Source organism: Pseudomonas sp. MF08817, assembly GCF_059862705.1.
In genome coordinates this window covers 1-113,716 of the sequence record NZ_JCBCUY010000014.1, presented here as the reverse complement: position 1 = coordinate 113,716, position 113,716 = coordinate 1, and the positions used below count along the sequence as shown (strand labels likewise).

The 113,716-nt window shown below is 62.1% G+C and carries 109 protein-coding genes and 1 pseudogene (1 of these 110 cut by a window edge); 22 read left to right on the top strand and 88 right to left on the bottom strand.

Features of this window, described 5'->3' with window-relative positions; translation table 11 throughout:
- Both AC19YR_RS11035 and AC19YR_RS11030 read right to left on the bottom strand, forming a co-directional pair.
- Nucleotides 1–137, bottom strand: the beginning of a protein-coding gene (locus tag AC19YR_RS11035) for an alpha/beta hydrolase (protein ID WP_095110606.1). Its footprint begins 718 nt before the window's first position; the window shows 137 of its 855 coding nt (coding positions 1–137); its start codon is at nt 135–137; its stop codon lies beyond the left edge, outside the window.
- Nucleotides 134–940: an alpha/beta fold hydrolase gene (locus AC19YR_RS11030; RefSeq protein ID WP_095110607.1), complete on the bottom strand. Its 807-nt coding sequence runs from the start codon at nt 938–940 to the stop codon at nt 134–136. The genes AC19YR_RS11035 and AC19YR_RS11030 overlap by 4 nt, the downstream gene beginning before the upstream one ends.
- Nucleotides 941–1,136: 196 nt before the next feature.
- On the opposite strand from AC19YR_RS11030, the gene AC19YR_RS11025 reads away from it, so the two are divergent.
- Nucleotides 1,137–4,121 (top strand): RHS repeat domain-containing protein, encoded by a 2,985-nt coding sequence (locus AC19YR_RS11025; RefSeq protein WP_500598422.1) that lies wholly within the window; start codon nt 1,137–1,139, stop codon nt 4,119–4,121.
- 6 nt (nt 4,122–4,127) lie between these two features.
- On the opposite strand, the gene AC19YR_RS11020 is transcribed toward AC19YR_RS11025, so the two are convergent.
- The 5 genes from AC19YR_RS11020 to AC19YR_RS11000 form a co-directional block, all read right to left on the bottom strand.
- Nucleotides 4,128–4,571 (bottom strand): hotdog fold thioesterase, encoded by a 444-nt coding sequence (locus tag AC19YR_RS11020; protein ID WP_095110608.1) that lies wholly within the window; start codon nt 4,569–4,571, stop codon nt 4,128–4,130.
- A 31-nt stretch (nt 4,572–4,602) separates the two neighbouring features.
- Nucleotides 4,603–6,258, bottom strand: coding sequence for an AMP-binding protein (locus AC19YR_RS11015; protein ID WP_500598420.1), 1,656 nt, complete (start codon nt 6,256–6,258; stop codon nt 4,603–4,605).
- 303 nt (nt 6,259–6,561) lie between these two features.
- Entirely contained in the window at nt 6,562–7,002 is a 441-nt protein-coding gene (sixA, locus tag AC19YR_RS11010; protein ID WP_500598418.1) for a phosphohistidine phosphatase SixA, read from the bottom strand.
- Entirely contained in the window at nt 6,999–7,346 is a 348-nt protein-coding gene (locus AC19YR_RS11005; protein ID WP_095110611.1) for a DUF4389 domain-containing protein, read from the bottom strand. The genes sixA and AC19YR_RS11005 overlap by 4 nt, the downstream gene beginning before the upstream one ends.
- A 19-nt stretch (nt 7,347–7,365) precedes the next feature.
- Nucleotides 7,366–8,391 carry an NAD(P)H-dependent glycerol-3-phosphate dehydrogenase gene (locus AC19YR_RS11000; RefSeq protein WP_500598416.1) on the bottom strand — a complete coding sequence of 342 codons (1,026 nt, stop codon included), beginning with the start codon at nt 8,389–8,391 and terminating at the stop codon, nt 7,366–7,368.
- A 240-nt stretch (nt 8,392–8,631) separates the two neighbouring features.
- Here AC19YR_RS11000 and AC19YR_RS10995 point away from each other — a divergent pair, with 240 nt between their 5' ends.
- From AC19YR_RS10995 to fabB, 5 genes are all read left to right on the top strand, one after another.
- On the top strand, nt 8,632–10,713 hold the full coding sequence (locus tag AC19YR_RS10995) for a TonB-dependent receptor plug domain-containing protein (RefSeq protein WP_500598453.1): 2,082 nt from the start codon (nt 8,632–8,634) through the stop codon (nt 10,711–10,713).
- Between the two features lies 1 nt (nt 10,714).
- Nucleotides 10,715–11,647 (top strand): ABC transporter substrate-binding protein, encoded by a 933-nt coding sequence (locus AC19YR_RS10990; protein ID WP_095110613.1) that lies wholly within the window; start codon nt 10,715–10,717, stop codon nt 11,645–11,647.
- Nucleotides 11,644–13,545, top strand: a complete 1,902-nt coding sequence (locus AC19YR_RS10985) for an ATP-binding protein (RefSeq protein ID WP_500598414.1) — start codon at nt 11,644–11,646, stop codon at nt 13,543–13,545. Before AC19YR_RS10990 ends, AC19YR_RS10985 begins: the two co-directional genes overlap by 4 nt.
- A gap of 247 nt (nt 13,546–13,792) precedes the next feature.
- Nucleotides 13,793–14,308: a 3-hydroxyacyl-[acyl-carrier-protein] dehydratase FabA gene (fabA, locus tag AC19YR_RS10980; protein ID WP_095110615.1), complete on the top strand. Its 516-nt coding sequence runs from the start codon at nt 13,793–13,795 to the stop codon at nt 14,306–14,308.
- 11 nt (nt 14,309–14,319) lie between these two features.
- The gene (gene fabB, locus AC19YR_RS10975; protein ID WP_095110616.1) at nt 14,320–15,540 is read left to right on the top strand and encodes a beta-ketoacyl-ACP synthase I; all 1,221 of its coding nucleotides are present in this window, start codon (nt 14,320–14,322) and stop codon (nt 15,538–15,540) included.
- A gap of 137 nt (nt 15,541–15,677) precedes the next feature.
- Here the strand turns inward: fabB and AC19YR_RS10970 are convergent, their stop codons facing one another.
- The 4 genes and pseudogenes from AC19YR_RS10970 to AC19YR_RS10955 form a co-directional block, all read right to left on the bottom strand.
- Nucleotides 15,678–16,541: a methyl-accepting chemotaxis protein gene (locus AC19YR_RS10970; RefSeq protein ID WP_500598451.1), complete on the bottom strand. Its 864-nt coding sequence runs from the start codon at nt 16,539–16,541 to the stop codon at nt 15,678–15,680.
- Nucleotides 16,533–17,303, bottom strand: a pseudogene (locus tag AC19YR_RS10965) (MCP four helix bundle domain-containing protein); the annotation flags it as partial. The pseudogene AC19YR_RS10965 and the gene AC19YR_RS10970, both read right to left, overlap by 9 nt.
- 138 nt (nt 17,304–17,441) lie before the next feature.
- On the bottom strand, nt 17,442–17,906 hold the full coding sequence (locus tag AC19YR_RS10960) for a DUF3859 domain-containing protein (RefSeq protein ID WP_500598411.1): 465 nt from the start codon (nt 17,904–17,906) through the stop codon (nt 17,442–17,444).
- 70 nt (nt 17,907–17,976) lie between these two features.
- A complete protein-coding gene (locus AC19YR_RS10955; RefSeq protein WP_500598449.1) occupies nt 17,977–18,981 on the bottom strand; it encodes an amidohydrolase family protein in 1,005 nt (334 codons plus the stop codon).
- Between the two features lie 168 nt (nt 18,982–19,149).
- Between AC19YR_RS10955 and AC19YR_RS10950 the strand changes: the two genes are divergently transcribed.
- A complete protein-coding gene (locus tag AC19YR_RS10950; protein WP_095110620.1) occupies nt 19,150–19,566 on the top strand; it encodes an OsmC family protein in 417 nt (138 codons plus the stop codon).
- Nucleotides 19,567–19,682: 116 nt separating this feature from the next.
- Here AC19YR_RS10950 and htpG read toward each other — a convergent pair whose 3' ends face one another.
- From htpG to AC19YR_RS10935, 3 genes are all read right to left on the bottom strand, one after another.
- A complete protein-coding gene (gene htpG / locus AC19YR_RS10945; RefSeq protein WP_095110621.1) occupies nt 19,683–21,587 on the bottom strand; it encodes a molecular chaperone HtpG in 1,905 nt (634 codons plus the stop codon).
- Between the two features lie 108 nt (nt 21,588–21,695).
- Nucleotides 21,696–22,139 carry a PaaI family thioesterase gene (locus tag AC19YR_RS10940; protein WP_095110622.1) on the bottom strand — a complete coding sequence of 148 codons (444 nt, stop codon included), beginning with the start codon at nt 22,137–22,139 and terminating at the stop codon, nt 21,696–21,698.
- Nucleotides 22,136–22,612 (bottom strand): PaaI family thioesterase, encoded by a 477-nt coding sequence (locus AC19YR_RS10935; protein WP_095110623.1) that lies wholly within the window; start codon nt 22,610–22,612, stop codon nt 22,136–22,138. The genes AC19YR_RS10940 and AC19YR_RS10935 overlap by 4 nt, the downstream gene beginning before the upstream one ends.
- Before the next feature lie 158 nt (nt 22,613–22,770).
- Between AC19YR_RS10935 and AC19YR_RS10930 the strand changes: the two genes are divergently transcribed.
- On the top strand, nt 22,771–23,031 hold the full coding sequence (locus tag AC19YR_RS10930; RefSeq protein WP_095110624.1) for a hypothetical protein: 261 nt from the start codon (nt 22,771–22,773) through the stop codon (nt 23,029–23,031).
- A gap of 63 nt (nt 23,032–23,094) precedes the next feature.
- Here the strand turns inward: AC19YR_RS10930 and AC19YR_RS10925 are convergent, their stop codons facing one another.
- From AC19YR_RS10925 to sdhC, 12 genes are all read right to left on the bottom strand, one after another.
- Nucleotides 23,095–23,496 carry an MAPEG family protein gene (locus AC19YR_RS10925; RefSeq protein WP_095110625.1) on the bottom strand — a complete coding sequence of 134 codons (402 nt, stop codon included), beginning with the start codon at nt 23,494–23,496 and terminating at the stop codon, nt 23,095–23,097.
- The gene (locus AC19YR_RS10920) at nt 23,496–24,233 is read right to left on the bottom strand and encodes a DUF599 domain-containing protein (RefSeq protein WP_095110626.1); all 738 of its coding nucleotides are present in this window, start codon (nt 24,231–24,233) and stop codon (nt 23,496–23,498) included. Before AC19YR_RS10920 ends, AC19YR_RS10925 begins: the two co-directional genes overlap by 1 nt.
- A gap of 188 nt (nt 24,234–24,421) precedes the next feature.
- A complete protein-coding gene (gene brnQ, locus AC19YR_RS10915; protein ID WP_500598409.1) occupies nt 24,422–25,735 on the bottom strand; it encodes a branched-chain amino acid transport system II carrier protein in 1,314 nt (437 codons plus the stop codon).
- A gap of 423 nt (nt 25,736–26,158) precedes the next feature.
- Nucleotides 26,159–27,040 (bottom strand): succinate--CoA ligase subunit alpha, encoded by an 882-nt coding sequence (gene sucD, locus AC19YR_RS10910; protein WP_020299222.1) that lies wholly within the window; start codon nt 27,038–27,040, stop codon nt 26,159–26,161.
- On the bottom strand, nt 27,040–28,206 hold the full coding sequence (sucC, locus tag AC19YR_RS10905) for an ADP-forming succinate--CoA ligase subunit beta (protein ID WP_095110628.1): 1,167 nt from the start codon (nt 28,204–28,206) through the stop codon (nt 27,040–27,042). Before sucC ends, sucD begins: the two co-directional genes overlap by 1 nt.
- A gap of 218 nt (nt 28,207–28,424) precedes the next feature.
- A complete protein-coding gene (gene lpdA / locus AC19YR_RS10900; RefSeq protein ID WP_095110629.1) occupies nt 28,425–29,861 on the bottom strand; it encodes a dihydrolipoyl dehydrogenase in 1,437 nt (478 codons plus the stop codon).
- A gap of 99 nt (nt 29,862–29,960) precedes the next feature.
- Nucleotides 29,961–31,178, bottom strand: coding sequence for a 2-oxoglutarate dehydrogenase complex dihydrolipoyllysine-residue succinyltransferase (gene odhB, locus AC19YR_RS10895; RefSeq protein WP_095110630.1), 1,218 nt, complete (start codon nt 31,176–31,178; stop codon nt 29,961–29,963).
- A gap of 44 nt (nt 31,179–31,222) precedes the next feature.
- On the bottom strand, nt 31,223–34,054 hold the full coding sequence (locus AC19YR_RS10890) for a 2-oxoglutarate dehydrogenase E1 component (RefSeq protein ID WP_095110631.1): 2,832 nt from the start codon (nt 34,052–34,054) through the stop codon (nt 31,223–31,225).
- Nucleotides 34,055–34,316: 262 nt separating this feature from the next.
- Nucleotides 34,317–35,021 (bottom strand): succinate dehydrogenase iron-sulfur subunit, encoded by a 705-nt coding sequence (locus AC19YR_RS10885; protein ID WP_095110708.1) that lies wholly within the window; start codon nt 35,019–35,021, stop codon nt 34,317–34,319.
- 11 nt (nt 35,022–35,032) lie between these two features.
- Nucleotides 35,033–36,805, bottom strand: a complete 1,773-nt coding sequence (gene sdhA / locus AC19YR_RS10880) for a succinate dehydrogenase flavoprotein subunit (RefSeq protein WP_095110632.1) — start codon at nt 36,803–36,805, stop codon at nt 35,033–35,035.
- Nucleotides 36,806–36,808: 3 nt separating this feature from the next.
- Entirely contained in the window at nt 36,809–37,177 is a 369-nt protein-coding gene (gene sdhD, locus AC19YR_RS10875; RefSeq protein WP_095110633.1) for a succinate dehydrogenase, hydrophobic membrane anchor protein, read from the bottom strand.
- Nucleotides 37,171–37,545 (bottom strand): succinate dehydrogenase, cytochrome b556 subunit, encoded by a 375-nt coding sequence (sdhC, locus tag AC19YR_RS10870; protein ID WP_095110634.1) that lies wholly within the window; start codon nt 37,543–37,545, stop codon nt 37,171–37,173. Before sdhC ends, sdhD begins: the two co-directional genes overlap by 7 nt.
- Before the next feature lie 363 nt (nt 37,546–37,908).
- On the opposite strand from sdhC, the gene gltA reads away from it, so the two are divergent.
- A complete protein-coding gene (gene gltA, locus AC19YR_RS10865; protein WP_095110635.1) occupies nt 37,909–39,198 on the top strand; it encodes a citrate synthase in 1,290 nt (429 codons plus the stop codon).
- Between the two features lie 331 nt (nt 39,199–39,529).
- Here the strand turns inward: gltA and AC19YR_RS10860 are convergent, their stop codons facing one another.
- The 3 genes from AC19YR_RS10860 to AC19YR_RS10850 form a co-directional block, all read right to left on the bottom strand.
- Nucleotides 39,530–41,188, bottom strand: coding sequence for a cation acetate symporter (locus AC19YR_RS10860; RefSeq protein WP_095110636.1), 1,659 nt, complete (start codon nt 41,186–41,188; stop codon nt 39,530–39,532).
- Nucleotides 41,185–41,496: a DUF485 domain-containing protein gene (locus AC19YR_RS10855; protein ID WP_095110637.1), complete on the bottom strand. Its 312-nt coding sequence runs from the start codon at nt 41,494–41,496 to the stop codon at nt 41,185–41,187. The genes AC19YR_RS10860 and AC19YR_RS10855 overlap by 4 nt, the downstream gene beginning before the upstream one ends.
- A gap of 361 nt (nt 41,497–41,857) precedes the next feature.
- Complete coding sequence (locus AC19YR_RS10850) at nt 41,858–42,706, bottom strand: glycine betaine ABC transporter substrate-binding protein (RefSeq protein WP_500598405.1); 849 nt, start codon at nt 42,704–42,706, stop codon at nt 41,858–41,860.
- A gap of 334 nt (nt 42,707–43,040) precedes the next feature.
- Between AC19YR_RS10850 and AC19YR_RS10845 the strand changes: the two genes are divergently transcribed.
- Together AC19YR_RS10845 and AC19YR_RS10840 are read left to right on the top strand one after the other, a co-directional pair.
- A complete protein-coding gene (locus AC19YR_RS10845; RefSeq protein ID WP_500598403.1) occupies nt 43,041–44,339 on the top strand; it encodes an alpha/beta fold hydrolase family protein in 1,299 nt (432 codons plus the stop codon).
- On the top strand, nt 44,332–45,120 hold the full coding sequence (locus AC19YR_RS10840; protein WP_095110640.1) for an MlaA family lipoprotein: 789 nt from the start codon (nt 44,332–44,334) through the stop codon (nt 45,118–45,120). Before AC19YR_RS10845 ends, AC19YR_RS10840 begins: the two co-directional genes overlap by 8 nt.
- Nucleotides 45,121–45,155: 35 nt before the next feature.
- On the opposite strand, the gene AC19YR_RS10835 is transcribed toward AC19YR_RS10840, so the two are convergent.
- Nucleotides 45,156–46,073: a DUF808 domain-containing protein gene (locus tag AC19YR_RS10835; RefSeq protein ID WP_500598401.1), complete on the bottom strand. Its 918-nt coding sequence runs from the start codon at nt 46,071–46,073 to the stop codon at nt 45,156–45,158.
- Nucleotides 46,074–46,206: 133 nt separating this feature from the next.
- Here AC19YR_RS10835 and AC19YR_RS10830 point away from each other — a divergent pair, with 133 nt between their 5' ends.
- Nucleotides 46,207–46,812 carry a TetR/AcrR family transcriptional regulator gene (locus AC19YR_RS10830; protein WP_095110642.1) on the top strand — a complete coding sequence of 202 codons (606 nt, stop codon included), beginning with the start codon at nt 46,207–46,209 and terminating at the stop codon, nt 46,810–46,812.
- 117 nt (nt 46,813–46,929) lie between these two features.
- On the opposite strand, the gene AC19YR_RS10825 is transcribed toward AC19YR_RS10830, so the two are convergent.
- Both AC19YR_RS10825 and AC19YR_RS10820 read right to left on the bottom strand, forming a co-directional pair.
- Nucleotides 46,930–47,388, bottom strand: a complete 459-nt coding sequence (locus tag AC19YR_RS10825; RefSeq protein ID WP_500598400.1) for an REP-associated tyrosine transposase — start codon at nt 47,386–47,388, stop codon at nt 46,930–46,932.
- Between the two features lie 180 nt (nt 47,389–47,568).
- Entirely contained in the window at nt 47,569–48,009 is a 441-nt protein-coding gene (locus tag AC19YR_RS10820; RefSeq protein WP_095110644.1) for a GlcG/HbpS family heme-binding protein, read from the bottom strand.
- 260 nt (nt 48,010–48,269) lie between these two features.
- Here AC19YR_RS10820 and gcl point away from each other — a divergent pair, with 260 nt between their 5' ends.
- The 8 genes from gcl to AC19YR_RS10780 all read left to right on the top strand — a co-directional run bounded on the left by gcl (nt 48,270) and on the right by AC19YR_RS10780 (nt 57,738).
- Nucleotides 48,270–50,045, top strand: coding sequence for a glyoxylate carboligase (gene gcl / locus AC19YR_RS10815; protein WP_500598398.1), 1,776 nt, complete (start codon nt 48,270–48,272; stop codon nt 50,043–50,045).
- A gap of 136 nt (nt 50,046–50,181) precedes the next feature.
- A complete protein-coding gene (hyi, locus tag AC19YR_RS10810; protein WP_500598396.1) occupies nt 50,182–50,964 on the top strand; it encodes a hydroxypyruvate isomerase in 783 nt (260 codons plus the stop codon).
- Between the two features lie 58 nt (nt 50,965–51,022).
- The gene (locus AC19YR_RS10805; protein WP_500598395.1) at nt 51,023–51,913 is read left to right on the top strand and encodes a 2-hydroxy-3-oxopropionate reductase; all 891 of its coding nucleotides are present in this window, start codon (nt 51,023–51,025) and stop codon (nt 51,911–51,913) included.
- A 153-nt stretch (nt 51,914–52,066) separates the two neighbouring features.
- On the top strand, nt 52,067–53,347 hold the full coding sequence (locus AC19YR_RS10800; protein WP_500598393.1) for a glycerate kinase type-2 family protein: 1,281 nt from the start codon (nt 52,067–52,069) through the stop codon (nt 53,345–53,347).
- Nucleotides 53,337–54,752, top strand: a complete 1,416-nt coding sequence (pyk, locus tag AC19YR_RS10795; protein ID WP_500598391.1) for a pyruvate kinase — start codon at nt 53,337–53,339, stop codon at nt 54,750–54,752. Before AC19YR_RS10800 ends, pyk begins: the two co-directional genes overlap by 11 nt.
- 120 nt (nt 54,753–54,872) lie before the next feature.
- Nucleotides 54,873–55,787 (top strand): urea transporter, encoded by a 915-nt coding sequence (locus tag AC19YR_RS10790; RefSeq protein ID WP_500598389.1) that lies wholly within the window; start codon nt 54,873–54,875, stop codon nt 55,785–55,787.
- 21 nt (nt 55,788–55,808) lie between these two features.
- On the top strand, nt 55,809–56,633 hold the full coding sequence (locus AC19YR_RS10785; RefSeq protein WP_095110651.1) for an ion transporter: 825 nt from the start codon (nt 55,809–55,811) through the stop codon (nt 56,631–56,633).
- Between the two features lie 106 nt (nt 56,634–56,739).
- Nucleotides 56,740–57,738 carry a sulfate ABC transporter substrate-binding protein gene (locus tag AC19YR_RS10780; RefSeq protein ID WP_500598387.1) on the top strand — a complete coding sequence of 333 codons (999 nt, stop codon included), beginning with the start codon at nt 56,740–56,742 and terminating at the stop codon, nt 57,736–57,738.
- 148 nt (nt 57,739–57,886) lie between these two features.
- On the opposite strand, the gene AC19YR_RS10775 is transcribed toward AC19YR_RS10780, so the two are convergent.
- The 10 genes from AC19YR_RS10775 to ccmA form a co-directional block, all read right to left on the bottom strand.
- Complete coding sequence (locus tag AC19YR_RS10775) at nt 57,887–58,294, bottom strand: hypothetical protein (protein WP_095110653.1); 408 nt, start codon at nt 58,292–58,294, stop codon at nt 57,887–57,889.
- Nucleotides 58,295–58,308: 14 nt separating this feature from the next.
- Nucleotides 58,309–59,514 carry a c-type cytochrome biogenesis protein CcmI gene (ccmI, locus tag AC19YR_RS10770; protein WP_095110654.1) on the bottom strand — a complete coding sequence of 402 codons (1,206 nt, stop codon included), beginning with the start codon at nt 59,512–59,514 and terminating at the stop codon, nt 58,309–58,311.
- On the bottom strand, nt 59,507–59,983 hold the full coding sequence (locus tag AC19YR_RS10765; protein WP_500598384.1) for a cytochrome c-type biogenesis protein: 477 nt from the start codon (nt 59,981–59,983) through the stop codon (nt 59,507–59,509). The genes ccmI and AC19YR_RS10765 overlap by 8 nt, the downstream gene beginning before the upstream one ends.
- Nucleotides 59,980–60,516: a DsbE family thiol:disulfide interchange protein gene (locus AC19YR_RS10760; RefSeq protein WP_095110656.1), complete on the bottom strand. Its 537-nt coding sequence runs from the start codon at nt 60,514–60,516 to the stop codon at nt 59,980–59,982. The genes AC19YR_RS10765 and AC19YR_RS10760 overlap by 4 nt, the downstream gene beginning before the upstream one ends.
- Nucleotides 60,513–62,501, bottom strand: coding sequence for a heme lyase CcmF/NrfE family subunit (locus AC19YR_RS10755; RefSeq protein WP_095110657.1), 1,989 nt, complete (start codon nt 62,499–62,501; stop codon nt 60,513–60,515). The genes AC19YR_RS10760 and AC19YR_RS10755 overlap by 4 nt, the downstream gene beginning before the upstream one ends.
- Nucleotides 62,502–62,504: 3 nt before the next feature.
- A complete protein-coding gene (ccmE, locus tag AC19YR_RS10750) occupies nt 62,505–62,963 on the bottom strand; it encodes a cytochrome c maturation protein CcmE (RefSeq protein ID WP_095110658.1) in 459 nt (152 codons plus the stop codon).
- Entirely contained in the window at nt 62,960–63,136 is a 177-nt protein-coding gene (gene ccmD / locus AC19YR_RS10745) for a heme exporter protein CcmD (protein WP_095110659.1), read from the bottom strand. Before ccmD ends, ccmE begins: the two co-directional genes overlap by 4 nt.
- On the bottom strand, nt 63,133–63,888 hold the full coding sequence (locus AC19YR_RS10740; RefSeq protein ID WP_095110660.1) for a heme ABC transporter permease: 756 nt from the start codon (nt 63,886–63,888) through the stop codon (nt 63,133–63,135). The genes ccmD and AC19YR_RS10740 overlap by 4 nt, the downstream gene beginning before the upstream one ends.
- A gap of 77 nt (nt 63,889–63,965) precedes the next feature.
- Nucleotides 63,966–64,634 carry a heme exporter protein CcmB gene (gene ccmB, locus AC19YR_RS10735; RefSeq protein WP_095110661.1) on the bottom strand — a complete coding sequence of 223 codons (669 nt, stop codon included), beginning with the start codon at nt 64,632–64,634 and terminating at the stop codon, nt 63,966–63,968.
- Nucleotides 64,631–65,275 carry a cytochrome c biogenesis heme-transporting ATPase CcmA gene (gene ccmA / locus AC19YR_RS10730; protein WP_500598380.1) on the bottom strand — a complete coding sequence of 215 codons (645 nt, stop codon included), beginning with the start codon at nt 65,273–65,275 and terminating at the stop codon, nt 64,631–64,633. The genes ccmB and ccmA overlap by 4 nt, the downstream gene beginning before the upstream one ends.
- A gap of 194 nt (nt 65,276–65,469) precedes the next feature.
- On the opposite strand from ccmA, the gene fliK reads away from it, so the two are divergent.
- Nucleotides 65,470–67,041 carry a flagellar hook-length control protein FliK gene (fliK, locus tag AC19YR_RS10725; RefSeq protein ID WP_500598378.1) on the top strand — a complete coding sequence of 524 codons (1,572 nt, stop codon included), beginning with the start codon at nt 65,470–65,472 and terminating at the stop codon, nt 67,039–67,041.
- Complete coding sequence (locus tag AC19YR_RS10720) at nt 67,038–67,367, top strand: EscU/YscU/HrcU family type III secretion system export apparatus switch protein (protein WP_500598376.1); 330 nt, start codon at nt 67,038–67,040, stop codon at nt 67,365–67,367. The genes fliK and AC19YR_RS10720 overlap by 4 nt, the downstream gene beginning before the upstream one ends.
- Before the next feature lie 18 nt (nt 67,368–67,385).
- Here AC19YR_RS10720 and AC19YR_RS10715 read toward each other — a convergent pair whose 3' ends face one another.
- The 46 genes from AC19YR_RS10715 to AC19YR_RS10490 form a co-directional block, all read right to left on the bottom strand.
- A complete protein-coding gene (locus tag AC19YR_RS10715; protein ID WP_095110665.1) occupies nt 67,386–67,778 on the bottom strand; it encodes a DUF2802 domain-containing protein in 393 nt (130 codons plus the stop codon).
- The gene (locus tag AC19YR_RS10710) at nt 67,779–68,261 is read right to left on the bottom strand and encodes a chemotaxis protein CheW (protein WP_095110666.1); all 483 of its coding nucleotides are present in this window, start codon (nt 68,259–68,261) and stop codon (nt 67,779–67,781) included.
- A gap of 80 nt (nt 68,262–68,341) precedes the next feature.
- The gene (locus AC19YR_RS10705) at nt 68,342–69,184 is read right to left on the bottom strand and encodes a CheW domain-containing protein (RefSeq protein WP_500598373.1); all 843 of its coding nucleotides are present in this window, start codon (nt 69,182–69,184) and stop codon (nt 68,342–68,344) included.
- A 93-nt stretch (nt 69,185–69,277) separates the two neighbouring features.
- On the bottom strand, nt 69,278–70,066 hold the full coding sequence (locus tag AC19YR_RS10700; protein WP_500598371.1) for a ParA family protein: 789 nt from the start codon (nt 70,064–70,066) through the stop codon (nt 69,278–69,280).
- A gap of 48 nt (nt 70,067–70,114) precedes the next feature.
- Nucleotides 70,115–71,002, bottom strand: a complete 888-nt coding sequence (gene motD, locus AC19YR_RS10695) for a flagellar motor protein MotD (protein WP_500598369.1) — start codon at nt 71,000–71,002, stop codon at nt 70,115–70,117.
- 15 nt (nt 71,003–71,017) lie between these two features.
- Entirely contained in the window at nt 71,018–71,758 is a 741-nt protein-coding gene (locus AC19YR_RS10690; protein ID WP_095110670.1) for a flagellar motor protein, read from the bottom strand.
- On the bottom strand, nt 71,758–72,882 hold the full coding sequence (locus AC19YR_RS10685; protein WP_500598367.1) for a protein-glutamate methylesterase/protein-glutamine glutaminase: 1,125 nt from the start codon (nt 72,880–72,882) through the stop codon (nt 71,758–71,760). Before AC19YR_RS10685 ends, AC19YR_RS10690 begins: the two co-directional genes overlap by 1 nt.
- A gap of 47 nt (nt 72,883–72,929) precedes the next feature.
- A complete protein-coding gene (locus tag AC19YR_RS10680) occupies nt 72,930–75,161 on the bottom strand; it encodes a chemotaxis protein CheA (RefSeq protein ID WP_500598365.1) in 2,232 nt (743 codons plus the stop codon).
- Nucleotides 75,162–75,175: 14 nt separating this feature from the next.
- Nucleotides 75,176–75,964, bottom strand: coding sequence for a protein phosphatase CheZ (locus AC19YR_RS10675; RefSeq protein ID WP_095110673.1), 789 nt, complete (start codon nt 75,962–75,964; stop codon nt 75,176–75,178).
- Nucleotides 75,965–75,994: 30 nt separating this feature from the next.
- Nucleotides 75,995–76,366: a chemotaxis response regulator CheY gene (locus AC19YR_RS10670; protein WP_003183998.1), complete on the bottom strand. Its 372-nt coding sequence runs from the start codon at nt 76,364–76,366 to the stop codon at nt 75,995–75,997.
- Nucleotides 76,367–76,533: 167 nt separating this feature from the next.
- Nucleotides 76,534–77,274 (bottom strand): RNA polymerase sigma factor FliA, encoded by a 741-nt coding sequence (gene fliA / locus AC19YR_RS10665; RefSeq protein ID WP_085716996.1) that lies wholly within the window; start codon nt 77,272–77,274, stop codon nt 76,534–76,536.
- Nucleotides 77,271–78,101, bottom strand: a complete 831-nt coding sequence (gene fleN, locus AC19YR_RS10660; RefSeq protein ID WP_095110674.1) for a flagellar synthesis regulator FleN — start codon at nt 78,099–78,101, stop codon at nt 77,271–77,273. Before fleN ends, fliA begins: the two co-directional genes overlap by 4 nt.
- A gap of 118 nt (nt 78,102–78,219) precedes the next feature.
- The gene (gene flhF, locus AC19YR_RS10655) at nt 78,220–79,539 is read right to left on the bottom strand and encodes a flagellar biosynthesis GTPase FlhF (RefSeq protein ID WP_095110675.1); all 1,320 of its coding nucleotides are present in this window, start codon (nt 79,537–79,539) and stop codon (nt 78,220–78,222) included.
- Nucleotides 79,540–79,550: 11 nt separating this feature from the next.
- Complete coding sequence (gene flhA / locus AC19YR_RS10650; protein ID WP_500598362.1) at nt 79,551–81,680, bottom strand: flagellar biosynthesis protein FlhA; 2,130 nt, start codon at nt 81,678–81,680, stop codon at nt 79,551–79,553.
- Between the two features lie 189 nt (nt 81,681–81,869).
- Nucleotides 81,870–83,006 carry a flagellar biosynthesis protein FlhB gene (gene flhB, locus AC19YR_RS10645; RefSeq protein WP_095110677.1) on the bottom strand — a complete coding sequence of 379 codons (1,137 nt, stop codon included), beginning with the start codon at nt 83,004–83,006 and terminating at the stop codon, nt 81,870–81,872.
- A 3-nt stretch (nt 83,007–83,009) separates the two neighbouring features.
- Nucleotides 83,010–83,792, bottom strand: coding sequence for a flagellar biosynthetic protein FliR (fliR, locus tag AC19YR_RS10640; protein ID WP_095110678.1), 783 nt, complete (start codon nt 83,790–83,792; stop codon nt 83,010–83,012).
- 3 nt (nt 83,793–83,795) lie between these two features.
- Nucleotides 83,796–84,065 (bottom strand): flagellar biosynthesis protein FliQ, encoded by a 270-nt coding sequence (gene fliQ / locus AC19YR_RS10635; protein ID WP_095110679.1) that lies wholly within the window; start codon nt 84,063–84,065, stop codon nt 83,796–83,798.
- A gap of 24 nt (nt 84,066–84,089) precedes the next feature.
- Nucleotides 84,090–84,842 (bottom strand): flagellar type III secretion system pore protein FliP, encoded by a 753-nt coding sequence (fliP, locus tag AC19YR_RS10630; protein ID WP_095110680.1) that lies wholly within the window; start codon nt 84,840–84,842, stop codon nt 84,090–84,092.
- Nucleotides 84,842–85,267, bottom strand: a complete 426-nt coding sequence (gene fliO / locus AC19YR_RS10625; protein ID WP_095110681.1) for a flagellar biosynthetic protein FliO — start codon at nt 85,265–85,267, stop codon at nt 84,842–84,844. The genes fliP and fliO overlap by 1 nt, the downstream gene beginning before the upstream one ends.
- Nucleotides 85,268–85,735, bottom strand: a complete 468-nt coding sequence (gene fliN / locus AC19YR_RS10620; protein ID WP_095110682.1) for a flagellar motor switch protein FliN — start codon at nt 85,733–85,735, stop codon at nt 85,268–85,270.
- 57 nt (nt 85,736–85,792) lie between these two features.
- Nucleotides 85,793–86,761 carry a flagellar motor switch protein FliM gene (fliM, locus tag AC19YR_RS10615; RefSeq protein ID WP_095110683.1) on the bottom strand — a complete coding sequence of 323 codons (969 nt, stop codon included), beginning with the start codon at nt 86,759–86,761 and terminating at the stop codon, nt 85,793–85,795.
- A gap of 9 nt (nt 86,762–86,770) precedes the next feature.
- On the bottom strand, nt 86,771–87,268 hold the full coding sequence (fliL, locus tag AC19YR_RS10610) for a flagellar basal body-associated protein FliL (protein WP_500598359.1): 498 nt from the start codon (nt 87,266–87,268) through the stop codon (nt 86,771–86,773).
- 223 nt (nt 87,269–87,491) lie between these two features.
- Nucleotides 87,492–88,835: a flagellar hook-length control protein FliK gene (locus AC19YR_RS10605; RefSeq protein WP_500598358.1), complete on the bottom strand. Its 1,344-nt coding sequence runs from the start codon at nt 88,833–88,835 to the stop codon at nt 87,492–87,494.
- Nucleotides 88,836–88,942: 107 nt separating this feature from the next.
- Nucleotides 88,943–89,287 (bottom strand): Hpt domain-containing protein, encoded by a 345-nt coding sequence (locus AC19YR_RS10600; protein ID WP_500598357.1) that lies wholly within the window; start codon nt 89,285–89,287, stop codon nt 88,943–88,945.
- A 30-nt stretch (nt 89,288–89,317) separates the two neighbouring features.
- Entirely contained in the window at nt 89,318–91,033 is a 1,716-nt protein-coding gene (locus AC19YR_RS10595) for a fused response regulator/phosphatase (protein ID WP_095110687.1), read from the bottom strand.
- Entirely contained in the window at nt 91,030–91,335 is a 306-nt protein-coding gene (locus tag AC19YR_RS10590; protein ID WP_095110688.1) for an STAS domain-containing protein, read from the bottom strand. Before AC19YR_RS10590 ends, AC19YR_RS10595 begins: the two co-directional genes overlap by 4 nt.
- Before the next feature lie 96 nt (nt 91,336–91,431).
- Nucleotides 91,432–91,881, bottom strand: coding sequence for a flagellar export protein FliJ (gene fliJ, locus AC19YR_RS10585; protein ID WP_095110689.1), 450 nt, complete (start codon nt 91,879–91,881; stop codon nt 91,432–91,434).
- 6 nt (nt 91,882–91,887) lie between these two features.
- Nucleotides 91,888–93,246 carry a flagellar protein export ATPase FliI gene (gene fliI / locus AC19YR_RS10580; RefSeq protein WP_500598354.1) on the bottom strand — a complete coding sequence of 453 codons (1,359 nt, stop codon included), beginning with the start codon at nt 93,244–93,246 and terminating at the stop codon, nt 91,888–91,890.
- Nucleotides 93,236–94,090, bottom strand: a complete 855-nt coding sequence (gene fliH / locus AC19YR_RS10575; RefSeq protein WP_500598353.1) for a flagellar assembly protein FliH — start codon at nt 94,088–94,090, stop codon at nt 93,236–93,238. Before fliH ends, fliI begins: the two co-directional genes overlap by 11 nt.
- A gap of 10 nt (nt 94,091–94,100) precedes the next feature.
- Nucleotides 94,101–95,120 carry a flagellar motor switch protein FliG gene (gene fliG, locus AC19YR_RS10570; RefSeq protein WP_095110692.1) on the bottom strand — a complete coding sequence of 340 codons (1,020 nt, stop codon included), beginning with the start codon at nt 95,118–95,120 and terminating at the stop codon, nt 94,101–94,103.
- Nucleotides 95,113–96,900: a flagellar basal-body MS-ring/collar protein FliF gene (fliF, locus tag AC19YR_RS10565; protein ID WP_095110693.1), complete on the bottom strand. Its 1,788-nt coding sequence runs from the start codon at nt 96,898–96,900 to the stop codon at nt 95,113–95,115. Before fliF ends, fliG begins: the two co-directional genes overlap by 8 nt.
- A gap of 15 nt (nt 96,901–96,915) precedes the next feature.
- Nucleotides 96,916–97,245: a flagellar hook-basal body complex protein FliE gene (gene fliE, locus AC19YR_RS10560; RefSeq protein WP_095110694.1), complete on the bottom strand. Its 330-nt coding sequence runs from the start codon at nt 97,243–97,245 to the stop codon at nt 96,916–96,918.
- Between the two features lie 128 nt (nt 97,246–97,373).
- Nucleotides 97,374–98,753, bottom strand: a complete 1,380-nt coding sequence (locus AC19YR_RS10555; RefSeq protein ID WP_095110695.1) for a sigma-54-dependent transcriptional regulator — start codon at nt 98,751–98,753, stop codon at nt 97,374–97,376.
- Nucleotides 98,754–98,758: 5 nt separating this feature from the next.
- Nucleotides 98,759–99,964 carry a sensor histidine kinase gene (locus AC19YR_RS10550; protein ID WP_500598447.1) on the bottom strand — a complete coding sequence of 402 codons (1,206 nt, stop codon included), beginning with the start codon at nt 99,962–99,964 and terminating at the stop codon, nt 98,759–98,761.
- Between the two features lie 128 nt (nt 99,965–100,092).
- Nucleotides 100,093–101,568 carry a sigma-54 dependent transcriptional regulator gene (locus tag AC19YR_RS10545; protein ID WP_500598351.1) on the bottom strand — a complete coding sequence of 492 codons (1,476 nt, stop codon included), beginning with the start codon at nt 101,566–101,568 and terminating at the stop codon, nt 100,093–100,095.
- A 166-nt stretch (nt 101,569–101,734) separates the two neighbouring features.
- A complete protein-coding gene (gene fliT, locus AC19YR_RS10540) occupies nt 101,735–102,031 on the bottom strand; it encodes a flagellar protein FliT (RefSeq protein WP_490624763.1) in 297 nt (98 codons plus the stop codon).
- A gap of 27 nt (nt 102,032–102,058) precedes the next feature.
- Nucleotides 102,059–102,448, bottom strand: a complete 390-nt coding sequence (gene fliS, locus AC19YR_RS10535; RefSeq protein WP_490624762.1) for a flagellar export chaperone FliS — start codon at nt 102,446–102,448, stop codon at nt 102,059–102,061.
- Nucleotides 102,449–102,587: 139 nt separating this feature from the next.
- Nucleotides 102,588–103,952: a flagellar filament capping protein FliD gene (gene fliD / locus AC19YR_RS10530; RefSeq protein WP_490624761.1), complete on the bottom strand. Its 1,365-nt coding sequence runs from the start codon at nt 103,950–103,952 to the stop codon at nt 102,588–102,590.
- Nucleotides 103,953–104,035: 83 nt separating this feature from the next.
- Nucleotides 104,036–104,389 carry a flagellar protein FlaG gene (locus tag AC19YR_RS10525; protein WP_490624760.1) on the bottom strand — a complete coding sequence of 118 codons (354 nt, stop codon included), beginning with the start codon at nt 104,387–104,389 and terminating at the stop codon, nt 104,036–104,038.
- A 73-nt stretch (nt 104,390–104,462) separates the two neighbouring features.
- Nucleotides 104,463–106,421 carry a flagellin N-terminal helical domain-containing protein gene (locus AC19YR_RS10520; protein ID WP_500598349.1) on the bottom strand — a complete coding sequence of 653 codons (1,959 nt, stop codon included), beginning with the start codon at nt 106,419–106,421 and terminating at the stop codon, nt 104,463–104,465.
- A 407-nt stretch (nt 106,422–106,828) separates the two neighbouring features.
- Nucleotides 106,829–107,755, bottom strand: a complete 927-nt coding sequence (locus tag AC19YR_RS10515) for a ketoacyl-ACP synthase III (RefSeq protein ID WP_095110703.1) — start codon at nt 107,753–107,755, stop codon at nt 106,829–106,831.
- A gap of 336 nt (nt 107,756–108,091) precedes the next feature.
- Nucleotides 108,092–108,925 carry a hypothetical protein gene (locus AC19YR_RS10510; protein ID WP_500598348.1) on the bottom strand — a complete coding sequence of 278 codons (834 nt, stop codon included), beginning with the start codon at nt 108,923–108,925 and terminating at the stop codon, nt 108,092–108,094.
- Between the two features lie 21 nt (nt 108,926–108,946).
- Nucleotides 108,947–109,204, bottom strand: coding sequence for a hypothetical protein (locus tag AC19YR_RS10505; protein ID WP_500598347.1), 258 nt, complete (start codon nt 109,202–109,204; stop codon nt 108,947–108,949).
- 55 nt (nt 109,205–109,259) lie between these two features.
- Nucleotides 109,260–110,366 (bottom strand): hypothetical protein, encoded by a 1,107-nt coding sequence (locus AC19YR_RS10500; protein ID WP_500598346.1) that lies wholly within the window; start codon nt 110,364–110,366, stop codon nt 109,260–109,262.
- Entirely contained in the window at nt 110,363–111,994 is a 1,632-nt protein-coding gene (locus tag AC19YR_RS10495) for a hypothetical protein (RefSeq protein ID WP_500598345.1), read from the bottom strand. Before AC19YR_RS10495 ends, AC19YR_RS10500 begins: the two co-directional genes overlap by 4 nt.
- Nucleotides 111,991–113,716 (bottom strand): DUF2345 domain-containing protein (locus tag AC19YR_RS10490; RefSeq protein WP_500598343.1); only part of this gene is annotated, 1,726 nt, incomplete at its 5' end. The genes AC19YR_RS10495 and AC19YR_RS10490, both read right to left, overlap by 4 nt.

Here is a 113,716-nt window from a genome sequence, read left to right as displayed (position 1 = left end):
AGGCGCGCGAAGCTGTTGGCGTTGTCCAGCCAACCGTGCAGGGCGATCACCGGCAAGCCGTCCTCGGGGCCGAACAAATGCGCCGCTAACTCGATGTGGGGCAGGCTCAGGCGCACTTCTTCCACGGCGCTGGTCATTGCCCGCTCCCGCAGGGGCGGCGCTGCCAGCGCTCGAACAGGTTTTTGAGCAGGGTCGCAGTGTCCTGCGGGCGCTCCAGGGGGAACATATGCCCGCCCGGCATGCTCAAGGACTCGCCGTGGGGCATGCGCCCGACGGAACTGGCGTGATGGCGCATCACCACGCGGCTTTTCTGCCCGCGCACCACCGCCAGTGGCACCTGCAACTGGCGGGTGCGGCCGGGGCTGGTGTGGGGCACGCCACGGTAGATGCTGATTTCCGTGGCCGGGTCGAAACGCAAACGTAAGCGATCGCCGACCTGATGCAAGCCGTGCTGCAGGTATGCATCGAAGCAGTCCGGATCGAAGCCGCGAAACAGCGTCTTGCCGGAGAAGTAATGGCGCGCCGCCGCCAGGTCGCTGAATTCCTCGCGCCGCCCCAGGGTGCGCCCGGCCGGTGTCAGGCGGTCGATGAAGCCCAAGCGTTTGGCCGCGCGGATCACCCATTGGTCGGGGCGGGTCAGCACGGGCGAGTCGAGCATCACCACGCCCCGGTAGAGCTGCGGGCAACGCAGCGCCGCGTGCAAATGCAACACGCCGCCAAAGGAATGGCCCACGCCCCACACCGGCTCAGGTTGCTGCTCCAGGTGATGGATCAGCTCGTCCACCAGGTTGTACCAGTTGTCGTCTGCCGGAAAACGCGGGTCATGGGCATGCTGGGGCAAATGTGCCACTTCAAACTCCGGCGCCAACGCCGCGAACAACTTGCCGTAGGTGCCCGAAGGGAAGCCGTTTGCATGGGCGAAAAATATCTGCTGCGACATAGCGACGCGTCCGAAAAATTCAAAACAAGGGCTCGATTGTCTGTAAGAAAGCGCCTCACAGCAATGACCGTAAACGCCAGGAATGATGACAGTCCGGTCACGGTGATGGCCGCTACCTGTAAGTTCTGACAGTTGACAGCCACACGCCAGGCGCCCACAACAGCAGAACCTGATGGCCCGCGCCGAGGTTTGTGTGATGCTCCACACCCATACGCCGAACATTATCGCCGCAGACCCCCGTGGCCTGGTTGTACGCACCGTGGCTTACCAGCGCCGCAGCGCCGAGGAGGCGGCCCGACGCTGCGTCACCCAACAGCGCTACGACGCAGCTGGGCGCTTGGTGCAAAGCCGCGACCCGCGCCAATTCCAGCGCCTGGAAGAGGGCCAGCCCGGTATTGCCAACCAAACCACGGTGTTTTCCCTGTCGGGCGCGGCGCTGCTGTCAGACAACAGCGACGCCGGTTGGCGCCTGAACCTCTCCGGCGACGCCGGGCAGGCCCTGCACGGTTGGGACCAGAAGCACAGCCACACCCGGCAGACCTACGACAATCAACTGCGGGCACAGGCTGTTTTCGTACAGGCCGATGCTGAAGCACCACACTGCATCGCCCGCCTTTCCTACGCCGACGCTAGCGCCGAACACGCAGCCCACAACCGCTGCGGCCGCTTGATCCGCCATGACGACACCGGCGGCGCGCAGTTTTTTGCCGAATTCAGCCTCAGCGGCGCGCCCCTGAAACATGGCCGCCGCTTCCTCGCCCAACCCCAGTGGGCCGTGGACTGGCCCGCAACCGAGGCCGAGCGTGACGCCCATTTGGAACCTGAACTGGCGGCTAGCCACTTTGCCTACAACGGCGCCGCCGAACTGATCGCCCAGACCGATGCCCTGGGCAACCGTCAGCGCCTGCGCCACACCCGCGCCGGCGAATTGCACGAAGCGCACCTGAACTTGCAAGGCAGCACACAAGAGCAACTCGTGCTCAGTGAGGTCCGCTACAACGCCTTCGGCCAGATCGAGCAGCAACGGGCAGGCAACGGCGTGCTGTCCAGTGCGACGTTTCGCCCCGAGGATGGGCGCCTGGTGCACCTCAAAACCCAGGCCAACAACAAAGCCCCCAGCCAGGACCTGACCTACACCTACGACCCCGTGGGCAATGTGGTGTCCATCACGGACGCCGCCCAAGCCGTGCGTTACTCGCGCAACCAACGCATTGCGGCCATCAGCACGTTTCGCTACGACAGCCTCTATCGCCTGATCGAGGCCACTGGCCGGCAAATCCGCAACGCGCCGGGCGGGCCCCAGGCCCCGGCCTTCCAGTCGCCCCCTGACCCCAGCCAATTGGAGAACTACACCCAGGCCTACCACTACGACGCCGCCGGCAACCTGGAGCTGTTGCAACACAGCGCCGCCAGCGGCAACCGCAGCGAACGCACGGCCATCGCCGCCGACAACAACCGCAGCCTGCCTTACACCGACCCGGGCCAAGCCCCCGGCGACGGCGAAATCCGCGATGGCTACGACGACAACGGTAACCTGAAGATCCTGCAACCGGGACAGCACCTGGCTTGGGACGCCCAGAACCGTTTGCAGCAGGTCGATCAAGTAGTACGCGAAGACGGCCCCAACGACAGGGAGTTGTACCTCTACGACAGCAACGGCCAGCGCCTGCAAAAAATCCGCGAGGCCTACACCGCAAAACTGACCCGCACCCACGAAACCCGCTACTTACCAGGGTTGGAAATTCGTACAGGGCCAACGCAAACCCTGCACCTCATCACCCTGCACGCCGGGCGCTGCACGCTGCAGGTGCTGCACTGGCAACAGGGCCGCCCTGCCGACATCCCTCAGGACCAGATGCGCTACGGCTTCACCGACCACCTGGGCTCCAGCACCCTGGAACTGGACGCCAACGCCGCCCTTATCAGCCAGGAAAGCTATTACCCCTACGGTGCAACCTGCTGGTGGGCAGGGCGCAACCAGGCAGAGGCCAGCTACAAGACCCGGCGCTACTCAGGCCAGGAACGCGATGCAACCGGGTTGTACTACTACGGCCAACGCTACTACGCGCCGTGGCGCCAGCGCTGGCTCAATGCCGACCCCAGTGGCACCGCCGATGGCTTGAATCTATTTGCCATGGTGCATGGCAACCCGGTGCGGTTTGTCGACATGCAAGGGTTGGGCGCGCTTGAGGCCTTGCGAGCATTTGCCTGGACCTTCGGGCGCGAAAGCGTTTCAGCCATCGCCAGCGCGGTAGTGCGCTACGGCAGCACATTAGTCATCACGGCCCTGCACAGCGCCGTTGGGAACCCACTAGGGTTCACGGTGGCAGGCGTCGTCGTAGGCGGCGCAATAGGCATGGCGACCGGCATGGCGGCCGCCAACAACTGGGCCCATGGCTCCCGGCACCGAATGGCGCTGTTGGCCGCTGGGGCAGCGACGGGGTTGGCGCTCAATGCTGGGCCCTCAGTCCTTGGGCATTTCATCCCTGTGCTTGATGTCGCAGGCGCCGCTATTAATGTGCCAGCAATCTTCACCCTCGCCACGCCACTGGCGAACCTGGCACGGGAGAGTGTCTCGCAAGCGGTCAATCATATTGGCCAGACCAACCCCTGGGTCGGCGTGCCGCCCGCCGCGGCGTTCAGTTACAGCCTCGCCGCCTCCGGCGCCACGGCGGGTTCCGTGGGCGCCTTGACCAGCCTCATGCTGAGCAATGATCCCTACGACCCTTTAACCATCGTCGAAGGCACGTTGGGGGCAGGTATCGCCACCGGCAGCGGAGTGGGTGCATCCGCGGCGGCCCGGACCGGCAACGCGAGCGCCCCCACCAAACCCGCCAAGGGCGGCTCCATGACGGTAGACGCCGAAAAACTGATAGTGAACACCGTGATGCGTTCTGCGTTTTCCCTTCCAGTTCAATTGGTCACCCACCCACTGGCGGTGACCGAAGTCCTGGGGCCGGCCCTGGGCTTGGCCACCCGTGGTGTGAGTCGCGCGTCCACCAGCGTCATCGCGGGGCTGCGGTTGGCGGTCAAGCCTGCAATCGAACAAGGTGTGGAGAACTTCCTGAACCCCGGCGCCAACGAGGCGGCGACGCCGATTCAAGAGATTGAACTGAGCGAAATCCAGACCCTTTCCAGCAGGCTTCAGGTCCCTCTAGGCGGGCATGAACGCTTGGTCTGAGGGCGGTTACCGCACCGGCGGTGTCTGCCCCAGCGGCACCACCGCCATGGTCAGGCGCGACACGCAACTGGCCTTGCCTTCGTCGCTGGTCAAGCGGATGTCCCAGACGTGGGTGGTGCGCCCGATGTGGATGGCCCTGGCCACCGCCGTGACCCGGCCGCTGCGCAAGCCGCGCAGGTGGTTGGCGTTGATTTCCAGGCCCACGCAATAGAATTGGCTGGCGTCGATGCACAGGTAGCTGGCCATGGAGCCGACGGTTTCGGCCAGCACCACCGAGGCGCCGCCATGGAGCAGGCCGTAGGGCTGGTGGGTGCGATGGTCGATGACCATGCTGGCAGTGAGGGACTCTTCGTCAAAGGACTCAAAACGGATATCCAGCACTTGGCCAATGGTGTTTTTCTGGATCGCGTTCAACTGCTCGATATTGGGAGTGGTACGCCACAGGCTCATCGCTACTTCCTTTTATGGTTTTTGGAAACGCTCAATCCTGCCACAGGACGGCCTCGCCCTGCTCGCTCCAGGCCTCCAGACGCGGGCCGTAGGTGGCTTCGATGACGTTGCGCTTGATTTTCAGGGTGGGGGTCAAAAAGCCGTTATCCACTGCCCAGCGCTCCTTGACCACCACCAGGCATTGCAGCCGTTCGTGTTTATCCAGGCTGGCGTTGACCTGGTGCAAGAGGCTCTCCAGGCTGGCGCACAAGTGCTCGCGGGCCTCGGCCAGGCCTTCGGCCGAGAGCACGCATAAGCCCAGCGGTGCTTTCAGGCCATCACCTACCAGGCATACCTGCTCGATGCGCGGGTGTGCGGCCAGGCGATTTTCGATGGGCGCCGGGGCGACGTACTTGCCAGTGCTGGTTTTGAAAATGTCCTTGAGGCGCCCGGTGAGGCGCAAGTGGCCCTGGCTGTCCTGCTCGCCTTTGTCGCCGGTACTGAGGAAACCGTCCGCCGTCAGGGCTTCGGCGGTTTTTTGCGGCTCCTTGAAGTAGCCGAGCATGGTGGCCGGGCTACGCACCAACACTTCGCCGGTGGGTTCGATGCGCACCTCGACCTGCGGGCAAGGCTGGCCGATCCACCCCGGTTTGCTCTGCCCTGGCGCACACACGTGGGAATAGCCGCAGTTCTCGGTCATGCCGTACACCTCCAACACATCCAGGCCCAGGCGCCGATACCAGTGCAGCAGGCTCAGGGGCACCGGCGCCGCGCCCGAGAGGGCGATGCGCACGGCGTCCAGCCCCAACCCGGCGAGTACCTTGCGCCCCACCCGCGGCCCTATCCAGGGCAGGCCCAGGAGAAAGTCCAGGCGCTGGGCCGGGATCTTGGCGTACACGCCCAACTGGAACCGGCTCCAGATGCGCGGCACGGCAAACAGCGCCGTGGGCCGCGCGCGTTGCAGGTCGGCAACGAAGGTGTCGATGCTTTCGGCGAAAAACACGGTTTGGCCGCTATAGATCGACGCCAGTTCGACGAACATCCGTTCGGCCACATGGCACAAGGGCAAGTACGACAGCAAACGATCGCCCTCCCCCAGGCCAAACAACTGGGTGCCTTGGGTGGCGGCAAACCCCAAGCTGGCGAAGCTGTGCATCACCCCTTTGGGCAGGCCCGTGGTGCCGGAGGTGTAGACGATGGTTGCCAGTTGCCCGGCGTCGGGGCTGGGGTTGTCCTGGATCGGCGAGCAAGCTTGCAGGTCGGCCCAGGTGAAATCGAACGTGCCCTCGGGGCACAGCGGCAGGCTGATACGGGGCAGGCCAGGGGCAACGCCGGGGGCCATGGCCGGCCAGTCATCGAGCTTGCCGATGAACGCCAGCGCCGCCTCCGAATGCTCCAACACCTGGGCCACGGCTTCGGCGGTGAGGTTGGGGTACAGCGGCACCGAGACATGGCCGGCCATCCAGATCGCCAGGTCGGCGATGATCCAATGGGCACAGTTCTTCGAGATGATGGCGATGTGGCTGCCCTGGGGCAGCTCCCGCGCCCGCAGCCAGTGAGCCGCACACCGCGCCTGATGGCCGACATCGGCCCAAGTCAGGGTTTCGACCCGCCCACCGCCCAAGGGCTGGACCAGAAAACGCTGGCCGGGGTGGCGCGCTTCGCGCTCGTAGAACGGGTCCAGCGGCAAACGCAAGGCAGCAGGCATGGGTGTGCTCCTTTATTGTGTTTGCCGGCAAGCGTAGTTCAGGCGCTGGCACTTGGCTGCCAATGCCCCCTCCTGCACCCGCTACGCCTAATCCTGGGGGAGCAGGCTTTTGTGGGAACCCGCAATGGCGATTTGTCAGAAGCACCCATGTCGACTGTTCTGCCGCCATCGCGGGCAGGCCCGCTCCCACAGTTGAACTGTGCGGGTGGGGGGTTCATTTCCCCTCTGTGGGGAGCCTGGAGTGGCGGTGACGACGGGTAGGCGCCCTCTTCGACAGAGGTTTGCTGCTACCTAAGCATCCGCTCAGGGGTGTTTGACGCTGTTGAGGGCCATCGCCGCCGCCAGCGGCCAGTCGCCTTCGAGTTCAGCGAGGCTGGCGGTGCTCATGGGTTGCGGGGGGCCGCCGTGCAGCAGGCCGATCAAGTTGCCCACCAGGGGTTGGTGGCTGACCAGCAGCAGGTTGTCGGCCGAGTCCAGTTGCGCCAGGGCCGTCAACGGGTCGGTGTCGGGCGTGAGCCAAGGCACGGTGCGGATCTCGGGTTCGAAACCCAGGGCCTCGCGCACCAGTTGCGCCGTTTGCTGCGCCCGCACGTAGGGGCTGGCGAGGATGGCCTGGATCGGCTGGCCGACCAGGTGGGCGGCGCTGCGCAACACCTCCCGGCGGCCCTGCGCGGTCAGGTTGCGTTGCGCGTCACTGGGGGCATGGGGCTGGGCCTCGCCGTGGCGCAACAGCCACAGCTTCACAGCTTGGGTTCCTCGTCACGCACCGGGTGCGGAGCCGGGGGCACGGTGTGGGGCGCTTCGCCTTCGGGGCTGCGCGGGGTCGGCCAGTCGGCGAACGGCCAGGGTTTCTGGTCGCTGTGGAAACTGCCGAAGCGGCCGATCTGCGCCAGAAACTGGCTCAGGCTATCGCCAAAATTCATCAGGCTGGCGCTGGGTGCGCCGTAGATCAGGCGATAGACCAGTTGCACCAGCACCACCGCGCCGAGGATCAACTGCGCCACCTGCCACACCAGCAGGTACACCAACATCCACACCACGCGCAGCAGGATGGATTCGTACTTGGCCGCCGTTTTTGCATCGTTCATGGCTTGCTCCCGTTGTCGTTCAGTTGAAACCGCTGGTGGAAATAAAGTCGACGTCGGTCTTGGGTTCGCCGCGCATCAGCAACTCGATCACTTGGCTGAGGGTACGCCCTTCGAACAGGATCGCGTGCAACCCGGCCACCAGCGGCATGTACACGCCCACTTCCTGAGCCTTGGCCTTGAGCACCTTGAGGGTATTGACCCCTTCGGCCACCTCGCCCAGGCGTGTAACCGCCTCTTCCAGGCTCAGGCCCTGGCCCAGGGCGAAACCAACTTGGTAGTTGCGGCTCTTGGCCGAGGAGCAGGTGACGATCAGGTCGCCCACCCCGGCCAGGCCAAGGAAGGTCATGGGGTTGGCGCCCTGGTTTACCGCAAAACGGGTCATTTCCGCCAGCGCCCGGGTAATGAGCATGCTCTTGGTGTTTTCCCCCATGCCCAGGGCCACCGCCATGCCGGCGATGATCGCGTAGACGTTCTTCAGCGCCCCGCCCAGCTCCACGCCAAAGCGATCGGCGCTGGCATACACGCGAAAGGTGCGGCCATGAAGCGCAGCCTGGACCTGCTGGCACAAGGCTTCGTCTTCACTGGCCACCACTGTGGCGGTCAAGGCATGCTCGGCCACTTCGCGGGCCAGGTTGGGCCCCGACAACACACCAATGCGCGCCTGGGGGGCGATTTCTTCGAGGATCTGGCTCATCAGCTTGAAGCTCTGGGCCTCGATGCCCTTGGTCAGGCTGACCAGAAGCTTGCCGCTCAGGCGTTCGGCGTGGGGCGCCAGCACCGCGCGCAGGGCGCTGGAGGGCAGCGCGACGAAGCACAGGTCGCAATCATTGAGTGTGGCGGTGAGGTCGGTGACCGGCGCTACGCCCGGGTGAATCTTGATGCCCTTGAGGTAGCGCGGGTTCTCGCGGTTGACCCGAATGGCCTCGGCCTGCTCCGGGTCACGCATCCACTGGCGTACCTGATGGCCGTTTTCGGCCAGCAGATTGGCCACGGCGGTGCCGAAGCTGCCGCCTCCCAGGACCGCAATGGGCTGCTGTTGAGTCATAGGTGATCCGTTAATCCATACCGAGGGCGATGGCGCATTATACGGAGCCGCCGACCTGCGGCCAGCCCCGTGGCCATTTACCTGAACATGCGGCAATCGCCGGGGTTAATCGGGGGAAAATGCAAGTAACTGGACTGGAAAACTCCAGCGCCTCGGTTAACATGCGCGCCCATTACCGGTTTTCAAGGCTGTACCGTGTCTTTTGGCCCCCGCCCCTCGTGTTCGCCCCTGTTGCTGCTGATGCTACTGCTCAGCGACAGCTTGCTGGCCGAGGACCTGTTCCTGGACAACCCGCCCCTGCCCCACGTGCTCACCGCCACGCGCCTCAAGCAGGCCCCGGCGGCGGTGCCGGGCAGCATGACGGTGCTCGACCGGGCGCTTATCAACGCCAGCGGCGCGCGGGACATCAGCGAACTGCTGCGCCTGGTGCCGGGGATGATGGTCGGGCACATCAGCGGCAACCAGGCCCTGGTCAACTACCACGGCACCAACGCCAACGAAGCGCGGCGCATGCAGGTGCTGATCGACGGGCGCTCGGTGTACCGCGCCGGGTTGGCCACCGTGGACTGGAGCGATATCCCGGTGGCCCTGGAAGATATCGAGCGCATCGAAGTGTTCCGCGGCCCCAACACCGTCAGCTACGGCGCCAACGCACTGATGGCGGTGGTCAACATCCTCACCCGTGCCCCGGCCGACAGCCATGGCACGCGGCTCAAGGCCACGGCCGGCCAGCGCGGCATCGGCGACTGGTACGCCAGCCAGGGCCAGGGCTGGGACGGCGGCGACCTGCGCCTGTCCCTCTCCGGCCAGCAGGACGATGGCTTCGACAACGACCGCCGCGGCGCCGACTACCGCGACAGCCGTCGCCTGAACCGCGTCAACCTGGCCTTGAGCCAGGCCCTGGACGAGCGGCAAAGCCTGGACTGGCAATTCAACGCCAAGGAAGGCAGCAACCAGCGGCCTTATACCTACCGCCCCGTGTTCCATGGGGTGACACGCGGTGGCGATAATTCTGACGTGAGCGCCAAAGACTACGCCGGCTCGCTGCGCTGGAACCTGGAGCTGGACCCACGCCACAGCCTGTATATCCAGGGCTCGGCGCAGCAGTGGGACCGCCAGCAGACCTGGCGTGCCTGCGACGCCGCCATCTCCTTCAGCCCCGAGCTGAGTCGCCTCTGGCAGCTCAACCCGCACTACACCGAACGCCTGGCGCGCAACATGGACAAGCACGCCGGCGGCCCGGCCCCCGCTGGCACCGCCGAGGAGCGGGCCCTGGCCGAGCAGGTGCTCGCACAATGGAAGCAAGGGGGCAACCAGACCCTGTGCGGCGACATCGACCAGAGCATCCGCGAATCGCGCTACGACCTGGAAATCCAGGACACCCTGAGCCTGTCCGATAGCCTGCGCCTGGTCAGTGGCATGAACTATCGTTACGACCGGGCAGATTCCGAGACTTACTTCAATGGCACCCTCGATGACACCACATGGCGCCTGTTCGGCCAGTTGGAGTGGCGGGCTAGCGAACACTGGCTGCTGCAAGGCGGCGCGATGTTCGAGGACACCCGTTTGAGTGGTCATTCGCTGACCCCGCGGGTGGCCCTCAACTACCTGATAACCCCGCGCCACGGCCTGCGGGCGGTGTATGCCGAAGCAGTACGCTCGCCGGACATGTTCGAGAACAACATCGACTGGAGCTACCGGGTCACCGGCCTGTCGCCGCGCCCCAACGGCCAGGACAGCGGCCGCTACTTCGTGCGCACCCGGGGCCCGGGCAACCTCGACAAGGAGCACATGCGCTCGCGGGAGCTGGGCTACAACGGCCACTTCGCCGACCTGGGCCTGGCGCTGGACGTCAAGCTGTTCCACGACGACATCAGCGACATGATTAGCGAGCCCCTGCGCAACAACCAGTACATCGCCACTAACGCCAGCAGCGCCCGCTTCAGCGGCGCTGAAACCCAGCTCGACTGGCAACTGGGCAGCGCCGACCGCCTGCGCCTGACCTACGCCTATGTCGACGCCCACGCCAGCAATGCCCTGGACCGCAAACTCTCGGCGCGCAACAGCGGCTCGGCGGGCTGGATGCGCGATTGGGGGCGGGGCTGGTCCAGCGCCCTCTTCTACTATGGCGACAGCGCCCTCAACGGCTACCGCTTCGAGCGCCTCGACACGCGCATCGCCAAGCGCCTGAGCCTGGGCAAAGCCCAACTGGAACTGGCCGGCGTGCTGCAACAGCGCCTCGACCAGCAACCCAGCACCTTCGCCGACAACGCCTATGACTCGCGCCACCAGGCGTACTTCAGCGCGCAGTTGGAGTTCTGACATGGGCGCCCAGCGGTCACGAGTGGCATCTATTGTGCGACGCAGGCTCGGCACCCTCGGCCTGGCGCTGGCCTGCGTGATCGCCAGCCTCGGCGCGCGCGGTGCCGACATCCTGCTGGTGGGCGCACAACACAACGACGGCATCGCCGCGTTCACCCAGGCCCTGCGGGACCTGCGCCCCGCCGACAGCGTGCGCTTCCAGCCCCTGGCCGACGCCCCCGCGCCTGGCAGGCTGGCCGCCGACACGCGGCTGATCCTGCTCGACCCGCCGAGCCTGGACTGGCGCCTACAAGAGCACCGCGGCCCGGCGACCCTGGTGCTGCGCATCAGCCGCCTGCAAGCGCGCCAACGCCTGGGCGAGCAGGTGCCGCCCAGGCTCAGCCTGCTGTGGAGCGACCCGCCCCTGGCGCGGCAACTGCGCCTGACCCGCCAACTCCTGCCACAGGCCAAGCGGGTGGGCGTGCTGTACAGCGACGGCAGCGAATTCCTGCTGCGCGAACTGCATCACCTGGCCGGCCCCATGGGCCTGGAACTGGTGGCCCAGCGCTGGGACAACATCGCCGACAGCCGCCCCTTGCAACATGTGCTGGGCAGCAGCGATGTGCTGCTGGGCCTGGACGATCCGCAGTTGTACAACTCCAAAACCGCGAAAAACCTGCTGCTCAGCACCTACGCCCGCCAGCAGGCGCTGATCGGACCCAACGCCGGTTTCGTCAAGGCCGGCGCCCTGGCCAGCACCTACAGCGACCAGGACGATTGGCTCGCTGTGCTCGACACCCTGCTCGACCGCCCTCCCAGCCAATGGCCGCGCAGCCTCTACCCGACGCAATTCAAAGTGCAGAGCAACCCTCAGGTGGCACGCTCCCTGGGGCTGGAACCGATCGATGAGCCCGCCATGGCCACCCGGCTGGCCGAAGGAGAGCAGCGCCCATGACCTTGCGTCGCCGTTGGGACATCCATACCCGCACCCAGGTCATCAGCGTCGGCCCGGCGCTGTTGCTGACCCTGTTGCTGGTCAGTTTCTTCACCTTCGTGCGCATCCAGGATTTGCGCCAAGAGCTCAACCACACCGGCCAATTGATCGCCAACCAGTTGGCCCCGGCCACCGAGTACGGGGTGATTTCCGGCAACAACGAAGTGCTGGAGAGCTTGCTGCAAGCGACCCTGTCGATCCCCCACGTGCGCTTTCTAGAGGTGCAGGACCGGGCCAACAATATTCTGGTGTACGTCGAGCGCCCTTCCGACACCCACAACCTGTCCCAGCAAGTCGAGGTTTTCCAGGCGCCGGTACGCTTGCAGCGCATCGCCTTGAACAATGACTTTTTCCAGAACCGTGGCGCCGCTCCCGGCGCACCCGCCGAGGATTACCTGGGGCGGGTGATTGTCGGCATGTCCAATGACGCCTTTAGCCAGCGCCAACAGGAAATCCTCTTGAAAGCGGCGGTGCTGGCATTGTTCGCCCTGCTGTTCACCTTCCTCCTGGCTCGACGCTTGGCGGCGAGCCTGGCGCAGCCGATCAGCGCCATGGGCACGGCGGTCAAGGCCATCCAACAGGGCGACTACAGCAAACCGCTGCCGGTGGTGGACGATGCCGAACTGGGTAGCCTGGCCAAACACATCAACAACCTCGCCCGAGGCCTGGACCAGGCCAGCCGCGAGCAGCAGCAGGCCATGGCGCAACTGATCCAGACCCGCGAAGAAGCCGAACGGGCCAACAATGCCAAGTCCGATTTCCTGGCCATGATGAGCCACGAACTGCGCACGCCGATGAATGGCGTGCTGGGCATGCTGCAACTGCTCGAAACCACCGAGTTGACCGAGGAGCAGATCGAGTACGCGGCCCTGGCCTGCGAATCCACCGAGCACTTGCTCAAGGTCATCAACGACATCCTCGACTTCTCACGCATTGAACGCACGACCCTGGAACTGGAGCACATCCCGTTCAACCTCGCCGAGCTGATTAACAGCTGCGCCCAGGCCTTCGCCCACGACGCCACGCAGCGTGGCCTGAGCCTGGAAGTAGACATTCCCGCCGGCATGCAGGCACTGGAGGTATGCGGCGATCCGACGCGCATCCGGCAAATATTGGTCAACCTGGTGGGTAACGCGCTGAAGTTCACCGAGCAGGGCCGCGTCACCATTGCCCCGCAATGGCAAATCCTGGACCACGACCTGCTGTGGTTCACCTGCAGCGTCAGCGACAGCGGCATTGGCATCTCCAAGCAGAGCCTGGAACTGATGTTCAACGCCTTTCAGCAGGCCGACAGCTCAATCTCCCGGCGCTACGGCGGCACCGGCCTGGGCCTGCCCATCGCCCGCACACTGGCCGAACGCATGGGTGGCACCCTGCGCGCCCAGAGCGAGGAGGGCCGGGGTTCGGTGTTTACCCTGCAAATCCCCCTGGAACTGTGCCGCCGGCCCCTGCCGTCGCTCGCTCCACGCACCCTCAGCGCCAAGGCGCACGGCGAAGGGCGCAATGTGCTGCTGGTGGAAGACAACCCGGTCAACCAAACCGTAATAGAAGCCATGTTGCGCAGCCTGGGCTTTACCGTCAGCGTCGCCACCGATGGCGAGCAAGCGGTGCGCAGCGCCGAGAGTCTGATCTTCGAGGCGATCCTGATGGACTGTCGCTTGCCGCTGATCGACGGCTACGAGGCCACCCGGCAAATCCGCCAACTGCCCGGTTGCGCCGAACTGCCAATCATCGCCCTGACCGCCAATGCCCTGCAGGGCGACCGCGAAGCCTGCCTGCGGGCGGGAATGAACGATTACCTGGCCAAGCCGTTCAAACGCACTGACTTGCAGCAGATTTTGCAGCGCTGGGTGCGGTAGCACAGAGCTTTCATCGATCTGCGACTGGCGTGAAAGACGAAAGTGCGGCAGTCTTAGGCACCCTAACGGGCCTCTAAAAGGGCTTGAATAAAAATTTCAGTGCACAAGTGTACATTCATGTCCTTGGTGCTGTGACTTTCACTACAACGCAATAGTCTATGAGTAGGCTACCGGCTCGGGGCATCACCGCTCCGGGCGCCTGGGAAGATTCGCCCCACCTGCCGCATGGGATTATTGAGGAGCTCGCATGACCAAACAAAACGCCTTTACTCGGGAAGAACTGCTGCGCTGCAGTCGCGGTGAGCTGTTCGGCCCGGGTAACGCGCAATTGCCCGCCCCGAACATGCTGATGGTGGATCGCATCACCCATATCAGCGAAGAGGGTGGCAAGTACGGCAAAGGTGAATTGGTCGCCGAGTTGGATATCACCCCGGACCTGTGGTTCTTCGCCTGCCACTTCGAGGGCGACCCGGTCATGCCCGGCTGCCTGGGCCTGGATGCCATGTGGCAACTGGTCGGCTTCTTCCTCGGCTGGCAAGGCCTGCCGGGCCGCGGCCGCGCCCTGGGTTCTGGCGAAGTGAAGTTCTTCGGCCAGGTCCTGCCGACCGCCAAGAAAGTCACCTATAACATTCAGATCAAGCGCGTGCTCAAGGGCAAGCTGAACCTGGCCATCGCCGATGGCTCGGTCAGTGTCGACGGCCGCGAAATCTACACCGCCGAAGGCCTTCGGGTCGGCGTTTTCACCTCCACTGACAACTTCTAAGGGTTATCCGCATGCGCCGCGTCGTAATCACTGGTCTGGGCATCGTTTCCTGCCTGGGCAATGACAAAGAGACCGTCTCCGCTAACCTGCGTGCAAGTCGCCCTGGCATCCGTTTCAACCCGGAATATGCCGAAATGGGTCTGCGTAGCCAGGTTTCCGGCTCCATTGACCTGCCCCTCGAAGAACTGATCGATCGCAAGATCTACCGCTTCGTCGGTCACGCCGCCGCCTACGCCTACCTGGCCATGAAAGACGCCATCAGCGACGCTGGCCTGACCGACGAGCAGGTGTCCAACCCGCGTACCGGCCTGATCGCCGGCTCCGGCGGTGCGTCGACCCTCAACCAGATGGAAGCGCTGGACATCCTGCGCGAAAAAGGCGTCAAGCGCGTCGGCCCGTACCGTGTCACCCGGACCATGGGCAGCACGGTGTCCGCCTGCCTGGCCACGCCGTTCAAGATCAAAGGCCTGAACTACTCGATCTCCTCCGCCTGCGCCACCAGTGCTCACTGCATCGGTACCGCGGTCGAGCAGATCCAGATGGGCAAGCAGGACATCGTCTTTGCCGGTGGCGGTGAAGAAGAACACTGGAGCCAATCGTTCCTGTTCGACGCCATGGGCGCCCTGTCCAGCCAGTACAACGAAACCCCGGAAAAAGCCTCCCGCGCCTACGACAAGAACCGCGATGGCTTCGTCATCGCTGGCGGCGGCGGCATGGTAGTGGTCGAGGAACTGGAACACGCCCTGGCCCGTGGCGCGAAGATCTACGCCGAAATCGTCGGCTATGGCGCCACTTCCGACGGCTACGACATGGTCGCGCCAAGCGGCGAAGGCGCCATCCGCTGCATGCAGATGGCCATGTCCACCGTTGACGGCCCGATCGACTACCTCAACACCCACGGCACCTCCACGCCAGTGGGCGACGCCAAGGAAATGGAAGGCGTGCGCGAAGTGTTCGGCGCCAACGCCCCGGCCATCAGCTCCACCAAGAGCCTGTCGGGTCACTCCCTGGGCGCCGCTGGCGTTCACGAAGCGATCTACTGCCTACTGATGATGGAAGGCAACTTCATTGCCGGCTCCGCCAACATCGAGGAACTGGACCCGGCCGTAGCGGACATGCCGATCCTGACCAAGACCCGCGAAAACGTCACGCTCAACAACGTGATGAGCAACAGCTTCGGCTTCGGCGGCACCAACGCCACGCTGGTGCTGCAACGCTGGCAGGGCAAGTAAGCCAAGCCCCGCGATTGAAAACGCCCCGACTGGTTCGGGGCGTTTTTTTTGGGGGGGAGCCATATCCGGCACCTGAATCGCGCTCCCACAAAACAGCACCAGTGCCCGCGATAAAGGCGCGAGCCCACAGGCACCGACTACACCGAAAACCGCGCCACCATCGTGTTCAGGTCCACCGCCAGGCGTGACAACTCCTGGCTGGCGGCGCTGGTCTGGTTGGCGCCCGCCGAGCTCTGCATCGCCAGGTCGCGGATATTCATCAGGTTGCGGTCCACCTCCCGGGCCACCGCAGCCTGTTGCTCCGAAGCGCTGGCGATCACCAGGTTACGTTCGTTGATCTGGGTGAAGGCCGTGGCGATATCCTCCAGCGCTACGCCTGCTGCCTTCGCCACTTCCAGGGTGGAATGGGCGCGGGAGTTGCTCTGCTGCATGGAACTGACCGCCTCCTCCGTGCCCTGCTGGATACCACCGATCATCAGTTCGATTTCCCGGGTCGACTGCTGGGTGCGGTGGGCCAGCGCCCGCACCTCATCGGCCACCACCGCAAAACCGCGCCCGGCGTCCCCCGCCCGCGCAGCCTCGATGGCGGCGTTCAGGGCAAGCAGGTTGGTCTGCTCGGCAATGGCGCGGATCACATCCAGTACCTTGCTGATGCCATAGACCTTCTGCGCCAGGTCACCAACCCGCTCTACGTTGGTGTTGACGTCATCGGCCAGGGACTCGATGGACAGCACAGTCTGGTGCACCTGCTCGCGGCCATGGCGGGCGATGCGGTCGGATTCGCGTGACGCCTCGCTGGTGGCCACCGCGTTGCTCGCCACCTCCTCCACCGCCGCCGTCATCTGGTTGACCGCCGTCGCTGCTTGCTCGATTTCCTGGCTCTGCTGATGCAAGCCACGGGTGGCGTCCTCGGTCACGCAACTGAGCTCCTCGGAGGCCGAGGCCAATTGGCTGGAAGATTCGGAGATACGCCGGATGGTGTCACGCAGGCTCTGCTGCATGGTCTTGAGGGCCTGCAACAGACGGGCCGGCTCGTCCTTGCCGCTGATGGCAATGTCGCCGGTCAGGTCGCCCTCGGCCACCCCCTCAGCCAATTTCAGTGACTGGGACAGCGGCACCACGATGCTACGGGTCAGCAACAAGGCCAGGGCAATGGTCATCACCCCCGTCACCAGCACCATGCCAATCACCCATCTGCGCGATTCGCTGAATACATCACGGGCCAGCACCGTGGCCTGGTTGGCATTGCTGCGGTTCAAGTCGAGCAGTTCATTGAGGGTTACGGCCAACTCATCGGCCATTTGGCTCATTTCACCGTTGAGTTCAGTCACCGCCTCGGGCACCTGGTTGCGGGCGGACAGGGCCATCACTTCGCCTTGGTGCTGGAGATAGGTTTTTTCCTTGGCCTGAAAGCGATCAAATAGCTCCCGCTCGCGGGGCAGCACAATCAGGGCTTCATAGCGCTTCTGGGCGGCACCCAAGTTGCGCTTGACGTCATTGAGTTTGCTTTCGTTGCTGGCCAGCGCCTGGGGGTCGCGGTTAATCAGCAACCTCATGGTCAGGGCCCGCACCCGCAGCAGGTCTTGGTTGATCTCGCCGACCGCCATCACGCTGGGCAACCAGTTGTTGTCCACCTCGTCCGACTGCTCGCGCATGTTGGACATCTGCATCAGGGCAAACGCCCCCAAGCCAAACACCATCAACGCCAACAACCCGAACCCCAGGCCTGCCCGGGGTGCGATATTGAGATTCCTGATACTCATCCTCTGGTTCCTTCCAAAAGCGCTGCATCATCCATGCAGTTGGCTGCTCTTGAAGGTATCGGCCCAGCGGAAATTTGCGTAAGACGAAAATGTGATATCAAAGTGCCCAAGCACTTCGAATCGGCTGGCGAATTGACATCAGCGTACGCTGAAGCGCTGCTGCGCCAGCAAGCGGTCGCCCTGGAACACCATAAACCGCCACTCGCCGGGCACCACTTCATGGTTTTCGGTGAACTCGAAGGCCATCACATCCTGGGGCGCACCCGGCACCAGTTTCTGCACCACTTCGAGTTTGTCGTGGCGCTGGCCGTCCGGGGTCTGAATACCTGGGGTGAAATACAGCAGGGTCAACGGCTGCTCCGACTCGACCTTGCCCAGCAACTGATACCGCAGGCCAAACTTGGTACCCAATTTGGCCGGGACTATGTCAGTGCGCTCGATGGTCTCGTTACTGCGCCGCAGCACGCGCTCCCCGGCTTGCAGGTCGGCCTTGGCACCGGCAAACACGCCATACTCCACCGGCCCTTCGACGCGCACCTGGGCGCTGGCCAAGCCACTGGCCAGCAACAGCGCCGCCAGACTGGTTAAACGAAAAAAAGACATAGCGCGCTCCTTGATTGAAATTGAGCGCGAGCTTATGACGTAGGCATGACGAACTGATGACAAAGCGACATCAACGTTTGCGCGGCAAAATCGCCAAGAAGTTATCCCGCGCCACCTTACGCGCCACCGCTTCTGGCAGGGCATCGAGGAACGGGTCGAAGCTGTGCATTTCCTCACCCAATTTGTTGAAGCGCCCTACCACATCCGACCCCAGCATGAAGCGCTCCGGGAAGCGCTCTACCAGCGCCAGCCACTGCGGCCGTGGCTTACCCGCCTTATCCAGCAAGTAAGGCCTGAGCACGCTCCAAGACAGGTCCACATACAAATTGGGATAGCTCTCCAGCAACCGTGTCAGGGTGGGCAGCAAAAAGTCCATCTGTACTTGGTGCCGGTGGATTTCCAGGCTGGTACCGGCGTGGGCCCAAATGAAGCGCGTGTGAGGGTGGTTGCGCAGAGGCTGTTCGATTTCAGCCAGGTAAAGCGGGTTTTTCTCACGCTTGGAGGTGATGTTGGAATGCAGCAACACCGGCAAATCGTTTTCCGCCGCCAAATGATAGATCCGCGTCATCGCCTCATTGTTGGCCCGGGGCGTATCGCCGGAGGTCAGGGCGGTGAGGTCGTCGTGGCGGGTAAATACTTCGCCGATGCCCTGCCACAGCCCGGGGTTGAGGTCGAGCATGCGCTGGATATGGGCGTCACTGTTTTTGTCGTTGGGGTTGAAACCGGACAGGAACGGATGGAAGTACGGACGCTTGTCGGCCGGCAACTTGTTCACTGCCGCCGCGACTATCACGTCAGTGGCGCTGTACCAGTACGCATCCGCGTCGTCACCGGCGTAGTAGCGCGGGCGCTTGGGTTCGTCTTCGTGCCATTTCTTGGCCACAGGCACGCCGGAAATCATCACGTGCTCGATGCGATTTTTCGCCATGGCCTCAAGCAACGCGTCCATGCCCGCCGATTCCTGGAAGAAATCCACGTAATGCAGATGGGCGTCGCTGTAGCGGTATTCGCGGGCGCTGGCGAACACGGAACAAAGGGCCAACACACAGGCCAGGCTCAACCGGGTCGCGACCACGGGCAATATCCACAAAGGCAGGAGCAAGGTAGACCGCCGCCCGCGCCCCAGGGTTCAGCAGAAAAAAGAGGAACGCTCGGGCACAGGGATGCTCTATAACAACAGCTGCTTAATACCGCGACAGGCTACAACGCTGCGCGACCTTTCCTACTGCCAATGAGGTGCCCCATGACCATTACCGTCAATACCGAGTCCAGCGAAGGTTTTCGCCACAGCATCCAGATCGATGACCATGAAGTCTTCACTGACCTGCCCAAGACCGCCGGCGGCGAAGGCACCGCCCCCGATCCCCACGATTATTTCGACGCCGCGCTAGGCGCCTGCAAGGCCCTGACCCTCAAGCTGTATGCGCAGAAAAAAGACATCCCGCTGACCGGAGTCACGGTGGAGCTCAAGCACGACAATAGCCAGGAGCAGCAAGGCAAGTACGCCCTGCACGTCAAGCTGACCCTCAAGGGCGTACTCACCGATGCGCAACGCGAAGAACTGCACCGCGTCGCCGACCGCTGCCCGATCCACAAGTTGATGACCACCGCGCAAGTGACCGTGGAAACCCACTTGTCCGAAGGCGCGTTTAGTCAGTAAGGGAACGTTTTGCTGCTGGCGCCGCGGCGGGCCAGCACAGAACCGGGTGGTTGGGCCATCGAACCAGCCCCCATGAAAAAACCCGCCGAAGCGGGTTTTTTCTACTACCTACCGGGTCAAACCGAGAGTTCGACCAACAGCTTGTTCAGTCGGCGCACATAGGCCGCCGGGTCTTTCAGGCTGTCGCCGGCCGCAAGGGCCGCCTGGTCGAAGAGGATGTGCGACAGGTCGCCAAAACGCTCTTCGCTCTGCTCGCTGTCGAGTTTCTCGATCAGCGGATGAGTCGGGTTGAACTCGAAGATGGGCTTGGAATCCGGCACTTTCTGCCCACTGGCTTCGAGGATCTGGCGCATTTGCAGGCCCAGGTCCTGCTCGCCAATGGCCAGGATCGCCGGCGAATCGGTCAGGCGATGGGACACCCGCACTTCGCTAACGGCATCGCCCAGGGCGGTCTTGATCCGCTCCACCAGGCCTTCCTTGGTCTTGGCCACTTCTTCGGCGGCTTTCTTGTCTTCCTCGGAGTCCAGGTTGCCCAGGTCCAGGTCGCCGCGCGCCACGTCGACAAAACTCTTGCCGTCGAACTCGTTGAGGTAGCTCATCAGCCACTCGTCGATGCGGTCGGTGAGCAGCAGCACTTCGATGCCTTTCTTGCGGAAGACCTCCAGGTGCGGGCTGTCCTTGACCGCTTCGTACTTCTCGCCGGTGAGGAAGTAGATCTTGTCCTGGCCTTCTTTGGCGCGAGCCAGGTATTCACCCAGGGAAACCACTTGCTCGCCGTCGTTGCCGTGGGTGGAAGCGAAGCGCAGCAGGCCGGCGATTTTTTCCTTGTTGGCGAAATCTTCGGCCGGGCCTTCTTTCATCACCTGGCCGAAGTTCTTCCAGAAGCCCTTGTATTGCTCAGGCTCGTTCTTCGCCAGTTTTTCCAGCATGTCGAGGACGCGCTTGGTCAGCGCCGACTTCATGGAGTCGATGATCGGGTCTTTCTGCAGGATTTCCCGCGAGACGTTCAGCGACAGGTCGTTGGAGTCGACCACACCTTTGATGAAGCGCAGGTACAGCGGCAGGAACGACTCAGCCTGGTCCATCACGAACACGCGCTGCACGTACAGCTTCAGGCCTTTAGGCGCTTCACGCTGGTACAGGTCAAACGGCGCGCGGGCCGGCACGTAGAGCAGCGAGCTGTATTCGAGCTTGCCTTCGACCTTGTTGTGGCTCCAGCTCAGCGGGTTCTCGAAGTCGTGGGCGATGTGCTTGTAAAACTCCTGGTATTCCTCGTCTTTGACCTCGGTGCGCGGACGGGTCCACAGGGCGCTGGCGCGGTTGACGGTTTCCCATTCCAGGGCCGGCGCCTCTTCGCCTTCGGCGGGGGTGGCTTCCTTGGGCAACTCGATCGGCAGGGCGATGTGGTCGGAATACTTCTTGATGATGTTGCGCAGGCGCCAGCCATCGGCGAATTCGTCTTCGCCGGACTTGAGGTGCAGGACGATACGCGTACCGCGATCAGCCTTTTCGACGGTGGCGACTTCAAACTCGCCCTCGCCCTTGGACGACCAATGCACGCCTTCGCTGGCAGGCAGGCCGGCGCGGCGGCTGAACACTTCAACCTGGTCGGCCACGATGAACGCAGAATAGAAGCCCACGCCGAATTGGCCGATGAGGTGGGAGTCTTTCTTTTGATCGCCGGAAAGGTTCTTCATGAAGTCGGCCGTGCCGGATTTGGCGATGGTACCCAGGTGGGTAATCACATCGTCGCGGCTCATGCCGATACCGTTGTCTTCGAGGGTGACGGTCTTGGCGTCCTTGTCGAAGCTCACACGGATTTTCAGTTCGGCGCCACCTTCCAGCAACTCAGGCTGGGAGAGGGCTTCGAAGCGTAATTTGTCGACAGCGTCAGAGGCGTTCGAGATCAATTCGCGAAGGAAGATTTCCTTGTTGGAATACAGCGAATGGATCATGAGGTGCAGCAGTTGCTTCACCTCGGTCTGGAAGCCCAGGGTTTCCTTTTGAGTTTCCACACTCATGGTTATCAAACTCCAATTGGATGGCAGTGGCCGCGCCCTTGCGGGTTGGCGGCGGGTTGTCATCAAAGTTGGGGGCTTGGGTAGGGATTTCAAGGGGTGAAGCGAAGATCAGCCTTCTTCGATTTTGAAATGGGCCCGAGCGGTGGCGATAGGCTCGTCGCGCGTGCTCTGCCACGCGGTAATCGCCACGTTGGCCACCCGTCGGCCCTGGCGGCATACCTGGCACGTGGCGTAGGTGTCGCGAAACTGCCCGGCGCGCAGATAATCGAGGGAGAAATCGATGATCTTCGGCACGCCCGGCGAGCCGGTGAGCACCAGCAGATGCAGGGCCGCCGCCAGTTCCATGAACCCGGCGATCACCCCGCCGTGGATGGCCGGCAGTAGCGGGTTGCCGATGTTGTCCTTGTTGGCCGGCAGGCGAAACAGCAGCTCATCCCCCACCCGTGAGCATTCGATGCCAATCAATTTGGCGTAGGGGATCTGATGCAGCAGCGAGGCATAGTCGCCCTGGGCGTGGGCCTGTTGCAGTTGTTCCTTGAAGTGATCGCTCATGCTGCACCGCCATTGATCGCGCCGCCAAAGCCGCGGGTGCCTTTGATGCCCTTGCCCATGCGCATGAACGTACCCACCACATGGGCCACCGGGCGCTCGCGGTCGTCCTGGTAGGCAAAGCCGCGGGCGAAGATCACATCGGTGGTGACCCGGTAGCACTCGGCAAAACCGTAGACATCTTTATTGGGCTCGGCCGGGTGCATGTAGTCGATGCGCAGGTCCAGGGTCGGGCAGACCTCGAACTGCGGCAGCACGCACAACGTGGCCATGCCACATGCGGTGTCCATGAGCGAGGTAATGGCGCCGCCATGAATCACCCCACTCTGGGGGTCGCCGACAATTTGTGGGCCGTAAGGCAAAATCACCGTGATGCCGTCCGTCGAGGCATCGTGCACCTGCATCCCCAGTACCTGGCAATGCCGCAACGCCGACAAAAAGCGGGTCGCACGCTCAAAAATAGGGTTTTGCACCATGGGTTTACTCGCTGGCTGAATATCGAATGAGGGCAATCAACGCACAGGCCGTTAGTTCCATGAAATAAGAAGTTAATATATCTGCAGGTTTCTGGAACTTAACCTGCGCAGCCATGCTCGAAAGGCCAGAAGATATCTTCAATAAGGAGAAACACCCCATGCGTAAGACTTTAGCTATTGCCTTGATGTTGACCGCTTCCCTCGGTCTCGCTGCCTGCGATAAAAAATCCGAGGACAAAGCTCAAGATGCCAACCAACATGCTGAGCAAGCCCAGCAAAAAATGAACGAAGCTCAGGATAAAGTGAACGAGGCCGCGAAAGAAAACGTCGAAGCCGCCAAAGATCAGGCTGAATCGAACAAGGCCGCCGCAGAAGAAGCCGCTCCGGCCGCCCCTGCCGAAGCCCCTAAAACCAACTAATCGGGTTTTAGCGCTGCAAAAAGAAACCCGCCAAGTGCGGGTTTTCTTTTGCCTGGGATTTAACTAAAGCAGCACAGTGCGAAAGGTTGGGCTGAGCATCAACAACAATGAACACACTAAACCGACAAACCACACCAGGCTGCGCTGCCATGCCAAGTCAGCCCAGTAGCACAGCAAATAAACAACCCGCGCAATGACAAAGATGATCGCCAGGCTATCGATCAGCCAACCGGCGGTCTGGGTGGTGTGCGCCATCAACACGCCGACAGAAAACAGGATGAACGCCTCGAAACTGTTTTGATGGGCCGCCACGGCGCGGGCGCCGAACCCGGTCAACTGCGCCTGTTGCTGGCGTGGCAGGTGGTTGTTGTAGCCGCCCTGCTCTTTCATCGCCTTGGCCACCGGCATGCGGGCCACGAAGATCAACAACGCACTGATAAACACGCACCAGAACGGGATACTCATTAATTCACCTCTTTATTGGCATCAGGCAAGGGCGCCTCTGTAGGGGTATAGACCATGACTTCAAGAACGTCGGAATGAAACTCGCGGCGATAGAGCACCAGCACCACCCCCGTACTCATCAACATGAACAACCAGGGGCTGACGAACCAGGCCAGCATGGTCATGCCGAAGTAATAGGAACGCAGGCCAAAGTTGAACTGGTTGGCAGCCATGGAGATCACACGGGCAGCCCGCGACGCGAACGCCTTACGCTCCTGCTCGGAGACATGGCGTTCGCCGATCATGGGTGCGGAACCTACCAGAATCGCCGCGAAGTTGTACTGACGCATGCACCAGCTAAAGGTGAAAAAGGCGTAGACGAAGACCATCGCCAGGCACAGCAGCTTGATCTCGGACATGCCCTGGGACGCCTGCTGCACCATCGGAATGTCCGCCAATAACGATACGGCGCGCTCGGAAGCCCCCAGTACAGTCAGAATGCCCGCCAGGATAATTAGCGTGCTGGAGGCGAAGAATGAGGCGTTGCGCTCCAGATTGCCGATCACGCTGGCATCGGCGATGCGGTTGTCACGCAACAGCATGCGGCGCATCCAGTCTTCGCGGTACAGGTGCAGGACACTGGCCAGGCACGCGGTGTCGCGGCCCTTCCAGGTGGCGTAACGGGTATACCCGCCCCAGCAGATGACAAACCAGAGGGCGGCGAGAAGGTGGGTCAGATTGGCCTGGATAAACGACATGCAATTCCCTGTGAGACGTTGGCGAATATAAATCTGGCCGGCCCCAGGCAGCTTCCGGTGCCGACAGACAGACCTTCGACGTTAGCCCACGAAAAAAGACACGACCACGCGCCCATAAAAAATGCCCCGCATCGATTGATGCGGGGCATTTCAGTACGGCTCGGCGCGCTTGTGGCGGGCCGGCAGATCTACGCGATGGCTTCGCTGCGCTTGCCCAGCAGTCGGTCGCAGACTACGGCCAGCATCAGGGTGAAGACACACGGCACCAGCCAGGCCAGGCCTTGCTCGGCCAGCGGCAGGTTGCTCAACTTGGCCGGCAACCAACCCGCCAGGCCCGCCCCCTTGAGGGCATCGATCAGGCCGAACAGGAACGACACCAGCATCACCGGGCCGACAATGCGGCCCTGCTCCTGCCAGAAGTCTTTGCAGAAGCTCAAGGCCACCAGCACGATGCACGGCGGGTAAATGGCGGTCAGCACCGGGATCGAGAACGCGATCAACTTGGTTAGGCCCAGGTTGGAAACCAGCAGCGAGAACGCAGCGAGGATCACCACCAGTGTTTTGTACGACAGCGGCAGCACGCGGCTGAAGTATTCGGCGCAGGCGCAGGTCAGGCCCACGGCGGTCACCAGACAGGCCAGAGAAATCAGCACCGCAAGGAAACCGCTGCCCAGGGAACCGAAAGTGTGCTGCACATAGGCATGCAGTACCGCCGCGCCATTAGTGGCACCGGCCGCCACTTCATGGCTGCCCGAACCCAGGCGGAACAGGCTGATGTACACCAACGCCAGGCCCACGCCAGCAATCAGGCCAGCAATGATGGCGTAGCGGGTAATCAGCGCCGGCGAATCGACGCCACGGGAACGAATGGCGTTGACGATGACGATGCCGAATACCAGTGCGCCCAGGGTATCCATGGTCAGGTAGCCACTGATGAACCCTTGAGAGAACGGTGCGGCGACGTATTCAGCAGTGGCGGTGCCGACATCCCCGGCCGGCAGTGCAAACGCGGCGATCCCCAGGGCTGCCAGGGCAATGATCTTCAAGGGTGCCAGGAAGCGTCCGACGGTATCGAGCAGACGGCCCGGGTACAGCGAGATGAAGAACACCAGCAGGAAGTACACCGAACTGTAGAGGAACAGGGCCAATGGACTTTCGCCGGTCAGCGGCGCCAGGCCTACTTCAAAGGACACCGTAGCCGTGCGCGGGGTGGCGAACAGCGGGCCGACCGCCAGGTAACACGCCGCCGCCAGGATACCGCCGGCCAGTTTACCAATGGGGCTACTCAGCGCGTCCATCGCACCGCCGACCTTGGCCAGTGCCACGACGGTAATCACCGGCAGGCCCACGGCGGTAATCAGAAAGCCCAGCGCCGCCATCCAGACATGAGGCCCGGACTGCAAACCAACGATAGGCGGGAAGATGATGTTGCCGGCGCCCACGAAGAGGGCAAAGGTCATAAAACCAAGTGCCAGGATGTCCTGGCCTTTCAACACTTTCATTTAGGGAAATACCACACTACTGAATCGGAATTTAGAGAGGGACTTCCCTATGGATGAGGGAAATGCTGTCGGTCCGTTTGGGACTGACCCGTTTAGCGCGGCACTTCCTTGTGGGGAGCAGACGCATAAAGAGGCGGCTAGCGTACAGAAATTGCGTGATAAACGCACTGTTAGGGGGCGCACTGTCCGATAAACGACATCTCAATGTCGTGTTCTTGTAAAAGCAGCAGCACGTGACTCGCTACAACCGGCAACCATGCCCGCGTGCTTTTCTCTTGCAGCTCAAAACTTGCCGCTTACGCCTGCGCTTGAAGCACAAAGGCCACCCCGAGGGGTGGCCTTTGTAGTAGAGCGCTACAAGCTGCAACTCAGAGAACGAACGCTCTTCTCTTACAGCTTAAAACTGGCAGCTTGCGGCGGCTCTTACTTGATCGCCCAGCCAGTCAGCTCGGACAGTGCCTTGCCGATGTCTGCCAGCGAACGCACGGTTTTCACGCCGGCGTCTTCCAGGGCAGCAAACTTCTCGTCTGCAGTGCCTTTGCCGCCGGAGATGATTGCGCCCGCATGGCCCATGCGCTTGCCCGCAGGGGCAGTCACACCAGCGATGTAGGAAACAACCGGCTTGGTCACGTTTGCCTTGATGTAGGCAGCCGCTTCTTCTTCAGCCGAACCGCCGATCTCACCGATCATCACGATCGCTTCGGTCTTCGGGTCTTCCTGGAACAGTTTCAGGATGTCGATGAAGTTCGAGCCTGGGATCGGGTCACCGCCGATGCCGACGCAAGTCGACTGACCGAAACCGGCGTCAGTAGTCTGCTTCACAGCTTCGTAGGTCAGGGTACCGGAACGGGAAACGATACCGACCTTGCCTGGCAAGTGAATGTGACCTGGCATGATGCCAATCTTGCATTCGCCCGGGGTGATAACGCCTGGGCAGTTAGGGCCGATCAGGACCACGCCCAGTTCGTCGCACTTGACCTTGGCATCCAGCATGTCCAGGGTAGGAATGCCTTCGGTGATGCACACGATCAGCTTGATGCCGCCGAACGCCGCTTCAAGGATGGAGTCCTTGCAGAAAGGAGCTGGAACGTAGATCACGCTGGCGGTTGCGCCAGTGGCTGCTACAGCGTCTTTCACGGTGTTGAACACTGGCAGGCCCAGGTGTTCGGTGCCGCCTTTGCCTGGAGTCACGCCGCCAACCATCTTGGTGCCGTATTCGAGGGCTTGCTGGGTGTGGAAGCTACCCTGGGAACCGGTGATGCCCTGGCAGATAACCTTGGTGTCTTTGTTAATCAGGACGCTCATTATTTGCCCTCCGCAGCTTTGACGACTTGTTGAGCAGCGTCGGTCAGGCTGGTAGCAGCGATGATGTTCAAACCGCTTTCTGCCAGTACTTTAGCGCCCAGTTCAGCGTTGTTGCCTTCAAGGCGAACAACAACCGGGATTTTCACGCCGACTTCTTTCACTGCACCGATGATGCCTTCGGCAATCATGTCGCAACGAACGATGCCGCCGAAGATGTTGACCAGTACTGCAGCGACGTTAGCGTCGGACAGGATGATCTTGAACGCTTCGGTAACGCGTTCCTTGGTAGCGCCGCCGCCCACGTCGAGGAAGTTGGCTGGCTTGCCGCCATGCAGGTTGACGATGTCCATGGTGCCCATGGCCAGGCCAGCACCGTTGACCATGCAACCGATGTTGCCTTCCAGCGCTACGTAGTTCAGCTCGAACTTGGCAGCGTGCGCTTCGCGCGGATCGTCCTGCGACGGATCGTGGAAAGTCTTCAGCTTAGGCTGGCGGTACATTGCGTTGGCGTCGATGTTGATCTTGGCATCGAGGCAGTGCAGGTCGCCATCAGCCTTGATAACCAGCGGGTTCACTTCCAGCAGGGCCAGATCGTGATCCTGGAACAGCTTGGCCAGACCAACGAAGATCTTGGCGAACTGAGCCACTTGCTTGCCTTCCAGGCCCAGCTGGAAAGCCAGCTCGCGACCCTGGAACGGCTGAGCGCCGACCAGTGGATCGATGGTGGCCTTGAGGATTTTCTCAGGGGTGTCGTGAGCGATTTTCTCGATGTCCACGCCACCTTCGGTGGAAGCCATGAACACGATGCGACGGCTCGAACGGTCAACGACAGCGCCCAGGTACAGCTCTTTGGCGATATCAGTGCACGATTCAACCAGGATCTTGGTGACTGGCTGGCCGTTGGCGTCAGTCTGGTAAGTCACCAGACGCTTGCCCAACCACTGTTGAGCGAATGCTTTGGCGTCTTCTTTGCTGCGAACCAGCTTTACGCCGCCCGCTTTACCGCGACCACCAGCGTGGACCTGGGCTTTGACAACCCACTCGGTGCCGCCGATTTTGTCGCAAGCTTCTGCTGCCGCTTCCGGAGTGTCTACTGCAAAACCCTGGGATACTGGCAGGCCGTATTCAGCGAACAGCTGCTTACCCTGATACTCGTGAAGATTCATGCTTATTACCGTCTTCGTTAGGTACTGCGCATTCGGCGCTGCACTTTCATAAGTGCCGCACCACCTGTGACTGCTGCTTGCGCAGTTTCATCGCCTGCCCCACCCGAAGGCCGGGCAGTCGGTGAAACTACACAAGGCTGCGTCCAGCGGACATTCCGCGGTGAGTCTTGCGCGCAAGGCTCACGACGGGCAACCGCCGTGGTTTCTTATTATCTTGCTTAGCGTTTCTTGCGGTTGGCGATGTGGATGGCTTGGCCATTCACCGCCAACGCGGCTTCGTGCAACGCTTCGGACAGGGTCGGATGGGAGAAGACCATCATGCCGATATCCTCGGCACTGGTGCCGAATTCCATACCGATAGCGCCCTGCTGAACCAGTTCTGCAGCGCCCGGGCCGATCACGTGAACACCCAGTACGCGGTCGGTCTTGGCGTCGGCGATGACTTTGACAAAGCCACCGGTGTCGTTGGCTGCCATGGCACGGCCACTGGCGGCGAACGGAAAGGTGCCGACGTTAACTTCAACGCCTTCAGCTTTCAAGGCTTGCTCGGTTTTACCGACCCATGCGATTTCCGGATGGGTGTAGATAACCGAAGGGATCAGGTCGTAGTTCATCTGGGCTTTGTGGCCCTTGATGCGCTCGGCCACCATGATGCCTTCTTCGGAAGCCTTGTGCGCCAGCATCATGCCGCGCACCACATCGCCGATCGCGTAGACGCCAGGAACGCTGGTCGCGCACTGGTCGTCAACGAAGATGAAGCCACGTTCGTCGATGGTCACACCGCTGTCAGCCGCCAGCAGATCGGTGGTCACCGGACGGCGACCAACGGCTACGATCAGCTTGTCGAAGGTGATGGTCTGTTCGCCGTTGGCGTCGGTGTAGGTCACCACGACTTCTTCGCCGTTGACCTTGGAGCCGGTGACGCGAGCGCCCAGCTTGATGTCCAGACCTTGTTTGGTCAGGGTTTTCAGGGCTTCTTTGGACACAGCGGTGTCGGCAGCCATCAGGAAGGTATCCAGGGCTTCCAGGACAGTCACTTGCGCGCCCAGACGGGACCAGACGGAACCCAGTTCCAGGCCAATCACGCCAGCGCCGATCACGCCCAGGCGTTTTGGCACGGCCTGGAATTCCAGGGCGCCGGTGGAATCAACGATGACGTTGTTGTCCACTGGAGCTGGTGGAATGTCGATCGGACGCGAGCCAGAGGCCAGGATCACGTGCTCGGCTTCGATCACTTCAACCGAACCGTCAGGCTTGGTCAGCTCGACTTTCTTGCCGGCCAGCAACTTGCCATGGCCTTGCAGGGAAGTCACGCCATTGGCTTTGAACAGGGTCGCAACGCCGGAGGTCAGGCCTTTGACGATATTTGCCTTGCGGCCAACCATGGCAGCAACGTCCATGGTCACGCCTGCGTGATTGATACCGTGGATGGCAAAACCATCCTGGGCTTCGTGGAATTTCCAGGAGCTGTCCAGCAGCGCCTTGGAAGGAATGCAACCTACGTTCAGGCAAGTGCCGCCCAACGCCAGCTTGCCTTCCTTGTCGGTGTATTTCTCGATGCAGGCAGTCGTGAGGCCCAGTTGCGCAGCCTTGATGGCCGCGACGTAGCCGCCAGGGCCCGCACCAATCACTACAACGTCAAATTTCTGAGACATGAAAATAGATCCTCTATTTAGCGACAAGCTTTAGCGTCAAGCTGCAAGCCAAGCTGATTTTTCTTACAGCCTGCAGCTCGCAACTTGACGCTGCTTCTATCAGATATCCAGGAGCAAGCGAGCCGGGTCTTCCAGCAGGTTCTTGATGGTTACCAGGAAAGTCACGGCTTCTTTACCATCGATCAAACGGTGATCGTAGGACAGGGCCAGGTACATCATCGGACGGATCACGACCTGACCATTGATCGCCATAGGGCGTTGCAGGATGTTGTGCATACCCAGGATCGCTGCTTGCGGCGGGTTGACGATCGGGGTCGACATCATCGAGCCGAATGTACCACCGTTGGTGATGGTGAAAGTACCACCGGTCATTTCGTCCATCGACAGCTTACCGTCGCGAGCCTTCTTACCGAAAGTGGCGATGCCACCTTCGATTTCAGCCAGGCTCATCAGTTCGGCGTTACGCAGAACCGGTACAACCAGACCGCGATCGCTGGAAACCGCAACACCGACGTCGGCATAGCCGTGGTAGACGATATCGCCGCCATCGATCGAAGCGTTGACTGCCGGGAAGCGTTTCAGCGCTTCGGTGGCCGCTTTCACGAAGAACGACATGAAGCCCAGGCGTACGCCGTTGTGGGACTTCTCGAACAGGTCCTTGTACTTCGAACGCAGGGCCATGACTTCGGTCATGTCGACTTCGTTGAAGGTAGTCAGCATCGCCATGTTCGACTGGGCTTCAACCAGGCGCTTGGCCACGGTGGCGCGAACGCGGGTCATCGGAACACGCTTCTCGACGCGATCACCGGCAGCGAACACCGGGGCAGCGGCGGCAGGCGCAGCAGCCTTGGCAGGTGCGGCGGCCGGGGCGGCTTTCTTGGCCGCAACGGCTGCAACGACGTCTTCCTTGGTCACACGACCACCTTTGCCGGTGCCGGCAACGGAAGCAATGTTGATACCGCTTTCTTCAGCCAGCTTGCGCGCAGCAGGTGCGGCAACAGGATCGTCTTCACCACCGGCAGCAGGCGCAGCGGCCTGTGCAGGAGCGGCAGCAGCGGCTGCGGGAGCCGCGGCAACACCGCCCGCCTCGATCGAACCCAGTACCTGGTTGGAGAGGACGGTAGCGCCCTCTTCGGCAACGATGGCACCCAGGACGCCGTCGGCTTCGGCCAACACTTCCAGTACAACCTTGTCGGTCTCGATGTCGACGATCAGGTCGTCACGCTTTACAGCGTCGCCTGGTTTTTTGTGCCAGGTGGCAACGGTGCCATCGGCAACCGATTCCGGGAATGACGGGGCTTTGATTTCGATAGCCATTATCTGTGGGTCCTTAAAATTCGGTTTCAGTCAGCGCGAAGGCGTTAAACAGTAAAGGCATCTTGCAGGAGTTTTTCCTGCTGCTCAGCGTGCATCGATGCATAACCACAAGCAGGTGCAGCAGAAGCGTCACGGCCCGCGTACTCGAGTACGAGCGACTTGTTGTGACCACTGATGATGCGGCGCATGTGGTGCTGGCTGCAGTACCAGGCACCCTGGTTCATCGGCTCTTCCTGACACCAAACGATGTGTTTGAGGTTGGAATAAGGAGCCAGGACTTCGATCAAGTCGTCCTCAGGGAATGGGTACAACTGCTCAAGACGCACGATGGCGATGTCGTCACGACCTTCGGCGCGGCGTTTTTCCAGGAGGTCGTAGTAGACCTTGCCGCTGCAGAGCACAACGCGCTCGACCTTTTTCGGGTCCTGGGCGTCGATTTCCGGGATAACGGTCTGGAACGAACCTTCCGCGAGATCTTCCAGGGTCGAGATGGCCAGTTTATGGCGCAGCAGCGACTTAGGAGTCAGGACTACCAGCGGCTTGCGCAGCGGGCGAATCACCTGGCGACGCAGCAAGTGGTAGATCTGGGCCGGAGTGGTCGGCATGCACACCTGGATGTTGTGCTCGGCGCACAACTGCAGGTAACGCTCCAGACGGGCCGAGGAGTGTTCCGGCCCCTGACCTTCATAACCGTGCGGCAACAACATGGTCAGACCGCAGAGACGGCCCCACTTGTGCTCGCCGCTGGTGATGAATTGGTCGATCACCACTTGGGCGCCGTTGGCGAAGTCACCGAACTGGGCTTCCCAGATCACCAACGCATTAGGCGTGGTGGTCGAGTAACCGTATTCAAATGCCAGTACGGCTTCTTCGGACAGGAACGAATCGTACAGGTCGAAACGTGGCTGGCCTTTGTACAGGTTCTGCAGCGGGATGTAGGTGCCCGCGTCTTTCTGGTTGTGCAACACGGCGTGACGGTGCGAGAACGTACCGCGGCCAATGTCCTGGCCAGTCATGCGGATCGGGTGACCTTCAAACGCCAGGGTCGCGTATGCCATGGTTTCGGCATAACCCCAGTTGATCGGCAGGCCGCCGGCTTGCATTTTCTGACGGTCTTCGTAGATCTTCGCGACCTGGCGCTGGACTACGAAGCCTTCCGGGATTTCCAGCAGCTTGGCGGACAGCTCTTGCAGGGTCTTGAGGTCGAAACGGGTGTCGTGACGCGCAGTCCAGGCGTGGCCCAGGTACGGGCGCCAGTCCACGAACAACTCTTTGTTCGGCTCTTTGACCAGGCTTTTCACCACATGCAGGCCGTTATCCAGCGCGTTGCGGTATTCGTCGATCTTCGCTTGCACGCGCTCGATGTCCAGGACGCCGCTCTGGGTCAGGTGATCGGCGTACAGCTCACGGGTGGTGCGCTGTTTGCTGATCTGCTGGTACATCAGAGGCTGGGTGCCGCTAGGTTCGTCCGCTTCGTTGTGGCCGCGACGACGGTAGCAAACCAGGTCGATCACCACGTCGCGCTTGTACTGCATGCGGTAGTCGATGGCGAGCTGGGTCACGAACAGCACAGCTTCCGGATCATCACCGTTAACGTGCAGGATCGGCGCCTGAATCATCTTCGCAACGTCGGTGGCGTACTCGGTGGAGCGCGAGTCCAGCGGGTTGCTGATGGTAAAGCCGACCTGGTTGTTGATGACCAGGTGGATCGTGCCGCCCGTCTTGAAGCCGCGTGTCTGCGACATCTGGAAGGTTTCCATGACCACGCCCTGACCTGCGAATGCAGCGTCACCGTGGATGGAAATCGGCAGGACCTTTTCCCCAGTCGGGTCGTTGCGACGATCCTGGCGGGCACGCACGGAACCTTCAACCACCGGCGAAACGATTTCCAAGTGGGAAGGGTTGAACGCCATTGCCAGGTGGACTTCGCCGCCGGCAGTCATGACGTTGGACGAGAAGCCCTGGTGATACTTGACGTCACCGGAACCCAACTCAACCTTTTTCTTGCCTTCGAATTCGTCGAACAGCTCACGCGGGTTCTTGCCGAAGGTGTTGACCAGTACGTTCAGACGGCCACGGTGGGCCATGCCGATGACGATTTCCTTGGTGCCGTAGGAACCGGAACGCTGGATCAACTCGTCGAGCAACGGAATCAGGCTCTCGCCGCCTTCCAGACCGAAACGCTTGGTGCCCGGGTACTTGGTGCCCAGGTACTTTTCCAGGCCTTCAGCGGCCGTAACGCGCTCGAGCAGGTGGCTCTTGATGTCCGCGGAGAAGGTCGGACGGCCGCGCACGCTTTCCAGACGCTGCTGGAACCACTGGCGCTGCTCGGAATCGACGATGTGCGTAAATTCAGCGCCGATGGTGCGGCAATATGTCTGCTGCAACGCTTCGTGAATTTCGCGTAGGCTCGCTTCCTCTTTGCCGATGAACAGGTCTCCGGCACGGAAGGTCGTATCAAGATCGGCATTGGTCAAGCCGTAGTGATTGATCGACAGGTCTGCAGGTGCAGGACGCTGCCACAGCCCCAGCGGATCAAGCTGGGCTGCCTGGTGGCCACGCATACGGTAGGCCTGGATCAGTCGCAGCACTTCAACTTGCTTCTTCTCGTGCTCACTGCTCACGCTGCCGGCGGAAACCGGTTGGGCGCGGCGCTGGTTCTTTGCCAGCAAGACGAAATGATCGCGAATTGTCGAGTGCGAAACATCGGTGGCAGTGTTGCCATCAGCAGGCAACTTCTGAAAATAGGTGCGCCACTCTTCTGGCACAGCGTTAGGGTCGTGCAGGTAGAGCTCGTAGAGCTCTTCCACATAGGCAGCGTTACTACCGGATAGGTAGGCGCTGTTCCACATGCGCTGCATCACGCTTTCTTGCATGCTTGGTCACCCTCGGTTAGGGGAACACCACCGGCGAAGACACCGAGCAAACTTGCAGAAGTCCGAGTGCAGCGACCAAAACAAGCCACTTAGGATCACGCTGATAGTCCGGGTACCAGCCCGGATGCCCCTGCTTGTCTCATTTCTTCAAAATAAGAACCGCGGCCTTTTAGGCTGCTGTTCAGGTTAAAACTACGGCGCCGGTTGAAGCCTGCGCCGTAGCATCTACGGGTACAACGGTGTTACGGGTACTGCAGCTGTATCACACGCCGCTCTGCAGCAGCATGTTACGGATGTGACCGATGGCCTTAGTCGGGTTCAGGCCTTTGGGACATACGTTGACGCAGTTCATGATCCCGCGGCAGCGGAATACGCTGAACGGGTCGTCCAGTGAAGCCAGACGTTCGGACGTCTGGGTGTCACGGCTGTCTGCCAGGAAGCGGTAGGCTTGCAGCAAAGCGGCCGGGCCCAGGAACTTGTCCGGGTTCCACCAGAAGGATGGGCACGAGGTCGAGCAGCAGGCGCACAGGATGCACTCGTACAGACCATCGAGCTTTTCACGCTCTTCCGGAGACTGCAGACGTTCGATGGCCGGAGCCGGCGTGTCGTTCTGCAGGTAAGGCTTAACCTTCTCGTATTGCTTGTAGAAGATGCTCATATCGACGACCAGGTCACGAATAATCGGCAAACCTGGCAGAGGACGAACGATCAGCTTGTTACCCTTGACCACGGCGGACAGCGGCGTGATGCACGCCAGGCCGTTCTTGCCGTTGATGTTCATGCCGTCGGAACCGCAGACACCTTCACGGCAAGAGCGACGATAGGAGAAACCCTCGTCCTGCTCTTTGATGAGGGCCAGCACGTCCAGCACCATCAGGTCTTTACCACCGGTATCGACCGAAAATTCCTGCATGAACGGCGAAGCGTCCTGATCGGGGTTGTAGCGATAAACACTGACTTTCAACATGGCGGCCACCCTTAATAAGTCCGAATCTTAGGTTCAAAAGTCGGAACAGTCTTCGGCGAGAAGTTCACAGCACGCTTGGTCACGCGCTTGTCACCCGGGAAGTACAGGGTGTGGCACAGCCAGTTTTCGTCGTCACGGTCTTCAAAGTCTTCACGGGCATGAGCGCCGCGGGACTCTTTACGCACTTCTGCGGCGATGGCGGTAGCTTCGGCCACTTCCAGCAGGTTCTGCAGCTCCAGAGCTTCGATACGCGCGGTGTTGAAGGCCTGGGACTTGTCGTTGATCTTCACGTTGGCAATACGCACACGCAGATCGGCCAGTTGGGCAATACCCTTCTGCATGTATTCGCCGGTACGGAATACACCGAAGTAGTTCTGCATGCAGTTTTGCAGCTCGCGACGCAGGGTTGCTACGTCTTCGCCATCGGTGCGCTCGTTCAGAGCGGACAGGCGTGCCAGGGCCGCCGTGATGTCGGCGTCGGTGGCGTCGTCGTACTCGATGCCTTCGGTCAGGGCTTTTTCCAGGTGCAGGCCAGCAGCACGACCGAACACCACCAGGTCGAGCAGCGAGTTGCCGCCCAGACGGTTGGCACCGTGAACCGATACGCACGCCACTTCGCCTACCGCGAACAGGCCTGGGATGATCTGGTCCACGCCTTCGTCGTTCTGGGTGATCGCCTGGCCATGAATGTTGGTGGCAACGCCGCCCATCATATAGTGGCAAGTCGGAACAACCGGAACCGGCGCAACCACCGGGTCAACGTGGGCGAATGTCTTCGACAGTTCGCAGATACCTGGCAGACGGCTGTGCAGCACTTCCTCGCCCAAGTGGTCGAGTTTGAGCATCACGTGGTCGCCATTCGGACCGCAACCGTTGCCGGCGATGATTTCTTTAACCATCGAGCGAGCAACCACGTCACGACCGGCAAGGTCCTTCGCGTTCGGAGCATAACGCTCCATGAAACGCTCGCCGTGCTTGTTAATCAGGTAGCCACCTTCACCGCGGCAACCTTCGGTCACCAGTACACCGGCGCCGGCGATGCCGGTCGGGTGGAACTGCCACATTTCGATGTCCTGCACCGGCACGCCAGCACGCAAGGCCATGCCCACGCCGTCGCCGGTGTTAATCAGGGCGTTGGTGGTGGACGCATAGATGCGGCCCGCGCCGCCCGTGGCCAGCACGGTAGCCTTGGCACGGATGTAGGTGGTTTCGCCGGTTTCGATGCAGATTGCGATCACACCGACGAACGCGCCGTCCTGGTTCTTCACCAAGTCAACGGCGTAGTACTCATTCAGGAACGTGGTACCCGCTTTCAGGTTGCCCTGATAAAGGGTGTGCAACAGCGCGTGACCGGTACGGTCGGAAGCGGCGCACGTACGAGCAGCCTGGCCGCCCTTGCCGTAGTCCTTGGACTGACCGCCGAACGGACGCTGGTAGATACGCCCCTGCTCGGTACGAGAGAACGGCAGACCCATGTGGTCCAGCTCGAAAACCGCGGCAGGGCCTTCCTGGCACATGTATTCGATAGCGTCCTGGTCACCGATGTAGTCGGAACCTTTGACGGTGTCGTACATGTGCCAGCGCCAGTCGTCATTCGGATCGGCGGAAGCGATGGCGCAGGTGATGCCGCCCTGGGCCGACACAGTGTGCGAACGGGTCGGGAACACCTTGGTGATAACGGCAGTCTTGTGACCACCTTGTGCCAGCTGCAGCGCTGCGCGCATGCCGGCGCCGCCGCCGCCAATGATGATGGCGTCGAAGGAAATGGTTGGAATGTTAGCCATGAATCAGATACCCCAAAGAATCTGCACACCCCAGACGAAGTACGCGAACATCGCAACGCCGCAGACTGCCTGGAAGAGGAAACGTACTGCGGTCGCGGACTTGCCCAGCGCCATCGGCGTCAGGTAGTCGGTCGCGATGGTCCACATGCCGACCCAGGCGTGAGCGCCCAGGGCCACCAGGGCCAGCAGACTGAAGATACGCATCCCGTTGTTTGCGAACAGGCCGTGCCATTGGGCGTAGCCAATGCCAGGGTTCGCAATGAGGTATCCGATCAGGAAAATGAAATAAGCCGCGAGAACGACCGCAGACACACGCTGCGCCATCCAGTCATAGAGGCCCGAACGCGAAAGGTTCGTAACGCTGGTTACCATATCCAAACTCCTGCCAGAACGATCAGCACCACGGAAATGGCGATGATGATTTTCGAGCCCAGGCGGCCGCCTTCCAGCGTCTCACCGATGCCCATGTCCATAATCAAGTGGCGCACACCGGCTACCAGGTGATAAAGCAGAGCGGACAGAAGGCCCCATGCTACGAACTTGGCCAGCGGACTGGTCAAGCAAGCCTTCACCTCGGCATAGCCTTCCTCGGAACCCAGGGATTTGCCCAATGCGTAAAGCATGATGCCAAGGCCCAGGAAGAGGATGATGCCGGATACACGGTGAAGAAATGACGTAACGCCGGTGATGGGGAGTTTGATGGTCCTTAGGTCTAGGTTTACAGGTCGTTGGCTATTCACGGCTTTTTTTTCACACTGAAGAGCCCCTAACAATCAGGGCAAAGTTGTTGGGGAGTGCACTGGTCAGGTAACCACCACCCAGGGATGCGACCCCCATCAAAACAGGCCCAAAAGCCCCTGGCGGTCGGAGGCCGAGTATAGACAGTTAGGCTACTAATGACAACGCGCTGTCCTCACCCTAATAGCGCATTGCGCAAGCCGTATAAAAGGCGTAAATGGCGGGTAATTTCGAGGAAAAAGTACGGTTAAAGCCTTCTGGGGCAAGACTTTAGGCAAATTGACATTCGAATTTATATCAATATAGTGGTGCGGGCCCTGCGTGGGGGGTCTGTCTGATGATTTGAAGCATAAATAGGAGGCCACATGGCTGACAAAAAAGCGCAGTTGATCATCGAGGGCGCAGCCCCCGTCGAGCTGCCCATTTTAACCGGCACCGTTGGTCCTGATGTAATCGACGTTCGGGGCTTGACGGCCACGGGCCGCTTCACCTTTGACCCAGGGTTCATGTCGACTGCCTCGTGCGAGTCGAAGATCACCTACATCGACGGCGACAACGGCATCCTGTTGCACCGCGGCTACCCGATCGAACAACTCGCCGAGAAGTCGGACTACCTGGAAACCTGCTACCTGCTGCTCAACGGCGAATTGCCGACCGCAGAACAGAAAGCCCAGTTCGTCAGCACCGTGAAGAACCACACCATGGTCCACGAGCAGTTGAAGACCTTCTTCAACGGCTTTCGCCGCGACGCCCACCCGATGGCCGTCATGTGCGGCGTAGTCGGCGCCCTGTCGGCCTTCTACCACGACTCCCTGGACATCAATAACCCGCAGCATCGCGAAATCTCCGCGATCCGCCTGGTTGCCAAGATGCCCACCCTGGCCGCGATGGTCTACAAGTACTCCATGGGCCAGCCCATGATGTACCCGCGCAACGACCTGACCTACGCCGAAAACTTCCTGCACATGATGTTCAACACCCCGTGCGAGATCAAACCGATCAGCCCGGTACTCGCCAAGGCCATGGACCGGATCTTCATCCTCCACGCCGACCACGAGCAGAACGCGTCGACCTCCACCGTGCGCCTGGCAGGCTCCTCGGGCGCCAACCCGTTCGCCTGCATCGCCGCCGGTATCGCCGCGCTCTGGGGCCCTGCCCACGGCGGTGCGAACGAAGCAGTATTGACCATGCTCGATGAAATCGGCGATGTCTCGAACATCGACAAGTTCATCGCCAAGGCCAAGGACAAGAACGATCCGTTCAAGTTGATGGGCTTCGGGCACCGCGTCTACAAGAACCGTGACCCGCGTGCCACCGTAATGAAGCAGACCTGCGACGAAGTCCTGCGCGAACTGGGGATCAACAACGATCCGCAACTCCAACTGGCCATGCGCCTGGAAGAGATCGCCCTGACCGACCCGTACTTCATCGAACGCTCGCTCTACCCTAACGTTGACTTCTACTCGGGGATCATCCTCAAGGCGATCGGCATTCCAACCAGCATGTTCACCGTGATCTTCGCCCTGGCGCGTACCGTCGGCTGGATCTCGCACTGGAAGGAAATGCTCTCCAGCCCGTACAAGATCGGCCGCCCGCGCCAGTTGTACACCGGCTATGAGTCGCGTGACATCACCAAGCTCGAAGATCGGCACTAACACCCAAGCAAAAAAAAACGGCCTCTTGATGAGGCCGTTTTTTTTGCCTGAGGGTTAGGAGCAGCAAGCGGCAAGTCTCAAGCTGTAAGCCCCAAGTAAAGGCGTCGGCCGTTGCGCAAGGGACACCTCGCTACACAACGCAGCCTTGAGCTGCAAGCTGAAAGCCTCAACTAAATACGCCAGCCTCTACGCAAGTGCACCTCACCCCACAACACCGCTTGCCGCTACAAGCTTTCAGCCACCCAAAAAAATACCCCTGCCTTTGAGCAGGGGTACTTCTCTACAACACCGCTTCTAGCTTGCCGCTTGAAGCTTCAAGCTCGCAGCTGCCTCAATGGCTGACCGCCCCGCTCGCCCCCAGGCCCGTCTGCGAACGCACGAACTGCGGGAAGAACAGCGCCCGCTCGTTATCCGCAGCCTTGGACTTGTCGGTGATGGAGAAGAACCAGATCCCGACGAAGGCAATAATCATCGAGAACAGCGCTGGGTACTCGTAAGGGAAGATCGCTTTTTCATGGTGCAGGATCTGCACCCAGATGGTCGGGCCAAGCACCATCAGGCCTACCGCACTCACCAGGCCCAGCCAGCCGCCGATCATGGCGCCGCGGGTGGTCAGTTTCTTCCAGTACATCGAGAGCAGCAGTACCGGGAAGTTGCAGCTTGCCGCGATGGAGAACGCCAGGCCTACCATGAACGCGATGTTCTGGCTTTCAAAGAGGATGCCCAGGCCAATCGCCAGCACTGCGAGAGCAATGGTGGTGATTTTCGAGACACGGATTTCATCTTTGTCGTTGGCTTTACCCTTTTTGATGACGCTGGCGTACAGGTCATGGGACACCGCCGAGGCACCTGCCAGGGTCAAGCCGGCCACGACCGCCAGGATGGTGGCGAACGCAACGGCCGAGATGAAGCCCAGGAAGATACTGCCGCCCACAGCATTGGCCAGGTGCACCGCCGCCATGTTGTTGCCGCCGAGCAAGGCGCCCGCTGCATCCTTGAAGTCCGGGTTGGTGCTAACCAGCAGGATCGCGCCGAAACCGATGATAAAGGTCAGGATGTAGAAGTAGCCAATGAAGCCAGTGGCATACAGCACGCTCTTACGCGCTTCTTTCGCATCGCTCACGGTGAAGAAGCGCATCAGGATGTGCGGCAGGCCAGCAGTACCGAACATCAACGCCAGGCCCAGGGAGAAGGCCGAGATCGGGTCCTTCACCAAGCCGCCGGGGCTCATGATGGCCTCACCTTTAGGGTGAACCTTGATCGCCTCGGCAAACAGTGCGTTGAAGTCGAAGTTGACGTGCTTCATTACCATGATGGCCATGAAGCTGGCACCGGACAGCAGCAGCACTGCCTTGATGATCTGTACCCATGTGGTGGCCAGCATGCCGCCGAACAGCACATACAGGCACATCAGGATGCCGACCATAATGACCGCGACATGGTAGTCCAAGCCGAACAGCAGCTGGATCAGCTTGCCGGCACCGACCATTTGCGCGATCAGGTAGAACGCCACCACCACCAGCGAGCCACAGGCCGACAGGGTGCGGATCTGGGTTTGCCCCAAGCGATAGGACGCCACGTCGGCAAAGGTGTACTTGCCCAAGTTGCGCAGGCGCTCGGCGATCAGGAACAGAATGATCGGCCAGCCCACCAAAAAGCCGATCGAGTAGATCAGGCCATCGTAGCCGGAGGTGTACACCAGAGCGGAAATGCCCAGGAAAGACGCCGCCGACATGTAGTCACCGGCAATCGCCAGGCCGTTCTGAAAACCGGTGATCTTGCCGCCGGCCGCATAGTAGTCGGCTGCCGAGTTATTGCGCTTGGAAGCCCAGTAGGTGATGCACAGGGTAGCGCCGACGAACGCGACGAACATCAGGATGGCTGAAACGTTGAGCGGTTGTTTATGCACTTCGCCGGTCAGGGCATCGGCTGCCCAAAGCGCAGGAGCGAAGGCCGCAAGCCCGAGTGCCGCAAATAGACGCCGGATCATTGTGCAGCCTCCTTGAGAATGGCGTTGTTCAGGTCATCGAACTCGCCATTGGCGCGGCGAACGTAGATGCCTGTCAGGACAAAGGCCGAGAGAATCAGCCCGACACCGATGGGGATGCCCCAGGTAATCGATGATTCAGGACTGATCTTGGCTCCCAGTACCTGGGGTCCGTACGCAATCAACAGGATGAAGCCCGAGTAAAGCCCAAGCATGATCGCCGAGAGAATCCAGGCGAACCGCTCTCTTTTGCTCACCAGCTCCTTGAAACGCGGGCTGTTTTGAATCGAGAGGTAAATGCTGTCGTTCATTGTTTTTATCCTCGCAGCACAGATTATTGTTAGAACGTACCCACTCTATGCGGCTGTAGAACTGGTTCCAGACGACCTTAGTCTTAGAACCATCCGCCGAAGCAAGCAGGCTCCCCAGGCCAGAAGCTGTCGCCCACTGGCAATGGGCGTAGGAACGCCAACAGAGCATAGAAGAAACAGCCCTTGCCCACGGCAGAAAAGCCTTGGCAAGCAAGGGGCTGGGAGGAAGGTTTGGATCAGCCCTGAAGGGGCTATGGCAGGAAGGTTTCTGCTGGCTGGCAACACGGTGCCAGGAATGCACCTGCAACCGCATCCCGGTGGCATCTAGGCACACCGGGGCGGTCAGGCGGAGACGGGCGGGTTACTTCAACCACTCGGCGACGCGTTCAGGGTGCTTGGCGACCCACGCCTTGGCCGCCACGTCCGGCTTGGTGCCTTCCTGGATGGCCAGCATGACTTCGCCGATTTCATCCTTGGACGCCCACTGGAACTTCTTCAGAAACGCCGCCACTTCCGGGGCTTTCTTCTCCAGGCCTTTACTGCCAATGCTGTTGACGGTTTCGGCGGCGCCGTAAACGCCTTTAGGATCTTCGAGAAAGCACAGCTTCCACTTGGCGAACATCCAGTGGGGCACCCAACCGGTCACGGCGATGGACTCTTTCTTGTCCTCGGCGCGGGTCAGTTCGGCGATCATCGCCGCGCCGGAGCTGGCTTGCAGCTTGTACCCCAGGCCGTAATCCTTGATTGCCTGATCGGTCTTGAGCATCACGCCTGAGCCAGCGTCGATGCCGACGATCTTGTTCTTGAAGCTGGTGTCGTCCTTAAGGTCGGCAATCGACTTGGCCTTGACGTACTCGGGCACGATCAGGCCGATTTTCGCGTCTTTGAAGTTCGGGCCGTAGTCGACCACCTTGTCCTTGTTTTTGGTCCAGTATTCGCCGTGGGTCACCGGCAGCCAGGCCGAGAGCATGGCGTCGAGCTTACCGGTGGCCACGCCCTGCCACATGATCCCGGTCGCGACCGCTTGCAGCTTGACGTCATAGCCGAGTTTTTCCTTGATGACCTGCGCCGCCACATGGGTAGTGGCCACGCTGTCGGACCAGCCATCGACGTAGCCGATGCTCAGGGTATTGCCGTCCGCGCTGGCCAGGGTGGAGCTCATCGCAAGCGCCATTGCGGCACCTGCGCTTAAGAGTCGTCGCATCTTCATCGTTGCTTCCCCGAAAGTTGCGCCCGACGGATGCCGGGCGGCGTGCTGCCCCTTGGATCATCAACCCAGTGCCGGGGCAGACCTGCTCTGGCAGCGACCCTGAGGCAGCGAGAAACGACATCACTACGCCAGTAACGACACCCGGAAACCACCTCCGACATGGCCAGGCGCCACGATTACAGATAATTACCACCCGCCACCCTTGCAACCTGTATCGTCCAGCTACTATTAGCCCCGATTGTGCCTGTTTAGCTGCCCTCATGGCACTTTGGCACAACTGCGGCGGTCATAGCCTGCGAACACCATTCGGTACTTTCCTCTAAGGGATCTCGTCATGCTCCAATGCTTGCGCTGCGCCGCCCTGTTTGGCGGCCTATTCTTGAGTGCGTCCGCACTGGCGGTGGACATTGATGCCGCTAGCTATGGCTACCCGCTGACCAACCCTTTTGAAGCCACCATTGCCACCACCCCGCCGGACCTGCGCCCGCAATTGCCGTTGGACGAAGACATCGACCAAGCCGACTACAGCCTGACCCTGCGCCCGGAGCGTGAATTCATCCTGCCGGACAACTTCTGGGCAGTGAAGAAACTCACCTACCGCATGGCCAAGCAGGACCACGCCGCGCCGCTGATCTTCCTTATCGCCGGCACCGGCGCGCCGTACCACAGCAGCCTCAACGAGTACCTGAAAAAGCTCTACTACCAGGCCGGTTACCACGTGGTGCAGCTGTCCTCACCCACCAGTTTCGACTTCATCAGCGCCGCCTCGCGCTTCGCCACCCCCGGGGTGAGCAAGGAAGACGCCGAAGACCTCTACCGCGTGATGCAAGCGGTGCGCGCCCAGCACCCGAAACTGCCGGTTACCGACTACTACCTCACCGGCTACAGCCTCGGCGCGCTGAATGCGGCGTTCGTCGCCCACTTGGACGAAACCCGGCGCAGCTTCAACTTCAAGAAGGTTTTGCTGCTCAACCCGCCAGTCAATCTCTACACCTCCATCAGCAACCTGGACAAACTGGTGCAGACCGAGGTCAAGGGCATCAATAACAACACCACTTTCTATGAACTGGTGCTCAACAAGCTGACCCGCTATTTCCAGCAAAAAGGCTACATCGACCTCAACGATGCCCTGCTCTACGACTTCCAGCAGTCCAAGCAGCACCTGACCAACGAACAGATGGCCATGCTGATCGGCACCTCGTTCCGCTTTTCGGCGGCCGACATCGCCTTCACCTCCGACCTCATCAACCGCCGCGGCCTGATTACCCCGCCCAAATACCCCATCAGCGAAGGCACCAGCCTCACGCCGTTCCTCAAGCGCGCCCTGCAATGCGACTTCGACTGCTACCTGACCGAACAAGTGATCCCCATGTGGCGCGCCCGCACCGACGGCGGCAGCCTGCTGCAACTGATCGACCAGGTCAGCCTCTACGCCCTCAAGGATTACCTGCAAACCAGCCCGAAAATCGCCGTGATGCACAACGCCGATGACGTGATCCTGGGCCCGGGCGACCTGGGTTTTCTGCGCACCACATTCGGTGACCGCTTGACGGTCTACCCCCACGGCGGCCATTGCGGCAACCTGAACTATCGCGTCAACAGCGACGCCATGCTGGAGTTTTTCCGTGGCTAAACACTTCCTGCTTATTGCCGCTTTACTGAGCGCAGGCGTCGCCCAAGCCGACAACAGCAAGGCCAATGCGCCGACCGTGGTCGCCCCGGACGGTTTCACCGAGCCCTTGACCAAACTCAAGTTCAACCCGGGCCTGGACCAGCGCGAATTCGAGCGCTCCACCCTCAATGCCCTGAACGTGTATGACCCGCTGGAGTCGTGGAACCGGCGCGTCTACCACTTCAACTACCGTTTCGACCAGTGGGTGTTCCTGCCTGTGATCGACGGCTACCGCTACATCACCCCCAGCTTTTTGCGCAGCGGCGTGAGCAATTTCTTCAACAACCTGGGGGACGTGCCGAACCTGCTCAACAGCCTGTTGCAGTTCAAGGGCCAGCGCTCCATGGAAACCACCGCGCGGCTGCTGCTCAACACCACCCTCGGCGTCGCCGGCCTGTGGGACCCGGCCACCAAAATGGGCCTGCCGCGCCAAAGCGAAGACTTCGGCCAGACCCTAGGCTTCTACGGCGTACCGGGCGGCGCCTACGTGATCCTGCCGATCCTCGGCCCTTCCAACCTGCGCGATACCGGCGGGCTGGTGTTCGACTACAGCGCCGAATCCACGGTCAACTTCCTCAACGTCGCCGAAGTCAGCAGCAACCACCCAGAAGTCTGGGTTTTGCGCGGCGTAGACAAGCGCTACCAGACCAGCTTCCGCTACGGCCAACTGAACACACCGTTCGAGTACGAAAAAGTGCGCTACGTCTACACCGAAGCGCGCAAGCTGCAAATTGCGGAATAGATAGGAGCTGCAAGCCTCAAGCTTGCAGCTTGTAGCTAGCGACTGCTAAACGCCTTCCAAATCTTCGTCGCCGCCATCACGCCGGCCAGCACCACGGCGCCGGCCACGATCCCGGCCACGCCGTTGAGCAGGATCGGCACGATAAACCCCGCTCCGCCCGCCGCCGCGCCCACGCCTTCGATCCAGTGATGGATCGCCGGCACACCGTGGGTGAGGATGCCGCCGCCCACCAGGAACATCGCCGCCGTACCGATCACCGACAGGCCCTTCATCATGTAAGGCGCCGCCCGCAGGATCGCCGCGCCGACACCTTGAGCGACCTGCCCGCTTTTCTGCGTCAGCCACAGGCCCAGGTCGTCGAGTTTGACGATGCCCGCCACCAAGCCATACACCCCCACCGTCATCACCAGGGCGATGCCCGACAACACAATGACCTGCTGGGTCAGCGGCGCGTCGGCCACGGTGCCCAAGGTGATGGCGATGATTTCCGCCGAGAGAATGAAGTCGGTGCGGATCGCACCCTTGATCTTGCCGCGCTCGAACGCCACCAGGTCGGTGGCCGGGTCCGCCACTGCCTGCACGAGTTTGGCGTGCTCGGCCTGGTCCTCGGCGGGGCTGTGCAGGAACTTGTGGGCCAGTTTCTCAAAGCCCTCGAAACACAAGTACGCGCCGCCGACCATCAGCAGCGGCGTCACCAGCCAGGGCACGAACGCACTGATGGCCAGGGCCGAAGGCACCAGGATCAGCTTGTTCACGAACGACCCCTTGGCCACCGCCCACACCACCGGGATCTCCCGCTCGGCACGCACGCCGCTCACCTGCTGGGCGTTGAGCGCCAGGTCGTCGCCCAGCACCCCGGCGGTCTTCTTCGCCGCCATTTTGGTCATCAGCGCCACGTCATCGAGCACCGCGGCGATGTCATCGATCAATAACAACAAGCTGCTGCCAGCCATGGAAGGTCGTCCTGTCACAAGAAATGTGATGGAGCATAGCGCGGCAATAGGCCCTATGGGGCATTCTTGAGCCTCGCGCAAACGCGGTGCTACCATGCGCCACCGCCCGTACCGGCAAGGAATCACCTGGTTTATGAGCACCATCCGCGAGCGTAATAAAGAACTGATCCTGCGGGCCGCCAGCGAAGAGTTCGCCGACAAGGGCTTCGCCGCGACCAAGACCAGTGACATCGCCGCCAAGGCCGGGCTGCCCAAACCCAACGTCTACTACTACTTCAAATCCAAGGACAACCTCTACCGCGAGGTGCTCGAAAGCATCATCGAGCCGATCCTGCAAGCCTCCACCCCCTTCAACGCCGACGGCGTGCCGGGCGAAGTGCTGAGCGCGTACATCCGCTCGAAAATCCGCATCTCCCGTGACCTGCCCTTTGCCTCCAAGGTGTTCGCCAGCGAAATCATGCACGGCGCCCCCCACCTGAGCGCTGACCAGGTGCAGCAGCTCAACGCCCAGGCCAAGCACAACATCGACTGCATCCAGACTTGGATCGACCGCGGCCAGATCGCCCCCCTCGACCCCCACCACCTGATGTTCAGCATCTGGGCCGCGACCCAGACCTACGCCGACTTCGACTGGCAGATCTCGGTGGTCACCGGCAAAGCCAAACTCGACGAAACCGACTACGAAGCCGCCGCCCAGACCATTATCCGGTTGGTGCTCAAAGGGTGTGCGCCGGATTAAGGCACCGCGGCGCGGCTATCGCGAGCAGGCTCGCTCCCACAGGCGATTTGTTGGGGCCGATACCCAGCCCCCCTGTGGGAGCGAGCCTGCTCGCGATAAAGGCACCTCTCAGTGCGCTCAAACCCAGATCGCATCCCACAGCGGATAGTCGCCCAGGCGCCCCACCAACCCAGCACGCAACGGATTGGCCACCACATAGCGGGCCAGCTTGACCAAATCTTCGTCCCGGCGCAGCGCACGATCATGAAACCCCGGCTGCCAGAGGCGCACTTGGCGGCCAACTGCTCGATTCACGGCTTTGCTCGCCAGCGATTTGGTCTTTTGCATCAACTCACCTAAATTTCCCTGCCGCAACTCGATCAGCCAGTGAAAGTGGTCAGGCATCACCACCCAAGCCAAAGAGTGAACGCAGCCGCGCTCCTGGGCGTGACGAAACTGCGCGACGACCAATCTGCCCAAGGCAACGTCGCTGAAAACAGGCTCTCTGTCTCGCGTGTTGGTGGTCAGCAGATAAATCCGCCCGGCCTCGCTAAAGCGTCCGAGCCTTAAGCGTTTTGATGCAGGGTGTGCAGGCATTCCATTGGCCCTGTGCAGAATGGGTTCTGCAAGGTTAGGGCTGCAGAAGGCTTGGGGCGGTGAATCTGCTTGGCAGGATGTTTCATGGAGGACCTCATCGCGAGCAGGCTGGCACACAGAAGGTCGTGCCCCCAACAGGAGCGAGCCTGCTCGCGATGGCGGTGTATCAGCCCACCACAGTCAAGCCCCCACCCCCGCATCCGCCCGCAAACCCTGGGCTTCTATCGCGCTGATGGCGCATTGCTCGTCGATGTCCGAGGTGTCGCCACTGATGCCGATGGCGCCGATGACGGTGCCTTGTGGGTCGCGGATCAGTACACCGCCCGGGGCCGGGACGACGCTGCCCTGGCCCAGGCTGTTGAGGGCGGCGATGAAGGCTGGGCGTTGCTGGGCGTCCAGGGCCAGCAAGCGTGAGCCCTTGCCCAGGGCAATCGCCCCCCAGGCCTTGCCGATGGCGATTTGCGGGCGCAACAGGCTGGCGCCGTCTTCGCGTTGCAGGCTCAACAGGTGCCCGCCCGCGTCCAGGACCGCGACGGTCAGGGGCGCAGCGGCGATCTGCCGCCCGGCATGGATGGCCTGGCCGGTCAGGCTGACTGCGACTTTCAAGGTTAAAGCGCTCATGGGTGCCGTCCTTATCTTGCTAGGGAAAAGCCTGGGGGCTTGATGAAAAACAGACACTACAAATAGAACACAATAGAATCAATTTTTGTATACAATAATACTCGCAAATTACCCGAAGCGACGAAAAGTCACAGTGTTCAAAGCCCTCAACAATTGAAACAGGCGCTTGAGAAAAGGGATTGACCTTCTCAGCCGGCCATGAATACACTCGCCGCAAAAACTACTTGTATACAATTACAAAACGCAAGAGGCACAAAACCATGAGCAAAATGAGAGCAATCGAAGCCGCCGTTCTGGTGATGCGCCGTGAAGGTGTGGACACTGCCTTCGGTATCCCGGGCGCCGCCATCAACCCGCTGTACTCGGCCCTGCAAAAGGTCGGTGGCATCGATCACGTCCTTGCTCGCCACGTGGAAGGCGCCTCGCACATGGCCGAGGGTTACACCCGCACCACGGCCGGCAATATCGGCGTGTGCATCGGCACGTCGGGCCCGGCCGGCACCGACATGGTCACCGGGCTCTACAGCGCTTGGGCCGACTCGATCCCGATCCTGTGCATCACCGGCCAGGCGCCGCGGGCGCGGATGCACAAGGAAGACTTCCAGGCCGTGGACATCACCAGCATCGTCAAACCCGTCACCAAGTGGGCGACCACCGTGCTGGAACCGGGCCAGGTGCCCTACGCCTTCCAGAAAGCCTTTTATGAAATGCGCTCCGGGCGCCCCGGCCCCGTGCTGATCGACCTGCCGTTCGACGTGCAAATGGCCGAAATCGAATTCGACATCGACGCCTACCAGCCCCTGCCCCTGGCCAAGCCTTCGGCCACCCGCCTCCAGGTGGAAAAAGCCCTGGCCCTGCTGGACCAGGCCGAACGCCCACTGCTCGTAGCCGGCGGCGGCATCATCAACGCCGACGCCAGCGAGCTGCTGGTGGAATTCGCCGAGCTGACCGGCATCCCGGTCATTCCCACCCTGATGGGCTGGGGCACCATCCCCGACGATCACCCGCAAATGGTGGGCATGGTCGGCCTGCAAACCTCGCACCGCTACGGCAACGCGACGATGCTCAAATCCGACGCGGTGCTGGGCATCGGCAACCGCTGGGCCAACCGCCACACCGGTTCGGTGGAGGTCTACACCCAAGGGCGCACATTCATCCACGTTGACATCGAGCCCACGCAGATCGGCCGCGTATTCACCCCGGACCTGGGCATCGTCTCCGACGCCGCCTCGGCCCTGACCGTGTTCATCGAAGTGGCCCGTGAATGGCAAGCCGCCGGCAAGCTGAAAAACCGCAGCGCCTGGTTGCAGGACTGCCAGCAGCGCAAGGCCAGCCTGCACCGCAAGACCCACTTCGATAATGTGCCGGTCAAGCCCCAGCGCGTGTACGAAGAGATGAACCAGGTATTCGGCAAAGACACCTGCTACGTCAGCACCATTGGTTTGTCGCAGATTGCTGGCGCGCAATTCCTACACGTCTATAAGCCACGGCACTGGATCAACTGCGGCCAGGCCGGCCCGTTGGGCTGGACCATCCCCGCCGCCCTGGGCGTGGTCAAGGCTGACCCAAGCCGCAAAGTGGTGGCCTTGTCCGGCGACTACGACTTCCAGTTCATGATCGAAGAACTGGCCGTGGGCGCGCAGTTCAAGCTGCCGTACATACACGTAGTGGTGAACAATTCCTACCTTGGGCTGATCCGCCAGGCCCAGCGCGGGTTTGAAATGGACTACTGCGTGCAGTTGTCTTTCGACAACCTCAACGCCCCGGAACTCAACGGCTATGGCGTTGACCACGTGGCCGTCGCCGAAGGCCTGGGCTGCAAGGCGCTGCGGGTGTTCGAGCCGGCACAGATCCAACCGGCCCTGCGCCGCGCCCAGGAAATGATCGAAGAATTCAAGGTGCCGGTGATCGTTGAGATTATTCTGGAGCGCGTGACCAACATTTCCATGGGCACCGAGATCAACGCCGTCAACGAATTCGAAGACCTGGCGCTGGTGGGCAACGATGCGCCCACGGCGATTTCGCTGCTCGATTAACCCTTGCTCGCCCCCCGGTGGGAGCGAGCCTGCTCGCGATAAGGCCGGCACATTCAGCGTTGTTGTTGACTGACCGACGGCTATCGCCAGCAGGCTGGCTCCCACACGGAACATGCACAACTTTCAGGAGACCACCATGCCGCGTTTTGCCGCCAACCTGTCCATGCTGTTTACCGAGCAGGACTTCCTCGCCCGCTTCGAAGCCGCCGCCAAGGCCGGTTTCAGTGGTGTCGAGTACCTGTTCCCCTACGACTTCAGCTCGGCCCAGATCAAGGCTCAGCTCGATGCCCACGGCCTGACCCAAGTGCTGTTCAACCTGCCGGCCGGCGACTGGGCCAAGGGTGAGCGAGGCATCGCCTGCCACCCGGACCGGGTCGAGGAGTTCCGCGCCGGTGTCGATTTGGCCATCGCCTACGCCCAGGTGCTGGGCAACCGCCAGGTCAACTGCCTGGCCGGCATCTGCCCCCAGGGCCTGGACTGCGCCACGGTGCAGCAGACCTTCGTCGACAACCTCAAGTACGCCGCCGACAAGCTGCACGCGGCGGGCATCAAACTGGTGATGGAAGCGATCAACACCCGCGACATTCCGGGTTTCTACCTCAACACCACGGCCCAGGCCCTGGCGATCCGCGAGCAGGTGGGCAGTGCCAACCTGTACTTGCAATACGACATCTACCACATGCAAATCATGGAAGGTGACCTGGCCCGCACCATGGCCACGCACCTGGACGACATCAACCACATCCAACTGGCCGACAACCCCGGGCGCAACGAGCCGGGCACCGGCGAAATCAACTACCGCTTCCTGTTTGAACACCTGGACCGCATCGGTTACCAGGGCTGGGTCGGCTGCGAGTACAAGCCGCTGACCACCACTGAAGCGGGGCTGGGTTGGCTCAAGAGCCACAACGCGATCTGACTGCGCCCCTGCCCCTGCGGGAAGCGCGCAAGACCTATAAAAACAAGAGGATTTCTCCATGGCTAAAATCGGATTCATCGGCACCGGCATCATGGGTCGCCCAATGGCGCAGAACCTGCAAAAGGCCGGCCACACGCTGCTCCTGTCCGAGCACCACGACAAAGCCCCGGCCGACCTGGTCGCCGCCGGCGCCATCGCCCTGGCCAACCCGAAAGAAGTGGCCCAGGAAGCTGAATTCATCATCGTCATGGTGCCTGATACGCCCCAGGTCGAAGACGTGCTGTTCAGTGCCAGCGGCGTCGCCGAAGGCGTGGGCCCCGGCAAGGTTGTCATCGACATGAGTTCCATCTCGCCCACCGCGACCAAGGCCTTCGCCGCGCGGATCAACGAAAAAGGCGCGCAGTACCTGGACGCCCCGGTGTCCGGCGGTGAAGTCGGGGCCAAGGCCGCGACCCTGAGCATCATGGTCGGCGGCGACAGCCAGGCCTTCGCCCGCGCCCTGCCGCTGTTGCAGAGCATGGGCAAGAACATCACCCTGGTCGGCGGCAACGGCGACGGGCAAACCGCGAAAGTGGCCAACCAGATCATCGTCGCCCTCAACATCCAAGCCGTGGCCGAGGCGCTGTTGTTCGCCGCCAAAAATGGCGCCGACCCGGCCAAGGTGCGTGAAGCGCTGATGGGGGGGTTCGCCTCCTCGAAGATCCTCGAAGTGCACGGCGAGCGCATGATTAAGGGCACCTTCGACCCGGGTTTCCGCATCAGCCTGCACCAGAAAGACCTCAACCTGGCCCTGGCCGGCGCCCGCGAACTGGGGATCAACCTGCCCAACACCGCCAACGCCCAGCAAGTGTTCAGCACCTGCAACGCCCTCGGCGGCGCCAACTGGGACCACTCGGCGCTTATCAAGGGCCTGGAGCACATGGCGAACTTCTCGATTCGGGAGAAGTAAGCAGCACACACCCCATGGGAGCGAGCCTGCTCGCGATGAGGCCGCTACAGTCAACCTTCGGCGGGCCTGACGAATCGCTATCGCGAGCAGGCTCGCGCCCACAGGGGCTGTCCATGCGTTCCAAGCCGAACCACAAAAAACCGGGAGCCCGCCATGTCGGTCGATCCACAACAATTGCTCCGTGAGCTGTTCGCCACAGCCATCGACGCCGCCCATCCCCGCCAGGTGCTGCAAGCTCATCTGCCCGCCGACCGTAGCGGGCGGGTGATTGTCATCGGCGCCGGCAAGGCCGCTGCCGCCATGGCCCAGGAGGTCGAGCGCTGCTGGCAGGGCGAAATCTCGGGCCTGGTGGTCACCCGCTACGGCCACGGTGCGCCGTGCAGCAAAATCGAAGTGGTCGAGGCCGCCCACCCGGTGCCCGACACCGCGGGCCTGGCGGTGGCTCGCCGGGTACTGGAGTTGGTGAGCCACCTGAATGAAGACGACCGGGTGATTTTCCTCCTCTCCGGCGGCGGCTCGGCGTTGCTGGCCTTGCCCGCCGCCGGCATTACCCTGGCCGATAAACAGTCGATCAACAAAGCCCTGCTCAAGTCCGGCGCTACCATTGGCGAGATGAACTGCGTGCGCAAGCACCTCTCGGCCATCAAGGGCGGGCGCTTGGGCAAAGCCTGCTGGCCGGCGACGGTGTACACCTACGCGATTTCCGACGTACCGGGCGACCTGGCCACCGTGATCGCCTCCGGCCCCACCGTGGCCGACCCGAGCACCTCGGCGCAGGCCCTGGCGATCCTCGCCCGCTATGGCATCGAGGTGCCCGCCAGCGTGCGCGCCTGGCTGCAAAACCCCGAGTCGGAGACGGTCAAACCCGGCGACCCGAGCCTGGCCCGCAGCCATTTCCAACTGATCGCCCGCCCGCAGCAATCCCTGGAAGCGGCGGCGGTCAAGGCGCGCCAGGCCGGGTTCAGCCCACTGATCCTCGGTGACCTGGAAGGCGAGTCGCGGGAGGTGGCCAAAGTCCACGCCGGCATCGCCCGCCAGATCGTGCTCCACGGCCAGCCGTTGGCGGCGCCCTGCGTGATCCTCTCGGGCGGCGAAACCACCGTCACCGTGCGCGGCAATGGCCGGGGCGGGCGCAACGCCGAGTTCCTCCTGAGCCTGACCGACAGCCTCAAGGGCCTGCCTGGGGTGTACGCCCTGGCCGGCGACACCGACGGCATCGACGGCTCCGAGGACAACGCCGGCGCCCTGATGACCCCCGCCAGCTACGCCCGCGCCGAAGCCCTGGGCCTGAGCGCCAGCGCGGAACTGGACAATAACAATGGCTACGGCTACTTCCAGGCGCTGGACGCCTTGATCGTCACCGAGCCGACGCGCACCAACGTCAATGACTTTCGCGCCATCCTGATCCTTGAGAGCCCCGCCCATGACGCCTGACAAGAAGGTCAAAATCCTCGCCACCCTGGGCCCTGCCACAGACGGCATCGACGATATCCGCGAACTGGTGGAGGCCGGGGTGAACATTTTTCGCCTCAACTTCAGCCACGGCGACCACGCCGACCACGCCCAGCGCTACCAGTGGATCCGCGAGGTGGAGCGCCAGCTCAACTACCCTTTGGGCATCCTGATGGACCTGCAAGGGCCGAAACTGCGGGTTGGCCGGTTCGCCGACGGCAAGGTGCAACTGCTGCGCGGCCAGGCCCTGCGCCTGGACCTGGACCCCACACCGGGCGACCAGCGCCGGGTCAACCTGCCCCACCCCGAGATCATCGCGGCCCTGGAGCCGGGCATGGACCTGCTGCTCGACGACGGCAAACTGCGCCTGCGGGTGACCGCCAAACACGCCGACGCCATCGACACCACGGTGCTCAATGGCGGCGAACTGTCGGACCGCAAAGGCGTCAACGTACCCGAAGCGGTGCTGGACTTAAGCCCCCTGACCGCCAAGGACCGCCGCGACCTGAGTTTCGGCTTGGAGCTGGGGGTGGACTGGGTGGCGCTGTCGTTCGTGCAACGCCCGCAGGATATCCACGAAGCCCGCGCGTTGATCGGCGACAAGGCGTTCCTGATGGCCAAGATCGAGAAGCCGTCGGCCGTGGCCCAACTGTGGGAAATCGCCGAATTGAGCGACGCCATCATGGTCGCCCGCGGTGACCTGGGGGTGGAAGTGCCGGCCGAGAGCGTGCCGCAAATCCAGAAGGACATCATCCGCACCTGCCGCCAATTGGGTAAACCGGTGGTGGTGGCCACGCAGATGCTCGAATCCATGCGCTTCTCCCCGGCGCCCACCCGCGCCGAGGTCACCGATGTCGCCAACGCGGTGGCCGAAGGGGCGGACGCGGTGATGCTGTCGGCGGAAACCGCCTCGGGCGAGTACCCCCTCGAAGCGGTGCAGATGATGAGCAAGATCATCCGCCAGGTCGAAGGCGGCCCGGACTACCAGACCCAACTGGACGTGAGCCGGCCCAAGGCCGAAGCGACCACCTCGGACGCCATCAGCTGCGCGATCCGGCGCATCAGCAACATCCTGCCGGTGGCAGTGCTGGTCAACTACAGCGAATCCGGGGCATCCAGCCTGCGGGCGGCGCGGGAGCGGCCCGGGTTGCCGATCCTCAACCTCACGCCCCACCTCTCCACGGCCCGGCGCCTGAGCGTGGCCTGGGGCGTGCATTCGGTGGTCAACGACCGTTTGCGCCAGGTCGATGAGGTGTGCTCCACGGCCCTGGAAATCGCCCAGGCCCAAGGCATGGCCCAGCGCGGCGACACCCTGCTGATAACCGCCGGCGTGCCGTTCGGGCGCCCCGGGTCGACCAACTCATTGCGGATCGAGACGTTGATCTAGCGTCGGTAGCGGCCCTATCGCGAGCAGGCTCGCTCCCACAAAAGGTGCGTATGGACCTGGGGGGAGCGAGCCTGCGCGCGATTAAGGCCACCTCGGTCCCCCTCTCTGTGCCCAAGCCCCATGACCCCGAACTCCACCCACTGCCCCGACTGGGCCACTGCCCTGCTCCACGGTTTCAGCCAGATTTTCCTGCAACGCCATGCGCTGTGCGGCGTGCTCTGCCTGCTGGCAGTTCTGTGCAGCGCCCCGGCCCTGCTCGGCGGCGCGTTACTGGGCGGCGTCGCCGGGTTGCTCACCGCCCAACGCCGCGGCTACCCCAAGGCCGAGCGCGAGGCCGGGCTCTACAGCTACAACGGCGTGCTGCTCGGCCTGCTGCTGCCTCAGGTATTGCCCTGGTCGGTGCTACTGGTGCCGCTGATAATTGCCGGCGGCGGCCTCAGTGCGATGCTGGTGCGCCAGTGGCTCAAACGCGCGCCCAACCCCACTTGCCTGCCCGCCTACACGGCACCGTTCATCGCCCTGGGCTGGCTGCTGCTAAGCACGGCCGAGCTGCCCGCCGCCGCGCCCCTGGCGGCCCTGCCCGTGAACGGGATGAGCCTGTTGCTGGCACTGTTCAAGGGCCTGGGCCAGGTCATGCTGCTGGAGGCGCCCTTGGCCGGCGTGCTGATCGGCGCGGGGCTGTTGCTCGCCAATCGCCACGCGGCAGCCTGGGCCTTGCTCGGCGCGGCACTGGGCCTGGGCGCCGGGTTGCTGCTCGACGCCCCCAACCAGGCCTTGCAGGGCCTGTACAGCTACAACCCGGCCCTGGCCGCCCTGGCGCTGAGCCAGCAACGGCGCCAGCCCTGGTTGCCCCTGCTGGGCATTGCCCTGGCGATCGTCCTCGCTCCGGGCTTTGCCGCCATCGGCCTGGCCGCCCTGACGGCGCCTTTCGTCCTCGCCTGCTGGCTGGTGCGCGCCGCCACCCGAGTGCTGCAACAGGCCGCCCGCGATTGCGCGCCTTGCGCAACCCCGGGCAATCCACCTAGGCTGCGTTAACCTTCGTTTCAGGCGTAACCCATGGACAGCAACAAGCACTGGCGTGAACGGCTCTACGTCATGATTTTCCAGACCGACACCCAGGCCGGGCGGCGCTTCGACCAGAGCTTGCTGCTTATCATCCTGGCCAGCCTGGTGGTGGTGATCCTCGACAGCATCGACAGCATCCACCAGCACTACGCCGGGCTGTTGCAGGCCATAGAGTGGGGCTTCACCCTAGTTTTTGCCATCGAGTACGGCCTGCGCCTGTACTGCTCGCCCAAGCCGCTGCGCTATGCGTTCAGTTTCTATGGCCTGGTGGACCTGCTGGCCATCGTCCCCGGCATCCTCGCGCTGTACTACAGCGACGCCCAATACCTGCTGATAATCCGCATCATCCGCATGCTGCGTATCTTTCGCGTGCTCAAGCTCAGCCCTTACCTCAAGCAGGCCAACTACCTGCTCTCCGCCCTGCGCGGCAGCAAGCAGAAAATCATCGTGTTCCTGCTCAGTGTGTGCACCCTGGTGACCGTGTTCGGCACCCTGATGTACGTGATCGAAGGCCCCGAGCACGGTTTCACCAGCATCCCCACCGGCATCTACTGGGCCATCGTCACCCTCACCACCGTGGGCTTTGGCGATATCGTGCCCAAGACCACCCTGGGCCAGATTATTTCGTCCCTGGTGATGATTACCGGTTACTCGATCATCGCCGTGCCCACCGGCATCTTCACCGCCGAACTGGCCAACGCCATGCGCGGTGAACAGCTGCAACACGACTGCCCGGTGTGCAAAAAGAACAGCCACGAACACGGCGCCGCATTTTGCTCGCGCTGCGGCAATGCACTGTTTAAGAAAATCGAATAAGCAAAGTTCTTTTTAATCTTTAAAGAGATATACCGCCCCGGCTATAGTCGATGGCAAAAGGCCCTTACCCCACCTCGAACACCCTGAATACAACAAGGAATGCGCAGTGAAAAAACTCTTTGGCGCCTCACTTCTGGCCGCTGGCCTGGCCCTGGGCAGCGTCGCCCAGGCCGCCCCTACCTTGCTCAACGTGTCCTATGACGTCATGCGCGACTTCTACAAGGATTACAACGCCGCCTTCCAGAAACACTGGAAAGCCGAGCACAACGAGAACATCACCCTGCAAATGTCCTTCGGCGGCTCCAGCAAACAAGCGCGCTCGGTGATCGACGGCCTGCCCGCCGACGTCATCACCATGAACATGGCCACCGACATCAACGCCCTGGCCGACAACGGCAAACTGGTCCCGGACAACTGGGTCACGCGCCTGCCAGACAACAGCGCACCGTTCACCTCGGCCACCGTGTTCATCGTGCGCAAAGGCAACCCCAAAGCCCTCAAAGACTGGCCCGACCTGCTCAAGGACGGCGTGCAGGTGATCGTGCCCAACCCGAAAACCTCGGGTAACGGCCGCTACACCTACCTGTCCGCGTGGGGCTACGTGCTGAAAAACGGCGGCGACGAAAACAAGGCCAAGGACTTCGTCGGCAAACTGTTCAAGCAAGCGCCCGTGCTGGACACCGGCGGCCGCGCGGCCACCACCACCTTCATGACCAACCAGATCGGCGACGTCCTGGTGACCTTCGAGAACGAAGCCGAGATGATCGCCCGCGAATTTGGCCGCGACCAATTCGAGGTCGTCTACCCGAGCGTCTCCGCCGAAGCCGAGCCACCGGTGTCGGTCGTCGATAAAGTCGTCGACAAAAAAGGCACCCGCGCCGCCGCCGAGGAATACCTCAAATACCTGTGGTCCCCCGAAGGCCAGGAAATCGCCGCCAACAACTACCTGCGCCCACGGGACCCGAAAGTGCTGGCCAAGTACACCGACCGCTTCCCGAAAGTGGACTTCCTCTCCGTGGAAAAAACCTTCGGCGACTGGCGCACCGTGCAAAAGACCCACTTCAATGACGGTGGCGTGTTCGACCAGATCTATAGCGGCCAGTAACGCCACAGGCACGTAGCAAACGGGCTCGCCCGCGCTGGAGTGCGAAGCGCTCCCAAAATCGTCATCCACTCAAACATACGGACGACGGCTTTGGGGGCGGCTACGCATCCCAGCGCGGGCGAGCCCGCTTGCTACAGGGGTTTTGAACTTACTGCGGATGCAACCGCCCCAACCCCGAGGGCACGCCGTGGACGTCGGTTTCTTCCCATGGGCCGTTGGGGCTGATGGCGCGGCTCCAGCCGTTGTTCCAGCGGTAGTAGGTGCGCTGGCGGTAGTAGGTGCCGGGTTGGTTGTCGAGGGCATAGACGCCGAGTTTGGCGTCCCAGTGGCTGTTGCCGCCCGGTGGCGGGGCGAAGCTGGCGGAGGTGCGCGGCACGGGTTTGGCAGGCGGGATGGGGGTCACGGGTTTGCCGGGGACTTTGGCCGGGGGCACCGGTTGGGTCGTGGGGCCGGCGGGTGGGATCGGCGGCAAGGGGCCCGGCGTGGGCCGCTGGACCGCACATGCGCTTAACCCTAGAACCAGACTGAGCAGGGTGAGGCGAGCGATGGCGGTCATGGGCGGCTTCTCTGTTATTGGTCCGGGCTGTCGATAGTCAGGTGTTGCGGCGCGGTGGTGCTGCTGGCCAGGGGCTTGCTGCGACCGATCCATTCGCCGGCAGTCGGTTGGCCGGCGCGGGAGACGCGCGCAACCAGTTGGACTTCAGGGAAGTTCGACAGTTTCAATTGCGGCATCATGGCGTCCGCGTCGCCCAGTTCGACGGTAACCGGCAGGTCGGCCACGGTCACCCGTTTGGCCGCCAGGGGCGCCGGAGGGCCGGAAGCGGCACGGGCGAAGATGAACACGCTGTCGCCCGGTTGCACCTTGGCCTTGAGTGCCGGCGCCAGGTCGACGCGGACCTTGAGCAACGCCCCGCCTACCGCTGCCGCAGGCGCCTTGGCAACCGTGCCGCCGTTGGCCTGCAACTTCTCAGTGGCACGCTCGATACCGCCCTGCAATGCCGCGCGCGAAGCGTCTTCGGCCGGCAGTTGGGCTTGCAGGCGCGTCCAGTAGTCGATGGCGTCCTGATAGCGTTCGGCTTCAAACGCGGCGATACCCAACAGGCCCAGGCTGGTGACTTCCTTAGGGTCGGCCTTCAGGGCTTCGTCGGTCAGGGCTTGCACCTTGTCCGACCATTTCTTGTTGTCGGCAAAATACTGCGCCTGCGCCCACTGCCCGAGCAGTTCCGGTTGGCGACCGGCCACGGCCACGGTGCGCTCGAAGATCTTCGCCGCGTCGGCGGGACGGTCCTGGGCCATGTAGGTACGGCCGAGGAAGTACAGGCCTTCGGCCGAATCCGGTTGCGCCGCCACGGCACGCTCCAGGCGCTGGGTCATGTCTTCCATGGACTGCGGCGCCTGGGCGAACTCGCGGGTCAATTCGACCTTGTCGGCGGCACCGAAATGCAGATAGAGGCCCAGGCCCAGCACGGGCACGAGGATGGCGGCGATCAGCGGCGCGGTCTTGCCCAGGCGCGACACCCGCGCCGTGTCGGCGCCCTCGGTGTCGGCCAGCAACTCACGGGCCGCTTCGGCGCGGCCGCTGGCCATTTGCGCGACGTCGAGCACGCCTTCCTCTTGTTGGCTGTGCAGTTCAGCCACGCGCTCTTGGTAAAGCGCCACGTTCAGCGCGGTACGATCCTCTTCACGTTGGGCACGACGGCCGCGTAGAACCGGGATCAGCAGAAAACTCAGGGCTACCAGTAGGAGCAGACCCGCAGCCAGCCAGAAATCAATCATTCGTGGTTTTATCCAAGAGGTGGTCGAGGCGCTTGCGCTCATCAGGGGAAAGGGTTTCGGGGGCACCGGGGCCCGCGCCGCGGCGGCGGCGGCGCACGATCACGCCGATAATCACCAGCCCGCCCAGCAGCAACGCGGCGGGGCCGAACCAGAGCAGCGCGGTCTTGCCGGTCAACGGCGGGCGATAGCGCACGAAATCACCGTAGCGATCGACCATGAAGTCGATGATCTGCTGGTTGTCCTTGCCCTCGCCGAGCATGCGGAAAATTTCTTTGCGCAGGTCGGCGGCAATCGGCGCGTTGGAGTCGGCGATGTCCTGGTTCTGACACTTGGGGCAACGCAACTCCTTGGTCAACTGGTGGAAGCGCTCACGCTCGCCGTCGTTGGCGAACTCGTAGGTGTCGATGGCGGCATGGGCGACGCTGGCGATGCCCAGGGCCAGCACGGCGGCGGTTAACCACGACTTCATGGCTTGGCCTCATCGACCAGGGCCTGGTACTTGGCGGCCAGTTGCTCACGCCAGATCACTTCGTCGATCACCCCCACGAACTTGTCGCGGATGATGCCCTTGGCGTCGATGAAGAAGGTTTCCGGTGCGCCGTAGACGCCCAGGTTCAGGCCCAGGTTGCCGTCTTCGTCGCGGATGTCCAGTTGGTAGGGGTTGTGGAATTCCTTGAGCCACTTCAAGGCGTCGGCGTTGACGTCCTTGTAGTTGACGCCGTAGATCACCACGCCCTGTTCGGCCAGTTTGTTCAGCACCGGGTGCTCGACCCGGCAGGAAATGCACCAGGTCGCCCAGACGTTGACCAGCGCCGGCTTGCCCTTGAGGTCGGCCTCGGTCAATTGGCGGTCACCCTGCACGTTGGGCAGGTTGAACGCCGGGAACGGCTTGCCGATCATGGCCGAGGGCAGCTCGGCCGGGTTCAAGTACAGGCCGCGGTAGAGGAACACTGCCACCACCAGGAACACTGCCAGGGGCAGCACCATCATCCAACGTCTCATGCCGCCGCTCCCGTCATGCCCAGGGCTTCGCGCACCTGGCTTTTGACCTTGACCCGATAACGCCGGTCCAGCGCCGCCAATACACCGCCCAGGCCGGTGAGCAGGCCACCGAACCAGATCCAGCGCACGAATGGTTTGACGTGGACCCGCACGGCCCAAGCGCCCTCGCCCAGGGGTTCACCGAGGGCGACGTAGATGTCGCGGGTGAAGCCTGCGTCGATGCCGGCCTCGGTCATGACCGAGTTCTGCACGGTGTACAGGCGTTTTTCCGGGTGCAGCACGGCAATTTCCTTACCGTTGCGCACCACGCGTACGGTGCCTTTGTCGGAGGTGAAGTTCGGCCCTTCGTAGTGCTTGGCGCCGTCGAAAATGAAGTGATAACCGGCCAGGTCCATGGACTCGCCCGGCTCCAGGCGCAGGTCGCGCTCGGCGCTGTTCTGGCTCGACAACACCACGCCCAGGGCGCACACGGCGATGCCGATGTGGGCGATCTGCATGCCCCAGTAGCTGCGGGTCAGGCTCGGCAGGCCTTTAATAAGGCCTTTGTGGCGGGTCTTGTCGACAATATCGCGCACCCCGGCCAGCAGCACCCAGGCGGCGAGCATGAAGGTGGCCAGCACGGCCCAGTTGAAGTCGCCATAAGCCACGCCCGCCACCACCGCCAGCGCGGCGCTGCCCAGCAGCACCGGGGCGAGCATGCGCAGCAACCACTTGAGCGGAGTGTCTTTCCAACGCACCAGCACACCCACGGCCATGACCACCATCAGCAGGGCCATCAGCGGGATGAACAGCGCGTTGAAGTACGGCGGGCCGACGGACATCTTGGCCCCGGTCAAAGCATCGAGCACCAGCGGGTACAGGGTGCCCAGCAGGATCATCGAAGCCGCCACCACGAGCACCAGGTTATTGCCCAGCAACAGCGTCTCGCGGGACCACAGGTTGAAGCCCACGTGGCTCTTGACCACGGGCGCGCGCAGGGCGAACAGGGTCAGCGAACCGCCGACCACAAACAGCAGGAACATCAGGATGAACACGCCCCGCTCCGGGTCGGAGGCAAAGGCATGCACCGAGGTCAGCACGCCGGAGCGCACCAGGAAGGTACCCAGCAGGCTCAGGGAGAACGCGGCGATGGCCAGCAACACGGTCCAGCTCTTGAACACACCACGTTTTTCGGTGACGGCCAGAGAATGGATCAGCGCCGTGCCCACCAGCCATGGCATGAAGGAGGCGTTTTCCACCGGGTCCCAGAACCACCAGCCGCCCCAGCCGAGTTCGTAGTAGGCCCACCACGAACCCAGGGTGATGCCGACGCCGAGGAAAGCCCAGGCCACGATCGTCCACGGCCGCGACCAACGGGCCCACGCCGCGTCCAGGCGCCCACCGAGCAAGGCGGCGATGGCGAAGGCGAAGGCCACGGAAAAGCCCACGTAGCCCATGTACAGCATCGGCGGGTGAACGATCAGGCCGATGTCCTGCAACAGTGGGTTGAGATCGCGGCCGTTGGCGGGGATCTGCGGCAGGATGCGCGCAAAGGGGTTGGAGGTGAGGATCAGGAAGCTGAGGAACCCGGTGCTAATCATCCCCATCACTGCCAGCACCCGAGCCAGCATCACCTGCGGCAACTGCCGGGAGAACACCGAAACCGCGAAAGTCCAGCCGCCGAGGATCAACGCCCACAGCAGCAGCGAGCCTTCGTGGGCGCCCCACACGGCGCTGAACTTGTAGTACCAGGGCAATGCGGTGTTGGAGTTACTGGCGACATACGCGACGGAAAAGTCGTCGGCCATGAAGGCATAGGTCAGGCAGCCAAACGAGAACGCCAGGAACGCGAACTGGCCCCACGCCGCCGGTTGGGCCAGGCCCATCCACATGCGGTCGCCGCGCCAGGCGCCGAGCAGCGGCACGATGGCCTGGACGATGGAAAAACACAGGGCCAGGATCATCGCCAAATGGCCCAGCTCAGGGATGTAGAGTGACGGGGTCATGGGTTAACCCTCCTTCTTCGCGGGAGCCGGTGCCGACTGGCCGCTGTCGTTGAGGGCCTTGGTGACTTCCGGGGGCATGTACTTCTCGTCGTGCTTGGCCAGCACTTCGTCGGCCACCACCACGCCTTGGGCGTTGAGCTTGCCCAGGGCGACGATGCCCTGGCCTTCGCGGAACAGGTCGGGGAGGATGCCGCGGTAGGTGATGGTCACGGATTTATTGAAGTCGGTGACGACAAAGCGCACGTCCAGCGAGTCGCCGGAGCGTTGCAGCGAACCTTCCTGCACCATGCCGCCGGCGCGGATGCGGGTGTCCTGCGGCGCTTCGCCATTGGCGATCTGGGTCGGGGTGTAGAACAGGTTGATGTTCTGTTGCAGGGCGCTCAAGGCCAGGCCGACGGCAGCGCCAACGCCCACCAGGATTGCGAGGATTATCAACAGACGCTTTTTACGCAGCGGATTCACTTACCGTTCTCCCGGCGCAGACGACGCGCCTCTTGTTGCAGATAACGCTTGCGGGCCAGGATCGGCGCCGCGACGTTGAGAGCCAGCACGGCAAAACAGATGCCGTAGGCCGACCAGACATACAGGCCGTGATGGCCCATGGCGAGAAAATCAGCGAAGGATGCAAAGTTCATCGCGCGCCCCCCAGGGTATCGAGCACATGGGCCTTGACCCAACTGGCGCGGGCTTCGCGCTTGAGCACTTCCAGGCGCATGCGCAGCAACAGCACGGCCCCGAAGAAGCAATAGAAACCCAGCACGGTCAACAGCAGCGGCGCCCACATTTCCACGGGCATGGCCGGTTTTTCGGTGAGGCTGAAGGTGGCGCCCTGGTGCAGGGTGTTCCACCACTCCACCGAGTACTTGATGATCGGGATGTTGATAACCCCGACAATCGCCAGCACCGCGCAGGCCTTGGCCGCGCTGTCACGATTGCTGATGGCGTTGCCCAGGGCAATCAGACCGAAGTACAGAAACAGCAGAATCAGCATGGACGTTAGTCGCGCATCCCAGACCCACCACGAGCCCCAGGTCGGCTTGCCCCAGATGGCGCCGGTGACCAGCGCCACGGCGGTCATCCACGCGCCGATGGGCGCGGCACTTTGCAGGGCCACGTCCGCCAGCTTCATCTTCCATACCAGGCCGACAATGCCGCATACGGCGAGCATCACGTAGCAGGACTGGGCCAGCAAGGCGGCGGGCACATGGATGTAGATGATGCGAAAGCTGTTGCCCTGCTGGTAGTCCTGGGGCGCGAACGCCAGGCCCCAGACCGCACCAGCGCCAATCAGCAGCACCGCGGCCACGCTCAGCCAAGGCAGCATTTTGCCGCTGATGCCATAAAACCACTTGGGCGAGCCGAGCTTATGAAACCAAGTCCAGTTCATTACTGTTTCCATCACGGGTGCTCTTCGTCAGAGCGAGGAGCCAGGGTCTTTACTGGTCAAAAACTGACCAGACCTCATTATTCGCCGACACTGATCTTCAGGCCAGCGGCTATTGCAAAGGGTGTCAGGGTTACCGCCAGGGCGGTCAGGCTGCCAAGCCACAGCAGGTAACCCGTGGCCGGCATGCCTTGCAACGCCGCCTGCAAGGCGCCGCTGCCCAGGATCAACACCGGGATGTACAACGGCAGGATCAACAGCGCCAGCAGCAAGCCACCGCGCTTCAAACCCACCGTCAGCGCCGCCCCCACCGCGCCGAGCAGGCTGAGCACCGGGGTGCCCAGCAGCAACGACAACAACAGGACCGGCAGGCACGCGGTCGGTAAACCGAGCATCAAGGCCAGCAAGGGCGCGAGCAAAACCAGTGCCAACCCGGAAAACGCCCAGTGTGCCAGTACCTTGGCTAAAACCAGAAGAGGTAGGGGGTGCGACGAAAGGACCCACTGTTCAAGGGAACCATCCTCGAAATCACTGCGAAAAAGCCCGTCCAGCGAGAGCAGGACGGACAAAAGGGCCGCTACCCAGACCAGCCCCGGAGACAAGGTTTGCAACAATTGAGTCTCGGGGCCGACCGCCAATGGGAACAGCGCCACCACAATGGCGAAAAACACCAGGGGGTTGGCCAGGTCCGCCGGGCGACGGAACAGCAACTGCGCTTCACGGGCCAACAACAGGCCAAAGACACTCATGGCCGACCTCCCAGGTAAACGCCCAGGTCGAGGTCGCGGTAACCCCGGGGCATGCGGCTGAGCGTGTGGTGGGTGGTGAGGATAACCATGCCACCCTGCTCGCAATGGCGGGCCAGGTGTTCTTCGAGCTGGGCCACGCCTTGCTTGTCGAGGGCGGTGAAGGGTTCATCGAGAATCCACAGCGGCGGGCCGTCCAGGTACAGGCGCGCCAAGGCCACGCGGCGCTTCTGCCCGGCGGACAGGGTGTGGCACGGCACATCCTCGAACCCACGCAGGCCCACCGCCGCCAACGCCTGCCAGATCGCCTCGCGGCCCACCGGTTGGTGCAGGGCACAGAGCCAACTGAGGTTTTCTTCGGCGCTGAGCAAGTCCTTGATGCCGGCGGCGTGGCCGATCCACAACAGGTTCTGCGCCAGTTCCGTGCGCTGGGCATTGAGGGGCTGGCCGTTGAGCAGGACCTGCCCGGCGGTGGGCTGCATCAACCCGGCCAGCAGGCGCAGCAGGCTGGTCTTGCCGCTGCCGTTGGGGCCGCTGATCTGCAACATATCGCCGCTGGCCAGACGCAGTTCGAGCTGTTCGAACAACATCCGCAAGTCGCGCTCACAGGCGAGCGCTACGGCTTCAAGGAAAGGGCTGGTCAAGAGATCACGGGCCTTTACGGTTCAAGTCGGCAGGGGAGCGGCCGTTAAAGTGCTACAGGATAAATGCAACGGCGGGCTGTTCTAGAGAGCTGCGTCAAAGTTTTGCGATGTTTTCGCCATGCCCTCCAAGACGGCCGGCATTATACATGCAGCGCCCTACACTAAAGAGGGCTATTTCCACAGGTTGCGACCCGATGACAGGCGACATGAACATCCTCCCGCTGCCCGTACCCGCCCCGGCCACCCCCCGGCCGGCGCTGATAAGTGGCGAATTGCTCAAGCTGTTGCAGCCGCTCGAAGGGCTGATTGCCCCCGGGCAGACCGCCAAGGCCGAGGTGCTGTCCCTCAAGCCGACCGACCAGAACTTCCAGTTGCTGCTCAAGGTCACCCTCGACGGCGGCCGCCAAACCACCGTGCAAGCCACCAGCACCCAGCCGTTACCCCAAGGCACCAGCCTGGCGGTAAGCCAGCCGTCGGCGGGCAACCTGGCCATCACTGTGCAACAGGCGCAAGCGGCCAACGTTGCCACCCTCACCCGCCTCGACACCGCCCAACTGCCGGTGGGCACCCTGCTACAAGGCAAGGTGCTGACCACCCAAGCACTGCCCCAGGCAGCGGGGCAACCGGCGGTGTTCCGCTCCATGGTCAGCCTGCTCAACAGTGCCCTGAGCGGCAGCACCCTGAGCATCGACAGCCCGCAGCCGCTACGCATCGGCAGCTTGCTCAGCGCACTGGTCCAGGGCAGCCAGACGCTGAGCTTCGTGCCCACCGCCGGGCGCCAGGAACAAATGGCCGTGGCCCAGCAGTTGCAAACCCAATTCAGCCGCCAGGCGTCCCTTGAAGGTGTGCTCACGACACTGAAGAACCTGCCCGCCACCGGCACCGCTTCGGCCGAACTGCGCAGCGCCGCGCAAACCCTGCTGGCCGGCCTGCCCGACATCCAGCAACTGAGCAGCCCCAAAGGCCTGGCCCTGGCCCTGGCCAACAGCGGCGTGTTCCTGGAAGCCAAGCTGCTGGGCGGGCAAACCCCGGGCCTGGCCCCCGACCTCAAGGCCAACCTGCTGCGCCTGATCGGCCAGGCCCTGCCGCAACTGCCGGCCAGCACCAATTTCAACGCGATCATTGCTGGCAACACCCTGGCCCAGGCCTTGCCGAGCATGATCCGCGGGGCCCTAGGCACCCTCGGCCAGGTCAGCGCCAAGCCCCAGCCCAGCGGCTTCCCGCTGCCGTCGCGGCTGCTCGGTGGCGGTGAAGGCGAGGAAGACCTGGAACAACTGCTGCGCCTGGCCGCCGCCGCCGTCTCGCGCCTGCAAAGCCATCAACTGGCCAGCCTGGAACAGAGCCGCACCCTTCCCGACGGCACCGTGCTCAGCACCTGGCAACTGGAAATCCCCATGCGCACCTTGCAAGACATCGTGCCGCTACAGGTCAAGTTCCAGCGCGAAGACACCCCGGAAAAAGCCCCCGACGAGCACCGCCGCGAAGCCGAGCCCAAGCAACTGTTGTGGCGGGTGGACCTGGCTTTCGACATGGAGCCTCTAGGCCCGCTGCAAGTGCAGGCGCAGTTGAGCCAGGGCCGTTTGTCCAGCCAGTTGTGGGCCGAGCGGCCCTACACAGCGCAGCTGATTGAAAGCCACTTGGGCGGTTTGCGGGAGAAACTGCTGGCATCGGGGCTTAACGTCGGCGATCTGGATTGCCACCTCGGTGTGCCGCCCCAAGGCGCGCAAACCCGTCTCGAACAACGCTGGGTCGACGAAACCGCATGAGCCATTCCACTGAACCGCGCCAGGCCATCGCCCTCAAGTACGACGGCCAGCAAGCCCCGACCCTGACCGCCAAGGGCGACGACGCCTTGGCCGAAGCCATCATCAAGCTCGCCCAAGACTGCAACGTGCCGATCTATGAAAACGCCGAATTGGTGAAATTGCTCGCCCGCATGGAGTTAGGCGACAGCATCCCGGAGGAGCTGTACCGCACCATCGCCGAGATCATCGCCTTCGCCTGGACCCTCAAAGGCAAGTTCCCGGCCGGCTACGACCCCGACGCCCCGCCCGTGGAGCGGGACGTGACGGCCCGAGGTGAGGATTACTGACGCTTGCTACAGCAGGCATCAGCTTTTGTGCAATTTGCTCATCAGCTCGGCCTCGGCCTGGGTCAAACCGCAGGACTGGGTGAGTTCATCGACGCTGGCGCCCATGCCCACCAGGCGCGCGGCCTGGGCAAAAGACAGGCTGGACGGGTCGCGCTGCTCCAGTTGGGTCAGCTTGTCGGGCAGCGGTGCCACTACCGCCCGCAACTCGTGCAGTGCCTCGCCCATGCGCACACTACCGTTCTGATAGTCGTCGACACGCTTGGCCAACTCCTTGATGCGCTGGTCGCGCAGCGCATCGCCCTGGGCCTGTTGCGCGGCGATGCCACGCTGGCTGCGGATGTACGCCACAAACATCGCCAGCGTGCCTGCCCAAAAGAGGAACAGGACAATCACAGCCACCTCAAGAATCAATCAGATGTTCTCCAGTTCCGACCATTCTTCTTCGCTCATCATTTTGTCCAGCTCAACCAGGATCAGCAGTTCGTTGTTCTTGTTGCACACGCCCTGAATGAACTTGGCCGACTCTTCGTTACCGACATTGGGTGCGGTCTCGATTTCCGACTGCCGCAGGTAAACCACTTCAGCCACGCTATCGACCATGATCCCGACCACTTGCTTGTCGGCTTCGATAATCACGATGCGCGTGTTGTCGCTGATCTCGGCGTTCATCAGGCCAAAGCGCTGGCGGGTGTCGATTACCGTGACCACGTTACCGCGCAGGTTGATGATGCCCAGCACATAGCTGGGCGCGCCCGGCACCGGGGCGATCTCGGTGTAACGCAGCACTTCTTGCACGCGCATCACGTTGATGCCGTACGTTTCGTTGTCCAGCTTGAAGGTCACCCATTGCAGGATCGGATCTTCGGAACTCTGTAGAGACGACGACTTATTCATACCCCTGACCCCTTAAAAAACCGTTGGTAACAGTGTGTGTTCTGTGCGGCCGCACCGGGGCGCGGCCTATTGTTTGTCGGTTATTTCGGTTTGACGAGCTGCATGTGCCTGGCCCCGCCGCTGGCGATCAACTCTGCCAGTTCGGCGACGTCGAGCAACGCGCACATGTGTTCGATCACGGTGCCCGCCAGCCACGGCCGTTGGCCACGGTGGGTGCGCCACTTGATTTCATTAGGGTTCAAGCGCAGCGAACGGCTGACCTGATGCACCGCCAGCCCCCATTCATAGCCCTGAACCGAGATCACGTATTGCAGGCCCTGGCGAAAGTCGTCGCGATAGCGATCAGGCATCACCCAGCGCGCGGTGTCCAGCACCTTCAGATTGCCGGCCTGGCTGGGCAGGATGCCGAGGAACCATTCCGGCTGGCCGAACAGCGGTGTCAGCTCTTGCCCGGCCAGGGAGTAGATCGAACCCAGGCACACCAACGGCACCGCCAGGGTCAGCCCGGCCACGTCAAACAGCAGGCACTCGAACGGCTCGGCGGCCCACGCCGGGCGCCCCTCGCCTTCCGTCGGCGGCGGGGTCTGGCTGGGCGGCAGGTGCACTTCGGCCACCGGCACCACCAGGTTCTGCAACAGCGGCGCCACCGGCGATACCGAGGCCAACACCGGCGCGGGCGCTTCCCGTACGGCCACGGCCACCGGCGCCGCAACGGCTGGCGCGCGGGCCTTTTCGGCGTCGCGGGCCTGTTCTTCGAGCACGGCGGCCTGGAACTCATCCAGAGCGGCCTCGACCTCGACGACGGTTTCCAGCACCACGGCCGCCGGCGTCAGTTCTTCCTCGGTGGCGTCTTGCAGCAACGCGTCCAGGTAGGATTGCAGCGCCAGTTGCGGGCGGGTCTTGAGCTCGACAGGACGATTCATGTGTATGCCCATGGGCCAAGCCTGTCACTGATAGATGTAAAGGTTATCGGCCGGATAGCGCTGGGGCTTGAATGGACGGCTGCGTGCTTCATCTCACGCCACCTGCGCCACAAGTTGTTGGGCCAGCAAATGCTTGAGCAGCGCCCGGTAGGCCAGCACGCCACGGCTTTTGCCATCGAATTGCGAAGGCGTGACCCCGGCCCGGCTAGCGTCGCGCAGGCGCGTGTCCACCGGGATGTAGCCTTGCCAGATATCGTCGGGGTACAGGTCGCGCAACACCCGCAATGTACCCAGGGATGCCTGGGTGCGGCGGTCGAACAAGGTTGGCACGATGCTGAACGGCAACGCTTGTTTGCGCGAGCGGTTAATCATCGCCAGGGTGTTGACCATGCGCTCCAGGCCCTTGACCGCCAGGTGTTCGGTTTGCACCGGGATCACCAGTTGCTGGCTCGCCGCCAGGGCGTTGACCATCAGCACCCCGAGCAACGGCGGGCTGTCGATGATCGCGTAATCGAAATCCTGCCACAGCTGCGCCAGGCTCTTGGCGATCACCAGGCCCAGGCCGCTCTGCCCCAGCGATTGGCGCTCAAGGGTGGCCAGCGCCGTGCTGGAGGGCAACAGCGAGATGCGCTCGTCGCTGGTGGACAGCAGCAACTGCCCCGGCAAGCCGTCGGGCACACTGCCTTTGTGCAGGAACAGGTCGTAGCAACTGTGCTCCAACTGGTCGGGGTCGTAACCGAAGTAACTGGTCATCGACCCGTGGGGGTCGAGATCGACCACGACCACGCGCTTGCCGGCTTCGGCCAGCAACCCGGCCAAGGCGATGGAACTGGTGGTTTTACCAACACCACCCTTTTGATTGGCGACTGCCCAGACTCTCATTCAGATGGTTCCTCCCGGTCGAATAGGCTCAACCGAGACATAGCGCATTTATAGGGCGGGTGACGGAGAATTGACGGCGCTCTCGCGTCCCGGCGACTTAACAGGCGGCGGTGCAGTTTGTGTGCCAGCACGCTTGAGCGCGGCGTCCGGTTGCGCCTTGGCGGTTCCGGTGCCGGTCAGGCTGCGGCGTACATCCAGGTTGCGCGACACCACCAGCACCGCGCGGCGGTTGCGGGCGCGGCCTTCGGCGGTGGCGTTGTTGGCCACGGGCTGGAACTCGCCATAGCCCACCGACGCCATGCGCCCGGGGTTTACACCCTGCATGGCGAGCATGCGCACGATGCTCGACGAGCGGGCCGAGGACAGTTCCCAGTTGGAGGGATAGAGCGCGGTGTGGATCGGCTGGTCATCGGTGAAGCCTTCGACGTGGATCGGGTTATCGAAGGGTTTGAGGATGGCCGCCACCTTGTCGATGATGGTGAACGCCACATCGCTGGGCATGGCGTCGCCGCTGCCGAACAACAGGCTGGAACTCAATTCGATTTCTACCCACAACTCGTTGCCGCGCACCGTCATCTGGTTGCTACTAATCAGGTCGCCAAACGCGGCGCTGATGTCATCGGCAATGGACTTGAGCGGGTCGTTGCTGCCCTGGCCGATGCCGGCGTCGAGCTGGTCGCTGTCTTTGACCAGGGGCTGGGCCGGAGTCACGGTCTTGGCCCGTTCGTCGCCGATCTGGATCGGCCGCAGGGCACGGTCTGAGTCGGTGAACACCCCCACCAGCGCTTCGGAAATGACCTTGTACTTGCCTTCGTTGATCGACGAAATGGAGTACATCACCACGAAAAACGCGAACAGCAAGGTGATGAAGTCCGCGTAGGACACCAGCCAGCGTTCGTGGTTGACGTGTTCTTCAGGTTGGCGACGACGGCTCACGGTGCATTCCCCCCATCAGTCCATGAAGCCTTGCAGCTTCAGCTCAATGGAGCGCGGGTTCTCGCCCTCGGCAATCGAGAGGATGCCTTCGAGCAGCATTTCCCGGTAACGGGACTGGCGCAGGGCTATCGACTTGAGCTTGCTGGCGATCGGCAGTAGCACCAGGTTGGCACTGGCCACGCCGTAGATGGTGGCGACGAAGGCCACGGCAATACCGCTGCCCAGTTGGGTCGGGTCGGCCAGGTTGCCCATCACGTGGATCAGGCCCATCACCGCGCCGATGATGCCGATGGTCGGCGCGTAGCCGCCCATGCTTTCAAAGAACCGCGCCGCTTCGATGTCGCGGCTTTCCTGGGTGTAGAAATCCACTTCCAAAATGCTGCGGATGGCCTCCGGCTCGGCGCCGTCGACCAGCAGTTGCAGGCCTTTGCGCGAGTAGTCATCGGGTTCGGCGTCGGCCACCCCTTCAAGCCCCAGCAAACCTTCCTTGCGCGCGGTCAGGCTCCAGTTGACGACACGGTCGATGCCGCCGGCCAGGTCAACCCGCGGCGGAAAGAGGATCCAGCCGACAATCTGCATGGCGCGCTTGAACGCGCTCATGGGCGATTGCAGCAACGCCGCGCCAATGGTCCCGCCCAGCACGATCAGCGCCGCCGGGCCGTTGGCCAACGCACTCAGGTGGCCGCCTTCAAGGTAGTTGCCACCGATGATGGCGATAAACGCCATGATGATCCCGATTAGGCTCAGTACATCCATCAGATACACGCCTCGACCAGATGCCTGCCGATGTCGTCCAGGCCATACACCGCGTCAGCCAGGTCCGCTTTGACGATGGCCATCGGCATGCCGTAGATCACACAACTGGCCTCGTCCTGGGCCCAGACCGAACTGCCGCCCTGCTTGAGCAGGCGCGCGCCTTCGCGGCCGTCCGCGCCCATGCCGGTGAGCACCACCGCCAGAACTTTGTCGCCGTAGGACTTGGCCGCCGAACCAAAGGTGATATCCACGCACGGCTTGTAGTTCAAGCGCTCGTCACCCGGCAGGATTTTCACCGTGCCACGGCCATCGACCATCATCTGCTTGCCGCCCGGGGCCAGCAGCGCCAGGCCCGGACGCAGGATGTCGCCATCCTCGGCTTCCTTGACGCTGATGCGGCACAGCTTGTCCAGGCGCTCGGCGAAAGCCTTGGTGAAGGCCGCCGGCATGTGCTGGATCAGCACGATGGGCGCCGGAAAGTTGCCCGGCAGTTGGGTCAACACCCGCTGCAAGGCAACCGGCCCGCCGGTGGAGGTACCAATGGCCACCAACTTGTAGGCTTTGCGCTTGGGCGCCGGCGAACTCGGCGCGGCGGCCGGCGCAACACGGGCCGGCACGGGTGCCGGGGCGCTGCGCACGGGCGCGCTGGTGCCGTAGCTGCTGGGCGCGGGGGCCGCAGCGGCAACTGGCTGGGGCGCGGGTGCGCTGTAAGCGCTAAAACGGCGGTTACTGCGCGAGATGGTATGGACCTTCTCGCACAGCATCTGCTTGACCTTCTCGGGGTTGCGCGAGATGTCTTCGAAATTTTTGGGCAGGAAGTCCACCGCGCCGGCATCCAGCGCATCCAGGGTCACCCGGGCGCCTTCGTGGGTCAGCGAGGAAAACATCAAGACCGGTGTAGGGCAGCGCTGCATGATGTGCCGCACTGCGGTGATGCCATCCATCATCGGCATCTCGTAGTCCATGGTGATGACGTCTGGCTTGAGGGCCAGCGCCTGATCGATCGCCTCTTTGCCGTTGGTCGCCGTGCCGACGACCTGGATATTGGAATCCGCTGAAAGAATTTCCGAGACGCGGCGGCGGAAGAAACCCGAATCATCCACCACCAGGACCTTGACTACCATAAACACTCCGTTAGGCGGGGCGAGGCAATCGCCCGGCCCCACCAGAATCAAATACGCCGTGCGGCGTAACGCTTGAGCATGCTCGGAACATCGAGAATCAGGGCGATGCGGCCGTCACCAGTAATGGTGGCGCCGGACATGCCCGGGGTGCCCTGGAGCATCTTGCCCAAAGGCTTGATGACCACTTCTTCCTGGCCCACCAATTGATCGACCACAAAGCCGATGCGCTGGGTGCCCACCGACAGGATCACCACGTGGCCCTCGCGCTGCTCTTCATGGGCGGCGGACGCCACCAACCAGCGCTTGAGGTAGAACAGCGGCAACGCCTTGTCGCGCACGATCACCACTTCCTGGCCATCGACCACGTTGGTGCGCGACAGGTCCAGGTGGAAGATCTCGTTGACGTTGACCAGCGGGAAGGCGAATGCCTGGTTGCCCAGCATGACCATCAGGGTCGGCATGATCGCCAGGGTCAACGGCACCTTGATGACGATCTTCGAGCCCTGGCCCTTGGTCGAGTAGATGTTGATGGAGCCGTTGAGCTGGGAAATCTTGGTTTTCACCACATCCATGCCCACGCCACGGCCCGACACGTCGGAAATCTCGGTCTTGGTCGAGAAGCCCGGAGCGAAGATCAGGTTGTAGCACTCGGTATCGCTCAGGCGATCGGCTGCGTCCTTGTCCATCACCCCGCGCTTGACCGCGATGCCCCGCAGGATGTTCGCGTCCATGCCTTTGCCGTCATCGGAAATCGACAGCAGGATATGGTCGCCTTCCTGTTCGGCGGCCAGGATCACCCGGCCCAGGCGTGCCTTGCCCGACTCTTCGCGCTCCTGGGGCGACTCGATACCGTGGTCGACCGCGTTGCGCACCAAGTGGACCAGCGGGTCGGCCAGGGCTTCGACGAGGTTTTTGTCCAGGTCGGTTTCTTCGCCCACCAGCTCCAGGCTGATCTCTTTCTTGAGCTGGCGCGCCAGGTCACGAACCAGGCGCGGGAAGCGCCCGAAGACCTTCTTGATCGGCTGCATGCGGGTTTTCATCACCGCGGTCTGCAGGTCGGCGGTCACCACGTCCAGGTTGGAAACGGCCTTGGACATGGCTTCGTCGCCGCTGTTCAGGCCCAGGCGCACCAGGCGGTTACGCACCAGCACCAGTTCGCCCACCATGTTCATGATTTCGTCCAGGCGCGCGGTATCGACGCGCACCGTGGTTTCCGCTTCGCTGGCCTGTTTTTCCGCCGGCGCGGCAGCGGCGGCACGGGCCGGCGCGGGGGCTGCAGCCCTGGCCGCCGGGGCTGGGGCTGGCGCCGCTGCTGCTGCAGGTGCGGGCGCCGGGGCGGCCTTGGCCACGGGGGCCGCGACAGCCGCCGCAACCGCTGGGGTCTCGGCGCTGAACTTGCCTTTGCCGTGCAGCTCGTCGAGCAGGGATTCGAATTCGTGATCGGAAATCAGATCGCCGCCCACCGCAGCGGCCGTCGCCGCAGGCGCAGGTTTGGCGTCGGCGATAGCACTTTCCAGGGCATCGACGGCAAAGTTGCCCTTGCCATGCAACTGGTCGAGCAGTGCTTCGAACTCGTCGTCGGTGATGTCGGTGCTGGCCGCCGCTGGTGCAGCGGCGGCAGGTTCGGCGGCGGGCGCCACGGCGTCCACGGCGAACTGGCCCTTGCCATGCAGTTGGTCAAGCAGGGACTCGAACTCGGCATCGGTAATGTCATCGCTGCCACCCGCCGCCACGGCGGCGGGCGCCGGCGCTTCGGCCTGGGCCTTGACCGCATTGAGCGAGTCCAGCAGTTGCTCGAATTCGTTGTCGGTAATGTCGCCGCCGGCGCTTTCAGGCTCGGGCTCGGCCGCAGCCGGGGCCGGTTCAGCCGCAGGCGCAGGCTGGTCGGTGGCTGGCAGCGCCAGGCGTGCCAGGGCTGCCAGCAGTTCCGGCGTAGCAGCGGTGATCGCAGAGCGCTCACGCACTTGGCTGAACATGCCGTTGACCGCGTCCAGGGCTTCGAGAACCACGTCCATCAGTTCCGAGTCGACGCGCCGTTCACCCTTGCGCAGGATGTCGAACACGTTCTCGGCGATGTGACAGCACTCCACCAGCTCATTGAGCTGGAGGAAGCCGGCGCCCCCTTTTACAGTGTGAAAACCGCGAAAAATTGCATTGAGCAAGTCCGCATCATCCGGTCGGCTTTCCAGCTCGACCAGTTGTTCGGACAGCAACTCAAGAATCTCGCCGGCCTCAACCAGGAAATCCTGAAGGATCTCTTCATCGGCGCCGAAGCTCATTTTTGTGGGTGCTCCTAGAATCCAAGACTGGAAAGCAAATCGTCTACATCGTCCTGACCGGACATAACGTCTTCACGTTTATCGGCATGAATCTGCGGACCTTCACCCTGCGCCAGGTGTTTTTGTGGATCTTTTTGCGCCAGGATCTCGTCGCGGTCATGCTCGATGCCCGCAAACCGGTCGACCTGGCTGGCCATCAGCACCAGCTTGAGCAAGTTGCTTTCGACTTCCGTGACCAGTTGTGTCACCCGCTTGATGACCTGGCCGGTGAGGTCCTGGTAATCCTGGGCCAGCAGAATGTCGTTGAGGTTGCCCGACACCACGCGTGTTTCTTTCTCGCTGCGGGCCAAAAAAACCTCGACCCGGCGCGCCAGATCGCGAAACTCTTCGGCACCCACTTCGCGGCGCATGAAACGTGCCCAGTCCGCGCTCAGGGCCTGGGCGTCGTGGCCCAAGCCGTTGACCAGCGGCGTGCTGTTTTCCACCAGGTCCATGGTGCGATTGGCCGCAGCCTCGGTCAGCCTGACAACATAACCCAGGCGTTCAGTGGCATCCGTGATCTGGGACACTTCTTCGGCTTGCGGCATGTGCGGGTCGATCTGGAAGTTGACGATGGCGCTGTGCAATTCGCGCGTCAGCTTGCCGACTTCCTGGTACAGGCCGCGGTCACGGGTCTGGTTGAGCTCATGGATCAGTTGCACCGCGTCGCCGAACTTGCCTTTTTCAAGGCTTTCGACCAATTCGTGGGCATGTTTTTTCAGAGTCGATTCAAAATCGCCCTGCGATGATTCGTTATGCTCCATAGCGCCCCCGTGGCGGACTGGCTTCGCGCATCAACCGATGCGTTCGAAGATTTTTTCAATCTTTTCTTTCAACGCCTGGGCCGTGAAGGGTTTGACTACATAGCCGTTCACCCCGGCCTGGGCTGCTTCGATGATCTGTTCGCGCTTGGCTTCAGCGGTGACCATCAACACCGGCAGGTGCTTGAGTTTTTCGTCGGCGCGCACATGGCGCAGCAAGTCGATACCGGTCATGCCAGGCATGTTCCAGTCCGTCACCAGAAAGTCGATGCTGCCGCTGTTGAGCACAGGGATGGCGGTAGTGCCGTCGTCTGCCTCGACCGTGTTGGTGAACCCAAGGTCACGCAACAGGTTTTTTATGATCCGCCGCATCGTTGAGAAGTCATCAACGATGAGGATTTTCATGTTCTTGTCCAATTCGACCTCCAAGCAGTCTTAAACGCATCCAGCACCTGGACACGCCATTTCATCAATCAGGCTGGGCACTCACCGGCGACATGGAGCAAAACGAGCCGAGACCGGTACGGCGCTACGCCGTACCGGCCCCGTTCGCAGAGCCCCCACACTGCCTGTCAGCGCGCTCGCCACTCCCCCAAACGCCCCCGCAAGCGGGCCGCGCACTGGCTGTGTAACTGGCTGACCCGCGACTCGCTGACCCCCAGGACCTCACCGATTTCCTTGAGGTTCAGCTCTTCGTCGTAGTACAGCGCCAAGACCAGTCGCTCACGCTCCGGCAAATTGGCAATCGCGTCCGCCAGCGCAGCCTGGAAGCGCTCGTCTTCCAGGTCGCGCGACGGCTCCAGATGAGCACTCGCGCCATCCTCGTGCAGCCCTTCATGCTCGCCGTCCTGCAAGAGGTCGTCGAAGCTGAACAGGCGACTGCCCAAGGTGTCGTTCAAAATCCCGTAATAATCATCGAGGCTCAATTGGAGTTCGGCCGCAACCTCGTGATCTTTAGCGTCACGACCGGTTTTAGCTTCAATTGAGCGAATGGCATCACTGACCATCCGGGTGTTGCGGTGTACCGAACGGGGGGCCCAGTCGCCTTTACGCACCTCATCGAGCATCGCGCCGCGGATACGAATCCCCGCGTAGGTCTCGAAGCTGGCGCCCTTGCTGGCGTCGTACTTGGTCGAGACTTCAAGCAAACCGATCATCCCGGCCTGGATCAGGTCTTCGACCTGGACGCTGGCGGGCAGGCGTGCCAGCAGGTGGTAAGCAATGCGCTTGACCAAGGGCGCGTAGCGCTCGATCAATTCGTATTGGCTGTCACGCGCCGACTTCTTGTAAAGGTTGTAGCCGCTGGCTGTCATAGCACAGGTCCCGCCGTTTGATGCACAAGCCGCTCGACAAAAAACTCCAGATGCCCGCGCGGGTTAGCGGGCAGTGGCCAGGTATCGACCTTCTGGGCGATGGCTTTGAACGCCAGTGCGCACTTGGAACGAGGGAACGCTTCGTAGACTGCACGCTGCTTTTGCACAGCCTTGCGTACGCACTCGTCGTAGGGAACCGCACCGACGTATTGTAAGGCGACGTCCAGGAAGCGATCAGTGACCTTGGTCAACTTAGCGAACAGGTTGCGCCCTTCCTGCGGGCTCTGGGCCATGTTGGCCAGTACGCGGAAGCGGTTCATGCCGTAGTCGCGGTTGAGCAGTTTGATAAGGGCGTAGGCGTCGGTGATGGAGGTGGGTTCGTCGCACACCACCAGCAGCACTTCCTGGGCCGCGCGCACGAAACTGACCACCGACTCGCCGATCCCGGCGGCCGTGTCGATCACCAGCACGTCGAGGTTGTCGCCGATGTCGCTGAACGCCTGGATCAGGCCGGCATGCTGGGCCGGGCTCAGGTGCACCATGCTCTGGGTGCCCGAGGCTGCCGGCACGATGCGGATCCCGCCGGGGCCCTGGAGCAGCACGTCGCGCAGCTCACAGCGCCCCTCGATCACATCGGCCAGGGTGTGTTTGGGGGTCAGCCCCAGTAACACGTCGACGTTCGCCAGACCCAGGTCGGCGTCCAGCAGCATGACGCGTCGGCCAAGCTCCGCCAGAGCCAGGGACAAGTTCACTGACACGTTAGTCTTCCCGACGCCACCTTTGCCGCCGGTCACCGCGATCACCTGTACGGGATGCATGCTGCCCATGTTCTTTCTATACCTTGTCTTACTTAGACGGAGGCCACATAACTGGCTGCGCGTTCACCGTTGGAACAATGCGTGGCAGGCCATCGATGTAGGTTCACTGCAATCTATTCATTAAACCTCAGCCGACCTGCTTGGCCGGGCTGTGGTAAAGGTCAGCGAACATGTCAGCCATGGCTTCTTCGCTGGGTTCTTCCTGCATTTGCACACTTACGGCACGGCTGACCAATTGGTGGCGGCGCGGCAAGTGCAAGTCATCGGGAATACGCGGCCCATCGGTCAGATAGGCCACCGGTAATTCATGGCTGATAGCCAGGCTCAACACCTCGCCCAGGCTCGCCGTCTCGTCCAGCTTAGTCAGAATGCAGCCAGCCAGCCCGCAACGCTTGTAACTGTGGTACGCGGCGGTCAGCACTTGCTTCTGGCTGGTGGTGGCCAGCACCAGGTAGTTCTTGGAGCGGATGCCGCGCCCGGCCAGGCTTTCCAGCTGCATACGCAGGGCCGGGTCGCTGGCCTGCAGGCCGGCGGTGTCGATCAGCACCACGCGCTTGCGCAGCAGCGGGTCGAGGGCTTGCGCCAAGGACTGGCCCGGATCGACATGGGTCACCGAGACGTTGAGGATGCGGCCCAAGGTCTTGAGCTGCTCCTGAGCGCCGATGCGGTAGCTGTCCATGCTCACCAGGGCGATGTTCTGCGCGCCGTACTTGAGCACGTAACGGGCCGCCAATTTGGCCAGGGTGGTGGTCTTGCCCATGCCGGCGGGGCCGACCATGGCAATCACACCCCCCTCTTCCAGGGGTTCGATTTCCGGCGTGGCGATCATGCGCGCCAAGTGCGCCAACAGCATGCGCCAGGCCTGGCGAGGTTCGTCGAATTCGGTAATCAGGGCCAGCAAGTCCCGCGACAGCGGCCCGGACAAGCCGATGCGCTGCAGGCGCCGCCACAGGTTGGCCTGCTGCGGGCGGCTGCCTTGCAACTGGTTCCAGGCCAGGGAGCCGAGCTGCACTTCCAGCAGTTCGCGCAGGCCATTGAGTTCAAAGCGCATGGAGTCGAACGCGCGCTGGTCCACCGACTGCGAGGCCGGGGCCACCGGCGCCGGGCGTGGCGGCTCGACGAAGGTCGGTTCGATCAGCGGTTCGGCGGCAGTCAGCGGCAGGCCGGCGAACAACTGGCGATTGGTGCTCGGGTCGCCGTCGCCACGCAGGCTCAATTCGGCCTGGGCGGTCACGATGCGCGACTGGGTCTTGCGCAGTTCGTCTTCGAGTTCGATGTTCGGCACGCGCGGGGCCAGGGCCGACAGTTTGTAATCCAGGGCAGCCGTCAGCTCGACACCGCCAGCGATCCGCCGGTTGCCGATGATGGCCGCATCCGCGCCCAGCTCATCACGCACCAGTTTCATGGCCTGACGCATATCGGCGGCGAAAAAACGCTTCACTTGCATAACCCACTACCTCAGCCGTTGGGCCCTACTGTCGCAACGATGGTCACTTGCTTGTTGTCAGGAATTTCCTGATACGCCAACACGTGCAAACCCGGGACCGCCAGGCGTCCGAACCGCGAGAGCATCGCGCGAACGGGGCCGGCTACCAGCAGAATCACCGGTTGACCTTGCATTTCCTGGCGCTGAGCGGCGTCGATCAACGAACGCTGCAGCTTCTCGGCCATGCTTGGCTCCAGCAGAACGCCTTCATCGGCGCCTTGCCCTGCCTTCTGCAGACTATTGAGCAATATTTGTTCCAACCTTGGTTCCAAGGTGATGACAGGCAGCTCAGACTCAGTGCCTACAATGCTTTGCACGATAGCGCGGGACAATCCGACGCGCACCGCGGCAACCAAAGCGGCAGTATCTTGACTCTTGGCTGCATTATTGGCGATGGCTTCGGCAATGCTACGAATGTCGCGTACCGGCACCTGTTCGGCGAGCAAGGCTTGCAGCACTTTGAGCAACTGCGACAGCGACAGCACCCCCGGCACCAGCTCTTCAGCCAGTTTCGGCGAGCCCTTGGCCAGCAATTGCATCAGTTGCTGGACCTCTTCGTGGCCCAGCAGTTCGCTGGAGTGCTTGTAGAGAATCTGGTTCAAGTGGGTCGCCACCACTGTGCTGGCGTCCACCACCGTGTAGCCCAGCGATTGCGCCTGGGAACGCTGACTGATTTCGATCCACACCGCGTCCAGGCCGAAGGCCGGGTCTTTGGCGGTGATGCCGTTGAGGGTGCCGAACACTTGGCCGGGGTTGATTGCCAGTTCGCGGTCCGGGTAGATCTCCGCTTCGGCCAGGATCACGCCCATCAGGGTCAGGCGATAGGCGCTGGGCGCCAGGTCGAGGTTGTCGCGGATATGCACCGTGGGCATGAGAAAGCCCAGGTCCTGGGACAGCTTCTTGCGCACGCCCTTGATCCGCGCCAGCAACTGGCCACCCTGGTTGCGATCCACCAGCGGGATCAAGCGGTAGCCCACTTCCAGGCCGATCATGTCGATGGGGGTCACGTCGTCCCAGCCCAACTCCTTGGTTTCCTGGGCGCGGGCCGGCGACGGCAGCAGCTCCTGCTGGCGCTGCACCTCTTCCAGGGCCTGGACCTTGACGGTGTTCTGTTTTTTCCAGAACAGGTACGCGGCGCCACCGGCCACCGCTGCCATGCTCAGGAACGAGAAGTGCGGCATGCCCGGCACCAGGCCCATCACCGCCATCAGCCCGGCGGACACCGCCAGGGCCTTGGGCGAAGCGAACATCTGCCGGTTGATCTGCTTGCCCATGTCTTCGGAACCCGAAGCCCGGGTCACCATGATCGCGGCAGCGGTGGACAACAGCAGTGATGGCAATTGCGCCACCAAACCGTCACCGATGGTCAGCAAGGCGTACACCTTGCCCGCATCGCCGAAGGTCATGCCGTGCTGGAAGATACCCACGGCCATGCCGCCGATCAGGTTGATGAACAGAATCAGCAGGCCGGCGATGGCATCGCCGCGCACGAATTTGCTGGCACCGTCCATGGAGCCGTAGAACTCGGCTTCCTGGGCCACTTCCGTGCGGCGCATCTTGGCTTGGTTCTGATCGATCAGGCCGGCGTTGAGGTCGGCGTCGATGGCCATTTGTTTGCCGGGCATGGCGTCGAGGGTGAAGCGGGCGCTGACCTCGGAAATCCGCCCGGCACCCTTGGTTACCACGACGAAGTTGATAATCATCAAAATCGCGAACACCACGATACCGACCACGTAGTTACCGCCGATCACCACCTCACCGAAGGCCTGGATCACCTTGCCCGCAGCGGCGTGGCCGTCCTGGCCGTGGAGCATTACCACCCGTGTGGACGCCACGTTGAGCGCCAGGCGCAGCAGCGTCGCCACCAGCAAAATGGTGGGGAACACGGCGAAATCCAGCGGCCGCAAGGCGTACACGCACACCAGTAGGACCACGATGGACAGGGCGATGTTGAAGGTAAAGAACACGTCCAGCAGGAACGGTGGGATCGGCAACATCATCATTGCCAGCATGACCAACAGCAACAACGGCACACCCAGATTGCCCCGCGACAGGTCAGTCAGGTTGTTGCGCGCCGAGTTGAGCAAGTTAGAGCGATCCACCGGAAATTCACCGTTCCTTTTAAAGCAATCTTTTGACGCCAGAGGCAGGCGCAGGGCGGCTACTGCAAGAAGCCTTCCAACTTTTGCGCAGGGGGATGCGGGCGGGCGTTTTAGGTGGGTTTGAGGGCGTTATCGCGGCCGAGCCCACCCCCACAGGGGCCGACTTGGGCCAGGCCGGCTAGCAATACATCAGGAATCGCGGCGCAAATCCGGCGGTATCGGCAGGTCTTTGAGGGGGTCGGGGCGCTTGCCCTTGCCCGCCCGGTGCTGGCGGATCTGATAGACATAGGCCAGCACCTGGGCCACGGCCAGGTACAGCCCCGCGGGGATTTCCTGCTCAAGCTCGGTGGAGTAGAAAATCGAGCGCGCCAGGGCCGGCGACTCCAGCAGGAGGATGTCGTTGGCCACGGCTATTTCGCGGATCTTCAACGCCGTGAAGTCGCTGCCCTTGGCCAGCAGCATGGGCGCAGCGCCCTTCTCCGGGTCGTACTTGAGGGCCACGGCGTAGTGGGTCGGGTTGGTGATAATTACGTCGGCGTCGGGCACCGAGGCCATCATCCGGCGCTGGGACATTTCGTACTGCACCTGACGAATCCGCTGCTTGACCTCCGGGCGCCCTTCCTGGTCCTTGTGCTCGTCGCGAATCTCCTGCTTGGTCATCAACAGCTTCTTGTGGCTTTCCCACAACTGCACGGGCACGTCCACCGCAACGATCAGCAGCAAGCCGCAAGCCATCCACAGAGCGCTCCAGCCCACCACTTGGGCGCTGTGGATAATCGCTTGGTCCAGCGGTTCGTGGGCGATGCGCACCAGGTCGTCGATATCGGCAGACAACACCGCCAACGCCACGAACAGGATGATGAAGAACTTGGCCAGGGCCTTGAGTAGCTCGATCACGGCCTTGGCCGAGAACATGCGCTTAATCCCCGCCCCCGGGTTCATGCGGCTGAATTTCGGCGCCAGGGTGCCGGCGGCGAACAACCAGCCGCCCAGGGCAATCGGCCCGATGATCGCGGCCAGCAACAAGGTAATCAGCACCGGCTGCAAGGCGAGGATGGCGATTTTGCCGGAGTGCAGCAGGTAGCTGGCCATGGCGCCGGTGTCCATCAGCACTTCCCGGGGCAGGGAGAAGTTCAGGCGCATCAGCTCCAGCAGGTCCTGGGCCAGACCGGCGCCGTAGATCAGCAGCGCACTGGCGCCGGCGAGCATGATGGCCAGGGTGTTGAGCTCTTTGGAGCGGGCGATCTCGCCCTTTTCCCGGGAGTCCTTTTTGCGTTTCTCCGTGGGGTCTTCTGTTTTGTCCTGACCGCTTTCACTCTCTGCCATGGCTTAGCGCGCCCGTGCCAGTTCGCGTAAAAACTGCAAGGCCTCGACGGCCAGCGGCTGATACTGATTGAGAATGTCCGCCAGGCCGAACCAGAAAATCACCAGGCCCAGCACCATGGTCAGGGGAAAACCGATGGAGAAGATGTTCAGTTGCGGCGCGGCGCGGGTCATCACGCCGAAAGCGACGTTAACCACCAGCAACGCGGTGATGGCCGGCAGTACCAGCATCAGCGCCGCGCCCAGCACCCAGCCGAGCTTGCCGGCCACTTCCCAGAAACTGTTGACGAGGATGCCACCGCCCACCGGCAGCGTGGTGAAGCTCTCGGTCAGCACCTCGAACACCACCAGGTGGCCGTTCATGGCCAGAAACAGCAGGGTCACCAGCATGGTCAGGAACTGCCCGATCACCGCCACCGACACGCCGTTGGTGGGGTCAACCATGGAGGCGAAGCCCATGCCCATCTGGATCGCGACGATTTGCCCGGCCACCACGAATGCCTGGAAAAACAACTGCAACGAAAAGCCCAGCAAGGCGCCGATGATGACCTGCTCGGCCACCAGCAGCAGCGCGCTGAGATCCAGGGCATTGACCTCGGGCATGGGCGGCAGGCCCGGTACCACGACCACGGTAATGGCCAGGGCGAAATACAGGCGGATGCGCGTCGACACCAAGGTGGTGCCGATGATGGGCATGGTCATCAACACGGCGGCGATACGGAACAACGGCAGCATGAAGGTCGCCACCCAGGTGCCGATTTGCGCGTCCGTCAGCGCCAGCAAAGACATGGCCTAGCCAATCAACTGCGGAATACTGCCGTACAACTGCAGGATGTATTCCATAAAGGACTGCACCAGCCAGGGGCCGGCGACGATCAGCGTCACCAGCATCACCAGCAGGCGCGGCAGAAAGCTCAGGGTTTGTTCGTTGATCTGGGTCGCGGCCTGGAACATCGCCACCAACAGGCCCACCAACAGGCTGGGCACCACCAGCACCGCCACCATCATGGTGGTCAGCCACAGCGCTTCGCGAAACAGGTCAACCGCTACTTCAGGCGTCATGACAGGCTACCCGCCAGTAAAAAGCTAAACACCACCGAAACTGCCCGCCAGGGTGCCGATTATCAGCGCCCAGCCATCCACCAGGACGAACAGCATGATCTTGAACGGCAAGGAAATAATCAGCGGCGACAGCATCATCATGCCCATGGCCATCAGCACACTGGCCACCACCAGGTCGATGATGAGAAACGGAATGAAGATCATGAAGCCGATCTGGAACGCGGTTTTCAGCTCCGAGGTGACAAAGGCCGGCACCAGGATAGTCAGCGGCGCCTGATCCGGCGTGGCGATGTCCGTGCGCTTGGACAGGCGCACGAACAGCTCCAGGTCGCTGCTGCGGGTCTGGGCCAGCATGAAATCCTTGAGGGGCACCTGGGCCTTGGCCACGGCGTCCTGGGCGCTGAGTTTTTCCGCCAGATACGGTTGCAGGGCGTCCTGGTTCACCCGGTCGAACACCGGGGCCATGATGAACATGGTCAGAAACAGCGCCATGCCGGTGAGGATCTGGTTCGACGGCGTCTGCTGCAGGCCCAGGGCCTGACGCAGGATGGAAAAGACGATGATGATCCGGGTGAAACTGGTCATCAGCATGACGAACGCCGGGATAAAGCTCAGCGCCGTCATTATCAGCAGGATTTGCAGGCTGACCGAATACTCTTGCTGGCCATCGGCCCCGGTGCCCAGGGTAATCGCCGGGATCGACAGCGGGTCGGCCGCCCACACCAGAGGCGTGGCCAGCATCAGGGCCAGCGCCAGCATCACGCGCAACGCAACCATCACTTCTTATCCTTGCCTAGAATTTCCATCAGCCGCTGGGCGAACTCCGGGGTGGCCGGTTCGCTGCTGGGCACCTGCACCGGCTCCTTGAGCACATGCAGCGCCGTGATGGTGCCCGGGGTCAGGCCCAGCAGGATCTGCTCGTTGCCCACTTGCACCAGCACCAGACGATCGCGCGGGCCCAGGGCGCGGGAACCGATCAACTCGATCACCTGGCCCTTGCCTGCCGGCCCGGCCTGCTGCACCCGGCGCAGCAGCCAGGCGAGGAAGAAAATCAACCCCAGCACCAGCAGCAGGCCCAGCACCAATTGCGTCAATTGCCCGGCCACACCACTGCTGGCCACCGGTTTGGCCACCGCCGCCACAGGCTCGGCCGCCAGCACGCTGAACGGCAGCGCCAGAAGAACGCCCAGGAGCCGTTTCACTTAGCGCAGCTTCTTGATGCGTTCGCTGGGGCTAATCACGTCAGTCAGGCGGATGCCGAACTTTTCGTTGACCACCACCACTTCGCCGTGGGCGATCAACGTGCCGTTGACCAGCACGTCCAGCGGCTCGCCCGCCAGGCGATCGAGTTCGATCACCGAGCCCTGGTTGAGCTGCAACAGGTTGCGGATGTTGATATCGGTGCTGCCCACTTCCATGGAGATCGACACCGGAATATCCAGGATCACATCCAGGTTCGGGCCTTCCAGGCTCACCGGCTCGTGGCTTTTAGGCACGCTGCCGAATTCTTCCATCGGCAAGCGGTTGGAGCTGGGCGCCGTGCCCGCGTCCGCCGCCAGCAAGGCGTCGATATCGTCCTGCCCGGCATCGCCGGATTCGCCCAGTGCCGCAGCCCATTCATCGGCCAGGGCCTGGTCTTCGGCGCTAATCATGTCGTGTTCGTCAGCCATCAGTTGTCCTCGGCGGGCAGTCAATCAATTAACAACGCTAATTCGTATCGGGGCCGCCTAGCGGCGCTCGATGGGTTCAATCACTTGCAGCGCCAGGTTGCCCTTATGGGAACCGAGCTTGACCTTGAACGCCGGTACGCCGTTGGCGCGCATGACCATTTCGTCCGGCAACTCCACCGGGATCACATCCCCCGGCTGCATGTGCAGGATGTCGCGCAGGCGCAACTGGCGACGGGCCACGGTGGCGCTCAGGGGCACGTCCACATCCAGCACGTCCTCGCGCAGGGCCTTGACCCAGCGCTCGTCCTGGTCGTCCAGGTCGGACTGGAAGCCCGCGTCGAGCATCTCGCGCACCGGCTCGATCATCGAGTACGGCATGGTCACGTGCAGGTCGCCGCCACCGCCATCGAGTTCGATATGGAAGGTCGAAACCACCACCGCCTCGCTGGGGCCGACGATGTTGGCCATGGCCGGGTTCACTTCCGAGTTGATGTACTCGAAGTTGACTTCCATGATCGCCTGCCAGGCCTCCTTCAAGTCGGTGAAGGCCTGTTCCAGCACCATGCGCACCACCCGCAGTTCGGTGGGCGTGAATTCACGGCCCTCGATCTTGGCGTGGCGGCCATCGCCGCCGAAGAAGTTGTCCACCAACTTGAACACCAACTTGGCGTCGAGGATGAACAGCGCGGTGCCGCGCAGCGGCTTGATCTTCACCAGGTTGAGGCTGGTGGGCACATACAGCGAATGCACGTACTCGCCGAACTTCATCACCTGCACGCCGCCCACCGCCACGTCCGCCGAACGGCGCAGCATGTTGAACATGCTGATGCGGGTATAGCGGGCAAAGCGTTCGTTAATCATCTCCAGGGTCGGCATGCGCCCGCGCACGATGCGATCCTGGCTGGTCAGGTCGTAGCTTTTGACGCTGCCGGGCTCGGCGGCGTTATCGGTCTGTACCAGACCGTCATCGACGCCATGCAGCAGCGCATCGATCTCATCCTGGGACAGCAGGTCTTGCACGGCCATGTCGTGTTCCTACTGCAGTACGAAGTTAGTAAAGAGCAACTGCTCGACCACCACTTTGCCCACTTCTTTCTGCGCCACTTCCTGCACGCTGGCGGTTGCCTTCTGGCGCAGCATTTCCTGGCCGACCGGGGTGGCCAGGGTGTCGAAGCTCTGTGCGGAAAACAGCATGACCAGGTTGTTGCGGATCACCGGCATATGCACTTTCAGGGCATCCAGGTCAGCCTGGTTGCGCGCCAGCAGGGTGATGCTCACCTGCATATAGCGTTGGCGGCCGTTCTGGTTGAAGTTGGCGACAAAGGCCGGGGCCATGGGCTCGTAGATCGCCACCGGCTTAAGGTTGCTCGCCGCCTCGGGCGCCACCTCGGGGGTGCTTTTGGCGCTGTGCATGAAATACCAGGTCGCCCCCACGGACAGGCCGATGGCCAGCAGCACTGCCGCCACAATCACCAGGATCAGCTTGAGCTTGCCTTTCCCGGCGGGTTCTTTCACTGCTTCGCTATTCGCCATGCCAATAATCCGTCGCTTTTCGGGTTTTCACAGTCGCACGGCAAGGCAAGAGCAAGTGTTATGCCAGAGTTGTCAGGGAATTTGAGAACGGCTGTGCAAGCAGGCTCACAGTCAAATCGGCGGCTGATGCCGCGCTATCGCGAGCAGGCTCGCTCCCACGGGGTCCGGCTTGAGTGGGAGCGAGCTCGCTCGCGATGGCGGCCTGCCCGGTGCGGCCCAGGCATCAGGCGTAGTAATCCACCGCGCTGGAGCCGATCACCTGGCTCAGGCCGCTGGCGGGCGCCGCTTCGGCGGCGATGCTCAGGTCATCTTCCACGCCAGCATCACGGCGGGCGCCGCTGGGGCTGGTGTGGTTCTGGCCTTGATGGGCCTGTTCCTGGCCGCGGTTCTGGTCCGAGACGTTGACGTCCACCTGGCCCATGCCCTGCTGGGTAAACATCTCCCGCAGGCGGAACATCTGGCCTTCCAAGGCTTCGCGCACGCCAGCGTGGCCGCTCATGAAGCTGACCTGGGTCGGCTGGTCGGTGGCCATATTCACGCGGATATCCAGGCGCCCCAGTTCGGCCGGCTCCAACTGGATGTCGGCAGACTTGAGGTTGACGCTGGACAGGTACATCACCCGGTTGACCACTTCTTCGGTCCAGCCACTTTGGTGCATGGCCAGCGGCTGGTTGACCGGCACCACGTTGGCGGTCTTGGCGGTGGTGGCCTGGGTCAGGTTGGCCAAACGGCTGGCGAAATCGTCGACGCGGGTGTCACTGGCAGCGCCCTTGAGGTCCTTAAGGCCATCATCGAGCAAAGCCGTGAAAGTTTTTTCGCCGCCCTGCCCGGAACTGTCGGTGGCCGCCTGCTGGTCGAGCATCGAGGCCATGCCGTTGGCGAAGTTCTGCGCCGGGGTCAGTGGCGCCTGTTCAGGCGCCGCCTTGGCCGGGCCTTGGCTGGAAGCCGAGACATGGCCGCTTTGCTCCATGGCCAGGCGCACAACGGGCAAGGCATCCAACGGGTCGGCTTCGGGGTCGAATTCAGTCTCGGCAACGGTGGACTGGGCCGCCACGGCCGCCGCCAACGGCGCCTCGATCCGCGCCTGCGCCTCAGTGGCCGCAGCGCTGGCCGAGGGCGCCGGCACAGGCGCCGGGGCAACCGGCAGCACCGCTTGCATCAAGGCCGGATCAAGCGCGGGGTCAAGTGCCGGGTCGGCGGGCGGGGCCACCACCACAGGTGCCTGTTCGGCGCTGTCGGCATCGGCATCGGTGTTGTCTGGGGCTACCGGCTCGACAGGCAAGGTATTGCCGCTATCGGCAACCGTCGGTTCAGGGGTGGCCGCCTTATCGGCGCCAGCGTCCTGCTTGGATGGCTTGTCGTGCTTGTTGGCCACGGCTTCGCGCCCACCCTTGTGTGCCCCTTCACTCACCGGCGCCGGGGTGTTCACAGCCTCCTTGGCGTACACGCTGGAGAAGCTCGACCCGCTGTCCTCGGGCTTTGCCGCCGCCGTCAGGGAATTGGCGCTGGCCGACTGAGCCTTGGCTGCCGGGGCGCTCTGCAAAAGGGAATTGGGGGTCAGGGGCATAACAGGTTCTCCACTGCACTGGGCTCGTAGGTACAGGTGGAGAACTGCATTGCAAGGCGCGGGCCAGGTTGCCAGGTTCGCGCTGTTTTTGTCCGCAGCGGTGCTGCTCAACCGCGAAACGCATCGGCCTCTTGCCGATACAACTGGCTCACGATGGCAAATTCGCGGTCGATCTGCGCCACCAGTGCGTCGACGTCCTGCGGCGCCAGGTCGGCCGCGCTCTGTTCCAGGCGATGGCACAGGGCCGCCAGGTGCACCGCGCCCATATTGCTGCTACTGCCCTTGAAGCTGTGGGCGGTGGCGACCAGTTGCCGGCGGTCACTGGCTTTGTGCAGTTGCTGCAAACGCTGGTGCGAGTCGCTGATGAAGGTCTCGAGCAGCGCACCGAACTCCCCTTCCATCACCTCCTGCAGCGCACTCAATACGTCGCGGTCCAGATGAATCTCAGCCACTTGTTCGCTCCCTGCTCAAGAATGGGCGGATTATGCCTGAGCCGCCCAGGAAAACTCCACGCGGGCACAGCGCCCGTTGTCCGACCAACTGGCGTTGCGGCTCAGTTGGCGTATCAGATTCACACCGCGCCCGGACAAGCGCCCCACCTCCGTCGGCGCGGCCATGACGTGCCCCACATCAAACCCCAGGCCACTGTCCTCGACCCGGATCACCAGGCTGCCGCCCTCCTCTTGCGGCGCCACCTGCAGATGCACGCGCACATAGCCTTCGACCAAGGCGCCGAGGCGCTCCGCGCGCGCTTGGTAATAGCTGGCAAACCCCCGGGCATCGCGCTTGATGGCTGAGTCCAGGCCCAGCACGCCGTGTTCCAGGGCGTTGGAGTAAAGCTCGGCCAGCACGCTGTAGAGTGCCGCGCTCTGGGCCCGCAGGCCGTGCACCTCCAACAGCAGTTGCAGCAAGTAGGGCAAGGGGTTGAAGCGTTTGAGGGTGGCAGCGCGGAATTCAAAACTCACCGACCAGTCCAGCGGGCACAGCTGGCCGCTGTCGGAGTAAACCATGGTCGGCGCGACCCACTCCTGAGCCTGGCCCTGGGTGACCTCGACCATGCTCACGTCATCCCGGGCGCGGCCGCCGAAGCGTTGCAGCGCCACTTCGATTTCCTCGAACAGGTGCTCGGGCTGGCGGTTGGCGGCGAATACCTGCTGCAAACGCTCGGCGCCGAACAGTTGCTCGTGGGCGTCGCAGGTGTCGATCACCCCGTCCGAGAGCAGGAACACCCGATCCCCCGGCGCCATCGGCCAAACGTGGGTGCGGTCATCGAACGCCTCGGCGCCCAGTACCCCCAGAGGCAGGTGCTCGGACAGCAGCGGCGTGCGCACCCCGGTTACCGCGCAATGCAGGTAGCCATCGGGCATGCCGCCGTTCCACACCTCCACCGAGCAGCGCTGGGCGCTGAGGCACAACAGCGTGGCGCAGCAGAACATGTCCACCGGCAGGATGCGTTTGAGCTTGGCGTTCATCTCCCGCAGCGTCTCGGCCAGGCCATAGCCCTTGGCCGTCATGCCATAGAACACCTCCGCCAACGGCATGGCGCCCACGGCGGCGGGCAAGCCATGGCCAGTGAAATCCCCCAGCAACACGTGCATGTCCCCGGCGGGTGTGAAGGCGGCGAGCAGCAAATCGCCATTGAACAAGGCATAGGGCGATTGCAGGTAGCGGATATTGGCAGCGCTCAGGCAGCCTGAATGGGCGACTTTGTCGAACACAGCCTTGGCCACCCGCTGCTCGTTGAGCAGGTAGTCGTGGTGGCTGGCGATCTGGTCGCGCTGTTGCAGCACCGTGGCCTGCAGGCGACGCAAGCGGTCCATGGCCTTGATCTTGGCGGCGAGGATCACCGGGTTGTAGGGCTTGGCCAGGAAGTCATCGCCGCCCGCCTCCAGGCACCGCGCCAAGGCGTGGCTCTCGCTCAGGGAGGTGAGGAAGATGATCGGCACCAGTGCCTCGCCGGCCAGCGCCTTGATCTGACGCGCAGCCTCGAAGCCGTCCATCACCGGCATCATCGCGTCCATCAACACCAGGTGCGGGCGCTGCTGGCTAAACAGCGCCACCGCCTCGGCGCCATCGCGGGCGGCGAGCACGGCGTGGCCCTGGCGGCGCACGATGTTCGACAGGAGCATGCGGTCGGCGGCGCTGTCTTCGGCAATCAGGATCGTCAGGCCTTCGCTCGTCGGTGCAAGGCCGCTCAACTGATGTCGAACAGCTTGTCGAAATTGGAAATCGCCAGGATCTTGCGCACGTCCGAGCTGCTGTTGATAACCCGCACGTCGGCATCGTCGCCGCCGGCGTGGTCGCGCAGCAAGAGCAGCATGCCCAAGGCAGAGCTGTCGAGGTAGGTGGCTTCTTTCAAGTCCACCACAAAAGACTCAGGTATTCGGTTGAGCCGTTCATAGGCCTCGCGAAATTCCTGGTGCCTGCCGAAATCGAACCGTCCTTTGATCGATATCGTCAGTTTTTGCCCATCCGGGGAAACTTCAGTAACAACCGACATGATGAATACGTCCTTGTCATTGGCAACCTGTACAAGGTGTAGCAGCCTGTAGAGATACGGGCAACCGCAGACACTGGCCAATGGCCAAATAAATCCTCAATAGACGTCGTGGCGCGGCAGGCGCTGGGACAGTTCATCCAGCAGTTTTTGCTCGCGCTTGTCTTCCAGCGCCCGCGCCTCGTCAACGTAGCGCTGCACCAGTTTGCGCAGGCCCTCGACCCGGGCGTAGGCCTGCTGCCAGGCTTCGCGGGCCTTGTTGAGATTGTTTTCGTGCCAGGCCAGGCTCTGGCGCTGCTGGCCGACGGCGGTTTCCAGTTGGTTGAGAAAGTGCTGGTAATTCATCAGCCATTGCCCGGACACCCCGTGGCTGCCGCGCTCGATCCACTGCTGCTGGTATTCGGCGCGAAAGCGTTCCAGGTCGCCGAGCTTGCTTTGCGCCAATTGCACCTGGCCCTGGAAATGCCCCAGGCGCTGGGCAGCACTGCGCTCGGCGCTTTCGGCCATATCGACCACGGGGGCCAGGCGCGTTGCACGGCTTTGGGCCATGGCCGGTTAGCCGCCGGGGGCCGGGGCGAACACCGACGCCAGGTGGCTTTGGCTCTCGGCCAGGCTGATGTTGTCGTTCAACCCTTGGCGCAGGTAGGTGACCATCGCCGGTTGCAGGGCGATGGCCATGTCGGTTTCCCGGTCGCCACCGGCCACATAAGCGCCCACGCTAATCAGGTCGCGGCTCTGCTGGAAGCGCGACCACAACTGCTTGAACTGCTGGGCGCGCTTCATGTGTTCGGGGGTGACCACCGAGGGCATGACCCGGCTAATGGACGCTTCGATATCGATGGCCGGGTAATGGCCCTCTTCGGCCAGGCGCCGGGACAGCACGATGTGGCCGTCGAGCACACCCCGCGCCGAGTCCGCGATGGGGTCTTGCTGGTCATCGCCCTCGGACAGCACGGTGTAGAACGCGGTGATCGAGCCGCCACCGGCCTCGGCATTACCGGCACGCTCCACCAGTTTCGGCAGTTTGGCGAACACCGAGGGCGGGTAGCCCTTGGTTGCGGGCGGCTCGCCAATGGCCAGGGCGATTTCCCGCTGGGCCTGGGCGAAACGGGTGAGCGAGTCCATCAGCAACAGGACGTTCTTGCCCTTGTCGCGAAAATATTCGGCGATGCGCGTGCAGTACATGGCTGCGCGCAAGCGCATCAGCGGCGCATCGTCGGCGGGCGAGGCCACCACCACCGAACGCTTGAGGCCTTCTTCACCGAGGATGTGCTCGATGAACTCCTTGACCTCCCGGCCCCGCTCGCCAATCAGGCCAACGACGATAATGTCGGCCTCGGTGAAGCGGGTCATCATGCCCAGCAGCACACTCTTGCCCACGCCCGTACCGGCGAACAGGCCCAGGCGCTGGCCACGGCCCACCGTCAATAAACCGTTGATGCAGCGAATGCCCACGTCCAGCGGCTGGCTGATGGGGTTGCGCTTGAGGGGGTTGATGGCGGGCCCGTCCATGGGCACCCAGTCTTCGGCCTTCATCCCGCCCTTGCCGTCCAGCGCACGGCCGGCGCCGTCGAGTACCCGGCCGAGCATGCTCATGCCCATGGGTAGGCGCCCGGTGTCGGCCAGGGGCACCACCCGCGCCCCCGGCGCGATGCCGGCGACGCTGCCCACCGGCATCAGGAACACCTTGCTGCCGGAGAAGCCCATAACTTCCGCCTCGACCTGCACCGGGTGATAGCTGTCGTCGTTAATGACCACGCAGCGGCTGCCCATGGCGGCGCGCAGGCCTTCGGCTTCCAGGGTCAGGCCGACCATGCGCAGCAGGCGCCCCTCGAGGATCGGTTGCTCCGCCAGTTCAATGGCCGGGGCATAGCTGCCCAGGCGCTTGGCGAAACTGGTGCGATCAAGGCGCATCGTCGGCGTCCGGGCCAATCTCGGCGGCTTCTTCGATCTGGGCTTGGGTTTCGGCCGGGGCCTGGGGCTTGGCGGCCCGAGCCTCGCGCTCCACGGCCGCCAGGTCGAGGCTGATATCGGCCGCGGCCGGGTGCAGGACCTGTTCGTGCAATTGGTCGAAGAGCTTGTCCAGCGCCTGCTTGAGGCGGGTTTCTACCGTGGCGTCGATGCGGCTGTGGGCGGTTTCCACCCGCAGGCCGCCGGGCAGCAGGCTGGCGTCTTCGACGATGCGCCACTGCTCTTCATGGCGCTCGCGCAGGGCTTTGACCTGGTCGAAATCCTGCGGGTTGATGAACAGCCGCACGTTCTGCGCATCCAGGGGCAACAGCTTGAGGGCTTCGCGGATGACCATTTCGACGTGGCTCGAATCCAGGCTCAATTCGCGCTGGATCACCTGGCGGCTGATGTGCTCCACCAGGTTGACCATGGCTTTTTCGATCTGGGTGTCCTGCTCGGCAATCGGCGCGAACAGGCTGGCCATCAGCCGCTCCAGGCTCGACAGCTTGGCGTTAAGGGCCTGTTCGGCCTCCTGGCGCACTTTGAGCGTGGTGCTGTGGAAACCTTCCTTCTCCCCCGTGGCGAAGCCTTCGTTGTAGGCCTCCTGGCGGATGCTTTCGAGTTCTTCGAGGGTAATGGGCTGGACTTCCTCCAGCGGCACTTCCTCCATTTCCACCGGCACCTCTTCAGGCTCGGGCTCAGGTTCCGGCTCGGGCTTGTGCGGGTCGAAGCTGGGCAGCGCCCAGACGTCAAGGCCACTGACGTCACGGGCACGGATCAGGTCGGAGTGCTCATCATTGCTGGACATTGATCGAGCCTTAGATCATTTCTTCGCCGCCCTTCCCGCCGAGAACGATTTCTCCGGCTTCGGCCATACGGCGGGCAATGGTGAGGATTTCTTTCTGCGCCGTTTCCACGTCGCTGACGCGCACCGGGCCCTTGGCCTCGAGGTCGTCGCGCAGCAGCTCGGAAGCACGTTTGGACATGTTCTTGAAGATCTTTTCCTTGACGCCTTCGTCCGAGCCCTTGAGGGCCAGCACCAGCACATCGGAGGAGACTTCGCGCAACAGGGCCTGGATGCCACGGTCGTCGACATCGGACAGGTTGTTGAACACAAACATGAGGTCCTCGATCTGGCCGGAGAGGTCTTCGTCGACTTCGCGGATCGAGTCCATGAGCTGGCCTTCGATGGAGCTGTCGAGGAAGTTCATGATGTCGGCCGCACGCTTGATGCCGCCCAGGGTGGTGCGCGAGGCGTTGGAGTTGCCCGAGAACTGCTTCTCGAGAATCTGGTTGAGCTCTTTGAGCGCCGCCGGTTGTACGGTGTTCAGCGACGATACCCGCAAGATGATGTCCAAACGCACCTTATGGTCGAAGTGGCCGAGCACTTCGCCGGCCTGGTCCGGGTCCAGGTAGGCAACCACGATGGCCTGGATCTGCGGGTGCTCGTAGCGGATCACGTCCGCCACGGCGCGCGGCTCCATCCACTTGAGGCTGTCCAGGCCGCTGGTGTTGCCACCCAGCAGGATGCGGTCGATCAGGCCGTTGGCCTTGTCCTCGCCCAGGGCCTGGGTGAGCATCTTGCGGATGTAGCCGTCAGAACCCACGCCCAGGCTGGTCTGATCGCCGACGATATCGACGAATTCGCTCATCACCTGCTCGACTTGCTCGCGGTGCACGTTGCCCATCTGGGCCATGGCCACGCCGACCCGTTGCACTTCCTTGGGGCCCATGTGGCGCAGCACTTGTGCGGCGTCGGTTTCACCCAAAGACAGCAGCAGGATCGCAGCCTTGTCCACACGGGTGAGCTTGGCGATGGCGGCTCGGTTATCACTCATCTGCGTTAATCCACTCTTTCACGACCTGGGCCACGCGGCCCGGGTCTTCAGCCACCAGGCTCTTGATTGCGTTCAATTGGGCGTCATAGCCCTCGCTCGGGCTCGGCAACAGGATGCTGGTCGGCCCGCCGAGGCTGACGCGGTCGTTGGCCAGTTCGCCATCGAGGCCGCCCATGCCGCCCAGTTCCATGTCGCTGCCCAGGCCGGCCAACTGGCGGTTCTTGCCGTGGCCGGTGATGTTGTTGAGCACCGGGCGCAGCACGCCGAACACCAGCACCAGGATGAACAGCACGCCCAGCACTTGCTTGACCACGTCCCAGAACCAGGGCTGGGAGTAGAACGGAATTTCGGCGATCACTTCGCCACGTTCGACGGAGAACGGCATGTTGATGACGCTCACGCTGTCGCCACGGCTGGCATCGAAGCCCACGGCGTCCTGCACCAGGCGCGTGAAGCGGCCCAGTTCATCGGCGCTCCACGGTGCGCGGGTGGTTTCGCCATTGGCCGGGTTGATCTTGACCTGGTCGTCCACCACCACCGACACCGACAGGCGGTTGAGGCGCCCTTGCTGCTGCTTGGTGTGGCTGATGGAGCGGTCGAGCTCGAAGTTCTTGGTCGATTGCTGGCGCTTGTCCGCCGGGTACGGGGCGAGCATCGGCTGGCCGGTGGCCGGGTCCATGATCTGCTGGCCGTTGGCATCCAGCAGCGGCTGGCCGGGTTGCACCATGCCGGCCGCGGCGGTTGCACCGCCGGTGGTCTGCGGCGCCGAGGCCGGGGCTGGCGGCTGGTTGCTCAGCGCGCCGGGCACCCCTTGCGGGCCATTGCTGGCGGTGCGCTGTTCGTTGACCGACTGCTCGCTGCGCAGCGCAGGCTGGTCCGGGTTGAACTGTTCGGAGGTGGACTCCACCGCGCTGAAATCGACGTCAGCCGAGACTTCAGCCTTGTAGCGGTCGTTGCCCAGCACCGGTTGCAGGATGTTGTGCACGCGCTGGGTGAGCATGCCTTCCATGCGGCGGCTGTAGTCGAATTGCTTGCCGGCCATGGTCAGTTCGGAGTTTTCCGCCTGATCGGAGAGCAGGTTGCCTTTCTGGTCGACCACAGTGATCTGGGATTTGCTCAGCTCGGGAACACTGGTGGCCACCAGGTTGACGATGGCCAGCACCTGGCCCGGCTCCAGGGAGCGGCCCGAATACAGCTCTACCAGCACCGACGCGCTGGGCTTGCGTTCGTCGCGCACGAACACCGAGCTTTTCGGGATCGCCAGGTGCACACGGGCGCCCTTGACGTTGTTGAGGCTGGAGATGGTGCGCGCCAGTTCGCCTTCCAGGCCACGACGGTAACGGGTCGCCTCCATGAACTGGCTGGTGCCCAGGCCCTGGTCCTTGTCGAGGATCTCGAAACCGATATTGCCGTCGCCATTGGTCACCCCCGCTGCCGCCAGCTTGAGGCGCGCGCGCGGCAGGTCATCGGCCTTGACCAGCAGCGCCCCGGAGTTGGGCTCCACGGTGTAGGCGATGTCGGCGGTGGCCAGGGTGTCCATGACCTGCTTGGCATCCATCCCCGCCAGGCTGCCGTACAGCGGCCGATAGTCCGGCTGCTGCGACCACAGCACCACGGCAAAGCCAATCGCCACGCTCGCGGCCAGGCCGACCATGAGGCCGACCTGACGCAACATGGTCATCTCGGAGAGGTTTTCCAGGAAGGACAAACCAAACAGCGGCGGCTTGCCCTCGGGCGGGGCTACCTTGGCCGGAACGTTATCGGCGACTGCATCAGCCATGACTCAATATCTTCCTTAGACCGGCATCTGCGAGATGTCTTGGTACGCCTGGACCAGTTTGTTGCGCACCTGGGTCAGTGCCTGGAACGAAACCCCGGCCTTTTCCTTGGCGATCATCACGTCGGTCAGGTCGACCCCGCTCTTGCCGATTTCGAATGCGGTGGACAACTGGCTCGACGCCTGCTGGGTATCGTTGACCTTGTTGATGGCCGAACCGAGCATTTCGGAAAAGCTGTTGCCGGCCATTTGCGGCACGGCGGCGACGGTTTTCGATTGCGACATGGCGTCCATTTGCATGGCCCGCATATCCAGCATCAACCGATTGAATTCAATACCTTGGCTCATGGTCCACTCTCTCCGACAACACGCAATTTTTTGACACTCTCACAGCAGCTAAGGTGGTGTTAGCAACAAGGGTGCCAGCTACGGGGCAGCAAAAAACAAAAGCCGACTTGACCGATATCAATGAGCCATCATGTGGCGAACAAATAAGCCTCGACATCCATGCCGGCATCGCGCATTTGCGCCAGTTTGTAGCGCAAGGTGCGCGGGCTGATGCCCAGGCGCTCAGCCGCTTCCTTGCGCCGCCCGCGCTCGGCGCGCAGGGTGTCGATAATCATCTGGAACTCACGGCGGCGCAGGTCATCGCCCAGGGCGGTGCTGGGTTCGGCGCAATCGGGCGGTACTGTCGGCGCACCCAAGGCTGGCAATGGTGCACAGGCCACCGGCCCGGCCAGGCAGAAGTCCTGGGGCTGGATCAAGCCGCCCTGTTGCAAAATCAGCGCTCGCTGAATGGCGTTATCCAACTCGCGCACGTTGCCTGGCCATGGGTAGGCCATCAGGCAAGCCTGGGCCTGAGGCGACAATCGGGCGGCAGCGTGCTTCATTTTATTGACGTGTTTGGCCAGCAAACGCTCGGCCAGCGGCAGAATATCGGCGGTACGCTCGCGCAACGGGCGCCAGGCCAGGGGAAACACCGAGAGGCGGTAGTAGAGGTCTTCACGAAAGCGCCCCGCCGCCACTTCACCGGCCAAGTCACGGTTGGTGGTGGCCACCACACGGATATCGAGGCTGATGGGCTTGCGGGCACCGACCCGCTCCACCTCACGCTCCTGCAACACCCGCAGCAGCTTGGCTTGCAGGCCCAGGGGCATCTCGGAAATCTCGTCGAGCAAAAGGGTGCCGCCATCGGCCTGCTCGAACTTGCCGGCCTGGGCGGCGATGGCGCCCGTGAACGAGCCCTTCTCGTGGCCGAACAGGGTGGCCTCCAGCATGTTGTCGGGGATCGCCGCGCAGTTAATGGCAATGAACGGCTGGGTGGCACGGTGGGAATGCTGGTGGATATAGCGCGCCAAAACTTCTTTGCCGGTGCCGGACTCGCCGGAAATCAGCACCGTGGAATCACTTTTCGCCACCCGGGCGGCCAGTTCCAGCAACTGCGCGCTGGCCGGCTCGAAGGCCACCGGGCCTTCGCCGTCGCTGGCGCCCAGGTTGCCGAGGGCATGGCGCGCCACCAGGTCCAGCAGGGCCTTGGGCTCGAACGGCTTGACCAGGTAATCCGCCGCGCCTTGGCGCATGGCGTCTACCGCCCGCTCTACGGCGCCGTGGGCGGTCATCAGCAACACCGGCAACTGGGGCTGGCGGGCGCGCAAAAGGGCGAGCAACTGATGGCCATCCATGCCTGGCATGTTGACGTCGCTGACCACCAGGTTGAATGCCTCGCCCGCCACCGCCTGCAACGCCTCTTCGGCCGAGCCCACAGCCTGGTAGTCATGCCCGGCGAGCAGCAGCGTATCGGCCAGGGCCTCGCGCAACGCACGGTCGTCTTCCACCAGTAACACCTTGATTGCCATGACTTTTACTCCGCCCCTTGAACGCAGGGCTGTTCAGCGGAAAACAGCGGCAGGGTCACCGTGGCACACGTGCCGCGACCCAGTCGCGAGCGCAACTGCAATTGTCCTTGATGTGCCCGGGCCACCGCCTTGACCACGGTCAGGCCCAGGCCTGTCCCGGTGGTTTTAGTGGTGAAGAACGGCTCGCCGAGGCGTTCGAGCACGCCCAACTCGATGCCACAGCCACTGTCGCTGACGCTGATACGCAGGCTGTTGCCCCGGCGATATACATGAACTTTCAGGCGCACCTCACCGGCGCTGGCCTGGATCGCGTTTTCAATCAGGTTCAGCAGCGCCCCCACCAGGGTGTCGCGGTTGCACAGCAACTCGCCCTCATGGCTGTCGCACTGCCAGCGGACCGGCAATGCCTGCACGTGGGTCAGGGCCGCCGCTTGCAGGGCCTGCATCAGGGCGCCCGGGGTGATGCGGTCGGTCAGCGGCAGCTCGCCACGGGCGAACACCAGCATGTCGCGCACCTGATGCTCCAACTCGTGCAGGCGCTCCTTGAGGCGCCCGGCAAAACGCTGCTGGGTGTCCACCGGCAACTCACGCTCGGTCAAATGGCTGGCATACAGCAGAGCGGCGGACAGCGGCGTGCGGATCTGATGGGCCAGGGACGCCACCATGCGGCCCAGGGACGACAGGCGTTCGTGGCGTGCCAATTGGTCTTGCAGGTGCCGGGTTTCCGTCAAGTCGTTGAGCAACACCAATTGCCCGGGCTCGGCGTCCAGGGAACGGGTGGCGATGGACAGGCGCCGGCCGTCCTTGAGGGACACTTCGTGGCCGTCGTCCTCGCGCGGGGCGAAGCAGCGGGCAATGACCTGGCGCCACAACTGCCCCACCAACGGCAAGCCGAGCAACTCGCTCGCCGCCGGGTTGGCTTCGCGCACCCTGCCTTGGGCATCGATCACGATGACGCCGCCCGGCAACAGGTCGAGCAGGTTTTGCAGGCGATTGGCCAGGCGTTCTTTCTCGGCCAGTTCTTGCATGCGCTGGGCACTGACCACGGCCAATTCGCCCTTAAGCTCGGTAACCCGCGCTTCGAGCATGCTGTAGGAGTCGGTCAGTTGGCTGGACATTTGATTGAACAGGGCGAACGCCTGCTCAAGCCCCAATCGGCTCGCCTGCTCTACGGACGACGATTGCGCCTGGGTATCAGGGGCAGGAGGCATCGGGGCGGCGTGGGGCATAAGGCTATCTCGTGTGGCTGACCGTCAGTTAAACGGAAGGTTACGAGACCTATAGCAATACCCGTGCCGGAAAAAAACGCGTGGGTTTTCAGCAAGTTAAAAAACAGGCGTCAATCATCCGCCTGTTCATCACCGTCGCGGCGGCTCATGCCGTACTTGCGCATCTTCTCCACCAGGGTGGTACGGCGAATGCGCAGGCGCTCGGCGGCCCGCGCCACGATACCGTTGGCATCGTCCAGCGCCTGTTGGATCAAGCCCTGCTCCAGGCCACCGAGGTAGTCCTTCAAGTCCAGGCCTTCGGGCGGCAGCATGGCGCTGGCGGCGAAGTTCGGCGTGTGGCCATTGATCGCCACGCGCTCTTCCAGGTCGCTGCGCAGGCTGTCCACCAGTTGTTCGTCTTCGTCGTCGACGTAGCGGAATTTCTTCGGCAACTCGACCACGCCAATCACCCCGTACGGGTGCATGATCGCCATGCGCTCCACCAGGTTGGCCAGCTCGCGGACGTTGCCCGGCCAGCCATGACGGCACAGCGACATGATGGCCGCCGAGTTGAAGCGGATCGAACCGCGCTTTTCGTGCTCCATGCGCGAGATCAGTTCGTTCATCAGCAGCGGGATGTCTTCGACCCGCTCGCGCAGGGGCGCCATCTCGATGGGGAACACGTTGAGGCGGTAGTACAGGTCCTCACGGAAACTGCCCACTTCGATCATGCTTTCAAGGTTTTTGTGGGTGGCGGCGATGATGCGCACGTCCACGCCTTGGGTCTTGTTGCTGCCTACGCGCTCGAAAGTGCGCTCCTGCAACACCCGCAACAACTTGACCTGCATCGGCAACGGCATGTCGCCGATTTCGTCGAGAAACAGGGTGCCGCCATTGGCCAGCTCGAAACGCCCGGCGCGGCTGGTGATGGCGCCGGTGAAGGCGCCCTTCTCATGGCCGAACAGTTCGCTTTCCAGCAACTCGGCGGGAATCGCCCCACAGTTGACCGGCACAAAAGGCCCGTCGCGGCGCTTGGAGTGGTAGTGCAGGTTGCGCGCGACCACTTCCTTGCCAGTGCCGGACTCGCCGAGGATCAGCACGCTGGCGTCGGTGTCGGCCACTTGCTGCATCATCTGACGCACGTGCTGGATCGCCCGGCTGGTGCCGACGAGGCTGCGGAACAGGTTGGGCTCGCGGTGACGACCGCGCTCGCGGGCCTGCTCGTACATCTCGCGGTAGACCTGGGCACGGTGCAGGGAATCGAGCAACTTGCTGTAGCTGGGGGGCATTTCCAGGGTGGACAGGACGCGGCGGCGTTGGTCTTCCGGAAGGTCCACGGAAGAAATATCGCCCATCAGCAACACGGGAAGGAACTCATCCCAGGTAGCCACTGTCTTTAACAAGCCCAGAGCTGCGCCAGGAGCGTTAACCGTACCGATAAGCACACACAGGATTTCACGGCTCGACGACAACGAGCTGACCGACTGCTGCCAATCGTGGCTGCCGCAGGGCAAATTTTCTTCACCGAGAAAATTCAAAATCACCGCCAAATCGCGGCGGCGAACGCTATCGTCATCGATCAGCAGAATTTTGGTTTCACGCCACATGCAATAGCAACTTCCCTAGTGAACCTGCCTCCAAAGGGAGGCAATCAAGACGCCTGTAGGCATTCTCTGCTTATAGACGTCTGAAATCTGAAAACAGCACTAGTTAAGTCAAAAAAGCTGGCACGGTCAAATTACTGACGCGCCGGTTCGGATTAACTGAGCCAGTTCAGCCGAACAGATGGTAAACCTTTGACGCATTTTTAGCTTGGTTGATCTGCGACATCTCTTCGAAAATCGCCTGGCGCTCGCCGGTGGTCACCTCAAGCAACTGCTGGTAAACCACCAGCAGACTCTCCAGTTTCTCCCGCAGCGCGCCCTCGTCGACCGGCGCCTCGCTGAGCACTTCATCAATACAGGCACGGCAGCCCAGATCCAATTCGCCGATGGCATCCCAATTGCGTTCCGCCAACGCGCCGATCAGGGCGTCACGGGTTTCATCGATCCGTTGCAGTGCATGGCTCATGACATGTGTTCCTCAAGGCGTGCGGCCTTATTGTGGCGCGATGGCATCCCATCCGGTCTTAACGGTGATCAGCAGGCGGGCGACTTCGTCGATAATTTCCGGGTCGTTGCTCACGTTGGCTTGCGCCAAGCGTGTATTCATATAGTCGTACAGGCTGGCGAGGCGCTGGATCGCGGCCGGGTCTTCAGCCTTGTCCTCATCCAGGCCCTGTCGCAGGCCGGTAATGATGTCGATGGCCTTGGACATCAGCAGGCACTTTTGCGGGATATCGCCACGCGCCATTGCACCCTTGGCCTGGGCTAGACGCTCCAGGCCGCCTTCCATCAGCATCTGGATCAGGCGATGAGGACTGGCCTCGGACACCTGGGCATGGGAATTGACCTTCTGGTATTGGCGAAGGGCTCTCATAGGGTTCATGTTGTTACCTCGTTACAGGCCACAGTCGATAGGTTTGCTTAACCAGTTTTTCGACTGCACCGCAAAAAACTTTAATCCAGACTTCTAAGACCCGGACCGCTGACACATGCTTTTTCGGCGCATTAAACGCCTCGAAAAATCAGCTCGACTTCGGATTGTTCAACGAGTTGAGGGTGGTCATGATGCTGGAGCTGCTGGCGTTGATCTGGGCGATCATGGTGTCCATCGCCGTGTACTTAGCGCTCAGGGACTTCTGCAAGGCTTCCATGCGCCGATCCAGATCGGTCTTCTGGGTGGTCAGGTCGGTTAGCTTGGTGTTGAGGTCCGTTACCCGCGACGCCAGAGTGCCGGTGGTGCCGACATAGCTAGCAGTTGTCTTGTTCATGCGGGAAATCAAACCGGTATCACCGGTGAACAGACTGGCAATATCGCCAGCACCTTTAACCACCGCCTTGTCCCACGTTTTGTCTTCCAGGCTCAGCAACCCGGTTTTCTGGTCGGTGGTGATACCCATCTGGGCCAGACTGCTGATGGTGCCCGCCCCCGATCCGTTGACCAGCTCACTGCGCAAGCTGGCAACCAACTGACGCATCGACGCATCGCCGGTCAAGGCGCCCGCCGTGGTAGTGGAGGCATCGCCCGTGGCGGTGACCTTGGTCTGGGTATTGATGGAGGTCATCAGGGCGTTGTAAGCGGTGACGAACGACTGCACCGAGGTCTTCAGCGTGTCGGTGTTGCTGGCCACGGTGATGGTGGTCGGTTTGTCCTTTTCAACAGCCACCAGATCCAGGGTCACACCACTGATGGCGGAAGTCACCTTGTTGCTGGTGGACTCCATCGCGATGTCGTCGATGGTGTACTTGGCGTTCTGCGCCGGCTTACCCGCGTCGTAACCGGTGGCCAGGTCCGAGTCACCGCTGAGGGTGATGTCGGTGCCTACGCCACTGGTGTTGGAGCCGATGACCAGACGTGCGCCATTGGCATCACTCAGCACGTTGGCGCTGATGCCTTGGGCGGAAAGCTGGGTATTGATGGATTCGCGCAACTGCTGCAGCGTCGCACCACCAGGAACCAGCACGTCGTAACTTTTACCCGACTGGTTAATGGTCAGCGTCTGAGTTTCATCGCTGGCATTGGCCTTGCCCGAAGCACCGCCCTCGATCACCTTGCTGGTGACTTTCGAAGAAGTTGCCAGGTCCGTGACCTGCACAGTGTATTTACCGCTGGACGCGCCTTCACCCAGGGTGACCTTGACGTTTTTTTCTTCAGAGGTAGTAGCGGCCAGCCCGTTGAACGAGGCCACGTTGTTCAACTTGGTGATCGCCGCGCGGTAAGTTTCCAGCGCGCTCTTCACCGAACCGACAGCCGACAGCTGGATAGTCGCATCTTTTTGCTGAGCGGTGATCTGGGCCAGCTTGGGCGCCTGCTCAGCACCCACCAACGCCTTGACGATGGCTTGCGTGTCGTAGCCCGAACCTGGGCCGGAAATCGTTGAACTAGCCATTTGCTATTCTCCTTGTCCTGCGGCTGCCGCTTTATTGGCGTACTAACGCCCAAGCAGCAATCAGAAACATGTTTCGTGCCAACTCAAGCCTTTGCTTCAAACAGCAGGCTGCTGGCATCGCTCAGGTTCTGCGCCAGCTTCAGCGCGGTCTCCGATGGAATCTGTCGAATCACTTCACCGCTGTCGGTGGCGATGACTTTGACGACCACTTTGCCGGTGGTGTCATCGATGGAGAAGTCCAGGTTACGTTGGGTCGCCTGCACAAACTCACGAATATCGGTTACAGCCTTTTCCAGTGCCATGCGTTGCGGCTCCTCGGCGGAGGCCGGCTCAGTCTCAACCGCAGGCTTGGCCTGAGCAGTAGAGGCATTATTGGCCTGATTGGCTTGGGTTGCGCCAGCCGGGTAAGTCGAGTTCAGCTTGATGCTCATGTCCATTTCATCACCTCCAAACTGAAAAAACGGAAGGGCACGTATACGCGCCCTTCCGTTAGTTAACCGCTAGCCGATATTACTGAAGCAGCTTCAGTACAGCGGATGGCAGTTGGTTGGCCTGGGACAGGATCGCGGTAGAAGCCTGTTGCAGGGTTTGTTGCTTGGTCAGTTCAGCGGCTTCAGAAGCGAAGTCAGCGTCTTCTACACGGCCTTTGGCGGCAGTGGAGTTCTGCGAAATGCTCTGCAGGTTGGCCACGGTGCTGGCGAAACGGTTTTGCACCGCACCCAACTGCGAACGCTGGCTGTCGATCTGCTGCATGGCATCGTCCAGAGCCTGAACTGCTTGCTGCGAAGTGGCAGCCGACAGGATGTTCAGGTCGGAAACGGTGGTTTCCATGGTCACAGCAGCCTTGGTGCCAGCGGTCAAGCCCAATGCTGCCAGACCGGTACCAGCGCTGCCGTCCTTGACGGTGATGTCTTTGTCAGCGAACAGGTTCAGAGTACCGTCAGCGTTTTTGCTGGCGTTTACACCGGTGCTGGCGCTGTTGATCGAAGCCACGATCGCATCGGAGGTATCGCCCTTCTTGAACTTGACTTCAACACCGTTGACATCAATCGAGGTGTCGTCTTTCAACTTGGCTTGGGAAGTGCCAGCCGACAGGCCCAATTGAGACAACGATCCGCTCTGGGTGTTGGCCAACTTGATGTCTTTACCATCGCCGGAAGTGAGCGTCACACGACCGTCTTTAACGGTGGCAGTAGCACCAGCGCCTGCTTGAGCTGCGATACTGCTCAACACTGTTTTCATGGTCGCATTGGCCAACCAGGTTACATCCTTACCATTAACCGTGATGCCACCAGCAGTGGATAATGTCTCTTTATCCCATGCACCAGTAGTAGAAGCCGTCAAGCCGATTTTGGTCAAATCCGCACCGGCAATGGTGATGTCACTCTTCGAGGTCAGGGTCAAAGCGCCTGCAGCATTGGCAGAAGCAGTAACGCCGGTCTCAGCCGTCTTCTTGTTGATCTCGATTGCTGCGAGGCTACCAGAAGTAATAGCATCCGTCGAAACGCCAAGGGTGATCACTGTATTGTTGATGGTGATTTTATCGCCAGCAGCAGTCGTACCAGGGGGCGTACCACCTAATACGCTAGCTTGCGGGGGCAAAGCAGCAGTAGTCTTCGCCGTTAAGCCGACTGTGCCCAACACAGCGGTAGTACCGCCAACGATGATGTCTTTATTCGAGGTCAGGGTCAGAAGGCCTGCAGCATCAGCAGCAGCTGTAACGCCGGTCTCAGCCGTTTTTGCGTTAATCGCGGTTACTGCTGCGTCACCAGCAGGCTTGCCAGATGATGCATTAGTCAGCGTGACTTCTGTACCGTTGATGGTGAATTTATCGCCAGCAGTAGTCGCCGCTGGTCCAGTACCCGTTACGCTAGCCTTCATCGGCACTGTCGAACCTGTAGCAGTAGCGCTCAAACCAGACAAGGCAGCACTGTTGACGGTAGCTTCGCTGAAGTTACCTTTCAGGCCAGTAGCGCTGATGTCGGTCATGCCGAACGAGATGGTTTCGTTGGCGTTGGCGCCGATCTGGAACCCTACGTTGTTGAACGAACCGTCCAGCAGGTTACGACCACCGAAAGTAGTGGTGTTGGAGATACGGGTCAGCTCGCCCACTTTCGCGGTGAACTCTTGCTGAAGGGAAACACGGTCAGCGTCGCTTTTATCACCGTTCGCAGACTGCAGGGCGAGTTCACGCAGACGCTGCAGCAGGTTGGTGGATTCTTGCATCGCGCCTTCAGCAGTCTGGGCGATGGAAACACCGTTGTTGGCGTTGGCGATGGCTACGTTCAAGCCCTTGACCTGGTTGCCCAGACGGTTGGCGATCTGCATGCCGGCGGCGTCGTCTTTGGCGCTGTTGATTTTCAGGCCGGAGGACAGACGGTTCATCGAAGTGCTCAAAGCGTCGGATGCTTTGTTCAGGTTCTTCTGGACGCCCAGGGAAGTGATGTTGGTGTTTACGGACATTGCCATGACGAAATCCTCGTGAGTTGGATACTGCGGCTTCCGGCCCTGGCAACCGCCGGGTGTGGCCTAGAGAACCTTCGTAATAGTTATCGTCGTGAAAGCAGGTTGCTTGAGGGCTTTTTTGATTTTTTTTACTAGCAAGGTGCCACCCCTTTGCTTTTCAAGGATTTAGCCAGGGGAATCGGGCAACCAAACACCTCTGCGGGGGATAACGCTGTGGGAGCGAGCCTGCTCGCGATAGCACAACGGGGTGCCTGGCAAGTGGGCCGCCATCGCGAGCAGGCTCGCTCCCACAGCGACATATTCCAAAAGAGCACATTCCACAGAGCTAGACCCACAACAGGCCAAGCCATAAAAAAACGCCCAGGGCTTTTGCGGCCATGGGCGTTTTTGTGAGGGGCGGGTTCAAGCCCTCAAGGGCGGTAGAGAATCGCCGAGCCCCAGGACAGGCCTACGCCAAAGCCGCTGATGGCCACGCGCTGCCAGTCGGCGTTGAGCACGTGCTTTTCCAACAGCAGCGGAATGCTCGAGGACACGGTGTTGCCCGTCTCGACCATGTCCTTGAGGAATTTCTGCGGCTCACCCTCAAAGCGTCGTGCCACGGCGTCGACGATGGCCGCGCTGCCCTGGTGGATGCAGAAGGCGTCGATGTCGTCGGGCGTGAGGCTGGATTCGGCGAGCAACTCGTGCAAATGGGCCGGCACTTTAAGCAGGGCGAAGTTAAACACCTGGCGGCCGTTCATATAGAACACGCCGTCGCTGACTTTCAGGTGCGGCGCCCCGGAACCGTCGGTGCCGAACTTGGCTTTGCCCAACTGCCAAGCCGCGTCTTCGCCCATCCAGGTGGCGGTGGCGGCGTCGCCAAAAAGCATGGTGGTGTTGCGATCTTCGGGGTCAACGATTTTCGAGTACGGGTCGGCGGTAATCAGCAGGCCGTTTTTCAGCCCGGTGGCTTCCATGAAGCCTTTGATGGCATAGATGCCATAGACGTAGCCGGAGCAGCCCAGGGAGATATCGAACGCCGCCACGTTGGTCGGCAGGCCCAATTTGTCCTGGACGATGGCCGCGGTGTGGGGCAGGCCCTCTTCGTCGCCGTTCTGGGTGACGACGATCAGCACGTCGATGGATTCAGGGCGCAAATCAGGGTTGTTGGCGAACAACGCCCGGGCGGCTTCGACACACAGGTCGGAGGTTTCTTGGTCGGCGTCCTTACGCGGCAGGAACGCCGAACCGATCTTGCCGAGGATGAACTCTTCATCCTTCTCGAATTTTGCACCTTGGGCGTAGTTATCAAGCCCACTCGCTGGCACGTAACTGGCGATGCTTTTTATGCCAATCATTGTGGCTTCCCAATACTCAGATAACTGAAAAACACCGCGCCACGGGGGGTGCGGTGCTGACAATAAACGGGGGCTTTCACGACATGAGAAACGCGCCGCGAGTGGTTGCCGTGCCCATGGAAATCGACCCTGCAAAGGCCCGGCGACCGCCTACCCGTTTCACACGATACAGTGAAGATGCGCTTTGTGACTCACAGGTCACTCTATTTTGCGCGCTTTGTGCAAAACCTGGCGTGATTGTGTCGTCAACGTGCCCATTCCAGCTCCCCCCCCGTGGAAAGCCGTCTGGGTCTGGGAGCCCCACAAAGCAGGTGTCCCGCATTGCCAGCATCGGGCTCAACACAGCGTTGGCCTGGACTGGTCCGGGCTCCAGAGCCAGAAGGTGTAGCCGTAGTCGCCTTCCAGTTTGGGAAAAATCGCGCCATCACGGAAATACTGCCGCGAACCTTCACGGGCCGGGCTGAACCACCAACCGGCGTGGGGGCACGGCTCGCCGCTGGCTTTGCGCGGCGGGTGCTGCGGTTCGCTGCCCGGCGCGTCGGCCATGGCGTCGGGGTCGCTGTCTTCAAACTCGCCTTCGAGAAGTTCGACGAAGTACCACTTGCAGGGACGTTCGGTGAAGATTTTATTGCCCAGTTGGTAGTAAGCAGGATCCTCTGAGTAAGGGAAAACATTGGCATGGCGTGGCTGCTTGACGAAGTTCAACATCGCAGAGGCGTCTACCCATAGCTTGGCCCGTCCCACCGAGCTCAATGCCTCCAAACCAATCTCGTTAAAGGTTTGGCATTCTTCCAGGGGCTTGAAGAAGCCCTCCCCCCCTCCAATCCAACCAAACTGTAGTGCGCCATTGGGATCATCTTGAGGAATGTACACACCCGTGCGAACAGGTACTTTCCCCGTCTCACCTTCAATATCCAGATGAACTTTAAACTTAGGCAATTGGGGGAAGAGCTCTTTGACTTCTTGCCATGCAAACCAAAAAACAGCGTCGTTCCACGATCGTTGCATAACGCCATCAATATCATAGCCGTACCGAAATACTTGCTCTGCACGCTTACGAAACTCGTTTTCCTGTTCTGCAGTGGCCCATTGCATCGAAAGTTCGCCCAGCATATGGGCGCATTGATTGGTTCCCGTGATGCCGTAGCACTGGTCGGCGCGTTTGGCCATATGCCACATCGTGCTTTCCCTTTACTCGATCAAGGCTGGAAACCCGCCGGTGCTCCAGTTGGCTGCCGTATCGCGTACACCCCAACGTTCGCTGACCATCAGGGGGTCGAGAATCGAACGGCGCTCCAAAAGCATCTCGGCCATGACGATCAACTCTTCGATCTTCGGCAACAACGCGTCCAAGTAACTTTGCGACGAGTAGTAATAGAGCATGGCTGCCTGGCGTTTTTGCCACAGGGACAGGTGATAAGTCGGGGTCATAGGATAAAGAGCGTTCATGTTGTGTGCCCGGGCAGTGCAGACCAGGCGGGTTCACCTGGCCTGCATTTAACGATCAAAGTGTTGGCCGGGACTGATCCGGGCTCCAGAGCCAGAAGGTGTAGCCGTAGTCGCCTTCCAGCTTGGGAAAAATTGCGCCATCACGGAAATACTGCCGCGAACCCTCACGGGCGGGGCTGAACCACCAACCGGCGTGGGGGCACGGCTCGCCGCTGGCTTTGCGCGGCGGGTGCTGCGGCTCGCTGCCGGGTGCATCGGCCATGGCGTCGGGGTCGCTGTCTTCAAACTCGCCTTCGAGAAGTTCGACGAAGTACCACTTGCAGGGACGGTAAGTGAAGGCTTTTTCCATGACCTGGTCTTGGGCATCACCTTCAACTTTGAACGTGTTGGCGTATTGAGGTTGCCGGATAAACTTGCGCAAACCGTCCTCGTCCCCCCACAACCCAGCACGGCCAAGGGTTTTCAGCGCGTCCAGGCCGATATTGTTGAGGGTTTTACATTTTTTGAGGGGCATAAACATGCCCTCTCCGCCTCCCGTCCAGCCAAATTGTAGGGCGCCATTAGGATCATCTTGGGGAACATAAACGCCGGTACGAATAGGTACTTCCCCAGTTTCTCCTTGAATATCGAAGTGGACTTTGAATTTGGGCAAGTGAGGGAAATTCTTCTTATCTCTTATCCATCGCCACCAAAATGACGCATCGTCCCAATACCCTTCCATGACACCGTCAATATGGAACCCATAGGAAAAAACCTCATCGGCCCGTTCGCGAAACTCCTTTTCCTGTTCTGCAGTGGCCCATTGCATTGAAAGTTCGCCCAACAGATGAGCGCATTGATTGGTTCCTGTAATGCCGTAGCACTGGTCGGCGCGCTTGGCCATATGCCACATCGTGCTTTGCCTGTAGGCAATCAAGGCCGGAAAACCGCCGGTGCTCCAGTTGGCTGCGGTGTCGCGCACGCCCCAGCGTTCGCTGACCATCAGGGGGTCGAGAATCGAACGGCGCTCCAAAAGCATCTCAGCCATGACGATCAACTCTTCGATCTTCGGCAACAACGCGTCCAAGTAACTTTGCGACGAGTAGTAATAGAGCATTGCTGCCTGGCGTTTCTGCCAAAGCGACAGGTGATAAGTTGGGGTCATCGGATAAATCGGATTCATTTTTTAAACTCCGTTACTTGGCCGGGCAAGTTGGGCAGGCCGAGACGCACGTTATTAAGTTGGGTATCAAAGTCGGTCATGCCCCAGGCGGTATCAAAGGGGCCGCTGATGGCGGGATGATTGATTTTTTCGCGCAGGCATTCATAGAACTCCTGTTCTTCTGACGACAGGTTCTTGTAACGCTCGTAGTTCATGTCCGGGGCAGGTTCCATGCGACCGGTCTGGCGATCCACGCGGTAGTAGGTCAGGGTGTCGAAGGCTTCAGCGGTGCTTTCGCCCGCGCTATTACGGATGAACTTGGCATCGAACTTGATTTGCTCCCAGCCGCCTTCCAGATAGCGGTCACCTAGTTCCATTTCCCCATCCTTGACCTGGGACGCCGCGGGGCCTTTCCAGACCTTGAGGGTTTCCCCGGCCTTGAGTTCGTACACCACGAACTGGCCATTGACGTTCCAGTCCGGCCACACCGCCAGGTACTTGCGCCAGGCAGACTTGGGGTTGGCTGAATCCATGATTTGCTTGAACACGGCTTCCGTGACCCAGTCCTGTGCGCTGGCGACACTGCCGGGGCCTATGATGCGGTAAAGGCGTAGGGGGCCGACCAGTTCAACTGCCTCCATGCCCTCTGCAAAGGTTTTGATCTGTTTAGCATCAAGGCTTGGAAAGCCGAGCTTAACGCTCTCGTTGACAGCCTTGATTTTCTTGCTTGGATCTAGCGGAGCAAACCTTTCCCCCGGCCTCCCCCGACTCAACCACCCCGGCAACGGCTTCGCATCCCGCATCAATTTCACCGCCAGTGCCTCGGGCAATCCGCCGTGAAAGTGCACATTCACCGTGTTCAGGATCGCCCGATGCTGCATCAGGTCTTCCATTTCCAACCGGCGGATCACGATGTCGAGGGCGTCGCGTATCGGTTGCAGGGCTTTGCCGATATGGGCGTTGGCTTGCAAACGCACGGCCTTGACCATGTTCAGGGTTTGTTCGGCCTTGGCGGCGGCCCCGGGGACGTATTTGACTTTGCCCAGTAGGGTGTTGAGCAGGGCAATGCCCCGGTCGAAGGCGTGCAGTAACCTCAAGACGTCTATTTGGTTGCGCACCTTTTTGATGGCGTCGGCCAGTGTCTGGAACACCTGGCCCCATTTCATGCCACGCCAGTACTTCACCACTTCCTTTTTACGCAGCAGGGTGATGACCCAGGTCATCGCCTCGTCCACGGCCTGCTCCACGGCATGGCCCCCCGAGCGGCGGATAAACAGGAAGAAGATTTTCAGCACACCTTTAACCAGGGAACCGAGCACCGGAAACAGGCCGATCAGGGTCAGGCACAGGCCGACCCAGGCCCAGGTGTTGCTGTGGTCTTTTTGCAGTTCGCGGCAGTTGGCGACCAAGTCGCGCATGTCGCAGATCTGGTCCACCAGCGGCACCATGGAAACCGCCGCGTCGAAGGCGATTTGCCCGGTGCTGCGGTCCTGGTTGAAATCCCCTTGAATGGCTTCCCATAGCCAGAGGGCGCTGTCGATGCTGGCGTCGAACAACCTCTCGGGCGCCCCCGTGACATAGGCCAGGGCGATACGGACGTCGTCGGCGGGAACCTGGGTGCCCGCATCATTTTTGACTATCTGGTTCATGAACGTTCTCTCGATTGAACGGAGGTGACTTTGGCGATGTCCTCGGGGGCCGCGCGGTTTGATTCGTTCTCATCGGGCGGCAACCGATATTTCACATGGGCCACCTGCTGCGGCGGCACGTTGTCGTGGCGGGCGTCGCCTTGGGGCTTCAAGTTGCCGGCGTGTTGGGGGCCCTTGTGTTGCTGAATTTGATAATCCGCCTCGCGAATGCCTTGACGGGTTTGCTCATCTCGATAGTTCACCGCCACCCACTGCGCCGCCGGCCCCGGCATGGCCTGCGACCTGGGCAGTGCGGGTATTTGCGGCTGGTTGTTTGCCCCGTTCAGCAACGGATGCTCGCTGCCCTTGACGCTGAACACCCCGGGGCAGGCAAAGGTGATATCCGCGCCGTGCAGGGTGATGCGGCTGGCCCCCGCTTGGAGGACGAGGGTGTCCTTGGCGATCAGGTCGATGCGCCCCGCCGTGGCGGTGAAGGTGGCGCTTTGGTCGGCCAGTAGCTCCAGGCGCTCGGCGTGGGCTTGCAGGCCGACCGCCCCTTCCTGGGCGATGACCTTGGCCCCACCTTCGCCGGTGTACAGGTGCAGGTTGGCGCTGCTGATGGCCGCAATGTTGTGCCCGGCGTTTAGGTGCAGGTCGTGCTGGCTGGTCAGTTGCAGCTGCTGCGCGGCAAAGGCGTTGCTGCTGGCGGGCGTGGCGAGGAGCAGGTCGGCCGGGGTTTCCAGCACCAGGTGCGGGGCGCCGAAGCGTTCTACCGGTAAACCGCTGCCGGGTTGGGTGGCGTCCTGGCCGTTGACCTGGGCGGGGTAGCGGGCGTCGCCCTGAGGGTCGAGCGCCTCGCTCAAGGCCGCGGTGCAAGACGCCATTGCGGCACCTGCCAATGCCTGCCGGGCAGCTTGGTCGAGCCGCTCGGCGGCGGCGATGGCGCCGCGTAACTGGCCTCGGGCCGCTTCCATATTCATTTGGGTCGAACCCGCCCGGGGTTGCAGGCTGGTGGACAGCAGCAGGCCATCCCCCGCACGAACCTGCCCCCAACCGCCGGTGGACTGGGCAAACCCCCGGCCCAGGTAGACACCGCGCTGGGTGTCTTGGGTGGCCACCAGGTAGCCCAACGCCAGGCGACTCTGCGCGGTGTCATTGAGCAACCCCTGGCGCAGTTGCCCTGGGCTGTCGTCCAACTGCCATTGGCTGGCGGGTTGGCCGTCCAGCACCTGGGTGTGCACGCCGCTGATGGAGGCCGCCAACGGCGGTGTGGCGACCCCGTTGTAGAGCTGGGCGACCACCACGGGTTGGTCAATGTCGGCGTTGAAAAAGTCCACCAGCACTTCGCTGCCGATGCGCGGGGTGAAGTGCTGGCCGAAGTTCGCCCCCGCCAGCGCTTGGCTCACCGGCACCCACGTGCCGCTGGTTTCATCGCCCGGGGCGTGGCTGTTGCTCCCCCCGGCGTCCGGCCGCCCACCAGCCAAGGGGCGCTCGCCGCGCTGCCAGAAGAACTGCACCCGCACGTGATGGTCGCGGTGGCTGGTAATCGCATGCTGCTCGACGCCCACCACCGTGGCGGTTTGCACACCCTGGGCCAAGGGTTTGGGCAGGCGTGCGGGGGTGACCGGCACGCCCGGCGCAAGGGCGATGAAGCGGTTGCAATAGGTGCCGTGCGCCAGGCCAGGCTCGCCCCAGTGCGCGGCCATGAGCGCGCCCAGGTTATTGACCGCCACATGGGTGATG

Excerpts from the sequence above, each read along its gene's own strand:
- AC19YR_RS11030 (WP_095110607.1), bottom strand. The coding sequence starts at position 940 with ATGTCGCAGCAGATATTTTTCGCCCATGCAAACGGCTTCCCTTCGGGC.
- AC19YR_RS11025 (WP_500598422.1), top strand. The coding sequence starts at position 1,137 with ATGCTCCACACCCATACGCCGAACATTATCGCCGCAGACCCCCGTGGC.
- AC19YR_RS11020 (WP_095110608.1), bottom strand. The coding sequence starts at position 4,571 with ATGAGCCTGTGGCGTACCACTCCCAATATCGAGCAGTTGAACGCGATC.
- AC19YR_RS11015 (WP_500598420.1), bottom strand. The coding sequence starts at position 6,258 with ATGCCTGCTGCCTTGCGTTTGCCGCTGGACCCGTTCTACGAGCGCGAA.
- AC19YR_RS11005 (WP_095110611.1), bottom strand. The coding sequence starts at position 7,346 with ATGAACGATGCAAAAACGGCGGCCAAGTACGAATCCATCCTGCTGCGC.
- AC19YR_RS11000 (WP_500598416.1), bottom strand. The coding sequence starts at position 8,391 with ATGACTCAACAGCAGCCCATTGCGGTCCTGGGAGGCGGCAGCTTCGGC.
- AC19YR_RS10995 (WP_500598453.1), top strand. The coding sequence starts at position 8,632 with ATGCTACTGCTCAGCGACAGCTTGCTGGCCGAGGACCTGTTCCTGGAC.
- AC19YR_RS10990 (WP_095110613.1), top strand. The coding sequence starts at position 10,715 with ATGGGCGCCCAGCGGTCACGAGTGGCATCTATTGTGCGACGCAGGCTC.
- AC19YR_RS10985 (WP_500598414.1), top strand. The coding sequence starts at position 11,644 with ATGACCTTGCGTCGCCGTTGGGACATCCATACCCGCACCCAGGTCATC.
- fabA (WP_095110615.1), top strand. The coding sequence starts at position 13,793 with ATGACCAAACAAAACGCCTTTACTCGGGAAGAACTGCTGCGCTGCAGT.
- fabB (WP_095110616.1), top strand. The coding sequence starts at position 14,320 with ATGCGCCGCGTCGTAATCACTGGTCTGGGCATCGTTTCCTGCCTGGGC.
- AC19YR_RS10970 (WP_500598451.1), bottom strand. The coding sequence starts at position 16,541 with ATGCAGCAGAGCCTGCGTGACACCATCCGGCGTATCTCCGAATCTTCC.
- AC19YR_RS10960 (WP_500598411.1), bottom strand. The coding sequence starts at position 17,906 with ATGTCTTTTTTTCGTTTAACCAGTCTGGCGGCGCTGTTGCTGGCCAGT.
- AC19YR_RS10950 (WP_095110620.1), top strand. The coding sequence starts at position 19,150 with ATGACCATTACCGTCAATACCGAGTCCAGCGAAGGTTTTCGCCACAGC.
- htpG (WP_095110621.1), bottom strand. The coding sequence starts at position 21,587 with ATGAGTGTGGAAACTCAAAAGGAAACCCTGGGCTTCCAGACCGAGGTG.
- AC19YR_RS10940 (WP_095110622.1), bottom strand. The coding sequence starts at position 22,139 with ATGAGCGATCACTTCAAGGAACAACTGCAACAGGCCCACGCCCAGGGC.
- AC19YR_RS10935 (WP_095110623.1), bottom strand. The coding sequence starts at position 22,612 with ATGGTGCAAAACCCTATTTTTGAGCGTGCGACCCGCTTTTTGTCGGCG.
- AC19YR_RS10930 (WP_095110624.1), top strand. The coding sequence starts at position 22,771 with ATGCGTAAGACTTTAGCTATTGCCTTGATGTTGACCGCTTCCCTCGGT.
- AC19YR_RS10925 (WP_095110625.1), bottom strand. The coding sequence starts at position 23,496 with ATGAGTATCCCGTTCTGGTGCGTGTTTATCAGTGCGTTGTTGATCTTC.
- AC19YR_RS10920 (WP_095110626.1), bottom strand. The coding sequence starts at position 24,233 with ATGTCGTTTATCCAGGCCAATCTGACCCACCTTCTCGCCGCCCTCTGG.
- brnQ (WP_500598409.1), bottom strand. The coding sequence starts at position 25,735 with ATGAAAGTGTTGAAAGGCCAGGACATCCTGGCACTTGGTTTTATGACC.
- sucD (WP_020299222.1), bottom strand. The coding sequence starts at position 27,040 with ATGAGCGTCCTGATTAACAAAGACACCAAGGTTATCTGCCAGGGCATC.
- sucC (WP_095110628.1), bottom strand. The coding sequence starts at position 28,206 with ATGAATCTTCACGAGTATCAGGGTAAGCAGCTGTTCGCTGAATACGGC.
- lpdA (WP_095110629.1), bottom strand. The coding sequence starts at position 29,861 with ATGTCTCAGAAATTTGACGTTGTAGTGATTGGTGCGGGCCCTGGCGGC.
- odhB (WP_095110630.1), bottom strand. The coding sequence starts at position 31,178 with ATGGCTATCGAAATCAAAGCCCCGTCATTCCCGGAATCGGTTGCCGAT.
- AC19YR_RS10890 (WP_095110631.1), bottom strand. The coding sequence starts at position 34,054 with ATGCAAGAAAGCGTGATGCAGCGCATGTGGAACAGCGCCTACCTATCC.
- AC19YR_RS10885 (WP_095110708.1), bottom strand. The coding sequence starts at position 35,021 with ATGTTGAAAGTCAGTGTTTATCGCTACAACCCCGATCAGGACGCTTCG.
- sdhA (WP_095110632.1), bottom strand. The coding sequence starts at position 36,805 with ATGGCTAACATTCCAACCATTTCCTTCGACGCCATCATCATTGGCGGC.
- sdhD (WP_095110633.1), bottom strand. The coding sequence starts at position 37,177 with ATGGTAACCAGCGTTACGAACCTTTCGCGTTCGGGCCTCTATGACTGG.
- gltA (WP_095110635.1), top strand. The coding sequence starts at position 37,909 with ATGGCTGACAAAAAAGCGCAGTTGATCATCGAGGGCGCAGCCCCCGTC.
- AC19YR_RS10860 (WP_095110636.1), bottom strand. The coding sequence starts at position 41,188 with ATGATCCGGCGTCTATTTGCGGCACTCGGGCTTGCGGCCTTCGCTCCT.
- AC19YR_RS10855 (WP_095110637.1), bottom strand. The coding sequence starts at position 41,496 with ATGAACGACAGCATTTACCTCTCGATTCAAAACAGCCCGCGTTTCAAG.
- AC19YR_RS10850 (WP_500598405.1), bottom strand. The coding sequence starts at position 42,706 with ATGAAGATGCGACGACTCTTAAGCGCAGGTGCCGCAATGGCGCTTGCG.
- AC19YR_RS10845 (WP_500598403.1), top strand. The coding sequence starts at position 43,041 with ATGCTCCAATGCTTGCGCTGCGCCGCCCTGTTTGGCGGCCTATTCTTG.
- AC19YR_RS10835 (WP_500598401.1), bottom strand. The coding sequence starts at position 46,073 with ATGGCTGGCAGCAGCTTGTTGTTATTGATCGATGACATCGCCGCGGTG.
- AC19YR_RS10830 (WP_095110642.1), top strand. The coding sequence starts at position 46,207 with ATGAGCACCATCCGCGAGCGTAATAAAGAACTGATCCTGCGGGCCGCC.
- AC19YR_RS10825 (WP_500598400.1), bottom strand. The coding sequence starts at position 47,388 with ATGCCTGCACACCCTGCATCAAAACGCTTAAGGCTCGGACGCTTTAGC.
- AC19YR_RS10820 (WP_095110644.1), bottom strand. The coding sequence starts at position 48,009 with ATGAGCGCTTTAACCTTGAAAGTCGCAGTCAGCCTGACCGGCCAGGCC.
- gcl (WP_500598398.1), top strand. The coding sequence starts at position 48,270 with ATGAGCAAAATGAGAGCAATCGAAGCCGCCGTTCTGGTGATGCGCCGT.
- hyi (WP_500598396.1), top strand. The coding sequence starts at position 50,182 with ATGCCGCGTTTTGCCGCCAACCTGTCCATGCTGTTTACCGAGCAGGAC.
- AC19YR_RS10805 (WP_500598395.1), top strand. The coding sequence starts at position 51,023 with ATGGCTAAAATCGGATTCATCGGCACCGGCATCATGGGTCGCCCAATG.
- AC19YR_RS10800 (WP_500598393.1), top strand. The coding sequence starts at position 52,067 with ATGTCGGTCGATCCACAACAATTGCTCCGTGAGCTGTTCGCCACAGCC.
- pyk (WP_500598391.1), top strand. The coding sequence starts at position 53,337 with ATGACGCCTGACAAGAAGGTCAAAATCCTCGCCACCCTGGGCCCTGCC.
- AC19YR_RS10790 (WP_500598389.1), top strand. The coding sequence starts at position 54,873 with ATGACCCCGAACTCCACCCACTGCCCCGACTGGGCCACTGCCCTGCTC.
- AC19YR_RS10785 (WP_095110651.1), top strand. The coding sequence starts at position 55,809 with ATGGACAGCAACAAGCACTGGCGTGAACGGCTCTACGTCATGATTTTC.
- AC19YR_RS10775 (WP_095110653.1), bottom strand. The coding sequence starts at position 58,294 with ATGACCGCCATCGCTCGCCTCACCCTGCTCAGTCTGGTTCTAGGGTTA.
- ccmI (WP_095110654.1), bottom strand. The coding sequence starts at position 59,514 with ATGATTGATTTCTGGCTGGCTGCGGGTCTGCTCCTACTGGTAGCCCTG.
- AC19YR_RS10765 (WP_500598384.1), bottom strand. The coding sequence starts at position 59,983 with ATGAAGTCGTGGTTAACCGCCGCCGTGCTGGCCCTGGGCATCGCCAGC.
- AC19YR_RS10760 (WP_095110656.1), bottom strand. The coding sequence starts at position 60,516 with ATGAGACGTTGGATGATGGTGCTGCCCCTGGCAGTGTTCCTGGTGGTG.
- AC19YR_RS10755 (WP_095110657.1), bottom strand. The coding sequence starts at position 62,501 with ATGACCCCGTCACTCTACATCCCTGAGCTGGGCCATTTGGCGATGATC.
- ccmD (WP_095110659.1), bottom strand. The coding sequence starts at position 63,136 with ATGAACTTTGCATCCTTCGCTGATTTTCTCGCCATGGGCCATCACGGC.
- AC19YR_RS10740 (WP_095110660.1), bottom strand. The coding sequence starts at position 63,888 with ATGAACTGGACTTGGTTTCATAAGCTCGGCTCGCCCAAGTGGTTTTAT.
- ccmB (WP_095110661.1), bottom strand. The coding sequence starts at position 64,634 with ATGAGTGTCTTTGGCCTGTTGTTGGCCCGTGAAGCGCAGTTGCTGTTC.
- fliK (WP_500598378.1), top strand. The coding sequence starts at position 65,470 with ATGACAGGCGACATGAACATCCTCCCGCTGCCCGTACCCGCCCCGGCC.
- AC19YR_RS10720 (WP_500598376.1), top strand. The coding sequence starts at position 67,038 with ATGAGCCATTCCACTGAACCGCGCCAGGCCATCGCCCTCAAGTACGAC.
- AC19YR_RS10710 (WP_095110666.1), bottom strand. The coding sequence starts at position 68,261 with ATGAATAAGTCGTCGTCTCTACAGAGTTCCGAAGATCCGATCCTGCAA.
- AC19YR_RS10705 (WP_500598373.1), bottom strand. The coding sequence starts at position 69,184 with ATGAATCGTCCTGTCGAGCTCAAGACCCGCCCGCAACTGGCGCTGCAA.
- AC19YR_RS10700 (WP_500598371.1), bottom strand. The coding sequence starts at position 70,066 with ATGAGAGTCTGGGCAGTCGCCAATCAAAAGGGTGGTGTTGGTAAAACC.
- AC19YR_RS10690 (WP_095110670.1), bottom strand. The coding sequence starts at position 71,758 with ATGGATGTACTGAGCCTAATCGGGATCATCATGGCGTTTATCGCCATC.
- AC19YR_RS10685 (WP_500598367.1), bottom strand. The coding sequence starts at position 72,882 with ATGGTAGTCAAGGTCCTGGTGGTGGATGATTCGGGTTTCTTCCGCCGC.
- AC19YR_RS10680 (WP_500598365.1), bottom strand. The coding sequence starts at position 75,161 with ATGAGCTTCGGCGCCGATGAAGAGATCCTTCAGGATTTCCTGGTTGAG.
- AC19YR_RS10675 (WP_095110673.1), bottom strand. The coding sequence starts at position 75,964 with ATGGAGCATAACGAATCATCGCAGGGCGATTTTGAATCGACTCTGAAA.
- AC19YR_RS10670 (WP_003183998.1), bottom strand. The coding sequence starts at position 76,366 with ATGAAAATCCTCATCGTTGATGACTTCTCAACGATGCGGCGGATCATA.
- fliA (WP_085716996.1), bottom strand. The coding sequence starts at position 77,274 with ATGACAGCCAGCGGCTACAACCTTTACAAGAAGTCGGCGCGTGACAGC.
- fleN (WP_095110674.1), bottom strand. The coding sequence starts at position 78,101 with ATGGGCAGCATGCATCCCGTACAGGTGATCGCGGTGACCGGCGGCAAA.
- flhF (WP_095110675.1), bottom strand. The coding sequence starts at position 79,539 with ATGCAAGTGAAGCGTTTTTTCGCCGCCGATATGCGTCAGGCCATGAAA.
- flhB (WP_095110677.1), bottom strand. The coding sequence starts at position 83,006 with ATGGCAGAGAGTGAAAGCGGTCAGGACAAAACAGAAGACCCCACGGAG.
- fliR (WP_095110678.1), bottom strand. The coding sequence starts at position 83,792 with ATGTCTTTGCTGGCGCTGACGGACGCGCAAATCGGCACCTGGGTGGCG.
- fliQ (WP_095110679.1), bottom strand. The coding sequence starts at position 84,065 with ATGACGCCTGAAGTAGCGGTTGACCTGTTTCGCGAAGCGCTGTGGCTG.
- fliP (WP_095110680.1), bottom strand. The coding sequence starts at position 84,842 with ATGGTTGCGTTGCGCGTGATGCTGGCGCTGGCCCTGATGCTGGCCACG.
- fliN (WP_095110682.1), bottom strand. The coding sequence starts at position 85,735 with ATGGCTGACGAACACGACATGATTAGCGCCGAAGACCAGGCCCTGGCC.
- fliM (WP_095110683.1), bottom strand. The coding sequence starts at position 86,761 with ATGGCCGTGCAAGACCTGCTGTCCCAGGATGAGATCGATGCGCTGCTG.
- fliL (WP_500598359.1), bottom strand. The coding sequence starts at position 87,268 with ATGGCGAATAGCGAAGCAGTGAAAGAACCCGCCGGGAAAGGCAAGCTC.
- AC19YR_RS10605 (WP_500598358.1), bottom strand. The coding sequence starts at position 88,835 with ATGCCCCTGACCCCCAATTCCCTTTTGCAGAGCGCCCCGGCAGCCAAG.
- AC19YR_RS10590 (WP_095110688.1), bottom strand. The coding sequence starts at position 91,335 with ATGTCGGTTGTTACTGAAGTTTCCCCGGATGGGCAAAAACTGACGATA.
- fliJ (WP_095110689.1), bottom strand. The coding sequence starts at position 91,881 with ATGGCCCAAAGCCGTGCAACGCGCCTGGCCCCCGTGGTCGATATGGCC.
- fliI (WP_500598354.1), bottom strand. The coding sequence starts at position 93,246 with ATGCGCCTTGATCGCACCAGTTTCGCCAAGCGCCTGGGCAGCTATGCC.
- fliH (WP_500598353.1), bottom strand. The coding sequence starts at position 94,090 with ATGTCCAGCAATGATGAGCACTCCGACCTGATCCGTGCCCGTGACGTC.
- fliG (WP_095110692.1), bottom strand. The coding sequence starts at position 95,120 with ATGAGTGATAACCGAGCCGCCATCGCCAAGCTCACCCGTGTGGACAAG.
- fliF (WP_095110693.1), bottom strand. The coding sequence starts at position 96,900 with ATGGCTGATGCAGTCGCCGATAACGTTCCGGCCAAGGTAGCCCCGCCC.
- fliE (WP_095110694.1), bottom strand. The coding sequence starts at position 97,245 with ATGAGCCAAGGTATTGAATTCAATCGGTTGATGCTGGATATGCGGGCC.
- AC19YR_RS10555 (WP_095110695.1), bottom strand. The coding sequence starts at position 98,753 with ATGGCAATCAAGGTGTTACTGGTGGAAGACGACCGTGCGTTGCGCGAG.
- AC19YR_RS10550 (WP_500598447.1), bottom strand. The coding sequence starts at position 99,964 with ATGCCTCCTGCCCCTGATACCCAGGCGCAATCGTCGTCCGTAGAGCAG.
- AC19YR_RS10545 (WP_500598351.1), bottom strand. The coding sequence starts at position 101,568 with ATGTGGCGTGAAACCAAAATTCTGCTGATCGATGACGATAGCGTTCGC.
- fliT (WP_490624763.1), bottom strand. The coding sequence starts at position 102,031 with ATGAGCCATGCACTGCAACGGATCGATGAAACCCGTGACGCCCTGATC.
- fliS (WP_490624762.1), bottom strand. The coding sequence starts at position 102,448 with ATGAACCCTATGAGAGCCCTTCGCCAATACCAGAAGGTCAATTCCCAT.
- fliD (WP_490624761.1), bottom strand. The coding sequence starts at position 103,952 with ATGGCTAGTTCAACGATTTCCGGCCCAGGTTCGGGCTACGACACGCAA.
- AC19YR_RS10525 (WP_490624760.1), bottom strand. The coding sequence starts at position 104,389 with ATGGACATGAGCATCAAGCTGAACTCGACTTACCCGGCTGGCGCAACC.
- AC19YR_RS10520 (WP_500598349.1), bottom strand. The coding sequence starts at position 106,421 with ATGGCAATGTCCGTAAACACCAACATCACTTCCCTGGGCGTCCAGAAG.
- AC19YR_RS10515 (WP_095110703.1), bottom strand. The coding sequence starts at position 107,755 with ATGATTGGCATAAAAAGCATCGCCAGTTACGTGCCAGCGAGTGGGCTT.
- AC19YR_RS10510 (WP_500598348.1), bottom strand. The coding sequence starts at position 108,925 with ATGGCCAAACGCGCCGACCAGTGCTACGGCATCACGGGAACCAATCAA.
- AC19YR_RS10505 (WP_500598347.1), bottom strand. The coding sequence starts at position 109,204 with ATGAACGCTCTTTATCCTATGACCCCGACTTATCACCTGTCCCTGTGG.
- AC19YR_RS10500 (WP_500598346.1), bottom strand. The coding sequence starts at position 110,366 with ATGAATCCGATTTATCCGATGACCCCAACTTATCACCTGTCGCTTTGG.
- AC19YR_RS10495 (WP_500598345.1), bottom strand. The coding sequence starts at position 111,994 with ATGAACCAGATAGTCAAAAATGATGCGGGCACCCAGGTTCCCGCCGAC.